Source organism: Erwinia endophytica, from assembly GCF_009295515.1.
Lineage (GTDB): Bacteria > Pseudomonadota > Gammaproteobacteria > Enterobacterales > Enterobacteriaceae > Erwinia > Erwinia endophytica.
In genome coordinates this window covers 57,224-168,387 of the sequence record NZ_RQVV01000023.1, presented here as the reverse complement: position 1 = coordinate 168,387, position 111,164 = coordinate 57,224, and the positions used below count along the sequence as shown (strand labels likewise).

Here is a 111,164-nt window from a genome sequence, read left to right as displayed (position 1 = left end):
TATCGCAACAAACACGGGCTAACGAAAGTGAAGCGGTATTAAGCGCAGTTATTTATACGAAGTAAAATTGATGAATGCCTTTCCATTCATGATAACAAAAGTGATTATTTTATTCCACTGCGTGAGTTGGCAAGTGAACTGGATTGCCTGCTTTACTGAAAGCATGTATGTGTCTTTTGCAATCTCATCAGGGAACTTGCAGATAAATATATATCTTTATTAAAGATAAAGAATTACTGCCGGGTCTAATCATTGATTATCCCCCCTGCAGAAATATTCATGCAGGTACTGCCTGAATAAAAACATCACACCTTTTGGTAATGATGTCTGTTTTATCACAACCACTAATATGTTTAATTTTCAAGGAATTTAGTAACAGATGAAAAAGATTATTCTGGCTTCATTGGTTCCAGTATTAATGGCAAGTACGTTTTCTTCTTTCGCGGAAGACGTTGCACCGAAGGTGGTGACCGTTAACGGTGGCAAGATTAACTTTACCGGCTCGGTTGTGGCTGCACCTTGTGCAGTTGACACCTCAACGGACGGGCAAAATGTCGTCCTCGGTCAGGTTGCTACCAATCAGCTGGCCGCCAAGGGGAAAACCAGTACTTCCGTGCCGTTCAGCATCAAACTGGTCGGCTGTGACTTGTCCCCGGCCGCCACGGATTCAACAGCCACAACAAACTATACCAAGGCTGACATTAAGTTCACCGGCTCATCTATTGATTCAACCACGCTGGCCCTCTCCGGTGATGGTGCGGGGGAGGATGTAGCGAAAAACGTTGGTATTGAAATTCTGCATGCGAACAAGGCCGTGGCGATTGACGGAACGGCTGATGCCTTGTCACAGGACCTTATCGCGGGCACCAATGACATCTCTCTCTCGGCGGTTTATATCGCCACTGCCGATGGGGTAACTGCGGGCGCTGCTAATAGCAGTGTTGATTTTCAAGTTACCTACGAATAATCAGCCGTCCCAATATAGCCCCCAACATTCGGGGGGCTTATCACCATTTATCTACCAAGGAGAAAGACCGTGTCCGGTAATCCATTACGTAATCATTTGTTTGCATCCCTGATGCTGGTGTCATGTCTGCTCCCCTCTCTGGCCGAGGCTGGGGGAATAACCCTCGGGGGAACCCGTATTATTTATCCTGCTGACCATAAACAGGTCAGCCTGTCAGTCCGCAATACGTCGGACCAGTCCAGTTTTATGGTCCAGTCCTGGGTGGAACAGCCCGATGGGAAGAAGAGCCAGGATTTTGTCGTTACCCCACCGCTTTATGTCAGCGGTCCGGGTAATGAGAACACCCTCCGGCTTATGTATGCCGGCTTGCCAGCAAAAAATGACCAGGAAAGTCTGTACTACTTCAACACAAAAGCCATTCCCTCAATGGACAGAAAAAAGATGGAAGGGAAAAACGTTCTGATGCTGGCTGCAGTCACACGCATAAAGCTTTTTGTTCGTCCTTCCGGGCTGACCCCCTCCGTGGAAAAGGCACCGACAGCGCTGACGTTCCATCGCGACGGTGTCCGGATGCGCATTGATAACCCGACGCCGTATTACATCACGCTGGTAGAAATAAAAGTCAGTGGTCAGAAGCTGCCGGACACCATGGTTTCTCCGCGAGAGAGCGTCTCATTAGCCTTGCCAAAAGGTGCTGGTAGCACTGTTTCTTTCCGGACCATCAACGATTTCGGGGCGGCCACGCCCGAGCAACATGTGCCATTAAAGTAAACCCGGTCATTCGGGTTATTTGAAAAGGACCTGTAATCAGATGCGTAACTATAAATATACACAGCATCGGGAGGGGTGCGTGCCGCACCGCCGGAGTTGTCAGTTTTCTCCCGTTGCCATAAGCGTCGGAGTTGCCCTTCTGCTCCCTGTTACAGGTCATGCCGAACTTTATTTTCCACCTCAGATGGTTTCCTCCGACCCGCAGATGGTGGCCGACCTGTCACGTTTTGAAAAAAACGGCGCACAGTTGCCCGGCAGCTATCAGGTCGACATATATGTTAACGGAAAGCTGATGGCCAACCGTAACCTCAGTTTTACTGACGCCGTCGAAAGTAGAAAGAATAACGCCGTAGCTGCGGTGCCGAACGCGAAAAAGGAAATGCCTGATATCCGGGATGACACTGGCCTGATGGCCTGTCTGACCGCTCAGGACCTGGAAGGGCTGGGCGTTAACGTGAAGTCATTCCCTGCACTCAGCGTCGTCCCTGCTGGTCAGTGCGTTTCCCCGGGGAAGTTTATTCCTGACGCATTTACCTCTTTTGACTTTCAGCGTATGCGCCTGGACATCAGTGTTCCGCAGGCCGCAATGCAAAACAATGCCCGTGGCTATATTCCGCCAGAGCGTTGGGATGAAGGGATTAACGCCGCCCTGTTGAACTACCGTTTCAGCGGCAATACCAGTCACGGACGCTACGGGGACAGTAACAGTCATTACCTTAATTTGAACAGCGGCCTGAACATGGGGGCCTGGCGTCTGCGTGACAACCGGACCTGGAACGAATACAGCAGTCAGTATTACAGCTATCGGAAGTGGGAGCATATCAAAACCTATGCGGAACGCACTATTGTTCCGCTGCGCAGTGAACTGGTTATAGGCGACAGTACCACCAGTGGCGACATTTTTGATTCTCTGGGATTCAGGGGGGTGCAGATGTCAACGGATGACAGTATGTACCCTGACAGCCTGCGAGGATTTGCTCCCGTTGTCCGGGGGACTGCCGCCACCAATGCCCGGGTCAGCATCCGCCAGAACGGTTATACGGTTTATCAGACCTTCGTTCCACCGGGTGCTTTTGCGATTGATGACCTCTACCCGGTGTATTCGAGTGGTGACCTGGAAGTCACCATCACGGAGGCGACTGGCTCCGTACGGGTGTTCACTGTCCCCTACTCCTCCGTACCAGTACTGCAGCGCGAAGGTAAGCTTAAGTACGCCCTGACCGCCGGACGCTACCAGGCCGCCAACGCCCGCTACAACAGTCCGGATTTTGTTCAGGGCACGCTGGTATGGGGATTACCGCATAATATCACCAGCTACATCGGAGCACAGTATTCGGAGAACTACCTTTCCGGACTGCTGGGCGCCGGACTGAATATGGGGACACTGGGCGCATTTTCCGCCGATGTCACTCTGGCCCGGAGTACGCTTGCCGACGGCAGTCAGCATCAGGGACAGTCCGTGCATTTTCTCTATTCGCGCTCCCTGAACTCACTGGGCACCACCTTCCAGCTGACCGGTTACCGTTATTCCACACAGGGCTTCCACACGCTGGATGAAACGGCCCTGAAGGGGATGAAGGGCTGGCGCGACGATGTGAACACTGTTGATGCAGATGGCCGGCCAGTTAAGCATTCCTATACCGACTACTACAATCTGTATAACAACCGGCGGGCAAAGGTTCAGACCAGTATTTCCCAACGCGCGGGCCATCTGGGATCTGTTTATCTTTCCGCTGTCCGCCAGACTTACTGGAACTCGGGGGGGACCAGTAACTCACTGCAGGCAGGGTTTAACAGTTCAATTGGCAGCGTTCACTACAGTCTGACCTACAACTATAACCGGCAGTCAGGGCAGCCAGGTTCGGACCGCTCAGCCTTTCTGTCACTGTCAGTGCCACTCAGTGCGCTGCTGCCCGGCAGTAATAACAGCGCGCACTCGATATACGCTACCTACAACGTCAGCCACAACGGAGACGGAGAGATGTCGCAACAGGCCGGCCTCAGTGGCACAGCTCTTGAGGGCGACAACCTGAGCTGGAACGTCTCCCAGGGTTATACGCGCAATGAAGGCAATAGTGGCAGCCTGAGTACGACCTACCGGGGGACTTACGGTAACGGCGACCTGGGCTACAGCTACAGCAACAATTATCGGCAGGTAAGCTACGGCCTCGCCGGTGGTGCCCTGCTACACAGTGAAGGGCTGACTCTGGGGCAGCCACTTGGGGAGACCAGCGTACTGATTGCGGTTCCCGGCGTCCCTGGCGTGGCGGTGGAGAATGAAACCGGCGTCCACACCGACTGGCGGGGGTATGCGATCAAACCTTATGCCTCTGTGTATCACGAAAACCGCGTGGCACTCGACGAAACGACCCTTAATGACCAAACCGATATCGATGACGCCGTCAGTCGCGTCGTCCCGACTCGTGGTGCGGTCGTGCGGGCAACGTTCAAGGGGCACACAGGCAGCCGTGTTCTGATGACGCTGACAAACAACGGCAAGCCGCTTCCCTTTGGGACGAGAGTGACTATCGCGGACCACGACGGGATTGTCGGTGATGACGGGCAGGTCTACCTGTCAGGCATGCCCGAAGAAGGAACTGTGCAGGCGGAATGGGGGGGGGAGAAATCCTGTACTGCACATTATCACCTGCCTTCAGATGCCGGGAAACAACCGATGATAAAAATTAGCAGTTCCTGCCGCTAGTCAGATGAAAGATATGGCTGTGAGACCTTATCTTTCGTGATGGATCAAGCGGCTACGAGTAATAACACATTGATAAATAATATGGATTAATAATATGACTATGAAACTGAAAAACGAAAAAAGCAACACCGTGCTGATCGGTGCCCTTGCCGTATTTGTCTGCGGGATGTCGGTGAACACCTATGCCACCACTGATACCGCAAGCATTACCATCACTGGGACGGTGATCGCTAATACCTGCACCATTGATAACGATTCAGCTACACAGGCCATTAGTCTGACTCCGATTGCAGACAGGGATATCAAGGGCGTGGGAACAACCGGTGGGGCCAAAAAGGTGAATATTGTGCTTAAGGACTGCGGAGAGGGCGCCAGCGCGGTGAAGGTCACTGCCTCCGGGGAGGCTGATGGCAGTGAATTTAAAAATACCTACGCGGGTACAGAGCAAGCGGCTACAGGGGGGGGCCTTCGCTTCCTGGAAACGGATAGCAAAACGGCATTCACACCAGACGGAAAGACAACGGAAACCAGCACCCTGACCCCGTCGTCAGATAACACGCTGATCTATACGGCGGAGTATGTGGGTACAGCCGACAAGGTGACAGCCGGAGAGTTCGAGACGGTAGTCAATATGACATTTGAGTATCAGTGATTATGAGGAAAAGTCAGTCATACGCTGCAGTATGGCAGCCATATGACTGGCTCGGTTACGAGAGCCTGGAGGCAGGATGAAGTCTTTTATGTCAGATAAATGGACGATTTTTTGCTGTTCCACCCGTACGCGATGGCAGTTGCGACAGGGTATTACGCGGCTGGCTGAATTTTTTGACATCAGCGGTTTTGAACAGCAGGCGGATACAACGCGGGGTTGACTGGCTGGGTATCTGGCCTGGCGCAGAGGGGCCTTCCATAACCCCCGTGCATTAAACAACCATCCATCACGAAAGACTTTATGAGCCGCCCCGGCGCAGAAGTTATTTCCCACGGGAAAGGCCACTAAGCGGGCGCAGGCTTACGAATGGACTGCTGGCGGTATGCCGCGGCAGCGCTGTTCCTGATGATAAACAAACAAGGAATAAGGATACTATGAAGAAATATTTGATGCCCGTCATACTAACAATGTTGTGGAGCGCGCATGCATTCTGCGCAACCATCGAAAGTTCCGGAAAAGGCACCACGACAGTGCCAAGCGCGTACACCTACCCCGAGCCAAATAGCACCAACGGTAGCCTAATGCTCAAATGCACCGTTCTAAACGGGGGACAATCTAACGGTATAACCTTCAATGATAATGGAGGATCCTTCGACAATATTATATCCACCGACTCGTGGGACTGTAACGGCACATGGCACCATTCCAATATCTCAATTCCAAGTTGTAGCAACCAATTACAATACGCGTTCCCACTGATAGGCTTCAACGACACCGATAACAAAGTGGATGTACAATATAGCGCAGCATGTGGAGATAGCACCACCGTAGAGGGCGTCGTGGTGTTAGTTTCCGATATATCGCTGAACCCACGGGCTTCATGTGGCGCTGACTATGAACCCGAACTGGACTTTGGGACCGTCTCTACGAATGGGGAACCTGTAAAAAAAGTTCTGGTCAGCAACACAACCGGTAACGGCCGTTTGTCAATAACATCTGCCGGACATCTCGATGGGACCCCAATCACCATGAAATCAGGCGAGAACGAATGGACAATCGATGCTGTTCAGGACGGTACCGTGCTTTCTATGGATGAAGGGGACAACGGAAACTCGAATGCGGCACTCGGTCCGATAACCCTGCGTACACACACGGCACCTGACAAACCCGGAAAGTACCAGGGAACGGCAGTGCTGACGGTTGTATGTGAATAGAATGGATTTGTTGCCTTGAATGTCACACCCATAGCCCCCAGGTAGCTTTATTTTGTTTAGTTAGATCGTTTCGTTGGGCTCAGTGGTTTTGTCGCATTAACGACAGCAGGTCAGTAAAAATTGAATTTCCTGTTTTTCAGGCTGCCATCAGCTAAAAAGATTTGGTCACGGCTTTAACGTTTACCCAATACAATCGTTCTGATTCTTTGGGTGTTAATCCACCGTTATATTGATGGGGTCTGAACGGGCGGTAATAACCAACGATATAATTCGTTACGGCTTTGTTTGCTGCACTAAAATCAATCTGGCCACTTTTGGGTGCCCATTCTGTCAGACTGCATAAAAAGCGTTACATTGGGCTATTATCCCAGCCATTTCGGCTACGCGCTGTTGCCTGATGAGCAATGCCTGACCACTATGCCCTCCTGACAGGGGATGTTCCGCCTACCAGGTCTTGTACATAAATAAGCTGAAGTGGCTGGCTGATTTTAGAGAGTAAAATGTCCATGCTGTACGGGTGCATTGGTGGTGTTCAGTTAGTCAGTTAAATGACTTATCTGTGTAATCTCAGCGGAATATCTTATTCCGGCAGCATGAATTATTTAAAGTATTGTGCCGACATAGTAAAAAAACTATATTTTTCTTGACGTGGTGTTATTTGTCCCGTTTGGGATGACGTGATGGTTATTATAATTTCGTTAACCTAACAATGACATTGTTAATGATCATATCATTGCCATTAGTAATCAATAGACTAAATAATTCGAGTTACATGAAACCCGTCAACGACTAAATCCTCAGGTGCTTGTTCAGATCTGTGACTGTGTGGCGCGCAGCCAGTCTGGCGGTGGCTAAATAATGGTTCCTGATGGCGCTATATCTTGTCTGATAGTTTTCTTTATCTGGTTTTTTTGTTTTTTTTTTCAATTGTTTAAGTCATCATTCAGGTGTTGCCAGTAATTGAGTGGAAATCACCTAAAACAGACCAATGTAGTGGTATTTAGCGGGCAGTATGATGGGGGTATTTATGTTATTGGAATCTCTAACAGCCTTCAGTAATAGATATTTTTTTAATTTGTCAATCTGAAAAATACCTTTCCACATACTGAAGTATCCTTTAATATTACCGCCAGGGAAAACAATAAAAACAAAAGGTTCTATACCCGAGATAATTCGGGGGGCAGGAAGAAGGCTAACGATCAAAATCCTCAGCATTATACACAACGAAATGACTGGGGAGATTCGTGTAGCTAACGTATCTGCGGCCTGAAGTATGCTGGGTATATTGGATCTTTTTTATTGATGGATTTTCTAACGTAAGGATGCATCATGACTGTGTATACGCGGCCCTTTGCACTTAATGTGTTGACACTGGCTCTGTTCCCCTTGTGCGCTTCGGCAATTTCGCAATGGAGTGAGACTTCTGGTAATACGCTACAAGTAACCTCTGGTTACAGCACCGCCACTTCGCAAGACTATCCACTTTATGCCTCGGGAGCTAACAGCCAGCTGGTAACTGACAGTGGTTTACTGTTCAGCACTACAGCCAATGGAACATACGCGGCTTATCTCACCGATCATGCCAGCCTGGAATTAAATAATGCCACCCTGTATACCACGGGGAGCAGTGCTTCTGGTATCTCTGTCATTGATTCAACCTTGACCATGACAGGGGGAACAATCACCACGACAGGCAGCCAGGCTTACGGGATCATTGCTAGCAATGCCGACCTGACGCTCGATGATGTCACGATACTGCCTGGTGGGCAAAATGCCTACGGGATAAAGATGACCGGCGGCACGCTGAGTGCTACGGATGTCATTATTTCGAGTAGTGCGGCGATTGGGGGGATAACGCTGAGTAATGGTGCCAGCGCCACACTGGATGACGTCGACATAAACTTGCTGAATAGTAGCGGCTTCAGCGCCATTACACTCACTGATAGTTCACTGGTGGGGAATAATGTCAATGTTATTTCAAATGTTTATTCCGGGAATGGCGGGACGGCGGCTGTCCGGGTGGGGACCAACAGTAGCCTGGAACTGACCGACAGCACGATAACGTCGGCGGCTATCGGGATACGAACCTGGAGTAACAGTGATACCACCCTGACGAATGTTGATGTGACGACCAGTGGCGATGGCAGCCATGCGATTGATATTAATCAGGCTAATGCCAATGTGACCATCAATGGCGGCAGCTATTTGACGCAAGGTGCAGCAGCATACGGTGTCTGGCTGATAGGTTCAGGGTCTACCCTGGAGGCGACAGATGCCACTTTCCAGACGGAGGGGAGTAGCTCACATGCGATAACCGTCCAGAATGGCACGGCAGTACTGACCGATAGTACGCTGACCACATCAGGGGAGAAAAGTTACGGCCTCTATGCTGGGAGCACGGTTGACGGGAGTGGGGTGACCATCACCACGTCAGGGAGCAACGCTTATGGCGTGATGGCCGTTTACAGCGGCGGTCAACTGACATTAACGGATTCAACCATTACCACCGCGGGTCAAACGGCTTTAGGTCTGGCAGTGACCGGGGGCGGGGGGGCTGAGTTGACCGATTCGGTGATTAGCACGTCAGGAAGTACAGCCTATGGTGTTCTGGTCAGTGGCTCGGGTTCGGCTACTTTACAGAATACTGCGGTCACTACCACTGGTGATAATGCTTATGGTATCGCCGCCAGCGGTAGCGATGCCGTGATTGACGCCACTGACTCAACGCTCAGCACCTCTGGCGACAGCGCTTATGCCGTGTTAGCGACAGCCGGTAGCACGGTAAGCCTCACGGATTCCACGATCTCGACGTCCGGTGACTTGAGCGGCGGGTTATACGCGTTGTCCTCTTCAACGATTAATGCTGACGGTATCACTATTGACACCTCGGGTGAGGAGTCTTATGCCCTGGCCACCAGTCTTTCTTCCACCCTGAATATCAGTAACAGCCAGTTAACGACCCGTGGTGCGGCGGCAGGGCTGATTGCGTTAGGGAAAGAGGATGACGCGAGTAATACGGTCACGCTGGATAATGTGAGCTTAACCAGCGAGCAGGGAACCGGGGTGATAGCCCAGGGGACGTCTCTGGATTTGAACCTCAAGAATGGCACCACGGTATATGGCGGGAATGGTGTGGCATTAAGCGCGACATCCTCCACTGATACAGATGGAAACACGACGTATTCAGATGTCGATATCATCGCTGATGGCAATGTGTCCCTGCTCGGTGATGTGGTGACTGACAGCTATGCTAATGCCATCACACTTTCACTGACGGATAACTCGACGTTGACTGGCGCCACGCAAAACGTTAGCCAATTGCTGCTTGATAGCACCAGCCGCTGGCTGATAACCGGAAACTCCAGTGTTGACGATTTACAGCAGGATGGACTGGTCACCTTCAGCAGTAGTTCGGGCTTCAGTACCTTAACGGTCGATGGCGATCTGACGGGATCAGGGACCTTTGTCATGAATACGCAGTTGGGCGATGACAGTTCGCCCACGGACCAACTGCTGGTGACGGGGAACGCTTCGGGGAGCTTTGGCGTGACCATCAACAATAAAGGGGGACTGGGTGCTGCAACCGATACTGGGATATTGCTGATTCAGGTATCTGGTGATGCGCAATCAGCTACTTTTACGCAGAACAACAGCGTGGTCGCGGGCAACTATGAATACTTCCTGAATCAGGTCGATGGCAACAGCTGGTATTTACAGTCATCCTACACTTCGGATGATAATGGACGGGATGATGACGATACGAAAACCTGGCGTCCTGAAGTGGCAGGTTATTTGATAGCCCCCTATCTCAATGCCGCTTATGGGTTCACGTCGGCGGGGACCTATCATCAACGTCTCGGCGCCACGAAGGGGAATGATGGCGCATGGGGCAGGATTTATGGTCGTCACGACAATTACTCCGCTGGCCGTTTTGCTTTTGACGTCAATACGGCCTTTATTCAGTTAGGGGGTGATCTGCTGCAAAAAGATCTGGCTGATAACTGGCACATTAGCGCTGGGCCGACCATGACGTTTGGTCGTCAACACAGCAGTAACAAAGACAATGCGCGTAGCGCTCGTCAAGGGCTGTCAGTGAATGTTGGTAAAATGGACACCACGGCTTACAGTGTCGGCGGCTATGTCACCACCTGGAATGATGATGGTAGCTATCTGGACACGGTAGGTCAGGTGACTCGCTACAGTAATCATTTCAAGAGTCTGACCGATGCCAAAATGAACAGCTATGCCGCATTGTTGTCGGTGGAAGCAGGCAAACCGTTCAAGCTGGTTAAAAAACTCAGTCTGGAGCCTCAGGTCCAGTTCATGGGGCAGTACATGAATATCAGCCAGACCTATGCCAGTGGTGTGAAAATGGAAGGTCAAAATCTGTATGTCGGTCAGGTACGCGGTGGCTTCCGCTTGTTCTATGATGATCCCGTTGTCCAGCCTTATGTAAACGCGGATGTTATCCAGCAACTGGGGGCGACGCCGGGTGTTGATATGAATGGTGACACACTCAGTCCGGATGTTCGTAAAGGGATGTGGCGGACGAGCGTGGGGGTCAGCGGCAAAGTTACCCGTCAGCTGAATCTCTATGCGGAAGCCTCTTATTCGCATAGTTTTGGGCCAGGATATGAAGGGTATACCGGTAATTTGGGCGTCAAATATCAGTTCTGACGGCTAGACTCCCCGTATCCGAGTTGATCACGCAAGCTGGCTGATATCGCCTCGCCCATCCAGGTGCGGGGCTGTCAGCCCGTTTTTTTGCTTTTAGCCAAAGGGGGGGGGGAAATGTCGGCGTAGCGAAATGGTGCTGGTGATAAGATTGATAATGACAATGAAACTAATTATCATTCGTAAAACAAAAAATAACATTCATCTGCATATTACATTATGAAATCGCCATTCGTTCCTTTCCGTTGTCATCCCGGAAAAACACCGTGTATTATTTTTGCCTCTTTGCTCAGCAGCGGTAGCGCGCTGGCAGCAGAAACGGCAACAGATCAAACCCTCACCGTCACTGCCGATCAACCTGGCACGAGCGGCAGTTACTACCAGGACACCGCCACCACGGCGACGAAAACAGCCACGCCACGTAATGAAACGCCTCAGTCGATCAGTGTTGTCACCCCGCAGGTGATGCAGGACTATCAGGTTAAGACCGTCAATGATGCGGTAAAATTTGTCAGCGACGTGACGCAGGGCAACACCCTGGGGGGCACAGAGGATGGTTTTGTGAAGCGTGGTTTTGGCGCCAACTCTGACGGTTCTATCTTTCTTGATGGCGTACGCAGTAACCAGGGATTGTCGATGGATGCCACTATCGATCACGTGGAAGTGCTGAAGGGCTCGGCTTCGTTGTTATATGGGATCCTGAACCCGGGCGGCGTGATTAACCTGGTCAGTAAAAAGCCGCAATATCAGTGGAATACCCACATCAGCGGCGAATCCAGTAGCTATGGTGGCGGTACCGGGACCGTTGATGTCACGGGGCCATTGGGCAATGGTTTTGCCTTCCGTCTGATAGCCGAGCGTCAGCGTGAGGACTACTGGCGTAATTTTGGCGTGAATGAACATACGTTGATAGCCCCGTCGCTCAGTTGGTTTGGTGAACAAGCTTCTTTCAATCTTAGCTATGTCGAATACAAATACGATGTGCCTTATGATCGTGGTACCGCGTTTATCAATAAAAAGCCGGTTGATATCCCTTACAACGAGCGTCTGGATGACAATGCCAACCATGCCTGGGGTAAAAATAAACGTCTGAACTTCAATTACGCCTACTCGCTGGACGATACCTGGGATAGCCATTTCAATTACGCCTGGATGCAACGTCGTTACGACAGTAATGAAGTCCGTACCACGGCGATCAACCCGACGACAGGCGTCGTCTCTCGCCGTGCTGACGCCAACCGTGGTTTTAACCATCAAACGACTTACCTGTCATGGGATATCAGCGGCAGCCCGGAAATGTGGGGGATGCAGCATGATGTGATGCTGGGCGTCGACTATGAGCAGGACGAAACCTACAAAGCGTATTCTTATCGCGGCAAAGTGTCGAAAACCTTCAATATGTACGATCCGGTGTATGGCGAAGAACCGGTACTCAGCAGCAGCACTTACAGTGATGAGTACAGTAATCTGCGTACCAATCTCTACAGTCGTTCGCTGTTCGCCAAAGACAGTATCCACCTGAACGAAAAATGGATCGCGGTGCTGGGTGGCCGTTACCAGCGCTACACTCAGACCAGCAGCCACGGTTTTGTCAATCCAACCAGCACGCTGAACGATCGCGGTAATGCTTTCCTGCCACAGTTGGGATTGGTGTATAAAGTGCTGCCGGATCTCTCACTGTACGGTAGCTATAGCCGCTCGTTTACACCATCAACCGATACTGACGACGAGGGTAATGTCGCTTCCACTGAAAAAGGCACAACCTATGAAGTGGGGGCGAAATGGCAGGTGGCGCCAGCGCTGTCCACCACGCTGGCGCTGTACCGTATTGATGAAAAAGACATGTCTGTTTATATCAACGGCGTGACGCGTAGCATCCCGAAAGCGCGCTCCAGCGGGGCGGAAGTGGAAGTTAACGGCGAGCTGGCCAAAGACTGGAACCTGATTGCCAATTACAGTTATGACAAAACCGAAATCGTTAAGGATGATATTAATCCAGACAACGTCGGTAACCGTCTGGTTAACGCGCCAACCAATATGGCCAGTCTCTATCTAAGCCACACCCTGCGCTTCTCCTGGTTGCCGGGTGAACTGCGGGCCGGGGGCGGTGGACGTTATGTTGGTAGTCGGGCGGGCGATCCGGAAAACAGCTTTATCATGCCGGATTACACCGTGGCCGATGCGTTTATCGCCTGGGACAGTTCGCTGGTGGGGAAACATACTCAGTTGAAACTGAACATCAACAATCTGTTCAACAAAAAATATTACTCATCCAGCGCCGGTAATCTCCGGGTCATCGAGGGTGATCCACGGGTAGTCTACTTGCAGGCCGCAGTGGATTTTTGATGGTCACCAGTGGGAACCTTCAATGAAAAGAATACTCATTTTACTGCTACTGGTTAGCGGTCTGGTACAGGCGAAAACCATTACTGATATTTTGCAGCGCAAAGTGGACATCCCTGACAATCCACAACGGATCGTCGTGGGGGAGGGAAGGATGATTTATACCCTCGCGTTGGTGGAAGACGGTGATCCGGTGAGACGAGTGGTTGGCTGGCCTGGTGATCTGCAACGACTCGATCGGCAGACCTGGGATCGCTACAGCGCGGCATTCCCTGAGATGAAAAAGATCCCGATTATTGGCAACAGTAACTATGCGCAGATCAGTGTGGAGAAGGTGATCGCGCTGCGACCGGATTTGGTTATCCTGCCGGTTTATGCCAAACAGGAAGGCAATCATGATAGCTTCCAGCGGCAGCTGACTGCGGCGGGGATCCCGGTTATCTACATTGATACCCGTGTTGACCAGTTGAAGAACACAGTACCGAGCGTGAAGATCATCGGTGAAGCGCTGAATGATCAGGCAAAAGCACAGCGATTTATCACGTTCTACCAGCAGCATATGAACTTAATCCGCGATCGTCTGCGCCAGGCGAATCCCGCCAGGCCCCGTGTGATGCTGCAATTGCATATTGGTCGTCATGACGGATGTTGTACCACTGTTGGGCACGGTAATCTGGCGGATTTACTGAACTTTGCCGGGGGGGAAAATATTGCTGTTGGACGCTTTGGCAGTGTGTTCGGGCAACTGAGCCCGGAAGCGGTGCTTGCCGCCGATCCTGAGGTGTTTCTGGCGACGGGTATGGCCGGGCCGGATCAGGCACAGCAACTGCAGCTTGGCCCGCAGGTCAGCGCGGCCGCGGCACAGCAGAGTTTTGCGCGGGTGCTTAAACGTGAAACTCTCCTCTCAGCGTTACCCGCTATCCGCCATGGCAAGGCGCTGGCGGTTTGGCATAACTTCTATATGAGTCCGTGGCATTTGCTGGATGTGGAGGTCTTCGCCAAAACTTTTCATCCTCAGTTGTTCAGCGACCTTGACCCCGCCAAAACGCTGGATGAGATGAACCGGCAATTTCTACCAGTACCGGAAACCGGCACCTACTGGACGACAGCAGGCAAACGCTGACATCTGGCGGAGGCAAAGATGCGCGCGATAAAACCCCGCGATCATCGCGGGTTGTGCCTTAATCCGCCGGGCTATGCATTGATATGCGGATGCTGATTAATCAGATGTTGACGTTTCGTTTCCAACTCGGCGATTTGCGCGTTGATTTCGGCGATTTTGCTTTCGATATTATCATGGTGCTCCTGCAGTATTTCCTTCGCTTCGGCGATATCTGAAGCGGCGGGTGTTGCACCGCGTAGCGGTTTGTTGGCGGTCTCTTTCATCATGATACCTGTCGCCAGACCGATCACGGCCACTATCATCAGATAGTAAGCGGGCATGTAGAGGTTCGCGGTTGACTCAACCAGCCAGGCAGCCAGCGTAGGTGTCAGGCCGGCGACCAGAATCGAGATATTAAAGGCGCTGGCCAGTGCGCTGTAACGGATATGCGTGGGGAACATGGCTGGCAGCGAGGACGCCATCACGCCAGTAAAGCAGTTCAACACCACCGCCAGGATCAGCAGTCCGGTGAAAATCAGTCCCATGACGTTGCTGTTAATCAGCATAAAACAGGGGATCGACAGTATCAGCAGCGCAATACTGCCGATGATGACAAAGGGGCGACGGCCAAACTTATCGCTCATCAAGCCCATCACGGGTTGTACAAACAGCATGCCGATCATGACCGCGATGATAATCAACACGCCATGGTTTTCGGAATAATGCAGGTTATGCGACAGATAGCTTGGCATGTACGTTAACAGCATGTAATAGGTGACATTGGTGGCAAGAACCAGACCAATGCACGCCAGCAGACTTTTCCAGTGTTTCGTGGCTATCTCTTTGAACGACACTTTCGGCCCTTCAGCCAGGCCTTCACGATCACCCTGTTCCAGTTTTTCAACATGTTGCTGGAATGCCGGGGTTTCTTCCAGCGCGTTACGCAGGTAAAGCCCGATAATGCCCAGCGGCAACGCGACAAAGAACGGAACACGCCAGCCCCATTTAAGGAAATTCGCCTCGCCGATAACGGTAGAAATCAGCACCACCAGGCCGGCACCGAGTACGAAACCCGAGATTGAACCAAAGTCCAGCCAACTCCCCATAAAACCACGTTTACGGTCTGGCGAGTACTCGGCCACGAAAATGGACGCGCCGGTGTATTCACCGCCCACGGAGAAACCTTGCGCCATCTTACACAGCAGCAGCAGCAGCGGAGCCCAGATACCGATAGAGGCATGAGATGGGATCAAGCCGATACAGAAGGTACTTATCGACATAATCACGATGGTGATGGACAGGATTTTCTGACGACCATATTTGTCACCCAGCGCGCCAAAAAACAGGCCGCCAAGCGGACGGATCAGAAAAGGTACCGAGAACGTTGCCAGTGCGGCAATCATTTGCACGCCAGGATCGGCGCCGGGGAAGAACACCTGACCCAGAGCATAGGCCACAAAACCGTAAACCCCAAAGTCAAACCATTCCATGGCGTTGCCAAGCGACGCGGCGGTAATGGCTTTGCGTAACCGGGCATCATCAATGATCGTTACGTCTTTTAAGCCTATCGGCTTAACACGCTTCCTACGTAGTTTCATATAAAATACCCTGTAATAACTGGTTCCTGAATAGAATTTTTTCGGTCAGACCACGATAAGTAACAAGGTCGTGATCAGGGTAATGGCAAGAATTGAGCCGGGATACTTACCCTACAGATAGTGAAATATAGTAGGTATTTCTCCCTTTGACTGATAATTGGCTGTATTGCGGAGAGTGTTTGTTTGCCTGGTGAGATAAATATCTACTCAAAATCAGTGATGGGGCCGGTATGTCTCTTATTCAATATTCTGATCGGGTCGCCTGCCAGCCACGCCTGAATATTCTCCACTGCCTGAGAAAAATAGCGCTGATAGTTCGTGTCGGCGACATAACCGAGATGGGGAGTGGCCAGCAATCCTGCCAGGGTTCTTAGCGGGCTGTTAGCGGGCAGAGGCTCCTCGTCGAAGACATCAACACCCGCGCCGGCAATACGTCGCTCGCGAAGCGCGGAAATCATTGCCTGTTGATCGACCAGCCCGGCTCGGGAAGTATTAATCAGTAGCGCTGTGCTTTTCATCTGCCGTAGCGCTTCTGCATCGATAATATGGCGGCTACGTTCGCTGAGCACCAGGTGCAGAGAAACGATATCACTGTGTTGCAGCAGTGTCGCTTTATCAGGCATCAGACGCACGTTGCACTCTGCCGCTCGTTCTGCGCTGAGGTTCTGGCTCCACGCGCAGACATCCATGCCAAACGCCTGAGCGATCCGCGCCATTTGCCCGCCGATTTTACCCAGTCCAATCAGTCCCAGTGTTTTACCGTGCAGCGTTATGCCCAGCGTTTGTTGCCATGGGCCGTTTTCACGCAGCGCGGTATTCTCGACAACCAGATGGCGGGCAAGGCCGAGGATCAATGCCCAACTCAGTTCGGCAGGGGGTTCTGAGCCGCTGGCAGTGCCACAGACCACCACGCCATGGCGGCGGGCGGCTGGCAAATCAATGGCGGCATTGCGCATTCCGGAAGTAATCAACAATTTCAGACTTGGCAAGCGAGCGAACAGATCGGCTCCGAAGGGGGTTCTTTCTCGCATGATAATAACAATTTCTGCGGCCTGCAGCGCGATGACCTGTTCATCAATGTTGCTGAAATGCTGACTAAAGGCACGGACATCTACAGTGGGTTGCAAGACGTTCCAGTTGGTACAGGACAGCGCGACCGACTGATAATCATCGAGAATAATACATTTGATCGTCATGACTTTCTCCGTTTTCAGGTGAGGCGATATGGCGGGAGTAATCCTTACAGACAGGATGCGGTTGTCGCAAAGTGGGTTGCCTGTCGCTTAGACACTATTATGCAAATTATTGTCAGATTGATCATTTCCCCCGCCAATTTCCGCTATGTCAGGATAGATTACCGCAGCTTGAGCTGCTCACTGGATAACTACCACAGGAGAAATGATGACTGAGGCAATAGCAAGGGAAACCGGCAGCAACTTACGCGCACGTATCTCAAATGCTGAGTGGCAGGCCCGGGTTAAATTATCGCAGTGTTACCATCTGGCGGCGCGTCTGCGCTGGACTGACCATATTTACACCCATTTTTCTTTGCGTGTGCCGGGGGAAAAGCCTCATTTCCTGATCAATGCTTATGGCCAAACATTTGATGAGATCCAGCCCGAGACGTTGGTTAAGATCGATCTTGATGGCGAGATCATCGATGATCCCACCGGGCTGGGGATCAATCCCGCGGGTTATGTTATCCACAGTGCGATTCATCGCGCCCGTCCGCATACCCATGCGGTATTGCACACTCATACGGCTGCGGGTATTGGTGTCGCGGCACAGAAGAAAGGTTTGCTGATGATCTCCCAGCACAGCATGCGTTTTTACCAACGGCTGGCTTATCACGATTATGAAGGTATCGCGCTGGATCTGGATGAACAACAACGCATCGTCGCCGATCTGGGCACGCTGGACGCGCTGATCCTGCGTAACCACGGGCTACTGACCTGTGGCAATGGCCTGGAAGAGGCTTTTTATAACCTCTATTACCTGGAGCGCGCCTGTGCGGCGCAACTGGCGGCGCAGGCGGGAGGCGCCGAGCTGAACATCGTACCGAATGCGGTGGCGGAGAAAGCTGCGCAAGCCTTTGATAACGGCATCAAAAACAAAAAATATTTGCTGCACTGGGATGCCTATATTCGTCAGTTGCAACGCAATGCACTCTGAACAGGAAGCCATCATGAGAGAGATTAAAAAATGGTTTCCTGCCCTGTTGTTATGCGCGACGTTTGCTGTTAGCGCAGCGCAGAATCTGACTAAAGTGACGTTGGTACTCGGTGATCAGGCGCGTAATCTGCGCTCGCTGGTGGAAGCCTCAGGGGTGATGAAAGACGCGCCATATCAATACCGCTGGGCTAATTTCCAGGGAGCGGCTCCGCTGTTTGAAGCACAGCGTGCCGGGGCGGTAGATACCTCGTATGCTGGCGATTTGCCGGTGCTGATGGCGGCTTCTGGCGGGGTTGATTTGAAAATCATCGCCACCAACGTCGGCGATGGAGCGGCAAACGGTATCATCGTTCCAGCTGATTCTCCTTTGCACAGTGTGAAAGATTTGGCAGGTAAAACGGTGGTGGTTTCTTCAGCGCGAGGCAGTATTTCACAGCATTTATTGTATGAGGCATTGCAGGAAGCCGGGCTGAAGCAGGATGCGGTGCAGATCCGTTTCGTGTTGCCGACGGATGCCAGCGCGGCGTTTAATGCCGGGCAAATCGCCGCCTGGGCCACCTTTGATCCCTATCTGGGGATTGCGGAACAGCAGGGTGCCCGCCTGCTACGGGATAGCAAAGGGCTAACTACCGGGCTTTCTTTTGTCACCGCGACGGGCAGCTCGCTGAAAGATCCACAAAAGCGGCTGGCCATTGCAGATTTTGCCCGCCGGCTGGCACAGGCCCGTGCATGGGGGATACAACATCCGGATGAATATAATCAGGTCTATGCTTCTCTGACCCGATTATCACCGCTAACGTCAAAGCTGATTACCGCCAGAATTTCTCACGGTATTCGTCCGGTGACCGGGCAGGATATTGCCCGAGTGCAACAGGTCTCTGATCTGTTCTCCTCGCTGGCGATCTTACCGAATAAGGTCAATGTTCAGGCTATCACCGATACCAGTGTGTTTACGGCGGGTGAGACACAGGAAAAGACCCACGACTGATATCGCCCCATGCTTTTCGCCACACGGTCTTGCGGGCTAACATGGCGTTAACAGCGCTTGCTAACGTAATAACGTTTGGCAGTGCGCCATCACTCGCTGAATGTTCAGTGCGTAATCATCGTGGCGTTGCTAATCTACAGGTGATTGAGTCTGAAACGATGAGATAGCAGCAGGATTAGTGATTGCTATCGTGCCGAAAACACTCAGCTATGGGCCCTATGAGGATGAAAATAAACGATATTCCGTTTGGTACCACCGCCTGGTCAGCCCTGGCTGCGACAGAGCATATGGGTGAAAAAGGGAAGGCATTCTGGAGAACACAGCATTTCGGCGATATTCGCGTCAGAATGGTTGAATATTCCCCAGGTTATCTGGCTGATCACTGGTGTTCCAAAGGACATATTTTGTTGTGTCTCTCTGGTGAACTGCATACCGAGCTGAACGATGGTCGGGTGTTCACCCTCACCCCAGGTATGAGTTACCAGGTGGCGGATAATGCGGAAGCGCATCGCTCATGGACAGACTGTGGCGCGCAACTGTTTATCGTGGATTGACCTTACTTTACGTCCGGCAAACCAGCATACGTGACTTGTGGTGGGATTTACTTAAGGGTATTGAAGCAAGGTATTTGACCACACTATGGTGACAAACCAGCCAACAGTCGGTGATGGGCTGACCATTTTGTCGAAATCGGGGTATAGTAAAAACTCATGTTTTCACCTACAGGGTGTTGATTTCCATGCCTGAGCAACCTGCGTCAGAGCCTGCTGTCAGTGGTTTTCGCCTTAATCTGCGCATTATTTCCGTAGTGATTTTCAATTTTGCCTGCTACCTGACCATCGGTTTACCGCTGGCGGTGCTGCCTGGTTATGTCCATGACGTGATGGGGTACAGCGCGTTCTGGGCCGGGCTGGTGGTCAGCCTGCAATACTTTGCCACGCTGCTCAGCCGTCCACATGCTGGACGTTTTGCTGATCTCTGGGGGCCGAAGAAGGTCGTTATTGTCGGTCTTTGTGGTTGCTTCCTGAGTGGGGGTTGCTATGCGTTGGCATTTTTTGGTGCGGCGTTACCGGTGCTCAGCCTGCTAATGCTCTGTCTCGGCAGGGTTATCCTCGGGGTGGGACAGAGTTTTGCCGGTACTGGCTGCACGTTGTGGGGGGTTGGGGTCGTAGGGTCGCTGCATATTGGCCGGGTTATCTCATGGAATGGTATTTTCACTTACGGGGCGATGGCGATTGGCGCACCGCTGGGGGTAGGAATTTATCGTTGGGGCGGCCTGCTATTGCTTTCCGGTATTATCATTGCCATTTCGCTGGTTGCTTTTCTCTTTGCGCTACCGCGTCCGGCGGTGAAAAGCAGTAAGGGCAAACAGCTTCCTTTTCGCGCTGTGCTGGGTAAGGTCTGGAATTTTGGCCTGATCCTTGCCATGGGATCGGCAGGATTTGGCGTAATAGCCACCTTTATCACGCTATTTTATCAGGCGAAAGGGTGGGATGGCGCAGCCTGGACGCTGACGCTGTTCAGTGGCGCATTTGTCGGTGCGCGGCTGTTGTTTCCCAACGCCATCAACCGGCATGGCGGGCTCTGGGTTGCTACTGTCTGTTTTACGGTTGAGGCTATTGGTCTGTTTCTGGTTTGGGGGGCGGTTGACCCGTGGATGGCCAAGCTGGGCGCTTTTCTCACCGGAGCCGGATTCTCACTGGTCTTCCCGGCGGTTGGTGTTGTCGCCGTTAAAGCCGTGCCGCCGCAGAACCAGGGAAGCGCCCTGGCAACCTACACCGCTTTTATGGATTTGTCGTTGGGGATAACCGGTCCATTGGCTGGGGGAGTGATGAGTTACTTTGGTATTCCGGTTATTTATCTGCTGAGTGGGCTGCTGGTGTGCCTGGCAATATTGCTGACGCTGAAAATGCGTCGCAACCTGCCGCAACATCAGGAAGATCTGGTAGAAATGTCATAAAAAGGGCGGCCGAACAGCAGAGCCGCCAAATATGACACAGATAACACTGGCAGGACTGGCGGCGCTGTTATTCAGTTATTGCAATAAGTTGATGCTCTGGCGGATTTCACGTTCGATCTGCGTTGCGCTCCACCCCTCCATGACCGAAGAGAAAGGCTCAAAGGAATAGATCCCGCGATAGCCCATTTTTTCCAGTCGCCGCACTTGCGCCACGCTGCGCAGTACATCGGCGTCGCTCAGCATGATGCGTTCTTCATCTGTCAGTTGTTCTGTCGGACGAGTGTCTTCCACGCCTGAAAGATGTACCAGTCCGATACCGTTAATATCAATATTCTGCGCAAATTCGGCTTCCGCCTGTTCATACAGATGGTGGTGGAAGGTATCCAGCACCAGGCGGAAAGGCACGCAGGCGTCGCGGATCAGCGCCTGCGTCTGCACAGCCGAGCGTAACGAGCTCGCTGGGAAGCCAAGAGGCTCGACCAGCCCTTCAATGCCATACCGCTCAAAGAGCGGGGCCAGTTTTTTCATTGCGGCAAGGGTCGCATCAGCCGTTACTGGCGTCCCATCGTTTAACGGGCACATTACCAGTGCTTTTGCGCCAATAGTCTGTGCGTCTTTCAGTAATCCTTCAGCTCTGGCCATTAACGCATCATCCGGCAGATTGAACGGATACAGGGCGTTAATAGTGATAATTTCCAGACCCAGGCGCTTTGTCAACGAACGGACTTCAGCGGTGGCGTGATTATCGGTGACTTTCCCCCCACGCATGTCATTGCGTAGTTCAACCTTATTCAGTCCAAGTGAATGAACCAACTGGAAAAACGCATCAATACTCAGGTTAGGGGCAATTTTGCGATTGATACAGAAACGAGTGGGATCAATGGCCATCTTACACTCCTGCAAGGTAGTAGGGGTCGGCAAGGTCTGGTCTTCTGCTATGGGGCAGGTCAGTTCCGTAGGCGAAATACAAGAGAACATTTATTCCATTTATATGGAATGTTGAAATTTAATTTTTTAGATCGACTTCGCAAAATTTTGTTTTACTGGCTGGGATATCCTGCTGTGTCAGGTGGTTTTTAAGTCCTGACAGACGGTTTTTAACCTGAAGGCATGATGGTCAGGATGATTATCTGCTCTGCATTTACAGCGATGTGATGGTTTTTTCCTACCGAGTTCTTTTTTGAGCGATGAGTGGGCGGACAACGAGAAAATGCGATCTGCACCGCTAAAAATGAATTTTCTAAAGTGAAATATTTGAAAAATTTATTCCATTATAATACTGTTTTTGCATGCAAGACAGGATTTACCTGACAGGAGGCAAACGCCAGGAGCAGCCCACCCGCAGGGAATATAATCATCTACGAGGCCAGAACATGACTATCACAGGAAACTTTATTGGCGGAAAAACGTCGCTGAGTGCCAGCAATGAAACCATCCCGGTTTACAATCCGGCGAGCGGAAAAGTGGTGCGTGAACTGACGCAAAGTACAGCGGAAGAAGTGGAAAAAGTGATCGGTGTCGCCCATGCGGCGTTTGATGACTGGTCCCGTACTTCTCCACTGCGTCGGGCCCGAGTGTTGTTCAACTTTAAAGCCCTGATGGAGCAACATCGTGATGAATTAGCGGAGCTGATCGTCAGCGAGCACGGCAAGGTCTGGTCCGATGCGTTGGGTGAGTTGACTCGTGGCATGGAAGTGGTGGAGTTTGCTTGTGGTATTCCGCACCTGATTAAAGGAGAGAACTCGCCTGACGTGGCAACCGGCGTTGACAGCTATTCACTGATGCAGCCGTTGGGTGTGGTCAGTGGTATCACGCCGTTCAATTTCCCGGCTATGGTGCCGCTGTGGATGTTTCCGATTGCGCTGGCCTGCGGAAATACCTTTGTTCTCAAGCCACCGGCGCTGGATCCTTCGGTTTCGGTACGTATGGCTGAGTTGCTGACTGAAGCAGGGTTGCCGGATGGCGTCTTTAATGTGGTGCACTGCCCGAACGACATCGCTGAACAGTTGTATACCGACCCACGTGTGCAGGCGGTCAGTTTTGTTGGTTCCTCCGGGGTGGCGGAGCACATCTATAAAACCGCTAGCGCCCATGGTAAACGTGTGCAAGCTTTTGGCGCCGCGAAAAACCACGCTATCGTCATGCCGGATGCGGATTTGGACGCGACCGTTAACGCCATTATGGGCGGAGCCTTTGGTTCGGCGGGTGAGCGTTGTATGGCGCTGCCGGTGGTGGTGGCGGTTGGCGACGATACGGCGGACAAGCTGATTGCCGCGCTGACGCCGCTGGTGAAGGCGCTGCGCGTGGGGCCGGGTAGCCAGAAAGGCAGCGAAGAGAATGAAATGGGGCCGGTGGTTTCCGCTGCCCATCAGAAAAAAGTGCTGGGCTACATTGATAAAGGCGTGCAGGAAGGCGCGAAGCTGGTGGTTGATGGTCGTAACTTCCAGGTACCGGGCTTTGCCGAAGGCTATTACGTCGGCGGTACGTTATTCGATAATGTCACGCCGGAGATGGTTATCTGGCGTGAAGAGATTTTCGGCCCTGTGCTGAGTATCATGCGGGCGCCTGACTATGCCAGCGCGTTGACGCTGGTCAACAGTCACGAGTTTGGTAATGGTAGTGCCATCTTTACCCGTAATGGTCATACCGGCCGCGATTTTGTGCGTGAAGTCCAGGCAGGGATGGTTGGAGTTAACGTACCGGTTCCGGTGCCGATGGCTTTTCACAGTTTTGGCGGCTGGAAGCGTTCGGTGTTTGGCGCGCTGAACGTGCATGGGCCCGATGGCGTACGTTTCTACACCCGGATGAAGACGGCTACCGTGCGCTGGCCGAGTGGTCAGAAGACGGTTTCCGAGTTCAGTATGCCAACGCTGGGCTGATGACAGGGGTTATTGATAAGGGGAGGAACGGTATGTCATTGCTTGCCAAAGTTCGTCAGCCGGATGCTCAAGGGCGGATCCAGCATGTTACGCCAGAGAGCGCTGGCTGGCGTTACGTCGGTTTTGATGCTTATCAGTTGAAAAAGGGCCAGACCCTGACACTGGCGAGTGGCAATAAAGAACTATGCCTGGTGCTGGTTGCCGGACTGGCCTCAGTGAAAACCCGTTATGCTGAGTTTCCTGTTATCGGCAAACGGATGTCACCGTTTGAACGTACGCCGCCTTATTCGGTGTATGTGCCGTATGATGACCAGGTGGAAGTGTATGCTGATTCCGATCTGGAACTGGCGGTGTGTAACGCGCCCGGTCACGGTAATTGGCCAGCCCGATTAATCGCTCCGCAGGATGTGGGAGTGGAACAGAGGGGGAAAGGACGTAACCAGCGTCTGGTACACAACATTCTGCCAGATGATAAACCGGCTGACAGTTTGTTAGTGGTGGAAGTTTACACTAACGAGGGTGACACCAGTTCTTATCCGAGTCACAAGCACGATCAGGAAAATTCAGAGACTGAAACCTACCTGGAAGAAACCTACTATCATCGTTTCAATCCTGGGCAGGGTTTTGCTATGCAGCGTGTCTACACTGACGACCGTTCACTGGATGAATGTATGGCGGTCTATAATGGCGATGTGGTCATGGTTCCACGCGGTTATCATCCGGTAGCAACCATCGCTGGTTATGACAACTATTATCTGAACGTGATGGCTGGGCCGGTCAGACTGTGGAAATTCAGTTGGGAGAAGGATCACGCCTGGGTGAACAGTGCAGACTATCCGCGGGAAAAATAATGCCGTGAAAGATGTGAACGACGTACCGCCAGGCTGGAGGATGCGAATAATCGCGACAGACGACGGCAGGCGAAAATAACCACTGATAAATGAAACGAATCAGCGAAAAACGGGTGGAAAATTCCACCTGTTTTTTTATGTTTTTTCGACGTTATTCAGGGCCAGTGAAACGGCGAGTGTTTGTGCCAGGCACAGGGAGGCGACCTGAGAGCGAAAACCATCAACCTGCGCTTCCCGCACCACAAAACAGACATCACTGAAGGCGGCCAGCGGACTGACCTGACTGTCTGTAATGGCAATCTGATGCGCGCCACGTTTAGCGCCTAACTCGACCAACTCCATCGCTTCCCGCGCGTAAGGGGAATAGCTGATAGCGATCACCACATCTTTTGGGTTCACCATGCTCAGTTGCTCGGTAAACATCCCGCCCAGACCATCGATCAGAAATGCGCGTCGCTCCAGATGACGCAAGGCATAAGTCAAATATGACGCCACGCTGAACGAGCGACGCAGGCCGATCACATAGATATTCTCTGCCTGATTCAGCAGTTCAACGGCTTTATTGAGTTGTTCCGGGTGGGTCTGCATTGCTAATTGTTGCAACGCCTGTGAGTTCACCATGGTGAACACGTTAAGGATTTCGGCTGGATTCTCCGGCGAGGTGGCGGTTTCATCTGTCGCGGTCTGGCGAAACAGTCGTGCCCGCTCGGTATAGTTTACCGTCTCTTCCATCAGATGCTGGCGAAAGACCTGTTTCATTTCGTTGAAGCCGCTGAAACCAAAAGCGTTTGAGAAGCGGATCAGCGTGGAAGGCGGCACATCAGCCTGATGAGCAATTGAGGCTACGGTGTCAAAAGCAATGTTGTTGCTGTTATCGAGAATATAGCGAGCCACCTGTTTCAGGCGCTTACTCAGGGTGTCATAGCGGCGACGAATATCGTCCTGCAACAGGGAAAGCTGGGTCGGGTTATTGGTCATTACTTCAGCTCGCTAAAAAAATAAGCCATGTCCATTTGCCTGGTATTCTATCAGATGAACAAAAAATTTCACTTGTTAACGTAAAGCAGGCGATCTATTTCATCGGGATATGAAATAAATCACAGATTGAGAGGGAATTAGCGTCATTTCCAGGAGATTTTACTTCGTAGCGAGAATTAAGCCCCCATGTTTGGCAGCAGAGGGCACTTAACTTAAAAAGAAGGGAATACTCGCCTCTTTAGCCACTGATTATGTGGTTGGGCGCTCAGCACGCCAGGCGTTAATCAGCCGTAGATAGTTATTTTTGACCTCGTTAATCAGTGTCCTGTCGTCCAGTTCACCTTGTAGCCATTGACGGGAAGGCTGGCTGAAGATCGTGCGGCCTACCGCGAAGCCTTTCACCCACGGCGCTTTGGCCGCAGCAGCGAAACCGGCTCTCAACTTCTCTTCCGGGGCGTCCAGACCGAGGATCAAAATGCCGCGACAGTACGGATCCTGCTGCTCGATCAACGGGCTGATTGCCTGCCAGCTTTCCAGCGACAACGGTGGCAGTTTCCACCAATCCGGTTGAATACCCAGGGAATAGAAGTGGCGGAGGATATCCAGATAGTAAGATTCTTTCTTGTCTGGGTTGCTCTCCGGCAGAATGACTTCCAGCAGTAGTTCATGACCGGTTTTATTACAGCCCTTCCACACGTCGAGGATCAGTTCATCCTGCTCCTGACGCAGCGCCGCATCGTCGTGTGGGTGATAAAAGATCAGACATTTCACCACGTGTTCCAGCGGCCAGTCGACTAACTGCGACCCAATATTGCCGTGTTCCAGACGCAGCGGGCGTGAACCCGGTAGCTCGATTGGCCGGCCAATCCACCATCCTTTACCGGTGATGGCATTCAGCGCGGGTTGTCCATAAGTGGTATCTGCCAGAATGCCGCTGCGGTTCGCCAGCCCTGCTTCTGTGGCAGCCTCTTCAGCGGCGTGTAGCAGAAGTTGCTTCAGTACCGGCAGACGCGAGCTATCTACTCCCGCTTCACTGGCCATATCCAACAGTTGCTTACGATGATCAAAAGCAAACACGCACAACTCAGGCCACAGCTGTTTACGGGTTGTCACCCGATGCAGATGATTAAGGCGCAGGTCCAGATCCGGACGTGACACCTCTTTATCACGGCTGAGAAAGTCATCCAGTTCTGCTTTGGTTGGCATGGCTGGAGCGCAACCGTGACGTGATACAACCAGTGCGCCACAGGCATTGGCATAACGGCAGGCCTGCTCCCAGCTCTCGTCATTCAGCCAGCCGCGTAGTAACCCGGACATAAACGCGTCCCCGGCACCCAACACGTTCAGCACTTCCACTTGTACGCCGCTTTGCAGTTTGGTTTGTTCCCAGCGGTCCGGGATCTCGCCTTCCAGCACGACACATCCCATGGCGCCACGTTTGCAGACCAGCGTCGCTTTGCTCGCCTGTCGGACATTTTTCAGCGCGGTCAGCGTATCGGTACTGCCACCGGCAATATGAAACTCTTCTTCCGTACCTACCACTAAATCGAAATAGTGCAGCACTTCCTGCAATTGTTGGGTTACATGTTGTGATGCAATGAAACGTGTTTCACCATCCCCCAGTGAGGTCAGTCCCCACAATACCGGGCGATAATCGATATCCAGCGCGGTACGTAACCTGTTACGTCGGGCAATTTCCAACGCTTTTAGCACGGCGGCCCGGGTGTCCGGATGGGAAAGATGGGTTCCTGTGACGGCGACGGCGCGAGCAGAGGCGATGTACTCTTCTTTTATATCATCCGGCTTCAGACCCATATCCGCGCAATTGTCACGGTAAAACACCAACGGAAAGGTATCCTGATCTTTGATCCCCAGTAACACCAGTCCGGTGAGGCGTTCTTTATCGGTAATCAGGTATTCCGTATCGGCGCCGACGCGTTGCAATTCTTCCCGCAGAAAGCGGCCCATATGTTCGTCGCCGACCCGGGCCAACATCGCGGATTTCAGGCCCTGTATGGCAGTACCGTACGCCACATTGCCAGATGAACCGCCAAGATATTTGGAAAATGTACTCATGTCTTCCAGTCTGGCGCCGATCTGCTGACCATAGAGGTCAACGGCAATTCGCCCGATACAAATCACATCAAGCCGTTTCTGTTGTGTACTCATACCTGTTTATTCCTTCTGTGATATCCCCTTCATGTTTCAGGTTACAGGTGTGTTGGCAGTATCAGCACACATCAGTTACTTACCAGAGTAAGTGACTGGAAAAGCTCGCGCTGACCGTCTTCCTGTAGCCCAAATTATTTGAGGCCAGGCCAATTCAATTGCGCTTCTCCCGAGGTACTTCCGGAATCTGTTTTTTTCGGAAACCGGACGGGATATATTAATCAGTATGAAGAATGAAAATTTCAAATTCAACATAAATTGAAATTTTTAACCCGATAATGTGAGATGGATAAAACTCTTCCGGGCAGGATCACGGTAGATCAAATGGTCACTGATTATCCCACTTGCAGAGCGATGTGACGCGGCGCGAAAGTCCGTGCTATTAATGTGGTTAACTATTTGAATTTAAACAAAATTTAATATTCACTGTTTGTCGCGTTTTCTCCCTGATGGATTTGTCTGTCAGACCCCCTTCCATGTAACGTTTTTATTACATAATTTGATCTCCCTCGCAAAATGAAATATTTCTTCTGTAATTGTATTTAGTGAAAAAAATATTTGTTTATAATCGCATCTCGTTTCACTGACAGCCGTCGCCTTTTATCGCACACCGTGGCGACCACTCATGCGAACTGCGGCAGGTTTGGGCCTGGCGCTGTACCGCTAAGGAACAACAAATGGCTAAGATCAGATTAACCACAGCACAAGCTTTGGTCAGATTTCTGGATAACCAGTATCTGTCGGTAGATGGCGTTGAGACTAAGTTTGTGAAGGGCATTTTTGCCATCTTTGGTCATGGTAATGTGCTGGGTCTGGGCCAGGCTCTGGAACAGGACAGTGGCGACCTGGTGGTGTATCAGGGACGTAATGAACAGGGGATGGCCCATGCCGCCATTGGTTATGCCAAACAAAAATTGCGCAGGGAAATCATCGCCTGTACCTCTTCTGTAGGGCCAGGGGCCGCCAATATGATTACTGCGGCAGGCACCGCTTCTGCCAACCGCATTCCTTTGTTATTGCTACCGGGCGATGTGTTTGCCAGCCGTCAGCCAGATCCGGTGTTGCAGCAGATCGAGCAAAGTCACGATTTGAGTATCAGCACCAATGATGCTTTCCGCGCGGTCAGTAAATACTGGGATCGGGTTAATCGTCCGGAACAACTGATGACCGCCTGTATCAATGCCATGCGCGTGCTGACCGATCCCGCTGAAACTGGCGCGGTGACCCTCTGTCTACCGCAGGACGTACAGGGTGAAGCCTATGATTACCCGGATTATTTCTTCCATAAGCGTGTGCATCTGGTGGATCGCCGTTTGCCAACGGAAGCACAATTGGCCATGGCGCTGAAGCTGATGGCCGGTAAACGTAAGCCATTGATTATCTGTGGCGGCGGGGTGAAATATTCTGAGGCGGGTGAGGCGCTATGTCAGTTTGCCGAGCGTTATCAGCTCCCCTTTGCCGAAACCCAGGCGGGTAAAGGGACGATCGTCTCGGATCATCCACTCAACGTTGGCGGCGTGGGTGAAACGGGCTGTCTTGCGGCGAATTTGCTGGCAAAAGAGGCTGATCTGGTGATAGGCGTCGGAACCCGTTACACCGATTTTACGACCTCATCAAAATGGATTTTCCACAATCCGGATGTCAGTTACATCAATATTAACATCAGTAATTTTGACGCTTACAAACTGGATGCCGTGCAAGTAGTGGCCGATGCGCGTGAGGCACTGACGACGCTGAATAAGCGGCTGGCGGTGCAAGGATTCACCAGTGGCTGGGGTGAACAAGTGACACAGGCGCAGAGCAGGTTGCTGAAGGAAACCCAGCGTGTTTATCAGGCGGTCTACAGTCACGACGGCTTTGTGCCGGAAATTGACGATCATTTGGATCGTGACGCGGTCTATGCCGAATTTAACCGTCTGACCCACTCATTCCTGACACAGAGTAGCGTACTGGGGACGCTGAATGAACATCTCCCAAAGGATTCCGTGATCGTCGCCGCGGCAGGTAGCTTGCCGGGCGATCTGCAACGCGTCTGGCGTACCAAAGATTACAACAGCTATCACGTTGAGTACGGTTACTCCTGCATGGGGTATGAAGTGGGCGCCTCGCTGGGGGTCAAGCTGGCTGAGCCGCAGCGCGAGGTCTACACGCTGGTTGGTGATGGCTCTTTCATGATGCTGCACTCAGAACTGGTCACCTCTATTCAGGAGAACGCCAGGATCAATGTGATCCTTTTCGACAATATGACCAATGGGTGTATCAACAACCTGCAAATGGAGCACGGGATGGACAGCTTCACCACTGAATTCCGGTTCCGTAATGCAGAAAGCGGCAAACTTAATGGCGGATTCGTGCCCGTTGATTTTGCGGCGATTGCGGCAGGTTACGGTTGTAAAACATGGCGTGTCACCACGCTTGGGGAACTCAAACAGGCGCTGGAAGAAGTACACCAGTCGTCGGTCTCCACTCTTATCGATATCAAAGTACTGCCGAAAACCATGGTACACAAATATTTCAGTTGGTGGCGTGTCGGCGGCGCGCAGGTTTCTGAATCCGCACGCGTGGATGCGGTAGCACGGATGCTTAATGAGCATATTGAGCAGGCTCGCAAATACTAATTTCCTGATTTTTCTACCTTACTCTCGGACGGCAACCCATGCCTACAGATAAATGGCAGCGCTGACGTTCCGACTGAACCCTACACATTAAGGAACTCTTATGACTCTGAAACTTGGCGTAATCGGCGCCGGTGCAATCGGTCAGGAACACATCCGTCGTTGCAGCAAAGTACTGCAGGGCGCGGAAGTGGTGGCGGTTTCCGATATCAATATTGATGGCGCAAAAGGCATCGTCAGTCGTTTAGCGTTGGATGCTGAAGTGTATGCCAACGGTCATGATGTTATCCGTTCGCAGGGCGTGGATGCGCTGATTATCACTTCCTGGGATCCGACCCACGAAGAGTTTACTCTTGCGGCGATTGCGGCAGGTAAACCCGTGTTCTGTGAAAAGCCGCTGGCGATGAGCGCGGAAGGTTGCCGCCGTATCGTGGATGCGGAGATCGCCCACGGTAAACGTTTGGTGCAGGTTGGTTTTATGCGGCCTTACGATGCTGGTTATCGCGCGCTCAAGCAGGTGATCACCAATGGTGACATCGGCGAGCCGTTGATGCTGCATTGCGCGCATCGCAATCCAACGGTGGCGGAAAACTACACTACCGATATGGCGATTACCAATACGCTGATCCATGAGCTGGATGTGTTGCGCTGGCTGACCGATGACGATTATAAAACGGTGCAAGTGGTGTTCCCACGTTCCAGCAAAAACACCCATGCCCGGCTACGTGATCCGCAGGTGGTGCTGTTTGAAACACGAAAAGGGATCCGCATCGATGTGGAGATCTTTGTGAACTGCGCTTACGGCTATGACATTCAGTGTGAAGTGGTCGGGGAAAGTGGTATCGCGACGTTGCCAGAGCCTGCTTCAGTGCAGATGCGTAAAGACGCTAAGCTGGCCACTACCATCCTTACTGACTGGAAGGATCGCTTTATTGACGCTTATAACGTTGAGTTGCAGGCTTTTATTAATGATGCGACGGCGGCTCAGCTCCAGGGCCCGTCCGCCTGGGACGGTTATGCGGCTTCGGTTGCCGCAGATGCCTGCCTGAAGGCGCAGCAAAGCGGGACGATCGAAGCCATTGAGCTACCGCCGCGTCCGGCGTTCTACCACCGACCATAGATAGCCCCATCTGTCCCTCGTTGAGGCGCGGGACGCTACCCAACGACCTATCAGGGAGACAACAATGAAGATTGCCTTTGATGTGGATGTCATTAAAGACCTGGGGATCACTAAAATGGTCCACCAGGTTGCTGAGTGGGGCTACAAGTATATCGAGCAGTCGCCGCATCCGCAGATCAACCCATTTTATAAACACCCGAAAGCCAGTCGGGAGGTCATCACTGAGTATAAAAAAGCGCTGCGTGAAACCGGGCTGGAAATTTCCTCCTGGATCGTGGTGTACCGCTGGTCCGGGCCTGATGAAGCGCGTCGCCAGGCGGCTGTGCGTAACTGGAAACGCATGATTGAAATTGCGGTAGAAACCGGGGTTCAGGTGATTAATACCGAACTTTCCGGGACGCCAAACGAGCCGGAAATCTGTGAAGAGATGTTCTACCGCTCAATGGAGGAGCTGCTGCCAATTGTCGAACGTGAGGGGATTCGCATTGAAATCCAGTCTCATCCGTGGGATTTCTGCGAAGAAAATAACGAAACCGCCGATCTGGTCAAGTCGTTCCGCAGTGAGAACGTCAAGTATCTTTACAGCGTGCCGCACACTTTCTTCTATGACAAAGGCAAGGGAGATGTAAAAGCCATGCTGGAGTATGCGGGGGGCGATCTGTCACATGTGTTAATCGCCGATACCATGAACCACACCAAAAATTGCCGCTACATCATTAACCCGCCGGGTGTGGATGCCACTATTCACCAGCACGTTGGTGTCGGCGAAGGCGAAGTGGATTTTCCGACCTTATTCCAGACACTGCGTGAGATGGATTTCGCTAACCGTACTTACAAGGTCGGCGGCGAGTCAATCATTGCCGCTTCATTGTTCGGCTATCCGGAAAAAATGCCGTATCAGGCAGTAGAAACCCGTGAGCTTATTGAGCGCGAATTGTTGAACCGCTGATGTTGGGCGACGTATCCGCTTTATCGATGAGTGAGGCACGATGATGAATAAAAATAATGTGAAGCTGGCCATCGCCCCGATTGGCTGGACCAATGATGACATGCCAGAACTGGGGGGAGAAAACACCTTCCAGCAGATTGTCAGTGAAATGGCGCTGGCGGGTTTTAGCGGTAGTGAAGTCGGTAGCAAATATCCTCGCGATCCAGCGGTATTGAAACCGATGCTGGATATGCGTGGCATCCAGATCTGTAATGCCTGGTTCAGTACCTTTTTTGCCAACGGCGATAAGGCGAAAACCATCGATGAGTTTATCAATCATCGTGATTTTTTACATGCGATGGGTGCCAGGGTGATCGGTTGTTCCGAACAGAGCCGAAGTATTCAGGGTACGACGCTGCCAGTGCTGGAAGAGAAACCCTGTTTCACTGATGAAGAGTGGCGATTAACCGTTGAAGGTTATAACGAACTGGCGAAGTTAGCGGCGGAGAAGGGAATGCAGGTCTGCCTGCATCACCATATGGGCACGGGGATCCAAACCACGGAAGAGATCGACCGGTTTATGCAACACACTAACGATGATGTCTGTCTGCTGTTTGACACGGGCCATGCCTACTATTCGGAAAACAGCCAGGCGAAGATGTTGGCAATTCTGGAGAAGCACCTGCTCCGTATTAATCATGTGCATCTGAAAGATGTGCGTGATGAGGTAGTGGCACAAGTTAAAAGACAGCGGCTTTCTTTCCTCGAAGGCGTGAAAAAAGGCACCTTCACCGTACCCGGAGACGGAGTGATTGACTTTATACCGGTGTTTAAGCTGCTGGATGATGCGGGTTACCGAGGCTGGATGGTGGTGGAGGCTGAGCAGGATCCGGCTTTAGCTAATCCCTTTGAGTATGCGCTAAAAGCAAGGAAATACATTCGCGAATATGCGGGTTTGTAACAGCTAATCAGTCTGGAAAATCCCCTGCCGGCAGTGGCAGGGGATGCGGATTACTTCAGCACGATAGTATTGATGATGTTTTCCGCTTCAGTCTGTGACTGCTGCTGATTGTCCGCGGGCAGACTTATTTGCAGGGTGAGCAGCTTGTCGTCGGTTTTCGCTAAGATAACCGATGACCAGGATGACTGGTTCCTGGCCGAAATCACCGTGTCCAGCTGCTGAGCGGGCTGACCTTTTAACTCGATTGATTTATTGGTCACTACCTGCAACTGTGGATCGCGGTCGCGCTGCTGCTGTTCCAGGCGTTTAGACAGCACATCCAGCCCTTCGGTGGTGCTGTCGCCTTCAATCACAATAATTGCTTTTTGACCCGATGCATCCGCATAGACATGCATATTATTAGCCTGAGTTCCCAGCTTGCCGCTTTGATCGGACATGCCTGCGGGCAGTGAGAAACTCAACTTGCCGTTCATCAGGGTCACGTTCTGGCTGCTTTGATCGCTGCTGGCGCCATGGTTATCGGCGGCGGCTTTATCATCTTTTTTGCCGTCGCAGGCGGTCAGTCCAACCACCAGTAAACCGATACCGGCGTATTTCAGTAAGTTACGCATCATGATCCCTTTTACGTTAGTCGTGTGCTTGTTACAGCCACTCATACAATAGTAATCAGCTGGCAAAAGCAACCGACACTTGTGACAGAATGCAGCTTAGCTGAAGTTTACCTGGGCGCTATTGGATTTTTCCGCTAAGCGCTTCAGTGTGGCATTCAACAGGACACCGTAGGCTGGCAGGAAGAAAGCCATGCAGACTATCACTTTGAAGCTGTAATCCACCAGGGCGATTTCCACCCAGTGCCGGGCCATAAACGGATCCTGACTTTTGTAAAAGGCGATAAAGAAGAAGGCCATGGTATCGCTGATATTGCCAAGAAACATTGCCGAAGCGGGTGCTATCCACCACTGCGGCAGTTTACGCAAACGGTTGAATACATGCACATCCAGCATTTGTCCCAACGCATAGGCCATAAAACTGGCGCCGGCAATACGGGCGACGAACAGGTTAACGTGCGCCAGTGCGGCAACGCCCTGCCATTGGCCCTGATAAAACAGCGAAGAGACGACATAAGAGATAAACAATGCCGGGATCATGACCGCAAGGATGATGCGACGGGCCAGCGGCGCGCCAAAAATCCGCACGGTTAAATCGGTCGCGAGGAAAATAAATGGAAAGCTGAAGGCTCCCCAGGTGGTATGCAGACCAAAGATAGAAACCGGCAGTTGTACCAGATAGTTACTGGAGGTGATCACCAGCACATGGAACAGCGACAACCAGATCAACGCCTGGGTGCGCTGACGTGAAGAGAAGGAAATCATTATGTGGCCTTTTTTTGAATATTGGGGTGAGGGAACCCAAACAATTACCGCGACTGGGGCGATTGCGCGGCATCTTACCGAAATCGCTGGCTATTGCAACGATCCATTTTAGCACAAACGTTATCGTCGGCGCGTTTACCGGACCATGTCATGCCCCGTGGTCAGCCCTGCTTGCACATACCGGGACTGAGGGTAAAATGACCGCAGTTTTTCCTGGCTTAATGAGAATGTTATGAGCGATCCGTTCGCCAATCCCGATCAAACCCTTGATGCCCTTGGCTTGCGTTGCCCTGAGCCGGTGATGATGGTGCGTAAAGCTGTTCGCCATATGCAAGACGGCGAAACATTGTTAATCATCGCCGATGACCCGGCGACCACTCGTGACATTCCCGGTTTCTGCCGGTTTATGGAACATACGTTGCTCGCCCAGGAAACCGGTGAGACGCCATACCGGTATCTGCTAAAGAAAGGGCGTTAAGTGTGTTTAGCGCTGACGTAGTAGCCGCAGTGCGTTAGCGGTTACTAACGCAGTGGCCCCGGAATCTGCCAGTACCGCCAGCCACAGTCCCGTGATCCCCAGCAGGGTGGTGACCAGAAACACGCCTTTCAACCCCAGAGCCAGCGTGATGTTCTGCCGGATAGTCGCGTGGGTCGCGCGGGACAGGCGGATCATGGTTGCCAGCCCGTTAAGACGATTATGGGTCAGCGCTGCGTCTGCTGCTTCCAGCGCCACATCGCTGCCGTTGCCCATGGCGATACCGGCGGTGGCCGCCTTCATGGCTGGCGCGTCATTGATGCCATCCCCGACCATTGCCACCGGGCTCTGCTGATTGAGTTCGCCGATTGCCGCGACCTTGTCTGCGGGGAGCAAACCCGCCCGGTAATCTATTCCCAGTTCCCCGGCGATGGCGGCGGCGGCGCGTGGGTTATCTCCGGTCAGCATCACGGTCTGTATGTTTAGCGAGCGTAGTTCCCGCAACGCCTCGACGGCATCTGCGCGCAGCGTATCGCGTAAACTGATCAGCGCAATCGGTTGGGTATCCTGCAGCATCACGACCACCGTGTTTCCGCCTGATTCCAGCGCCGCGACCTGTGCAGATTGTTCGGCGCTAAGCGGGTGGTCCGCCAGCCTGGCTGGGGCACAGATGAGAAGTTTGTGATCACTTACTAATGCTTCGACGCCGCTGCCGGGCAGGGCTTTTTGCGCGCTGGCCTGCAACTTCTCCACCTGGCGAGCTTCCGCCAGTGCGACGATCGCTTTAGCCAGTGGATGCGATGAACCACCTTCCACGGCTGCAGCTTTAGCCAACAGCACGGCTTCGCTTTCGCCATTGAGGCTGACTATTGCTGTAACCTGAGGTTTACCTTCGGTGAGTGTGCCGGTTTTATCAAATGCCAGTATGCGGATAGCGTTAAGGCTCTCCAGCGCGGCTCCTCCCTTAATCAGTACGCCTCTTCTGGACGCAGCCGCGAGGCCCGAGGTGATAGCGGCCGGTGTAGAGATAACCAGCGCACATGGGCAACCGATCAGCAGCAGGGTCAGACCTTTATAAATCCATGGCTGCCACTCGCTCGCCAGCAGCAGAGGAGGGAGTATCGCAACCAGCAGCGCCAGCACCATAATGATTGGTGTGTAAATACGGCTGAAGTGGTCGAGAAAGCGTTCAACGGGCGCACGGTGGGCTTCCGCTTCTTCAATAAGATGCAGAATACGGTCAATAGCACTTTCACCGGGGCGGGAGACGACTTTCAGTTGTACCTGGGTATCAACGCTCAGACTACCCGCGGCAATCACTTCACCCTGTTGGCGTTCTACCGGTATCGACTCGCCAGTCAGCGCGCTTTCATCAAAACTGGCCCAGGGAGAAATCAGGCAGGCATCAGCGGGCAGGCGGGAACCCGGCGCGACTTCAATAATATCGCCGGGACGCAGTTCGCTGAGCGCAATGCTTTCACGTGATCCACCGTTGATCCGTACTGCTTCCTCTGGCTTCAACGCCATTAATGCGGTGACGCCACGGCGGGCGCGGCTGGCGGCATAGGATTCGAGTCTTTCGCCCAACATGAACAGCAGCAGCACCATGGCGGCTTCAGTGGTGGCGCCGATAAACAGTGCGCCAATAGCGGCAATGGTCATCAGTGTTTCGATGGCAAAAGGCGTCCCGCTTCTCATCAGACGCAGGGCGCTACGGGCGATGGGCCAGGCGCCGAACAGGGTACTGATGGTGAAGGCGATTTTTCCAGCCTGTGGGTTGAACTGTTGCAGCAGCCAGCTGATCATCATCAGCGCACCCAATATCAGCAAGAGGGCATTTTCCTGCCAGAAAGCAGGAGCCGGTTCAACCGATGGCGGAGTATTACTGCGTTTCAGGCTAAACCCGGCCGACTGTACGGCACGTTCTACCTGTTGACGGATATCCTGGCTGGCGTTCACTACCAGTTTCTCAGTCGCAAACAGCACCCTGGCATGCGTGACGGATGGCAGCTGGTTTACAGCATTTTCAATTTTTTTGGCGCAACTTGGGCAGTCCATTCCGTCGACTTGCCAGCTGTAGCTGGGGTCTGAGCCGGGCTTGTCACTTTCCTCATCGGGGCTATCCCCGTTGGCACAGTCTTCATTGCCACAGCAGCCACTCGCCGCTGAAGGGACACGGATTGCGGTAATTTTGTTGATAGCCGGCCGGGGGGGGTTACTGCAACCGTGCTGGCGCTCAGCATGACAATGACCACACTGACAGGACGAAGCGTGTTGATGCATGGGGCCTCCTTATCGCGATAGAGTTGGCGAGAAATATTCTCGCTGTCTGACTATCTTACACTCTGGAGTTAACTCCAGAGTCAAGGCTGATAAGAAGTTTACAGATACAGCGAACGCACAATCATAAAGTGACCGGCGAAATAGCAGGCGGCAATAATCGCGCTGTCCGATGTAAAGCGGCGGCGATAGTGGCTGATAAACCACACAATATTAGCCAGTAACAGTAATGAGCTCCCAATCAATAGAGAGAAGCTGTGATTCGTTGGCCTGAAGAAATACTGTTCTGCTGTTAGCCATACCATCAGTAGTGTCATGCCGATAAAAGTGCAGACCGGCCAGCGTAATTCTTCCAGTCTGGTCCAGATGGTGGCGATGAGCAGCACACCCACGATTAAGAGCACCAGTGGGATTGGCCAGAAGAAGGTCAGCGTCATATGGCTGGCGAAACAGATGGTGTACAGCAGGTGTGAGAGGAAAAATGCACCAATGGCGTACAGCATGCGGCGGTTCGGCAACAGCGTTAACGCGTCGCCAATCAGCGTTGCCAGCAGGCCAAACAGGATCAGATAGTCGGTGGTGTTTAGCACGGGTGCTTGCCAGGCCCAGGCGAGAAGCAATAGCAAGGTGACCGGTTTAAAAAACCAGCGTTTCCATTGTGGGCCACGGTAGGAGGCATCCACATACAGCCAGCCGGAAAAAAGTACCGCCAAAAACGACCAAATCATAATGTGTCCCTTTGTTTTAGATGCAAAACTCCACAATTTCGTCTTCAGTGTAGGCCAGTTCGCGATGATGTGACAATGAGAGACCGCGGGTTGTATTCTGTGTACATCCTGAAATGCTCTGATGAGGCGGAAATAAACGAAGAATTCTTGTCATCATTCTGGTGGGTATTGCGTACTGGCGACGCGTCAGTTTATTAAACAACGCCGGGAAGTGGCTGTAAATGATGCCTCACCGGTGTGTTCGATGCTGGTGGAAGTGAAAGCCAAACGCGAAACGCCGGGGTCTGGCCGGCGTTCCCGCCAGAGAGAAGTGATCCCGGTGGAAGAGATGCGTGACGACGTCTGGTTCCCGCTGTTGAATGGCGCAGGGGATATTCAGATTTTTCCTACGAGAAAAAGACGACTGCCATATATTTTCTATAACCTAAGATTTTTGTTGATATTTTTTCTGCCAGGCCAGTAGTTCGAATACGCCGAAAAAGAAAATCCTGATTTGTGTTATTCCGCTTATTTTCGGCCCTTGTTTGGGGTGTGTGGCCCGCATCAGCACCAGTTGCAGGCCATGCATAATCACCATAAAAAGCAGCGCGACATTAACAAAATATCTCAGTGGTTTGGGGAATGGATGCACCAGGTTGAGCAGTAAAAATGCCCAGAGGAATATCATTAACAGTCTGCCTGAATTAATCAGCATGGTGTTCTCCCTTTGCTGAGGCATGACGAACATACAGGCGACAAGCGACCTGTCCTGCGATCTTTTCCCGGTACAACTGCCAGCTAACGGGGACGGGTGGCATGGCGTTTTCCACTTCGCTTTCTACATAGACCAGTGCTTCATCCGCCAGCCAGCCGCCGGATTCCAGTAATGTAATCGTGTGTTCTAGCAGACCTTTGCGAAACGGCGGATCGATAAACACCAGATCGTGAGGTTCGCCCGCCTGTGCCAGAAACTGCAACGTATCCGTGTTGATCACCTGCCCGGTTTTTGCTCCCAGAGTCGCGAGGTTTTTTACCAACTGTTGGGCTACGGGCCGTTCAAGCTCCAGCAGTGTCGCTGAGGCTGCATGGCGCGACAGCGCTTCCAGGCCCAGAGCGCCACTGCCAGCATAGCAATCCAGGCAGCGTGCGCCCTGAATATCCGGGGACAGCCAGTTGAACAGTGTTTCACGAACCCGATCGGTCGTGGGTCTCAGTCCGGCACTATCAGGAACCGGGAGTTTTCTGCCGCGCCACAAGCCGCCAATAATACGGATTTGTCCGCTGCCAGCGCTGCGGTTTTTTTTAGTCATGCTGCTGAACTCTTCATAATTTGTTGCATAGTTTAACGGGCTTAACAGGTGGAGGAAACGTAAAAAGGGTGCTGTGTTGCGTTAGCAGGAAAGTGTTAGACTAGAGAATAAGATGATTTTCAGAGACCTGACCGTTTTTTCCCCACGAGGAGTGTGGTTGCAACATGGCAAAAAATAAAAAACGTGGCTTTTTTTCCTGGCTGGGATTAGGGCGTGAAGACCCCACGCCGCAGGAAGAGACAAAAAAAGAGACGTTGGAAGAACAGCAGCCCATCGCCGTTCAAGTAACGGATGACGCCGCGTCTGTGACCGATGAGGTGGCGCGGCGTGCTGAAGAGGTTGTTGAGGTGACGGCAACCGTTGCCCAGCAACAAGCGGAACATCGCCCCGTCACTGAGCCAGAATCCGGCGTAAAATCGCAGCCGCAACCCGCGCCATTGCCACAAGATGTTGTTGACCAGCCGATGCAAGTGGAACGGTTGTCAGAAGAGGCTGCCGGGGTTAAGCCTGTGCCGGAGGAAACACCGCAGTCCGAAGTGGTTGATGAGCGTTTTCCGCAAGTGCCGGAAGCTGAAGCACCAGCCGCTGAAATAGCGCCGGAGGAGCCTGTTGCCGCCGTGTCGGCGCCGACATCGACCGAATCGGTTCCGGAAACCATGGAACAGGAGCGGCCAACCAAAGAAGGTTTCTTCGCCCGCCTGAAGCGGAGCCTGGTAAAAACCCGTCAGAACCTCGGTTCCGGATTTATCGGATTGTTCCGCGGTAAAAAGATCGACGACGATCTGTTTGAAGAGTTGGAAGAACAACTGCTGATCGCTGATGTCGGGGTGGAAACCACCCGGCGTATTATCAGTAACCTGACTAACCAGGCGGACCGTAAACAGTTACGTGATGCTGAGGCACTGTACGGTTTGCTGAAACAGGAAATGTCAGACATCCTGGCCACCGTTGATGCGCCGCTGGAGGTGAGCGGCAAAACGCCGTTCGTGATCCTGATGGTTGGCGTCAATGGCGTGGGTAAAACCACCACTATCGGCAAGCTGGCCCGTCAGTATCAGGCCGAAGGTAAATCGGTGATGCTTGCCGCCGGTGATACTTTCCGCGCCGCAGCGGTAGAACAATTACAGGTATGGGGTCAGCGTAACAACATCCCAGTGATTGCCCAGCATACGGGCGCTGATTCCGCGTCGGTGATTTTCGATGCGATTCAGGCGGCTAAAGCGCGCAACGTTGATGTGCTGATTGCCGATACGGCGGGGCGTTTGCAAAACAAATCGCACCTGATGGAAGAATTGAAGAAAATCACCCGGGTGATGAAGAAGCTCGATGAGCAGGCGCCACACGAAGTCATGCTGACCATTGATGCCAGCACCGGACAAAATGCGATCAGCCAGACTAAGTTGTTTCATGAAGCGGTGGGGCTGACCGGGATTACGTTAACCAAGCTGGATGGCACAGCTAAGGGTGGGGTTATCTTCTCGGTCGCAGACCAGTTCAGCATCCCAATCCGTTATATTGGCGTGGGTGAAGGCATCGAAGATTTACGTCAATTTAAGGCGGACGATTTTATAGAGGCACTTTTTGCCCGAGAGGACTAATTTGGATGATTCGCTTTGAAGAAGTCAGTAAGGCTTATCTCGGCGGTCGGCAAGCGCTTCAGGGGGTAGATTTTCATCTGCAACCGGGAGAAATGGCGTTTCTGACCGGACATTCCGGGGCAGGGAAAAGTACCTTGCTGAAGCTTATTTGTGGCATCGAACGCCCGAGTGCCGGACATATCTGGTTTAGCGGACATGACATTAGCCGCCTGAAAAGCCGTGAAGTGCCGTTCCTGCGCCGCCAGATTGGCATGATTTTCCAGGATCATCATTTGCTGATGGACCGCTCGGTGTATGACAACGTGGCTATTCCGCTGATTATCGCAGGAGCCAGTGGTGAAGACATTCGTCGGCGCGTGTCGGCGGCGTTGGATAAAGTCGGTCTGCTGGATAAAGCGAAGAGCTTCCCTATCCAGCTTTCCGGTGGTGAGCAGCAGCGCGTGGGCATTGCCCGGGCGGTGGTGAATAAACCCGTGGTACTGCTGGCAGATGAACCCACTGGCAACCTGGATGATGCGTTGTCGGAAGATATTTTGCGGCTGTTTGAAGAATTTAACCGCGTCGGGGTGACCGTACTGATGGCAACCCATGACCGGGGCCTGATCGCCCGACGCAACTATCGTCTGATGTCGCTGAATCAGGGGCGTTTGCAGGGAGGCCAGAGTGGTAAATAAACGCAATACGCGGGCACCAAAAACCGCGAAACCGACGCCGTCCTCCAAAAGCAAAGCGTTGAAGGGGGGCTGGCAGGAGCAGTGGCGCTATGCGTTGCGCGGTATGTTGTCTGATCTGTGGCGTCAGCCGCTGGCAACGTTGCTGACCGTGATGGTGATCGCCATTTCTCTGACCCTGCCAAGCGTGTGCTTTATTGTCTGGAAAAATGTCAGCCAGGCCGCAGAGCAATGGTATCCGACACCTCAACTGACCGTGTACCTGAGCAAAACGCTGGATGACGACGCAGCAGAAAACGTGGTGGCGCAGCTCAAAAAAGAAGATGGTGTGGATAAGGTTAACTATCTTTCGCGTGAAGAAGCGTTGGGTGAGTTCCGTAACTGGTCTGGTTTTGGCGGGGCAATGGATATGTTGGAGCAGAATCCATTGCCTGCGGTGGCGATTATTACGCCAAAACTCAACTTCCAGAACGCCGATGCCATGAACACGCTGCGTGATCGCGTGGCGAAGACGCAAGGCGTGGACGAAGTGAAGATGGATGACAGTTGGTTCGCCCGTCTGGCGGCGCTGACCGGGTTGGTCGGCCAGGTGGCGGCGATGATTGGCGTGCTGATGATTGTGGCGGTGTTTCTGGTTATCGGCAACAGTGTGCGACTCAGCATCTTTGCTCGCCGTGATACCATTAACGTGCAGAAACTGATTGGCGCCACTGATGGTTTTATTTTGCGTCCATTCCTCTATGGCGGTGCGTTGTTGGGCTTTGCTGGCTCGCTGTTATCGTTGGTGTTGTCCGGAGTGCTGGTGCTTCGCCTGGAGTCGGTGGTGACGCAGGTGGCGGCAGTGTTTGGCACCACGTTTAATCTACGTGGATTGGCATGGGATGAAAGTCTGCTGCTGCTGTTGATCTCTGCGATGATCGGTTGGATTGCCGCCTGGCTGGCGACGGTGCAACATTTACGTCGATTTACGCCGCAGTAATCCCTTTACACTTTTTTTTGATATAATATTCTTCTGTTGCATGATGGTTGTGCAGCAGAGGAAGTGATGACTTCTTCTGGTTTTATTCCTCTGCCTGAGTGTGTATGCGTAAAATATGCACAGATGAAAGTAAACTTGTGGATAACTTTGTAGTCTATAATCCCAATACGTAGCCTTGTCAGGCGGCAGGGAAATGCACAGCAACGTTGCTTATTACAGAGAGGGTTTGAATGACCAAAGAAATGCAAACTTTAGCTATTGCTCCTTTAGGTAACCTGGATTCTTATATCCGGGCGGCCAATGCCTGGCCTATGCTGACGGCAGAAGAGGAAAAAGCGCTGGCTGAACGGCTGCATTACCAGGGCGATCTGGAAGCAGCTAAAACGCTGATCCTGTCTCATCTGCGCTTTGTTGTTCATGTTGCCCGTAACTACTCCGGCTATGGCCTGCCGCAGGCTGACCTGATTCAGGAAGGTAATATCGGTCTGATGAAGGCGGTGCGTCGCTTCAATCCGGAGGTGGGCGTGCGCCTGGTTTCCTTCGCGGTGCACTGGATTAAAGCCGAGATCCACGAATATGTCCTGCGTAACTGGCGTATCGTGAAAGTCGCTACCACCAAAGCTCAGCGCAAACTGTTTTTCAACCTGCGTAAAGCCAAACAGCGTTTAGGTTGGTTCAACCAGGACGAAGTGGAAATGGTTGCCCGCGAGCTGGGCGTCACCAGCAAAGATGTGCTGGAGATGGAGTCACGTATGGCGGCTCAGGATATGACCTTTGATCCAACGCCGGATGATGAAGGCGAAGGCCGTTCAATGGCGCCCATGTTGTATCTGCAGGATAAGTCGTCTGACTTTGCTGATGGCATTGAGGAAGACAACTGGGAATCTCACGCGGCCGATAAGCTGAGTGATGCGATGCAGGGGCTCGACGAGCGTAGCCAGGATATCATCCGTGCTCGCTGGCTGGACGATGACAACAAGACCACGCTGCAGGAGTTGGCCGATAAATACGGTGTGTCCGCAGAGCGTGTGCGTCAGTTGGAAAAGAACGCGATGAAAAAACTGCGTGTCGCTATCGAAGCGTAATCAGTCAGTACAGTAATGAAAAACAGGGCGGCCATGGGGCGCCCTGTTTGTTTTGGTCGTTGGCTACCTTGTTTCTGCCTGGGTCGTGTAGGGCGATTGCCTGCTCCAGCCCCCCGCCTGAACAATAAACCCACCTGATTGCATAAAGGCCGCCGCCGCTGCCTGGTCGCTAAATCCCACATCAGCCATCCACCACTGGGAGGTGGCGGCATTTTGCGTCAGTACCTCTTCCAGCAGGTACTTTCCGACCCCCCGGCGGCGTGTGACGTCACGCACCATAAAATTTTCTAATTCCCCATGCGTTCCTTTGAGCGTCACCTTTACGGCAGCTAACAGCCGATCATTAAATTTTGCTGCATACACCAGGTGCTGTTCATCCAGTGTTTTTTCCAGTGCCTTGAGATCGGCCTCGGGCCAGATTTTCGCCAGGTCGAGACGGTCCTGAGCTGACCATTGTTGCAGTCTGATGATAGTGAGCTTCATAGGCGATATCCGTCGGGTACGAAAGGCATATTGTAGCGAATTAGCGACGGGATAGATGCGAAACTTTTTAGAAGCTAAAACAACATAATCAGTTCATGTTTTATGCAAAATGCAGTTATTAGTACTGAAATACTGTATTTGTCCATTTTATAAACATTGATTTTCGACAAATGTCAGCGAGTAATACCAGTTGATAATCCTGTTTATGACGAATATTTCTTAATGTGTCAGTTGATTTGCAGAAGAAAATTCCTGTTTAATAACATGAAATATAAAGCCTTATGACTAAAAATGCCCGTAATTCCCGCTAACTTATTATATTGATAGCGTTTTCTGCGGGAGGTGGGTCAAAAACACCAACACAACAGATGGGGTATTCAGGATGAAAATCAATAAAGGTCGCGCGTTACTGGCAGGTTGTGTCGTCATGGCGCTGAGCCACGCTGCGATAGCAAAAGACATTAAGGTCGCCATTGTGGGGCCAATGTCTGGCCCGGTTGCGCAGTATGGCGACATGGAATTTACCGGAGCGAAGCAGGCTATTGCTGATATTAATGCCAGAGGCGGCGTGAATGGCGATAAGCTGGTTGGCGTGGAATATGATGATGCCTGCGATCCAAAACAGGCGGTTGCGGTTGCCAACAAAGTGATCAACGACGGCATCCGTTATGTCATCGGTCACCTGTGCTCCTCATCGACCCAGCCTGCTTCGGATATTTATGAAGACGAAGGTGTGCTGATGATTACGCCGGCGGCGACGAATGCTGATCTGACGACCCGTGGCTATAAAATGATTATGCGCACCACCGGCCTGGATTCAGACCAGGGGCCAACCGCCGCTCACTATATTATCAACAACATAAAACCGCAGCGTATTGCCGTGATCCACGACAAGCAGCAATACGGTGAAGGCCTGGCGCGTTCCGTGCAGGACAGCCTGAAAAAATCCGGGGGTAACGTGGTGATGTTTGAAGGGATCACCGCAGGCGATAAAGATTTTTCTACTCTGGTGGCGCGACTGAAGAAAGAAAATGTCGATTTTGTCTATTTCGGCGGTTACTACCCGGAAATGGGACAGATCTTGCGTCAGGCTCGTGCCGCCGGTCTGACAACTCCCTTTATGGGGCCGGAAGGCGTGGGTAACGCCTCTCTGTCGAACATCGCCGGCGCCGCTTCTGAAGGCATGCTGGTGACGCTGCCAAAACGTTACGACCAGGTGCCGGCTAATCAGCCCATCGTTGAGGCGTTGCAAGCGAAAAAACAGGACCCCAGCGGTCCGTTCGTCTGGACCACCTATGCCGCGTTACAGTCGCTGAGCAGCGGGATTGAACGCAGCAAAAGTCTTGAGCCAGAAGATATCGTCAAAAATCTGAAAGAAGGCGCTCCCGTGCCGACCGTGATGGGTAACCTGAGCTGGGATGCCAAAGGCGACCTGAAAGGGTTTGAGTTCGATATCTTTAAATGGCATGCCGACGGTACGTCTATCTCCGTGGTGAAATAACCCAGCCAGCCCGGGCGGTGTGCACGCCGCCGGTTTGGTCATAACGATAATAAGCCTCGTCCTGATCGCCAGGGCGGTAAGCAGTAGGTACCAGGGTATGTCTGAGCAGTTTCTCTATTTTTTACAGCAAATGTTCAACGGTGTGACGTTGGGCAGCACCTATGCGCTGATTGCCATTGGCTACACCATGGTGTACGGCATTATTGGCATGATCAACTTCGCCCATGGCGAAGTGTATATGATCGGCAGCTATGTCTCTTTTATGGTTATCGCCGCGTTGATGATGATCGGCATCGACGCCAATTGGATGTTGATTGGCGCCGGGTTTATTACCGCTATTGTCATCGCCAGCGCCTGGGGCTGGAGTATTGAGCGGGTGGCCTATAAGCCAGTGCGTTCATCTAAACGCCTGATTGCGCTGATCTCCGCTATTGGTATGTCGATATTCCTGCAAAACGCCGTCAGCCTGACCCAGGGCTCGCGTGACCTGGCACTGCCGGGATTGATTACCGGGCAATGGACCCTGGGCGTCAGCAACGGTTTTGCCGCCACCATTTCCACCATGCAAGTGGTTATTTGGCTGGTAACGTTCCTCGCCATGCTGGCGTTGACGCTGTTTATCCGTTATTCCCGCATGGGTCGTGCCTGTCGCGCGTGTGCCGAGGACCTGAAAATGGCCAGCCTGCTTGGTATCAATACCGATCGTGTTATCTCGCTGACCTTTGTGATTGGCGCGGCGATGGCGGCGGTAGCAGGTGTATTGCTTGGTCAGTTCTACGGTGTGATTAACCCGTATATCGGCTTTATGGCCGGGATGAAAGCCTTCACAGGTGCCGTGCTGGGCGGGATCGGCAGTATTCCGGGAGCGATGCTTGGCGGGCTGATCCTCGGGATTGCCGAAGCGCTGACGTCGGCCTATCTGAGTACTGAATACAAAGATGTGGTGTCTTTTGCGTTGCTGATTGTGGTGCTGTTGGTGATGCCCACTGGTATCCTGGGGCGTCCGGAGGTTGAGAAAGTATGAAACAGCTCAACGTGATTAATGCGATGGTTTCTGCGCTGATGTTGTTGGTGCTGGCGTCGTTTTTTATGGGGATGCGCCTGAATCTGGAGGGTACCCATCTGGTGGTTAATAATGCCGGTAGCGTGCGGTGGAACTGGATTATCGCTGGCTGTGTGGTGGTGTTTTTTTTCCAGCTGTTGCGCCCTTTTTTCCAGCGAGGCCTGAAAAAAATGTCTGTCCCGTCGCTGGTGCTGCCGGGCATTGATGGGTCGACGCCAAAGCAAAAATTATTGTTCTTAGTGATGATTATCGCCGCTGTGGCCTGGCCGTTTTTAGTCTCTCGCGGCACGGTGGATATCGCCACACTGACCTTGATCTACATTATGCTCGGTCTGGGTCTGAACGTCGTGGTCGGACTTTCTGGCCTGCTGGTGCTGGGCTATGGTGGCTTCTATGCTATTGGCGCCTATACCTTTGCGCTGTTGAATCACTATTATGGTTTTGGTTTCTGGCAGGCTCTGCCACTGGCCGGACTGGTGGCGGCGATGTTTGGCCTGTTGCTTGGCTTCCCGGTATTACGCCTGCGTGGCGATTACCTGGCGATTGTGACGCTGGGTTTTGGCGAAATTGTGCGTATTTTGCTGCTCAACAATACGGCCATCACCGGTGGTCCGAACGGCATCAGTCAGATTCCAAAACCGTCGCTGTTTGGTCTGGAGTTTAACCGCAGTGTACGCGACGGCGGCTGGGATACCTTCAGCCACTTCTTTGGCCTGAAATACGATCCCAGCGATCGCATCATTTTTCTCTATCTGGTGGCGTTGTTGCTGGTGTTTATCACCCTGTTTGTTATTAATCGCTTGTTGCGTATGCCGCTGGGCCGGGCGTGGGAAGCGCTGCGCGAAGATGAAATCGCCTGTCGTTCGCTTGGCCTGAGCCCGACCCGGATCAAACTGACGGCATTCACCATCAGCGCGGCTTTTGCCGGATTTGCGGGTAGCCTGTTCGCGGCCCGTCAGGGCTTTGTCAGCCCAGAGTCTTTTACCTTTGTCGAATCAGCTTTTGTGTTGGCGATTGTGGTGTTGGGCGGAATGGGGTCGCAGTTTGCCGTGATCCTGGCCGCTATCCTGTTGGTGGTCTCCCGCGAGATGATGCGAGACCTGAACGAGTACAGCATGCTGGTACTGGGCGGGCTGATGGTACTGATGATGATCTGGCGTCCACAGGGACTGTTGCCGATGAAGCGTCCGCACCTGAAGCTGAACAGTGTGGAAAAAGGAGAGCCGCAGCCATGACCCAGCCTTTACTGGCCGTAAACGGCCTGATGATGCGCTTCGGCGGCCTGCTCGCCGTCAACAATGTCGCGTTGGAACTCAGAAAGCAGGAGATTGTTTCGCTGATTGGTCCGAATGGCGCGGGTAAAACCACGGTGTTCAATTGCCTGACCGGTTTTTACCGTCCGACAGGCGGCAGCATTATCCTGCATGGACAGCAACTGGCTGGATTGTCGGGACAAAAGATTGCGCGGATGGGGATGGTGCGTACTTTCCAGCATGTTCGCCTGTTCCGTGAAATGACGGTGATTGAAAACCTGCTGGTGGCACAGCATCAGCACCTGAAAAGTGGCGTTTTTGCTGGATTACTGAAAACGCCAGCTTTTCGCAAAGCGGAAAGCGAGGCGCTGGAGTATGCCGCCAACTGGCTGCAACGCGTGGGTCTGCTGGCGTTCGCCAATCGTCAGGCGGGGAATCTGGCCTACGGACAGCAGCGTCGTCTGGAGATTGCCCGCTGTATGGTGACCCGTCCGGAAATCCTGATGCTGGACGAACCCGCGGCCGGGTTGAACCCGAAAGAAACGCAGCAGTTGGATGAGCTGATCGCTGAATTGCGTAATGAGCATAACGTTTCGGTACTGTTAATTGAACATGATATGAAATTGGTAATGGGCATTTCTGACCGGATTTATGTGGTCAATCAGGGAACGCCGTTGGCACATGGCACGCCGGAAGCGATCCGCAACAACCCGGACGTGATCCGGGCATATTTAGGGGAGGCATAACATGAATCCGTTGCTTTCTCTGGACAATGTCAGTGCGCATTACGGCAAAATTCAGGCGCTGCATCATATCAGCCTGCATATCAATCAGGGCGAAATTGTCACCTTAATCGGTGCTAATGGCGCGGGTAAAACCACCCTTCTTGGTACGTTGTGCGGTGAACCGCGTGCCACGCAGGGAACCATCATCTTCGACGATAAAACCATCACTGACTGGCAAACGGCGCGCATCATGCGGGAGTCGATAGCTATCGTGCCAGAAGGTCGGCGCGTATTTTCCCGAATGACGGTGGAAGAGAATCTGGCGATGGGGGGATTTTTCGCTGATCGGCAACAGTATCAGAGCCGTATCCAACGCGTTTATGAACTGTTCCCGCGGTTGTATGAACGCAGTAAACAGCGTGCCGGAACCATGTCCGGCGGTGAGCAGCAAATGCTGGCGATGGGCCGTGCGCTGATGAGCCAGCCGCGTTTGCTGTTGCTGGACGAGCCGTCTCTGGGACTGGCGCCGATTATCATCCAGCAGATCTTCGATACCATCGAACAATTGCGGCAGGAAGGGATGACGATTTTCCTTGTCGAGCAAAATGCTAACCAGGCGCTGAAGTTGGCTGACCGCGGCTACGTGCTGGAAAACGGCCATGTGGTGCTGGAAGATACCGGTGCCGCGCTACTGGCAAACGAAGCCGTACGCAGCGCTTACCTGGGGGGATAACGTTTAACATTCAGAGTCGGGTGACTCCGGCTCTGAATGTTTTTTGGCCGCCCATTCACTGAGCAGACCTTACGGTAAGACAGCGGGCCATCTGGGATGACGATGGGTTGTGGTGTTGCACGGGCTGTTGACCTGTCACCCGGGTGTCATTTTTACGTCATGAGTCTGTTATATATCTGTCATTTTCACATGTCATGTTACCACCCGAACATATTGCGTATTCAGGCGCGAATAATACCGGGTACAGGAAACCGACATGGCATCGTTCTCATTTCATCACTCCGCACTTTGCGTCGTTCTGGGACTGACCTTCAGTGGTCATGCACTGGCCGTCACCGAGATCCCATTCTGGCACTCGATGGAAGGCGAGCTGGGCGTGGAAGTCGATTCTTTAGCACAACGTTTTAACGCATCACATCCTGATTATCACATTGAGCCGACCTACAAAGGTAACTATGAACAAAGCCTGGCCGCGGGTATTGCTGCCGTGCGTGCCGGCAAAGCGCCGGCGATCCTACAGGTTTATGAAGTGGGTACGGCAACCATGATGGCCTCAAAAGCTATCGTTCCGGTGTATGAGGTATTCAAAAACGCCAATATTGCCGTTGACCCGGCTCAGTTTGTGCCCGCGGTGGCGGGGTATTACAGCGACGCTCACGGGCAGTTGATTTCCCTGCCGTTCAACAGTTCGACACCGGTGCTGTATTACAACAAAGACGCTTTTAAAAAAGCCGGACTGAACCCGGATGAGTCGCCAAAAACCTGGCAGGCGCTGGAAAAAGACGCGGCGGCGCTGCGTAAAGCGGGGATGACGTGCGGTTACGCCAGCGGTTGGCAGGGCTGGATTCAGATCGAAAACTTTAGCGCCTGGCATGGTCTGCCGGTAGCGACCCAAAACAATGGTTTCGATGGCACCGATGCCGTTCTGGAATTCAACCAGCCGGTCCAGGTTCGTCATATTCAGATGCTGGAGTCGATGAACAAACGGGGAGAATTCACCTACTTTGGCCGTAAAGATGAGTCCACCGCCAGGTTCTACAATGGCGACTGTGGCATCACCACCGCGTCTTCCGGTTCACTGGCTGACATCCGTCACTACGCCAAATTTAACTACGGCGTGGGTATGATGCCTTACGATGCAACCGTGCCAAATGCGCCGCAGAACGCCATTATTGGCGGTGCCAGCTTGTGGGTCATGAAGGGGCAAGACGCGGCGACCTACCGGGGTGTCGCTGAGTTTATGCAATTCCTGACCCAGCCAGAAATCGCGGCTGAATGGCACCAGAAGACCGGCTACCTGCCAGTCACTACCGCGGCGTATGAATTGACCCGAAAGCAGGGTTTCTACGACAAAAATCCAGGAGCGGATATTGCCACGCGGCAAATGTTGCATAAACCACCATTACCGTTCACTAAAGGCCTGCGTTTGGGTTATATGCCACAGATCCGGACTATCGTGGACGAAGAGCTGGAAGGTGTCTGGAATGGATCGATAACGCCTCAGGTTGCGCTGGATAACGCGGTGACCCGTGGCAATCAGCTGCTGCGCCGCTTTGAGCAAAGCGTTAAGCCGTAATGCTGATGCGCCCTTACCACAAATTAAAGGGTGTCGGGATGGGAATAAGTCTGCCCGAATCATCGGCCCCGATTCATTTTTGCCGTCTTTTATCTGGTTCAGAGCGTTTGTATGCCATCTTCCCGTCCTGTTTTTCGCTCCCGCTGGCTGCCTTATCTGTTGATGTTGCCGCAGTTGCTGGTCACCATTATTTTTTTCCTTTGGCCCGCGGGCGAAGCGTTATGGTATTCGGTACTGAGCGTCGATCCTTTCGGTATTTCCAGCACTTTTGTCGGCCTGGAGAATTTCAGACGCCTGCTGGACGATAATTATTACCTTGATGCCTTCTGGACCACGCTGGTGTTCAGTGGGTTGGTCACCGTTATTGGTCTGGGCATTGCTCTGTTTTTGGCGGCGCTGGTTGATTACGTCCTGTGTTTGAAGCGGGTCTATCAGACGCTGTTTTTACTGCCTTACGCGGTAGCCCCCGCAGTTGCGGCGGTGCTGTGGATGTTCCTGTTCAGCCCCGGACTGGGGCTGATCACTCATTTCCTGGCAACAGCAGGGTATAACTGGAACTATGCGCAGAATAGCGGTCAGGCCATGTTTTTGGTGGTGTTAGCCGCTATCTGGCAGCAAATGAGCTACAACTTTCTGTTCTTTTTTGCCGCGTTGCAGTCGATCCCACCCTCACTGACTGAAGCCGCCGCCATTGACGGGGCCGGGCCGGTACGCCGTTTCTTTCAGCTTTCTCTGCCGTTGATAACCCCGGTGGGCTTTTTCCTGGTGGTGGTTAACCTGGTTTATGCCTTCTTCGATACTTTCCCGGTGATTGATGCGGCGACAGGGGGAGGTCCGGTACAGGCCACGACCACCCTGATTTACAAAATTTACCGTGAAGGTTTTACCGGACTGGATCTCTCCTCATCCTCTGCGCAGTCGGTGGTGTTGATGGCGCTGGTCATCATTCTGACGGTGATTCAGTTCCGCTATATCGAAAAAAGGGTACGCTACCAATGATTGAGAACCGACGCGGGCTGGCTATTTTCAGCCATATCATGCTGGGGCTGGGTATCCTGACGGTATTGTTCCCGATCTACATCGCGTTTGTCGCCGCGACGCTGAGCAACACGGCGGTATTTCAGGTACCGATGACACTGATCCCGGGCCGTTATCTTTGGGACAACATCACGACTATCTGGCAACACGGTGTGGCACAGAACAGTGCGCCGTTTGGTGTGATGTTGCTGAACAGCGCGATCATGGCGTTGAGTATTACCGCTGGAAAAATGGTGCTGTCGATCCTCTCGGCTTTCGCGCTGGTGTGGTTTCGTTTTCCGTTGCGCGGGCTGTTTTTCTGGATGATTTTCATCACCCTGATGCTGCCGATCGAGGTGCGTATTTTTCCGACGGTGGAGGTGGTCTCCCACCTCAACATGCTCGACAGCTATAGCGGGTTAACCCTGCCGTTGATGGCCTCCGCCACCGCCACTTTCCTGTTCCGCCAGTTCTTTATGACTCTGCCGGATGAGCTGGTTGAAGCGGCGCGTATCGATGGCGCCAGCCCGATGCGCTTTTTTCGCGACATCGTGCTGCCATTGTCGAAGACTAACCTGGCGGCGTTGTTTGTGATCACCTTTATCTATGGCTGGAACCAGTATATGTGGCCGCTATTGATCATCAATGACACCCACCTCGGCACCGCTGTCGCGGGCATTCGTAGCATGATCGGTAATGGTGACGGTTCCACGCAGTGGAATCTGGTGATGGCGGCCATGCTGCTGACCATGATCCCGCCAATGGTGATTGTTTTAGTCATGCAGCGCGCTTTTGTTCGCGGGCTGGTTGAGAGCGAGAAATAAGTGATGGCAGGGGTAAGACTTCAGGCAGTTACCAAATCATATGATGGTAAAAACCAGATTATTCAGCCACTTGATGTGGCTATCCACGATGGCGAATTTATGGTGGTGGTGGGCCCTTCCGGCTGTGGCAAATCCACGCTATTGCGTATGATCGCTGGGCTGGAGCAGGTCACCAGCGGCGATATTATTATTGGTGACGAGCGAGTGACCTTTCTGGAACCGAAAGATCGCGGCATAGCGATGGTGTTCCAGAACTACGCCCTGTATCCGCATATGAGCGTGGAACAGAATATGGCTTATGCGCTGAAAATTCGCGGGATGGGTAAAGCGTATATCCGCCAGCGGGTCATGGAAACAGCAAAAAGCCTGGAGCTGGAGGCGCTGCTGCAGCGGCGTCCGCGTGAGCTTTCTGGCGGCCAGCGCCAGCGCGTGGCCATGGGACGCGCGATGGTGCGTGAACCTGCGGTGTTCCTGTTTGATGAACCGCTCTCCAATCTTGACGCACGCCTGCGCGTGCAGATGCGGCTGGAGTTACAGCAACTGCATCGCCGTTTGAACACCACCAGTTTATACGTGACTCATGATCAGGTTGAAGCAATGACGCTGGCGCAGCGAGTGATGGTGATGAACAAGGGGAGGCTGGAGCAACTGGGGACGCCGGTCGAGATCTATGAGCGTCCTGCCTCGCGTTTTGTCGCCAGCTTTATTGGCGCGCCGTCAATGAACCTGCTGGCAGGTGAGTTGAACGATAAGGGTACGCGACTGGCGCTGGCGGATAATATCGCCATTCCGCTTTTCGAGGCGAAAACCCGTTGGGCTGGACGCATGTTGACGTTGGGGATCCGCCCGGAACATATTAAGCTCTCCTCACCGCAGGCGGGCGGCTTACCGTTGGTGGTGGAAACGCTGGAGATATTGGGGGCCGATAATCTGGCCCATGGCAAATGGGGTGGCAACCGCGTGGTGGTGCGTTTGCCCCATGTTGAGCGTCCGGCTATCGGCAGCACGCTATGGCTGCATTTGCCGCCAGAATCGCTACACTTCTTTGACTCTGAACATGGACAACGTCTCGAATGACTGAGAAAGCCTGGCCTTATCCGGCCATCGTGGCCCACCGTGGCGGTGGCAAACTGGCGCCGGAAAATACCCTCGCGGGTATCGATATTGGCGCGAAACTGGGCCATAAAATGATCGAGTTTGACGTCAAGCTGTCGCTCGATAATGAAATTTTCCTGCTACACGATGACACGCTGGACCGTACCAGCAACGGCTGGGGCATTGCCGGGGATCTGCCGTGGGAAAAGCTGCGGCAACTGGATGTTGGTGGTTGGTACAGTAAAGATTTTGCTGATCAGCGTTTACCGTTGCTTGCACAGGTGGCTGAGCGTTGTGCGAATGACCAGATGATGGCCAACATTGAAATTAAACCCACCACCGGACGGGAGGCGGAAACTGGACGCGTAGTGGCGAGGGTCGCGCGCGACCTCTGGCATCGTCAGACCGCGCCGTTGTTGTCCTCGTTTTCTCTTGTCGCACTGGATGCGGCGAAACACGCCGCTCCGGAACTGCCTCGCGGCATATTGCTGCACCACTGGCGCGACGACTGGCGGGCACTCGCGGATGAGCTGGACTGCGTGTCGCTTCATTTCAACCATAAAGTCCTGACTCAGGCGCGTGTGGCGCAGATTAAATCTGCCGGGCTGCGGATACTGGTTTATACGGTGAATACGCCGGCAAGGGCGCAAACATTGCTGGATTGGGGCGTTGACGCGATCTGTACGGACAGGATCGATCTGCTGGGGCCGGATTTCGCCATTAACTGGCATACTTGACGTTACCACGGTGCTGACTGCTATGCGGCCTTTCCACGGCTTTTACGCTTGTGGGGCGCGGTAAGTGGGTGGCCGCTCAATCGATTCCTCGCTTACTGACTCAAATAAGCGCCAGCGTAATCATCCCTTTTGTTTGCCGCCCAGGTCGCAACGTCAATATTGGGGCGGCTCAGCGCATTAGTCAGTGCTGTTCTGCTGGAGATTGCTGTTGCCCGGTTGTGATTTAAGGACTCGTTGTGAGGCGCTGTCGCGTTGTTCCTGGATTTTACGCTGCACCTCCTGGTTCTGACGCTGTTGATCCTGCTGTAGCTTCAGTTTTTGCTGGGATTGCTGTGTTTGCATTTGTGTCTGCATACGCTGCGTACTCGGGTTGTAGCCTGGTTTGAATGGATCATTGCTGTTATTCAGCCTGTTCGCCATGCCGCTTAGCGGGATCAGCGCGGCAAAAATAATTAACCATTTCATTAATTGTTCTCCTTATTTCTTTCTCCTGAGTGTATGGCAGCGCCATTTTTTCGAACCTGCCTGTTTTCTGATTTTGCATTATCCCTCGCTTTTTTTCTTATTTCGTACACACTTAGGAACGGTAAATAAATGTAAATAATACTAATAAGGAGTGATGATGGCTCGAATGGTCAGATTAGCGCAGTTTGTTAGTCCGCTAATGGCAGGGTTGTTTTTTTGGCAGGGCGCCATGGCGGCACCGACGGTACCACCGGTATCTTACGGCGTGGGGGCTGATACCTTCCATCCGGTAACGGAACAACATGGGATGGTCGCTTCGGTGGATGCCACCGCAACACAGGTTGGGGTCGATATTCTTAAGCAGGGCGGTAATGCCGTCGATGCGGCGGTGGCGGTGGGGTATGCGTTGGCGGTGACGCATCCGCAGGCCGGGAACCTCGGCGGCGGTGGATTTATGCTGATCCGCACCGCGGCTGGTCACACCACCGCGATTGACTTTCGCGAGATGGCGCCGACCCGGGCCAGCCGCGATATGTTTCTTGACGCCCAGGGCAATGCCGACAGCAAAAAATCCCTTACCTCGCCTCTGGCTTCCGGCGTTCCCGGCACGGTAGCCGGATTTGCGCTGGCGAACAAAGAGTACGGCACTTTACCGCTGCGACAACTGATTGCTCCAGCTATTAAGCTGGCCCGCGACGGGATTGTGGTGAATGAATCACTGGCCAACGATTTACAGGTCTATGGTAAAGAGGTGCTGCTCAGCCATCCCAACAGTAAAGCCATTTTCTATAAAGCGGATGGTACGCCGTACCTGCGGGGTGAAAAACTGGTGCAGCGCAATCTGGCGCACAGCCTGGAACTGATTGCGCAGCGGGGACCGGATGCCTTCTATAAAGGTCCGATCGCTGACCAGATAGCCAAAGAGATGGCGGCTCACGGCGGACTGATTGATCAGGCGGATCTGGCCAGTTATAAAGCCGTCGAGCGTAAGCCAGTCAGCGGTAGCTACCGTGGCTATGAGGTTTACTCAATGCCACCGCCGTCTTCCGGTGGGATCCACATAGTGCAGATCCTGAATATCCTGGAGAATTTTGATCTGGCGAAAATGGGCTTTGGCAGTGCCGATGCAATGCAGGTGATGGCAGAAGCGGAGAAATATGCCTACGCTGACCGCTCGGAGTACCTCGGCGACCCGGATTTTATTCAGGTGCCGACTTCGGCGCTGACCAGCAAAGCCTATGCTAAATCGCTGGCGCAGCAAATTGATCTCAATAAAGCACGTCCTTCTACCGACATCAAGCCGGGTAAACTGGCACCTTATGAAAGCAACCAGACTACCCATTTCTCAGTCGTGGACGGGCAGGGCAATGCAGTCGCGGTGACCTATACGCTGAATACCAACTTCGGCAGCGGTATTGTGGCAGGCGACAGCGGCATCCTGATGAATAATGAGATGGATGATTTCTCAGCCAAACCGGGGACGCCAAATGTTTATGGTCTGGTCGGTGGCGAGGCGAACGCTGTGCAGCCTTACAAGCGTCCGCTTTCTTCCATGTCGCCGACGATTGTGGTGAAGGATGGCAAAACCTGGCTGGTGACGGGCAGTCCTGGCGGCAGTCGGATTATCACCACGGTGCTGCAAATGATAGTGAACAGCATTGATTTTGGTATGAACGTCGCCGAAGCAAGCGCGGCTCCGCGCTTTCACCATCAGTGGTTACCTGATCAATTGCGGGTTGAAAAAGGCTTTAGCCCGGACACCCTGAAATTGCTGACGATGAAAGGTCAGCATGTCAAAGTGTTGCCAGCAATGGGCAGTACCCAGAGCATTATGGTTGGCCCTGATGGCACGTTGTACGGTGCTTCTGACCCGCGCACCATTGATGATTTGACCGCAGGCTATTAACCCGCACGGCGCCAGCTATCCCGAACGATGGACGGCATGGTCTGGCGCCGGATCCTCATGCGGACTACGGTTTCTGATCCGCTGGGGCCACTGGCGGAACGGAACATTCCGACTTCAGTCGCGCCATATACAGCGTATCGACCAGTTGACCGTGGCGCATCGCGTAGCATCGGGCCAGTCCTTCGGTGGTAAAACCAAATCGCTGGTAAAGCCGGATTGCTGCGGCGTTATCGGCAAACACGGTGAGTTCAATACGCTCCACGCCAAGCCAGTTATCGCACAGAGAAACCATCTCCCGCATCAGCGCGCTGGCCACGCCTCTTTGCCGATAATTCGCGTCTACGCAAATACCGAACGAGGCGGCGTGGCGACGGCGGACGCGGCTGTTAACGTCCAGGGAAAGCTCGCCGACCACCATGTTATCAATACAGGCGACCAGGCGTTGCTGACCATCACGGAAGTGAGTCAGGCGTTCATGTATATGTTCCTGAGAAGGATGAGGTATTTGTAGTATGTCAGCATAGGTTTCCGGCTGGCTGATAATGCGATACAGGTCAGCGGCATCTGCTGGTGTTGCATGACGGATCACGATCTCACTCATCTTCTCTCGCCTTTTTAGTCAATTATCCTTTTTAAACTCATGGGTTTTAGCCAGAAAATCAAGCTAAAAAATAGCGAGAAAAACTTTACAAGTGCGAATGATAATGATTATTATTGTCAGGCGTTTCCACTCTGGGCTTCACGGACCGGTCGGGAAAGCACGACATTGCTCACATTGCTTCCAGTATTACTTAGCCAGCTCGGGTGCTGGCTTTTTTTTTAGGCCAGGCCAGGGCGTCGGCATATCTGGATGTGACACGTTGAGGTTAAAGGGACAGCACAACCCCGTGTTCTGTCGCATTAAGAAGTCGTCAGGCAACATACTGTTTTTTTTATGTAATGGTGCCAGACCATATCTCCGATCCAAAAATCCTTTCAACGCCTGCATTACCCCATCGATATCATCGCGTAATGTGTTCGCTGGTATCTGGCTTATGTCCTGAGCCTGCGCAACCTCGAAGAGATGATGGCAGAGCGTGGTATCACCGTTGACCATTCCACGCTTCACCGCTGGGTTATCCGTCGGGTACCGCTGCTGGACAAGACCTTTCGCCGACATAAGCGTTCTGTGGGCCACCATGGCGAACCCGAAGTGGTGGCCATCGATAAGAGTGGAGCCAACACAGCGGCACTGGTCACGCTCAATGGAGATAAGGAAAAAGAGAAGTGCATCCCGGTCAGGCAGAATAAGTATCTGAACAATCTGATTGAGCAGGATCACCGTAACATCAAACGCAGGATTAAGCTGATGACCGGATTTAAGTCGTTTCGCCATGCACAGACCATTCTGGCGGGAATTGAGCCGGTGCATATGATACGCGCAAGGGGCAGTATCAGCCTCCGTACGGGGAGGCATTGTCTCCGGCAGACCAGTTTTATCTGATGGCTGCCTGAAAAACAGGTCATACACTTTTTTTCGGACAATCACCGTTAATGCGACAGAACCCCCGTCAGTACCGACAACGTTTTAGTTCCGTACAAAGAGCCGACCCGTCCAGTCGTCAGGACTGAGCGTGAACATCTTCTGTATATTCAGTCGAATAATTTGAACAGAGGAGACAATTTTATCCGCTATCATCCGCCCCGGAACCGGTTCAGACTGGGTCAAAACATTGAGGAGGATTGTTGATGATTTACTTACGCAAAGCAGAAGAACGTGGTCATGCCAATCATGGCTGGCTGGACAGCTGGCACACTTTTTCCTTTGCTAACTATTATGACGCCAACTTTATGGGGTTTTCGGCGCTACGGGTGATTAACGAAGACCTGATCGAGGCGGGCCAGGGTTTTGCCACTCATCCGCATAAAGATATGGAAATCCTCACTTATGTGCTCTCCGGTACGGTTGAGCATCAGGATAGCATGGGTAACAAAGAGCAAATCCCGGCCGGTGAATTTCAGATAATGAGCGCCGGTACCGGTGTGCGTCACTCGGAGTACAATGCCAGCACCGGGGTGCCGTTGCATCTGTACCAGATTTGGATCATCCCGGAAAAAAATGGCCTCGAGCCACGTTACGCTCAGCGCCGTTTCGATGATGTACAGGGCCGCCAGTTGGTGCTGTCTCCGGATGCTCGTGACGGATCGCTGAAGATCTTTCAGGATATGACGCTGTCCCGCTGGGCGCTGAAGCAGGGTGAGGAAGGCGCGGTGGCGGTAGAAGCCAATCGTAAGATCTGGATCCAGGTGGTGAAAGGCGATGTCACGGTTAATGGCGAGAACGCCAGCCGTAGCGATGCTTTTGCCATTTGGGATGAAGCGATGTTGACCATTGTCGCGAATAGCGATACTGAAATCCTGCTGTTCGATCTGCCGCCGGTTTAAGTCGATCACATTTTGGGTGTGCTTTGCCGCACCCTTCACCGTTTTTCCGCCATTTTTGTTACACTCCAGTCATCTTCCCTTCAATTTATAAAATCATGAAGAAAAAAAGACCGGTACTACAGGACGTTGCCGATCGTGTGGGCGTCACTAAGATGACCGTCAGTCGCTATCTGCGTAACCCCGATCAGGTTTCTGTTGCTCTGCGGAGCCGCATTGCCGAGGCGCTGGATGAGCTGGGCTATATCCCTAACCGGGCCCCCGATATTTTGTCTAACGCCACCAGTCGGGCGATTGGCGTATTGCTGCCGTCGCTGACTAACCAGGTGTTCGCTGATGTATTGCGCGGAATTGAGGCGGTTACCGATGCGGCGGGTTATCAGACCATGATCGGCCACTTTGGTTACAGCGCGGAGAAAGAGGAACTGCAGATGCGCTCGCTGCTGGGGTGGAATATCGATGGACTGATCCTCACCGAACGTAACCATACGGCTACCAGCTTGCGGATGATTGAAATTGCCGGTATCCCGGTCCTGGAGATGATGGACTGCGTGTCACCCTGTCTGGATTTAGCTGTCGGGTTCGATAACGTTGAGGCTGCCCGGCAGATGACTCTGGCTATTTTAAACAAAGGGTATCGCCATACCGTTTACCTGGGCGCCAGGCTGGATGAGCGTACCCTGCTCAAGCAGCAGGGTTATGAACAAGCGATGCGCGCCGCTCACCTGGAGCCGCGCAGTATTATGATGGAAGAAGCGTCTTCGTTCTCGATGGGCGGCACCCTGCTACTGGAGGCACAAAAGCGTTATCCTGATACCGACAGTCTGTTCTGTACCAACGATGACCTTGCGGTGGGGGCGATGTTTGAATGCCAGCGTCAAGGGCTGCGTGTGCCTGATGATATGGCGATAGCGGGGTTTCATGGTCATGATATCACCCAGGTGGTGACCCCAAAACTGGCTACGGTACTGACCCCGCGTGAAAGAATGGGGCGTGAAGCCGCGGCGCTTTTGCTGGCCAGAATCCGGGGTGAACAGGTGGGATCGGCGCAGATTAATGTGGGTTTTACTCTTTCAGAAGGCGGCAGCATCTGATTTTTCGGAGACTTGTCGCAGACGACTTTGTCTGTTTGTGCCTCTTTCTTCTGAAACAGTCATTTTTTTGAACTACTTCACATTTACCAGCTTTTTCCAGCCTAACTGTTGCCTTACCCGTCAGGCCTCCAGACAATGTTACCGATAACAATTGCGCTAACACTGAAACGGACAGGTCCTGGACCTCCATGCCGGAGCATGAAAATGAAAACATCCCCTTCTTCTCACCACGTGTTTGTCTTGATGGGCGTATCGGGCAGCGGTAAATCTGCCGTGGCCAATGCTGTGGCATATCAGCTTAAAGCAGCGTTCCTCGACGGTGATTTCCTGCACCCTCGCGCCAATATCGAAAAGATGTCAGCAGGTCATCCGCTGAATGATGATGACCGTAAGCCATGGCTACAAGCGATCAACGATGCCGCTTTCGCTATGCAGCGTACTAATGAAGTGTCATTGATCGTCTGTTCCGCACTGAAAAAAAGTTACCGTGACATTTTGCGTCAGGGGAACGAAAACCTGTCATTTGTTTATCTGAAAGGTGATTTTGACACTATTGAGTCTCGCCTGCGCGCACGTAAAGGACACTTCTTCAAGCCGCAGATGCTGGTCACTCAGTTTGAAACGCTGGAAGAGCCAGGCAGTGACGAGCACGACGTGTTGGTCGTGGATATCAATCAGGCACTGGATGAGGTGGTGGCTGCGGTCATTGCTGCTATCGAAGGTGCGATAAAAAATAAGTAGGATGTGATGGCTACTGCAACACTGGTATTAACGGCTGCGGGTTCGGTATTACTGCTGCTGTTCCTGGTCATGAAAGCACGTATGCACGCTTTTCTGGCTTTAATGTTAGTTTCCGTCGGCGCGGGTATTTTCTCTGGCATGCCGCTCGATAAAATTGCCGATACTATGCAGAAGGGAATGGGGGGAACACTGGGGTTCCTCGCTGTGGTGGTCGCTCTTGGTGCGATGTTCGGTAAAATCCTGCATGAGACTGGCGCGGTCGACCAGATTGCCATCAAAATGCTGAAAGCGTCAGGCGAGAATCGGGCGCACTACGCCATGGGTATTGCCGGACTGATTTGCGCACTGCCGCTGTTTTTTGAAGTTGCGGTGGTATTGCTGATCAGCATTGCTTTCGCGGTGGCTCGCCGTACTCAGGATAACCTGGTGAAGCTGGTTATCCCGTTGTTCGCCGGGGTGGCGGCTTCTGCCGCTTTCCTGCTGCCGGGGCCTGCTCCTATGTTGCTGGCGTCACAAATGCATGTGGATTTCGGCTGGATGATCCTGTTGGGCGTTTGCGCCGCTATCCCCAGTATGCTGATTGCCGGCCCACTGTTCGGTCGCTTTATCAGTCGTTATGTGACGTTCACCTTACCGACGGAAATCTCGCATCCTGAATTCGAAGAACACAAACTGCCGTCATTTGGCTTCAGTTTGTCGTTGATCCTCTTCCCATTGGTGTTGGTGGGGCTGAAAACCATCGGCGCACGCTTCACTGATCCGGGAAGCCGGTTATATGAGTGGCTGGAGTTTATCGGGCATCCGTTTATCGCCATTCTGCTGGCCTGCCTGGTGGCTATCTATGGCCTGGCTTATCGTCAGGGGATGGATAAAGATCAGGTGATGAAGATTTGCGGCAGCGCGTTGCAGCCCGCGGGGATTATCCTGTTGGTGATTGGTGCGGGTGGCGTATTTAAGCAAGTGCTGGTGGATTCCGGCGTGGGTCCGGCTCTGGGGCATGCCCTGACGGGCGCAGGGCTGCCGGTGGCGCTGTCGTGCTTTATTATGGCGGGTGCGGTGCGTATCATCCAGGGATCAGCCACGGTCGCTTGTCTGACGGCGGTCGGCCTGATTATGCCGGTTATTGAGCCGCTGCATTACTCGGGCGCGCAGATGGCGGCGTTGTCGATTTGTATCGCGGGCGGATCGATTATTTTCAGCCACGTGAACGATGCCGGTTTCTGGTTGTTTGGCCGTTTTACCGGCGCGACGGAAGGGCAGACGCTGAAAACCTGGACGGTGATGGAAACCATTTTGGGCACTGTCGGGGCTGTTATCGGGATGATCGCTTTCACGCTGTTGTCGTAGAAATTTGTCAACGCCGGGTTTGTGCAGAGAACACGGCGTGCATGAAAAAACGTAAAAAACGCGGTTCCTGCCAGTTAGATTCGCGCCATGAAGGGCGCGAATCGCTTAATGAGCGTCCATGTTCCTTAACCAAGGCGGAACACACCCTGAAAGGGTAAGGCCTCTTGCTCTTCAAAATTTCAAATATGCCCGGATACCATCCAGAAACATCTGGGTCGCCAGCATAATCAGGATCAGCCCCATCAATCGTTCCAGTGCATTAACGCCTTTCTCCCCCAGCAAGCGCAGAAACAGGCCTGACAGCAGCAGGATAACCACCGTCGCTCCCCAGGCAATCAGTAGTGCGCCGACAAGATGCGTCATTTGATCCGGATACTGGTGCGACAACAGCATCAGTGTCGCCAGTAGTGAAGGCCCTGCGACTAGGGGAATAGCTAACGGCACGAGGAAGGGCTCTTCACCGGCGGACAGACCGCTGCTACTGCTTTCGTTCGAGGGAAAAATCATTTTAATGGCGATCAGGAACAGGATAATGCCGCCGGAAATCGATACGGTCTCAGTGCGTAAGTTAAGGAAGGCGAGAATTTTTTCACCGGCAAAGAGAAATAGCAGCATGATAACTAATGCGATCAACATTTCGCGTATCAGGACCACCCGCCGACGTTTCGGCTCCAGATGTTTTAATACCGACATAAAAATCGGCAAATTGCCCAGTGGATCCATAATAAGCAACAATAATATGGTCGCAGAGATCATTTCAGTCATGGTTATTCTTCTCTTGTGGTGTCGGCCTGCAGCGCGTTATAAGCGGCGCTGCTAAAAAAAGGTCGCTAATCGATTTAATTCACTTGCCACTTTTCCAGCATTTTGTAAGGTGTTCATCAGATCTTATTCTTATCACATACACATTAACAGGCCAGGCCTCACTGTCGCAGCCCATATGTTTGTTGTCAGCGTGCACTATTCGCAGCGTACTTAATGTATCTGCGGACTGCCAGCCCTGTCGGCAAGCAATATGGCAGGCAACGTTGTCTGGAGCAGGTGCAACATGAAAACTGTAGGATTCGTAGGTTGGCGCGGCATGGTCGGTTCCGTCCTGATGCAGCGTATGGTGGAAGAACGCGACTTTGATGTCATCCGTCCGGTCTTTTTCTCCACGTCGCAACATGGTCAGGCGGCCCCTGAGTTTGGCGGTCGGTCAGCTGGCGTATTGCAGGATGCGTATAACATTGAGGCGCTGAAGGCGCTGGACATCATCATCACCAGCCAGGGGGGTGATTATACTACGGATATTTATCCTAAACTGCGCGCCGCTGGCTGGCAGGGTTACTGGATTGATGCGGCATCCACCCTGCGGATGGAAGATGACGCGTTGATTATTCTCGACCCGGTTAATCATCATGTTATTCGCCAGGGACTGGATAAAGGCATAAAAACCTTTGTCGGCGGCAACTGTACTGTCAGTCTTATGCTGATGTCACTGGGCGGCCTGTTTGCCCATGACTTGATTGAGTGGGCCTCGGTGGCGACCTATCAGGCGGCATCAGGGGGCGGAGCACGCCATATGCGTGAACTGTTGACCCAGATGGGGATGCTGCATGACCACGTGGCGAAAGCGCTGCAGAATCCGGCCTCCGCGATCCTTGATATTGAGCGCAATGTGACTGAGCTGACGCGTAGCGGTGTACTGCCGACGGACAATTTTGGTGTGCCGCTGGCCGGGAGTTTGATCCCATGGATCGACAAACAACTGGAGAACGGTCAGAGTCGCGAAGAGTGGAAAGGTCAGGCGGAAACGAACAAAATTCTGCAACCAGCGAAAACCATCCCGGTCGATGGTCTGTGCGTACGTGTTGGCGCGCTGCGTTGTCACAGCCAGGCATTTACGCTGAAACTGAAAAAAGATCTGCCGCTGAGTGAAATTGAGCAGTTGCTGGCAGCGCATAATGAGTGGGTCCATGTGGTACCCAATGATCGTGAACGGACTGTGCGTGAACTGACGCCAGCCGCCGTCACCGGTACGCTGAAAACCCCGGTGGGTCGTCTGCGTAAACTGAATATGGGACCGGAATATCTCTCTGCCTTCACGGTGGGCGACCAGTTGTTGTGGGGTGCCGCCGAGCCGCTGCGCCGTATGTTGCGCCTGCTGGTCGACTAAGTTTATTGCCCTGTTTCTGCCGCGACCCTGGCTAAAACGGAAGGGAAATCCGGGCCAGATGCAGATAAAACAGTCAGCAGTGACCCGCCGAATCCCGACGGTTGGTTATTATGGCAACCGCCACGCTATACCCCAATTGCTGCCGACGCTGGACAAGACGATGGCGTCGGCAGCAAGTCTGGCGTGATTAAGCCGGTTAGAAATCGTATTCCAGACTTAAACGGTTCTCCCAGTAGTTAGAGTCGTACCGTGGCGAGGTCTGTACCCCGGCAAAATCAGTCAGGCTCAGGCCTTTCAACACCCCGCTGAAGCTCCAGGTGAAATAAACCAGGTACTCAGACTGATTGATGCTGGCAACGGACGGTGAGGATTTGAGATCCATAAATGAATATTGTGTTCCCAGCGACAGGTTATCATTCATCGTATAGTTCAGGTTGGTTGACCAGGCGTTGCCACTCCCCAAATCCTGCGTACTGGTGAAAAATGGCTGAGCAAAGTACGGGCCGGATGAGGTGTTATGGGCATAAGGCACCACCAGCGAGCCATTATTCCAGCTGTTGCCACTGGCCGCGATGTGGTTATAACCCAGCTTCCATTTCAATGACGGCGTAAAGGTCAGCGCCAACTGCGCGCCGTAGGAAGTACTGTTGACTTCACCGGCTAACGCTTTGCCCTGGCTGGTGCCGCGGATAAACTGTACGCCGAGATCTGGCGTGAACAGTGTTTGCTGCCAGTTCAGGTGGCTTTCAGCGTACACCACCCGTGAATAATCGCTGTATTCTTCGTACCACAGTTGTCCACTGAGTTTTTTGTCGTCAAGCTGGGTAGCGCGTCCGCCGCCAAAGGCCCACATGCCATTGGTGCGTTGATCAATATCGGTATATGCCGTGGTTTTGAGAAATTTATCGTCACCCCAGGGTTTATAACGCCAGATTTTAGTGGCATGCAGAAAATTATCGCTGTCACCCCACTGAGTATCAATACCCCGGAACAGAATAGGCGTAATACGCCAGTCATAATCACCGACAAATGGGATATTGATACGTTGGTTACCGGCAGTAATTTTAAAATTATCTTGTTGCCAACTTAAATACGCCTCACCAATATTAGTCTGATTATCACCAATGTCGCTGATGGTATGAGATTCATCGGGATGATCGATACCACGCAGGAAAATACCACTGACCCCGGCTCGAAACCCGGCAATCGGGGCGGTTTCAAACTTCAGGCTGCCGCCATAACTCACGGTGTCCTGATTATATCCTTTGGAAAAAAAAGCATTGTGTCGGGAGTAATACAAGGTACGCAGACTGCCGCTAACGGTCCCGCAGGTAAAAATCTCGCTGAAACTATCCACGCCACTGTCGCCATACTGACAGTGGCTGTCGATATTACTTTGTGTTGCCGCCAGCGCCAGCGGTGATACAGGCAATAACAACGCACCGACCCACAGATGTCGCCGTATTATTTTATTCATCATCCCAACCCCTATTTTTATCAAGAAAAGCAAAGGACTCTGCCTTTAATAAACCGAAGGCAGAATGCGTTGCGTTTAATAACAACGTAATGCCATTTTTTATCGTTAAGTTGTGATGGTGGTGATGCCGGGAATATTGACTTCCGGCAGCGTATCCCGAATATCCCAACCACGTAATTTGCCAGGGTTTAATAAATTATGCGGATCGAAGGCGCGTTTTACTGCGACCACCTCAGCGCTAACCCTTCCCTGCTTGCCTGCTTCTATTTGACAGACATGGGGATTATTGATCTTGACGCCATTATCACGGAAGGTTTGCATGATGGCATTAAGGCGTGTTTCATCGCTGTAGCGTACTAACGGTAAGCCGCTGCAGGTCAGGTTGCCATTCAGATCACGCAGAAACTCAATGTGAGAGAGCACTTCACCGGATAACCGTTGCTCCATTTCCAGCACTTGCTGATGGTAATGTTCTGCGGCAAAAGCGCTTTGCAGATAAGTCAGCGTTTTGTCCACTTTCAGTGCCTGAAGCGTGGTGTGATTCCAGCAATATTCGATCAATGAATGACCGTCATGTTCACCTGCGGCGAAGCGCAGGGCGCAGCGGCCATGATGTTCAGCCACCAGACCCGGCATCAGGGCATCGTTCTCACTGCCGATCACTGAAATGACGGCGTGTTGGCCAGGGGTAAGGACATCGGCAAGGTCAGTAAAGTAATCCGTTATTGGCGCTGCCATCACCGCCACCTGCCGTTTAACGATCCCCGGCGAGCGGGCTATCGCGTCAGCAAAGGCCATCGCGGCGGCGAAATCATCAAAGGTATCCAGATGTTCAATCCATTGATGACAGGGCGCCAACGCCAGTTCTATTTCCAGCACAATGCCATTGCTGCCATAAGCGTGGTGTAGCAGCAATGCTTCCGGCGCATTAAGGGTGATAATGCGCGGTTGTTCTTCCATGGTCATGACACGTATCGACAATACATTGCCTGGCGCTGCCAGTGGACCATAATTGATCGACCCCACCCCGCCGAATCCTCCACCAAACAGACCGCCCAGCGTGGCCAGACGCCATGTTGAAGGCAGGCAACGCAGCTCCCAACCCAATGGACGGGTCTGCGCTTCAATATCGGCAAGGCGGATCCCGGCCTGGGCTTTCACCACGCCGTCGCGCATGGCGACAATGGCATTCAGCCGGGTGATATCAACGATGACCCCGCCATGTAACGGAATTAGCTGGCCATAATTTCCCGTACCGCCGCCACGAATATTGAGTGGCAGGCGCTGTTTAGCGCAGGCTGCGACGATGGCAGATAACTCAGCTTCATTACGCGGGCGAACTGCCAGTTCAGCAAATTTATCCTCCAGTTGCTGTTTTAATATCGGACTGAACCAGTGGAAATCACGTGACAGGCGCTTCACTTTGGGCGCTTCCTTAATCCAGTCCAGAGAGGGCAGGGCCGCAACAACGGCTGCCAGCGCGGACTGGCGAGCAGAATCAGACATCATCATATCCTGTGGTTAAATAATCAGGCTGGGTTCATTTCACTTTCGTGCCATGCAGACAGTACGCGACGCGTCAGCCATGACATCACCGCGAACAACAAAAACCCGGCCAGCGAAATGAGCAGTAGCGCAGCAAACATCAGGGGAATATTCAGTTGATAGCCAGCTTGCAGAATTTGATAGGCCAGCCCGGTGTCGCTACCGCCTGTTCCGGCAACAAACTCGGCCACGACCGCACCAATGAGCGACAAACCGCTGGAGATACGCAGCGCGCCGAAAAAGTAAGGCAGCGCCGATGGAATGCGCAGTCGCAACAGGATCTGTAAACGCGAGGCATGATTAAGCTCAAAGTAACTCAACAGACCGGGCGACACGCTGCGTAATCCCTGGGTGGTATTGGAGATAATGGGAAATACCGCCATCAGCGTGGCGCACACCACCAGTGATAAAGTGGTGTCCTTTACCCAGATAATGATCAGCGGTGCAATGGCGACAATCGGTGTGACCTGTAAAAACACGATATAAGGAAATAGCGCGGTTTCGATAAAGCGGTTTTGTACCAATAAAAAGGCGATAAGTGAGCCGATCACCGTGGCCATGACAAACGAGAAAAGCGTTATCTTCAGGGTGTAGAGCAACGACATAAACAGTGACGGGAAATTCTGTATCAGGCTTTGCGCCACAACCACCGGCGATGGCACCAGGAATACCGGTACCTTGAACTCGGTGACCAGACCTTGCCACAACAGCAACATGACGATGGCGAGCAGCAGCGGATAAAGGAGTTTCTGAAATGGTGGGCGGCTGGCGAGTGGTGTATTCATCACGGGTTCTCTTGACTGGCGGCGAGCAGTCCATGCTGCAACTGTTGGGCGAATTGGGTAAATGGCGCACTGACGCGAAACGCCTCATCACGAGGAAAAGGTGCGGTGATGGCAATATCATCGACCACCCGTCCCGGACGAGCCGCCATCATGATGACGCGTTGCGATAAAAAAACGGCTTCATGAATGGAGTGAGTGACAAATACCACGGTCAGATTCTGTTCCTGCCACAAGGTGAGCAGGTCGCTGTCGAGTTTATTACGGGTAATTTCATCCAGTGCGCCGAACGGTTCATCCATCAGTAATACCCGGGGGCGCGTCACCAGACCACGGGCAATCGACACGCGCATTTGCATGCCGCCGGACAGTTCGCGTGGCAGCACATGACCAAACTGGCTGAGTCCGACCAGTTCCAGAATTTCTTTCACCCGGGTATCGGCTTCGCCCCGTGACACGCCTGCCAGGTCGAGTGGCAGACGGACATTTTTATGCACGTTGTTCCATGGCATCAGCGTCGCTTCCTGAAAAACGAAAGAGAGCGGCAGGTCGCGCTGTTTTTCCCGGCGGTCACGGCGGAATAACATGAGTTTGCCATCGCTGGGTGCCTCCAGCCCGGCAATCATCTTCAACAGTGTGCTTTTGCCACAGCCAGACGGTCCCAGCAGGGTGATAAACTCACCCTGACGAATGGTCAAATCCACCGGCAGCAAGGCGCGGGTGCCATTGGGATAAATTTTCTCTGCAGAGAGCACCTCAATCGCGGGCGGGGCGCTGGAAAATGAGGCCAACGAACTGTCGTGGCTCATCAGGGTCAGTCTGCTGGCTGCATTCATGGCATAACCTTCACATCCTGAATGAATTTCAGGGTATAGCTTTGATCAAAAGGCACTTTAGCCGGATCGATCAGTTTTTTGTCCACCAGTAATTGCCAGGTTTGTTTCAGGCGTGGGACGGTCATAATGCCGATGCCCCCCGTCTGTGCGTCACCGCCTGTGACTAATTGATATTTCTTCATCTGAGCAATCCCGAAGGCGATTTGTTGATCACTCATTTTGGGGTTTTCTTGCTTGATCAGCGCATTGCCTGCCGTCGGGTCTTGCAGATAATTTTTCCAGCCCTGCATGGAGGCTTTGACGAATGCCGCGACCGCCTGGGGGCGTTTTTCCAGTGTCGATTTCATGCAGACAATGCTGTTGCCATAAGGCGGATAACCCCAGTCGCTGACAGGATAGACATTGGCTTTTGCCCCAGCTTGTTGGATGGCAAAAGGCTCAGAAGTGACATACCCCTGTTGTACTAGAGTGTTATCGGCGAGGAACGGCTGAATACTGAAGGTATACGGGCGCACATGTGCATTCTTCAGGTTTAGCGCCGTTTGCGCCCAGGGCCAAAAAGAGGTGTAGGCCTCAGCCGCCAGCAGGAATGTCTTGCCTTGCAGGTCTGCCTGGCTTTTGACTTGCGGATGGGTGATAAACACCACGGCGGAATGCTGGAAGGTAGTGGCGACAGGTACTGCTTCCACTCCTGCCTGCCAGGACTCCAGCGCCTGCATGTTGTCACTGATGATGCAGTCAGCTTGCCCGGCCGCCATCAACTGTACGGTGTGTACCTGTGGGCCGCCCATTTTTATCGTGACATCCAGTCCGGCATCGCGATACAGATTTTGTGCCAGCGCCTGGTAGAAGCCGCCATGTTCCGCCTGGGCATACCAGTTAGTCATAAAGGTAAATTTTTCTGCGGCCATACCTGGAGCAGAGAGTGACACCGCGAGCGCGGCGACAATACTGGTCAGCGGTAAGCTGGTTTTGCTCATGAGCGATCCCCGATTATTGATGTTTTAACAGCGACGCGGCGTCGTGTTCTGCCAGGACGGTGCCTTGCCAGTGTGCTTTTCCCCAGGACGGCGCGTCCCGGGTAACCCACTTCATCTGATGAATTTCGCTAATGGCCCTGGCCCAACTGCTGGCCAGTGAATCCAGGATGGCTTCACCTTGCTCTGGGGTGGCCGGCAGTGGATCGCCAATCACGCCGCTTGGACCAAAGTCATACGCTACCCAGGCGGCCATTGGACGCGTGCTGGAGAGTGTTGGACAAGGGAAGGCTGGCGGATAGTTGCATACCGCCTTGTGCATCTGCACGGTTTCTGGTGCCAGGGCCATGATCAGCGCGGTTTCTGCATGACCGGCATGCATGGCCATCTGGCGCTCTTGCTCAGCCATAAAACGGTCGGCGCAGTTGGGTACCTTAAAAATATCCTGCATGATGAGGATGAAATCGCCATGCCGCAGTCGCAGCTCGCGCATTGCCATTTGTAGCGGTTGGGGCTGGCCTCCGTGACCATTGACCATCAGGAGTTTACGAAACCCCGCGCGATACACCGACTCGCCCAGTTCGATAATGGTTTGCTGCAGGATGTCGCCGGTGAGGGTTAATGTTCCTGGGAAATGCAGGTGTTCGTCCGACTTGCCATAAGTGATGGGGGGAATGGCGAACGCCGCTACCTCGTCAGGCAGACGCGCCAGAGCGTGGCCGACCACGCCCGCCGCAATAATGCTATCTACCGCACAGGGCAAATGGGGGCCATGTTGCTCAATCGCGCCGGTGGGCAATACGATAACGGTATTTTCTTTGTCTGGCAGTTCGGCAATATCCGTCCAGCTCAGGAAGGGTAAAAAGCGCGCTGGCGGCAGGTAACCATTTAACATGTTTGCTCCTCAATACCCTGGGTTATTTCGGCAACCAGGCGGTCGCTTCGACTTCAATTAACACGTCGGGGCTGGGCAACATTTCGCTGACCTGCACCACGGTGGAGACGGGCGGCGTGTCGGGAAAAAATAATTTGCGAACCCGGCTGTAATAGGGGAAATGGTCAAGGTTGCGGAAATACTGCACCAGTTTGAACACATCGCTCATTTGCCCTCCCGCGTTCTCGATGGTGGTACGGATGCTCTCCAGCACATACCAGCTCTGGGCCAGAATCGGCCCTTCTTTACTGTCGGTAGAAAATTCGCCACTGCGGCCAAGCTGTTGCTGCGCCGCCGGAGGAATGTCGTCGTAGCCACGCACAATCAGCCCCAGTTGGGGATTGACCGGAATAATGCCGGAGAGAAATATATAGTCGCCTGCGCGTCGCCACGCGGCGTATTTGGCCAGCGGTTTTCCCGCGCCGTCATCAAGCGCCATAACAGTTTTCTCCTGGCGTCAGTGAATGGACTATGCCGTTAACCAGTCGGTAACGTGTGGGGTGGCGTAGCGGCCAACTGACCGTGTCCGCCTGTGGAAAAATCAGTAGATCCTGGGTCAGGACAGGTGAACCTGGCTGCAACGCGGCACGTTGGCAAATTAAGGCGGAGGCATGATCGAAAGACGAGGTCAGTTGCGCGCTGACAATTCCGCAGAATAGCGTATCGAGTGGGTCATAGCTGCCGACAGGGCAAAACGCGTCCTGGACATTATCACACCCCAACAGTAACGGAATACCGCGCGCTTGTGCTTCCTTGATCAATGTCAGTCCCCGCTGACGCGGGGTTCGGCCAACGATGGCGTCCTGCAACAATAAATTGGTCAACGGTAAAGCGATAAGCGTCACATGATGGTGAGACAGGATGTCGAGTATCTCTGCCGCATCGGGTTGCAGGCTTAGCGCACAGCCATGGCTGCAGGTGATATGGCCGTTAAATCCCTGCTGTTGTAAATACGTTGCCAGCCAGCGCAGGCCCGGTGCATTCTCGCTTAGCTCTTCATCAATATGCAGATCGATATCCAACTGCCAACGCGTTGCCGCCGCCATCAGGTTGTTCATTGCTGTCGCCTGCCAGTTGCTGCTATGTATGAAGCCGCCTAACAATGCCCCCTTGCCGCTTTCCGCCACCTGACGCGCAATATTTTCAGCATCCTCTGCACGGGCGAACAACGGTAGCGGCACCAGTGCCACGCGTTCAATGTCACACAATGGATGCGTGAGCTGGCTGATCACCTGCCAGGCTGGCGGTGCCTCGGGTGAGTACCAGTCAATATGGCTGCGGAGCAACCCCACCCCGGCTGCCACCGCCCATTGCAAGGCACGCCTGGCACGGGCGGCGATATCCGGTGCACTCCAGTTTGCCCGATCCTTCTGCATCGCTTCGATAGCGGCCAGTAAACCGGGACGTTGCGCCGGACTGCGCTGCACCGTGAACGTTTTATCCAGATGTACATGTGGTTCCACCAGTGGCGGTAACACCAGCGCGCCCGCCAGATCCTGATATAACGCCTGATGCGCTGGATTATCAGGGAAAATATCGACGCCCTCTGGGGTGAAATTCAGCGTGGCGAGTCGCGGTTCACCGCCCTGTTGTGGCCAGTTGCTGGGCAGCAGCCAGCGGGGTAAACGCGCTCCGCGTACGCCTCGTAATCTGTTCACAGGTCGAGCACTAACAGCGGTGAGCGGGAACGGGAACAACAGAGTACGATGCAGTCATTGGCCGCCTTTTGCCTGGCGCTCAGTACCTCGTCGCGGTGGTCGGGTTCCCCGGACAGCACACCGGTCACGCAGGCGCCGCAGATGCCTTGCTCGCAGGAGAGATCAATTGCCACGCCTTCGCGTTCCAGCACCTCGGCAATACTTTCGTTAGCGCTGACCTGATAACGTGTGCCGCAGTTGGCGAGTTCAATTTCAAATGCGCTGTCAGCATCTACGAGGGGGGCGGCTGTAGCATTGAAATGCTCACAATAGAATTGTTCGGCTTGCCAGCCGTATTGCCGCGACCGGTCTTGCAAATACTGGATAAAGCCCTGCGGTCCACAACAGACGAGGGCACTATCCTCCGGGTACAACAGATCATCGGGGGTATCCCGGCGCAGAGAATCACCTTCATCGCTGAAATGCATGATCACGTTATTACGTAATGCGTCGCTGGCCAGTCGGTCGGCAAAGGGCAGGTCAGCACGGGTCTTGAGATAGAGATGCAACCTGAAGTTCGCGTCGCGCGCCGCCAGCGCCTCCGCCATCACCAGCAAGGGGGTGATGCCGATGCCTGCCGCGAAAAGTAAGGTCCGGGATGTTTCAGGGAGCGGAAAGTGATTTCGTGGCGCGGAGATGGTTAGCGAGTCTCCCTGTTGCAGGCCATGATGCAGCCAGTGCGAACCACCGGTAGAAGCGGCATCCAGACGTACGCAAATCTCATAATGTTGCGGTTCAGTGCTTGCGGAACACAGTGAGTATTGCCGTTTACCCTGCTGCGGGATGACCACATCAATATGCGCTCCCGGCGTGAAAACGGGTAAGACACCGCTATCTGACCGTGCCAGGGTTAATAACACATTGCCTGTACCGTTGGGCTGCTTTGCGATGACGGTGACAGTGAACAACTCAGCCTGCTTCATAAGTTAACCTGCATGCTACCTGACGCCTGGTCGATAAATTATTGCCGGAGCCATTGTTTTTATCATTGCAGCAATTATTATTTTCCCGTTGTGTAAGCGTCCATCTGTTTAATTCGCATGAAGCGTTGCAAAAAAGAGAGCACCCTTATGTTCGCGTTTTCTCGTTTCTTGATCTATTTCACTGTCGTGGCGCAACAAGGCTCGCTGCGCAAAGCTTCAGAGGTTTTACACGTCTCTGCTTCATCAGTTGATCGACAGATTCTGCGGGTGGAAGAACAACTGGGTATGCCGCTATTTGAGCGCTATCCATCAGGACTCCGTATGACGGCGGCAGGGGAAATATTGCTGAATGCGGCGAAAAACTGGCAAAAAGAGTTCTCACGTGTTTGTACGCAACTGGATGACTTGCGCGGTTTGCGTCACGGCCATGTGCACATTGCCACTATTGATGCGATTAACCGTAATTTTTTCACCTCCCTCTTACAGAATATCCGGCAGGAATATCCCGGTATCTCTTTCACCCTTACCACCATGAGCAATATTCATATCGCCAGTGCGTTGATTTCCGGCGATGTTGATTTTGGCATTATGCTCAATCCCCATAGTTCGCGAGAGTTGCTGGTAAAATCGTTTGCCGATCTGCGGCTGGGGATTGTGGTGAATAGCGAACATCCGCTGGCTAATATGACCAGCATACGTTTCAGTCAATGTGAATCCTGGCCATTCATTATTCCATCGGCCCCCCTGATGCTGGCAGAGCCGCTGGAGGCATTGATTAATGCCTCGAGAATTGTGCTTAATGAGGCCGCGCGGACCAATAATATTCATATGCTGCGCTCGCTGGTGCGCGACAATGTCGGTATCAGTATCATGTGTTGGCTGGATATTGTTGACGAGCACCGCCGTGGTGAGCTGCAATTTATTCCTTTGATTGATCCCCTGCTTAAACCATTTACCTTGTCATTATGTGTGGCGCCGCAGCGACAGTTGTCCATTGCCGCGTCGATGATGCAGCGAGAGCTTGAAACCTTCTTTGCTTTGTTGCAAAACGAAGAAATGCATGTCGCCAACAAGGTGTCATCGTCGCAGTCATCGCATTATTGAACCCGGAGGGAGCCGTCATCTGACGTCCACTGGGCTGGTGGGTATACCTTTTGCGATGATGCCAGTCAGACTGAGAGGGTTATCTGCGTGTCACCACGGATAATAGAGCAAGGCCATGTCGCGATGCAGGGAAGCGGCATCGCCGTACAGGTCGATGCCGCAGAGAGACGCGCTTTATCATTGAATCCGTTGAGCCAGGACGCTTGCCGCTGATATTAATGGCATGGCGTCCTGTCCGGCGCGGTTACGATGCCAGTGACAACTGCGGTTTCCTGGCGTGCTGAGACAGCCATTCACCCACACGGGCACGTTGTGCTTCATTCAGCCACATGCCTTCTTTGGTCCGACGCCACAAGGCATCGTCCGACTCACGCACCCATTCGTGCTCAACCAGGTAACGTAGCTCGGCTTCATAGAAATGGTGGCCGAACAGTTCACCCAGGTCTTCCAGACTTTTCGCCTCTTTTAGCAACAGTTCAGTGTTGCTGCCGTAAGTGCGGGCATAGTGACGGGCCAGCGCTTCGTTGAGGAACGGATAGCGACGGCGCAGGCTGGCGGCGTAATCCTCGCGGCTGCCAGCAATATTTCCCCCAGGCAGGACACCGTTTTTTGTCCAGGCCGGACCCGCGTGGGGGTAGTACTTCGCCAGTTTTTCCAGCGCATGTTCCGCCAGCTTGCGGTAGGTGGTCAGTTTGCCGCCGAACACTGACAACAACGGCGCCTGACCGTTGTCGTCATGCACATCCAGGGTGTAATCGCGGGTGATCGCCTGCGGCGAATCAGACTCATCATCGCACAACGGACGCACACCGGAATAAGTCCAGACAATGTCTTCTTTGCTCAGTGTCTTTTTAAAATGGTTGTTGTACACATTAAGCAAATATTCTGTCTCTTTATCGTCGATATGGACGTTTTTCGGATCGCCATGATACTCAACATCGGTGGTGCCGATGATCGAGAACTCATCCATCCATGGGATAACAAACACGATACGGTTATCTTCGTTTTGCAGGATATAGGCTTGCTTCTGCGTGTGTACGCGCGGTACCACGATATGGCTGCCTTTGATCAGCCGAATGCCGTAAGGTGATTTCAGCTGTAACCCTTCATCAAAGAACTGCTTAACCCACGGGCCAGCGGCGTTGACCAGGCCTTTAGCCTGCCAGGTATAGGTTTTACCGCTATCGATATCTTCCGCTTCAACCGTCCACAAGCCATTCTCACGCCATGCGCGAGTCACTTTAGTTCGGGTACGCACTTCGCCGCCGTGTTTTTCTACTTCCTGAGCATTGAGTACCACCAGACGGGCATCGTCCACCCAACAATCAGAGTATTCGAAACCGCGCACGATCTCCGGTTTTAACACTGAATCTGAGCCAAAACGCAAACCTGTACTGGCTGGCAGGCTGGTACGCTTGCCAAGATGATCGTACATAAACAGACCAATACGGATCATCCACGCCGGACGCAGATGAGGGCGATGTGGCAGGCGGAAACGCATGGGGAAAGCGATATGCGGGGCCATTTTCAGGAGCACTTCACGTTCGGCCAGCGCTTCGCTGACCAGACGGAATTCGTAATGCTCCAGATAGCGCAGGCCGCCATGGATCAATTTAGAACTGGCGGAAGAGGTCGCGCACGCCAAATCTTGCGCTTCCAGCATCAGCACTGACAGGCCGCGTCCTGCAGCATCAGCTGCGATACCGGCGCCGTTGATACCGCCGCCGATTACGATCAAGTCTTTGGTTTCCACGTCATCTCCTCCGATGTTCGGAATAGTTCTTTAATGTTCGTTTTCGAGCATTATGATAATCGTAAACCAACATTGATGCCAGCGTTAACCGAATAAAAACATTTATGCGTGATATAGCTAACATAATTGCGTAAAGAAAACGCTGTTAAGCCTCTGACCGATTGGGTTATGGTCAGCAACGTATCGCGCTACAATAGGCTTTATTTGCCCCTATTTGACGAGAATCCCCCATGGATCAATTTGAGTGCATCAGTGTGCAGCAGGCCCAGCAATATTTGTCCGACGGTCAGGCGTTGCTGGTTGATATCCGTGATCCGCAAAGCTATGTCGTTGCTCATGCCTGCGGTGCGTTTCACCTCACCAATACCTCACTGAGCGCTTTTGTCGCACAGGCGGATCTCACCGCGCCAGTGTTGGTGATGTGTTATCACGGGATCAGCAGCAAAAGCGCAGCGCAGTATCTGCTGACCCAGGGGTTCACGCAGGTTTACAGCGTTGATGGGGGATTTGAAGCATGGCGCGCGCAATACCCGCAACTGGTCGAGTCTGGCGTACAGTAACTTTGTGGTTAAATGGCGCGGTATGCTGTGATGTCCGCCATACACCAGGCGACAGGAGCGTTGGTTTGTTCCGTCATCCGAATCACTTACCTGAGTAAGTTTGTCGGGATTTCTTCACTTGCTGTCTTCCTGCCACTGGAATTATTTAGGGGATAGCGTTTTATTAACAGGGACTTTCGCAAGCGATGATGCGCATTACTGAGTTCTCCAATCCCCGTATGGCGCAGGCCTTTGTCGATTACATGGCGGCCCAGGGGATTTTGCTGCGGATTGAACGTGAAAACCGCTACACAGTGTGGCTGGATGATGATTCGAAAGTGAATCAGGTCGAAAACGAGCTGGGCCAGTTCATCCGCGAGCCAAACCATCCCCGCTATCAGGCGGCCAGTTGGCATTCCGGTACCACCGATAGCGGTATCCATTACCAGAGTACCTCGCTGATTACGCATATCCGCGAGCGCGCCGGCCCCCTGACACTGGCAGTGATGGCCGCCTGTGTGGTGGTCTTTATCCTGATGCAACTCCTTGGTTACCAGACGGTGATGGGCTGGCTGACCTGGCCGAATGCCGATCAGCATGACCAGTTATGGCGTTGGTTCAGCCACGCCTTGCTGCATTTTTCCCTGTTGCACATTGTTTTCAACCTGCTGTGGTGGTGGTACCTCGGTGGGGCAATTGAAAAACGTCTTGGTAGCGGTAAGCTAGTGGTCATTATGCTGATATCCGCGCTGTTGAGCGGCTGGATGCAGGCTAAGTACAGCGGTGTGATGTTCGGCGGCCTGTCCGGGACGGTCTATGCGTTGATGGGGTATGCCTGGTTGCGTGGCGAGCGCGACCCGCAAAGTGGTATTCACCTGGAGCGCGGGATGATGGCTTTCGCTATCATCTGGTTGGGGGTGGGGTATATGGGCTGGTTTGGCCTCTCTATTGCCAACGCGGCGCATGTTACTGGTCTACTGGTCGGGTTGGCGATGGCTTTTGTCGATACCCGGAAGAAAAAAACATCCTAAGCAATTTGCAGGGAAGCGCAAACAGGAGAGCTCTGTGAAGCAGACGCAACGTCATGACGCGATTATCGATTTGGTGCGTCGTCAGGGGTATGTCAGTACTGAAGAACTGGTGGAGCATTTTTCCGTCAGTCCACAAACTATCCGCCGGGACTTAAATGATCTGGCGGAACAGAACAAGATCCAGCGCCATCACGGTGGTGCGGCGCTACCGTCCAGTTCAGAGAACACCGCGTGGCAGGATCGAAAAATGATGTGGTCGACGGAAAAAGCCCGTATCGCCCAACGTGTGGCCCGCGAAATCCCGGACGGCGCTTCGTTATTTATTGATATCGGCACCACGCCGGAAGCGGTGGCTCATGCCTTGCTGAATCACAATAACCTGCGGATAGTGACCAATAATCTCAATGTGGCGATGCTGATGATGTCGAAGCCTGATTTCAGCCTGATTATCGCTGGTGGTGAGGTACGAACCCGTGACGGCGGCATTATCGGTGAGGCGACGCTTGACTACATTTCTCAGTTTCGCCTCGATTATGGCATTCTTGGCATCAGCGGCATTGATATGGACGGCTCGTTGCTGGATTTTGATTATCATGAAGTTCGCACTAAGCGTGCGATTATTGAGAACTCGCGTTGCGTGATGCTGGTGGCCGACCACTCGAAATTTGGCCGTAATGCGATGGTCAATCTGGGCAACATGAGCCTGATCGACCATTTATTTACCGATGAAATGCCGCCGGCAAGCGTGTTGAAAACCATCGAGCAACATGATGTACGTCTGGAATTGTGCTGATTTAGGGGCTGCTCGTCGGCTCCTGGTAATAAATGATAACCATTCGGTCTGGACTATAAACTGCCTGCTACACCTTTGTTGAGCATTCAGGTCATCCTGATGAAGCTCAGTGAACATGTCAGAATTTTTGCGACCCATGCATCAGATTAAGGATCTTAACCGACAGGATAATGCGGGGATGCTATCGGGGGAAGTAAGCGAACACCACGCCAGGGCAGGGAAACCCCACTCCAGGCGTGGCATTTATCACACTCAGTAGAAAGAGTGTTCACCGCGTTGATGCTCGGTCAGATCACGCACGCCTTTCAGTTCAGGGAAGGCGGCCAACAGTTCTTTTTCGATACCTTCTTTCAGGGTGACATCGACCATCGAACAGCCATTACAGCCACCGCCAAATTGCAGGATAGCGAAGCCGTCATCCGTGATTTCCATCAGCGAAACTTTACCACCGTGGCTGGCCAGTTGTGGGTTAATCTGCGCCTGCAACTGATACTCCACGCGTTCAATCAATGGCGCGTCATCACTGACCTTACGCATTTTGGCGTTCGGCGCTTTTAGCGTCAGTTGCGAACCAAGATTATCGGTAACGAAATCAATCTCGGCGTCTTCCAGGTAAGGCGCGCTCAGTTCGTCGACAAAAGCCGACAGCTTTTCGAACTTCAGTTCGGTGTCGGTGGCTTCTACCGCATCGGGTGGACAGTAGGAAACGCCGCATTCCGCGGTTGGCGTTCCTGGATTAATGACGAATACGCGAATCTGAGTGCCATCTTCCTGTTTTGACAGTAATTTTGAAAAATGCTCTTGTGCAGCATCAGTAATTCGGATCATGACGATTGCTCAATAGTTGACTAATTTAGTTGGTTATAATACGCCCATCTCCGATGCTCTACAAGGTTCGGCACAGGCTCCATACCTGCACGCTGGCCGCGCCTGCGGCCAGCAAAATGCGGCTGATTTCTCCCACGGTGCTGCCTGTGGTTATCACATCGTCTACCAATGCGATATGTAGCCCCTTCACCGCACGTTCAACCCTGAAAGCGCCACGCAGGTTTCTTTTTCGCGCACTGGCCCGCAATTGATGCTGAATGCGGGTCTGGCGCTGGCGTTTTACGCCAGCGGCGGCATAAGGGCACCCCGTCCAGTGCGCCAGATGGCGGGTGATATCATCCATCTGATTGTAGCCGCGTTGCCAGGCTCGTTTGCGGTGCAGCGGCACACAGAGCAGCAGATCAGGCTTATCCAGCAGCCCCTGACGTCGTGCTGTTAACCAACTTAGCAGAATCAGCCGCGCAAGCATCATCGAGAGTGCTGTCGCGCCAAAAAACTTCAGTTGTTTGACCCATTCGCGTAGCGGAGGTTGCCAGTCAGTAACAAAAATCATTCGTTGCCAGAATGGAGGGTGCAGCAGGCAGCGGCCACATTCCGTGTGGGTATGCAGGGACGGTAAGCCGCAGCGTGGGCAGCACGGTGTGGCGACAGAAAGTTGCCGCAGGCACAGACTGCAAATACCCTGCGCGGGCAGGGCAAGTGGCATCCGGCATAGCCAACAGACGGTGGGCATTGATAGCATAGCGGCCTCCATGGCAAAAACGGGATATTAAAGGATGACTCAGCTTTACTGGCAGACAATAGGTAGTGGAGATTGCGATCTTGTGATGTTGCACGGTTGGGGATTGAACGCGGAGGTCTGGAGCAGCATTATTGATCGACTTAGCCCGCATTTTCGTCTGCATCTGGTTGACCTGCCCGGCTATGGACGCAGTCAGGGATTCCCGGCCATGAACGTGGAGGCCATGGCGACGACACTGTTGCCTCAGGCGCCGGCGAACGCGGTGTGGCTGGGCTGGTCGCTGGGAGGGCTGGTCGCCAGCCAGATGGCCCTGCGATACCCGGAAAGGGTCAGTGGACTGGTCAGCGTGGCGTCGTCTCCTTGCTTTACCGCCACCGAGGGGTGGCCGGGGATTAAGCCAGAAACGCTGAAGGGGTTTCAGCATCAGTTAAGCGAAGATTTCCAGCGTACCGTGGAACGTTTTTTGGCGCTGCAAACGCTGGGAACCGATACGGCCCGTCAGGATACCCGGCTGCTGAAAAACGTGGTGCTGTCGCTGCCTGTCCCGTCGGTTGAGGTATTAGACGGTGGTCTGGAAATTCTGCGCACCGTCGATTTGCGTGAAGCGATGAAGACATTGCCGGTACCTTTACTGCGAATTTACGGTGCGCTGGATGGTTTGGTGCCGCGTAAAGTTGTACCACGACTGGATTCTTTATGGCCAGCCAGCGAATCAGTGATTATCGAAAAAGCCGCTCATGCCCCGTTTATTTCTCACCCGGATGTATTTTGCCAACAACTTGTTGATTTCGGTCTGAAATTCACCAGATAAATTTTCGTTTAAAACTGGCGAATTGCTGGTAACGGGTAATAATTATTTGCGGTAAGCCGACGCTTATCTTTTTATTATCGAGTTGTCCTGGAACCCGGGCACGGTATCCGCCTACTTCTGGCCGCAGGATCTGTTTAAAAACGCTTCGCGTTTTTTCCTGCACCATGAATGATGTGGGGTGTCTTTACTTCCTGGCGAACTCATCAGGTAAGACTTATTTCTGAAAATAAAATAAACCCGGAGTGTTTTTGATGAAAATTTTTCAAACTGTCGCAATGAGTCTTCTGCTCGGAACCGTGTCATTTGGTGCGCTGGCGGCGAAAGAAGTTACTAAAGAAGAAGTGAAAACCCTGAAGCTGGAAAAAATAGGCACGGTGCGCACTACGGCTGAAACCACTTCACCCATGGATGCAAAACGTGAACTGTCTAAGCTGGCTGATGAAAAAGGCGGTCAGTACTACCTGGTGATCGCGGGTCGTGAACACGGCAAGTTTAGCGCCATTGCGGATGTATATAAGTAATCTGTTTTAGCAGGCAGGGGTAACTCTGCCTGTTGGCTAGCTGAAAAACAAGCTGTACAACTTTTTTTGACTTATTGCTGTTAAGGCGACAAAACCAGATCAGTGTCGGAGTGGTGCCTGGTCGTGTTCGGTGATGTCAGTTGAGATCATGTTACGAAATCGCAACCTGGCATGATGAATACAGCAGCAGATTATTGCCGGGAATAGAATAATGTCATACCTGACAGGACCCAGATTGCTTTTCAACGTCTAAAAACCACGATCAGAAACAGGATGAAACTATGCAGGAAAATCCTTTTTCCTGTGAGATTAATTCCCGCGAATCAGCCGTCTTTAGTGACAGCCCGCGTTTTTAGCACAACCCGCACAGCGTTTCGGCATCGTTGTCATCACTTGCAGCCGCTCTGGCGGTAACGTGATGTTTTTTAGCACCAGCCACAGCAGGCCGTTGAAGGCTATTACCAGGGTTAGTGTGATCGCGCTGGACAGCGGACTTTTAGTGAAAGTAGCCAACTGATAGAAGATTGTTGCCAGCGAATAAGCCAGACTACTTCCCCAGAAGATGGAGAACAACATCCAGCGACGGCTACTTTCGCGGGCGATAGCGCCCATTACCGAGACGCAAGGGACATACAGCAGCACGAAGATCAGGTAGCTGTAGGCTGCGGCATCGGTGGCGAATTTACTGTGCATCATCCCCATGGAACCGCTGGCCATATCACCATCGCCTTTACTGGCGTCGATAGGGTGGAACAACACGCTGAGGCTGAAGGTGTTTTTCAGCTCTTGCCAGGTTTCCTGGATTGCGTCTCCCAGTTCCGTCAACAGATTAAAACTTTCCGCATCAAACGTTTCCTGATGCAGCGCTTCTGCGGTGTAGAGCGTGTTCAGGGTACCGACAACCACCTCTTTCGCCATGGCTCCGGTCACCAGCCCGACGGTCGCCTGCCAGTTATCATCATCGACACCCATTGGGTTGAGCAGAGGGGTCAGATAACGACTGACGGTAGCCAGTGCAGAATCATTAATACTGGAAACCGGCTGACCACTAAAAGAGAAACTGTTCAACGCGCCAATCAGCACGCTGACCGCCACAATCACTTTACCCGCACGGACAACAAAGCTTTTCAGCCGTTGCCAGGTTTGCAGCAGCAGGCTTTTTACGTGCGGTACATGCCAGGTCGGTAGTTCCATCACAAACGGGGCCGCTTCGCCGCGTAGCAGCGTATGTCGGAGGATCAATCCGGTGAGAATGGCTGCAGTGATACCGAGCAGATACAGGCTAAAGACGATGATGGCGCCGTTTTTGCCAAAGAAAGCCGCCGAAAATACCGCGAAAATCGCCAGTCGTGCGCCACAGGACATAAATGGCGCCATCAGCACGGTTAGCAGCCTTTCACGTGGTGCGTCCAGTGTTCTGGCCCCCATCACTGCAGGAACGTTACAGCCAAAACCGACAATCAGCGGCACAAAGGATTTTCCTGGCAGTCCGATCGCCTGCATCAGCCTGTCAACCACAAACGCGGCCCGCGCCATGTAACCGGAGTCTTCCATCACCGACAGGAACAGGTACATCAGACCAATTTGCGGTACCAGCGGCATCACGGTATTGATACCGCCTCCGATGCCCTGAGCAAGGAACAGCGTGAGACTCAGCGGAAAATGCAGGGTCGCGCCCAGCCATTGCGTACCATCAATGAAAATGGCCGCTGAACTTTTTTCGAACAGTGGTTGTAATGCGCCGCCCAGGTTAATGGCGAGGAAGAACATCAGGTACATTACCGCCAGGAATAATGGGATCCCCAGCCAGCGGTTCAATACCAGCGCGTCGAGCCTGGCGGAAAGACGGTGCGGTGTGGCTTCCTGCATGGTGGTGGTGGTGCTGCAAAGTGTTTCAATTGTCTGATAGCGCGCCTGCGCAATTTCCAGAGGATTTTCCTCCACGCCCGGAAGGTCAGGCAGCAGGGCTTCGGCTGCGCCACATTGTGCGCGACAGTAAATATCCCCCTCCAGCGTTTGCAGCGCCAGCCAGCGTCGGCGAAGCGCTGTAAGCGGCTCCGGCATTGCGGCGGCCAGTGTCGCCACGTTGGTTTCCACGGCTTGTGGCCAGGTGATGGCAAAATGGCTGGTGGTACGGGGATGATGGTCGATGGCAGCTTTCAGTTCAGTCAGGCCGGTTCCCCGATTAGACACCATCGGGATGACCGGACAGCCGAGTTTTTCGGTCAGCGCCGCGACGTCGATATGGATATGCTGGCTGTGAGCGATATCCAGCATATTCAACGCAATGATGCAGGGGATGCCCAGTTCCTGAAGTTGCAGGGTCAGATAGAGGTTGCGCTCCAGGTTGCTGGCGTCGACCACGTTAATGATCAGGTCCGCTTCGCCGCTCAGGATATAGTGACAGGCGATCTGTTCGTCCAGAGAGGTTTGTTCAGAGATGGTGGTCAGTGAGTAAGTGCCGGGCAGGTCAATCAGCCGAACAGCGTAGTTTTCAGTGCTAAAGCTGCCTTCTTTGCGTTCAACCGTCACGCCAGCCCAGTTGCCGACATGTTGCCGGGCACCGGTCAACTGGTTAAAGAGCGTCGTTTTGCCGGAGTTGGGGTTACCAATGAGTCCGATAGTGGATGTATTCATCATTACGCTCGTTTCATTCAGGAATGGCTAATTGCAGGAAAGAGAGATCTTTTTTGCGCAGCATCAGGTTGAAGCGGTGAGTTTCAATTTGGATGGGATCGCCCAGTGGCGCGATGCGTTTGACCTTAAAGATGGCGCCAGGCAGCAGACCTAAAGACAGCAGCTTTTGTCGAAAGGCCGCGCTGACCTCGGGGGAGTAACGAAGGATTTGATAATCTTGCCCTGATATATATTGCATAAATACCCCTATTCTTTCTGGTGCGGTTTTGAACCGTTATTATTGATCAGGGGAATTATAATGAGAATAGTTCTCGCTCTTATTGACACAGGACAGGTTTAATTTGTTCAAATGAAGGGAGTGGATCAAGTGATCCACTCATTGGGCAGATTAATTCAGCGTTTTTTACTCAATGCCGCGGCCAGGGCATCGCCCATTGCGCTGTTACCAGCAGGTTGTGCAGTTGATCGTGGACGCGGTTTACTGTGGGCAGGGCGCGTGTTATCGCGGCCACTGCCGCCAGAATTACTGCGGCGGGCATGGGTTTCGCCAGGTTGCTCATCAAGACGCATCGTCAGGGCGATACGCTTACGTTGCAGATCAACCTCCATCACCTTCACTTTGACGATATCACCCGTTTTGACCACCTTGTGCGGGTCGTCGACGAATTTATCTGAAAGCGAAGAGATATGTACCAGGCCATCCTGATGTACGCCGATATCGACGAAAGCGCCGAAGTTGGTTACGTTTGTCACCGCGCCTTCCAGTACCATGCCGGGGACCAGGTCGTTCATGGTCTCGATACCCTCGGCAAATTGCGCGGTTTTAAACTCAGGGCGCGGGTCGCGACCTGGTTTCTCTAACTCTTTGATGATATCGCTGACAGTCGGTACGCCAAAGCGCTCATCGGTAAAGTCCACCGCGCGCAGGTTGCGCAGTTTGGTGGGATCCCCCATCAGCTCATCAATCGCCTGTTGGGTCGCGACCAGAATACGCTGCACCACCGGATAGGCTTCCGGGTGCACGGTTGAGGCATCCAGTGGGTTATCGCCGTGGTTAATACGCAAGAAACCGGCACACTGCTCGAAGGCTTTTGCTCCCAGACGGCTGACTTTCAGTAACTGTTGGCGATTCTGGAAACGACCGTTCTCGTCGCGCCAACTGACAATATTCTGCGCCATCATTTTGGTCAGGCCAGCTACGCGGGTGAGCAATGGTACAGAGGCGGTGTTCAGATCAACTCCGACGTTGTTCACGCAGTCTTCGACCACTGCATCCAGTTTTTTCGCCAGTTGGCTCTGACTGACGTCATGCTGATACTGGCCGACACCAATAGATTTAGGATCGATTTTCACCAGTTCGGCAAGCGGATCCTGCAAACGACGCGCGATGGAGACCGCGCCGCGCAGCGAAACGTCGAGGTCCGGGAACTCCAGCGCGGCCAGTTCAGACGCGGAATACACGGATGCACCGGCTTCACTGACAATAACCTTCTGCGCTTTCACCTGTGGGAACTGTTGCTGAACATCAAGGAAGAAGCGTTCAGTCTCACGTGAGGCGGTGCCGTTACCAATCGCCACCAGTTCTACCTGATGTCGGGTACAGAGTGCGGCCACCGCGGCAGCGGCTTTAGCTGTCTGACCCGTGTGCGGATAAATGGTATCGGTGGCGACCAGTTTGCCGGTGGCGTCCACCACTGCAACTTTCACGCCGGTACGCAAGCCTGGATCAAGGCCCATCGTGGCGCGCATGCCCGCCGGCGCGGCCATTAACAGGTCGTGCAGATTACGGGCGAATACATTGATTGCCTCGTCTTCCGCCCGCTCGCGTAGGGTACCCATTAATTCTGTTTCGAGGTGCAGCAGCACCTTGATGCGCCAGGTCCAGCTGACCACCGCCCGGCGCCAGCTGTCTGCTGGCGCGTTGTTCAGACGCAGGCCGAGATGCTCGATAATAATCTGTTCGCCGTAGCTTTCCCGCGGAGGTTCGTCAAACTGCGGGTCGGCATTGAGCGACAGTTGCAGTACGCCTTCGTTGCGGCCGCGGAACATCGCCAGCGCCCGGTGAGAGGGAACGGTAGCGAGCGCTTCGTGATGAGCGAAGTAATCGCGGAACTTTGCGCCTTCTTCTTCCTTGCCTTCCAGCACGCGGGCAACCAGGTGGGCGTTTTTCCACAGGTATTCACGGACTTTAGCCAGTAAGGCGGCATCTTCGGCAAAGCGTTCCATCAGGATATAGCGCGCGCCATCAAGGGCGGCTTTGGTGTCGGCTACGCCTTTTTCGGCATCGACAAAGGTCGCGGCCAGATGTTCCGGCTCATGCGATGGATCCTGCCACAATGTGTCAGCCAGCGGTTCGAGGCCCGCTTCAATCGCAATCTGACCACGGGTGCGACGCTTCGGTTTATACGGCAGGTAGAGGTCTTCAAGCTCGGTTTTGCTTAGGGTACTGCAGATGGCGTTGGCCAGCTCGTCGCTCAGCTTGCCCTGCTCTTCGATTGATTTGAGAATTGACTGACGGCGTGTTTCCAGCTCCCTGAGATAGCCCAGGCGAGTTTCCAGTTGTCGTAACTGGGTATCATCCAGCCCGCCGGTCATTTCCTTACGATAACGTGCGATAAACGGCACGGTATTCCCTTCATCCAGCAGACGAACAGCAGCATCAACCTGTTCTGCTCGCGCCTGGAGCTCACTTGCAATTATGCGGCTCAGCGAATCTTTCATTATTGGTTACTTGGTAGCTAAAGAACAGCGGACAGTTATACGGCTTGCGCGCGACAATTGCCAGCGAAGGGGCAGGCAGAGGCCGACTATCCGCGTGATTAAGATTATTTAACGTAGTCGATCGCATTGACGTACCAGATGGCCTCTCCGACAGGCGTATGGACGGTAACTACATCGCCGACTTCCTTTTTCAGCAACGCACGCGCCATGGGGGAGTCGATTGAGATATAGTCTTTGCGGCCAAAAATTTCATCATAGCCGACAAGACGAAAGCGTTTAATTTCGCCGGCGTCGTTTTCCACCTCGACCCAGGCGCCGAAGAATACCTTGCCGTCCTGCTGTGGCGAGTAATCGACAATGCGCAGTTGTTCGAGACATTTGCTGAGATAACGTACGCGGCGGTCAATTTCGCGCAGGCGCTTTTTGTTGTACTGATAGTCGGCGTTTTCGCTGCGATCACCCAGGCTGGCCGCCCAGGTCACCTTTCGGGTCACTTCTGGCCGGTCGGTTCGCCAGAGAAAGTCCAGCTCATCCTTCAGCTTCTGGTACCCTTCACGGGTGATTAGTTTGGTTTTCATCGTCTGCCCATTTCTTTTCTCTGTCACGCCAGCGTTATTTTGTGGTGTGTTGTGTGGCGATGCAAATTCTGTCGGTCTGTTTTATCGTTGTCGTTACTGTTTGTTTGTCATAACTATTCGCCGCGAATATTAACCTGCAATGTTGTGCGTCAGTGCAGTTTTTTTGTGCAAGATTAAAGATAAGCTGCTGTTTAATATGCTTTGTAACAATTTCGGCTACAATATAAACCATTATTGACTGTTACATTCAGGCATCTTTTTTAAAATATTGGCTCAGGCAATAGCGCCTTGGGGAGTATCGAAATGCAAGAAAACTACAAAATTCTGGTCGTAGATGATGACATGCGTTTACGTGCGCTGCTGGAGCGTTATCTGACCGAGCAGGGTTTCCAGGTGCGCAGTGTGGCGAATGCTGAGCAGATGGATCGTCTGCTGACCCGTGAATCTTTCCACCTGATGGTGTTGGATTTGATGTTGCCAGGTGAAGATGGTCTGTCGATTTGTCGCCGTCTGCGCAGTCAGAGCAACCCAATGCCGATAATCATGGTGACAGCGAAAGGGGAAGAGGTGGACCGTATCGTCGGACTGGAAATTGGCGCCGATGACTACATTCCAAAACCTTTTAATCCGCGTGAGCTGCTGGCCCGTATCCGCGCGGTGCTACGCCGTCAGGCTAATGAGCTGCCAGGTGCGCCTTCTCAGGAAGAAGCTGTGATTGCCTTCGGTAAGTTCAAGCTGAATCTCGGTACGCGTGAAATGTTCCGTGAAGATGAGCCGATGCCGCTGACCAGCGGTGAGTTTGCGGTGTTGAAAGCGCTGGTCAGCCACCCGCGTGAACCGTTGTCCCGTGACAAGCTGATGAACCTGGCCCGTGGTCGTGAGTACAGTGCGATGGAGCGTTCTATCGACGTGCAGATTTCACGCCTGCGCCGTATGGTAGAAGAAGATCCGGCTCATCCGCGTTACATCCAGACCGTCTGGGGACTGGGGTATGTGTTTGTACCGGACGGCAGTAAAGCATGAGGCGATTCCGCTTCTCTCCCCGTAGTTCGTTTGCCCGCACGTTGTTGTTGATCGTTACCCTGCTGTTCGTCAGCCTGGTAACGACCTATCTGGTGGTACTGAACTTCGCTATTCTGCCCAGCCTGCAACAATTCAATAAAGTGCTGGCGTACGAAGTGCGGATGCTGATGACGGATCGGCTGCAACTGGAAGATGGCACACAACTTGAGGTGCCACCGGCATTTCGCCGCGAGATTTATCGCGAGTTGGGCATTTCGTTATATACCAATGCGGCAGCGGAAGAGAGCGGATTACGTTGGGCACAGCACTACGAATTCCTCAGTCAGCAGATGGCGCAACAATTGGGTGGCCCAACCGATGTTCGCGTCGAGGTTAACAAAAATTCCCCCGTGGTCTGGCTGAAAACCTGGCTCTCGCCGGACATCTGGGTGCGCGTGCCGTTGACCGAAATTCATCAGGGCGATTTCTCTCCGTTGTTCCGTTACACGCTGGCAATTATGCTGCTGGCGATAGGGGGCGCCTGGCTGTTTATCCGCATACAAAATCGTCCGTTGGTGGAGCTGGAGCATGCGGCATTGCAGGTTGGGAAAGGTATCATTCCACCCCCATTGCGGGAGTATGGTGCTTCGGAGGTGCGATCGGTTACCCGGGCGTTCAATCAGATGGCCGCCGGGGTTGAGCAACTTGCCGATGACCGTACGCTGCTGATGGCCGGGGTCAGTCATGATTTGCGCACCCCCTTAACGCGTATTCGTCTGGCGACCGAAATGATGGCGCAGGAAGATGGCTATCTTGCCGAGTCGATCAATAAGGATATTGAAGAGTGCAACGCCATCATTGAACAGTTTATTGACTATTTACGCACGGGTCAGGAGATTCAGACCGAAAGGGCGGATCTCAACAGCGTGTTGGGTGAAGTCGTGGCCGCGGAAAGCGGCTATGAGCGTGAAATTGAAAATGCGGTGATGCCGACAGAACTGATGCTGGATATTAACCCGTTGTCGATCAAGCGTGCCGCGGCCAATATGGTGGTTAACGCCGCCCGCTATGGTAATGGCTGGATCAAAGTCAGCAGTGGTAGTGAGTTGCAGCGGGCCTGGTTCCAGGTGGAAGATGACGGTCCGGGGATCGCTCCTGAACAACTGAAGCATCTGTTTCAGCCGTTTGTACGCGGTGACAGCGCCCGGAGTACCAGCGGCACCGGTCTGGGATTGGCTATCGTACAACGTATTATTGACGCCCATCAGGGGACGCTTGAGATTGGCGACAGTGAGCGGGGAGGATTACGCATCCGTGCTTACCTGCCGTTGCCCGCTATGGCAACGCAGTCAGCGACGACCACGAACAGCTGACCCTCTCCTGCCGCAATCAATCATTATCGCAACTGTGGCCCGGCTGGAATTAATGCTTCTCCGGCCGGTGTATCCGTGTATTGGTCGAAGTTAGCGATAAAGCGTTCCGCCAGCTCACGGGCTTTGTTGTGCCATGCGTCGGTGTCGACCCAGCTATTGCGCGGGTCCAGTATGTGACTGTCCACGCCCGGTAGGGCAGTTGGCATCGCCAGGTTGAAAATGGGCAGGATCACCGTTTCCGCGCTGGCAATATCGTCATTGAGAATGGCGTTAATAATGGCTCTGGTATCCTTGAGCGAAATACGTTTACCGCTGCCGTTCCAACCGGTGTTGACCAGATATGCCTCCGCACCTGCGTTTTTCATCCTCTTCACTAATACTTCAGCATACTGTGTTGGGTGCAGCAGCAGAAAAGCCGCGCCAAAACACGCTGAGAAGGTGGGGACGGGTTGGGTTACACCACGCTCAGTGCCTGCCAGCTTGGCAGTAAAACCGGAGAGGAAGTGATACTGTGTCTGCTCTGGCGTCAGGCGCGATACGGGGGGAAGTACGCCAAAGGCATCGGCCGTCAGGAAAATAACTTTACGCGCATGGCCCGCCTTCGACACTGGTTTTACAATATTGTCGATATGATCGATAGGATAGGAAACGCGGGTATTCTCGGTTTTGCTGTCGTCAGCGAAATCAACTGAGCCATCGGCGCGTACCACCACATTTTCCAGCAGCGCATTGCGGCGGATAGCGTGAAAAATCTCCGGTTCTGCCTGCGGTGAAAGATTAATGGTTTTGGCGTAACAGCCGCCTTCAAAGTTAAACACCCCGTCGTCATCCCAGCCATGTTCGTCATCGCCAATCAGCTTACGTTGTGGATCGGTTGAAAGCGTGGTTTTGCCCGTTCCAGACAGGCCGAAGAACACCGCCACATCGCCAGCCGGCCCAACGTTAGCCGAGCAGTGCATTGCAGCAATGCCTTTCAGCGGCAGCAGGTAATTCATTACGGCGAACAGACCTTTTTTCATCTCACCGCCATACCAGGTTCCGCCAATCAATTGGATGCGCTCAGTCAGGTTGAAGGCGATAAAGTTTTCGGAATGCAGTCTCTGCCGCTGCCAGTTGGGGTTGGTGCATTTCGCCCCGTTCATTACCACAAAATCGGGTTCGAATTCGGCCAGCGCGGCGGCGTCCGGGCGAATAAACATGTTCTTAACGAAATGGGCCTGCCAGGCGACTTCGGTGATAAAACGCACACTAAGACGGGTGTCCGGATTGGCGCCGCACCAGGCATCGACCACGAACAGACGCTTGTGGGACAATTGCTGTGCGACCAGAGATTTCAGTTCCTGCCAGGTCTCCTGGGCCAGCGGCTGATTATCATTTTTCCCTTTACCCTGGTCGTTCCACCACAGCGTATCGCGTGTTGTCTCATCGCGAACGATATATTTATCCCTGGGGGATCGCCCGGTAAAAATACCGGTATCAACGGCGACAGCCCCTGACTGGGTTTCGGTCCCGCGTTCATAGCCGGTCAGGTCAGGGCGGGTTTCTTCCTGATAAAGGGTGGAAAAATCGGGATTGTGAATAATCCCGAGGGTATCGGCAATGCCATAAGCGACGAGGTCCTGCGGGGTCAGGTGATGCATGTTACTGCTCCTTTGTTGTCTCTGTTCTGGCATTGAGTTTAATCGGATCGTGTTTGCTCAACCGTGATGTTCAGCAAATCCATCAACATGCTGATGACATAAAGAACATTAATGGACCTGGGTGTTACCGGCAGTGGAGTCATTGCGGAACGCGGCGATATCAACGGCATCAAAAATGTAGTGACTGCCGCAATAGTCGCAGTGCATATCGATTTTGCCATCTTCGGAAATGCTCTGATCGACTTCAGCTTCCGGCAGTGTGCGCAATACTTCACCACAGCGTTCCCGCGAACAGGTGCAATGGAAACTGACTTCTTGTGGGGGGTAAACGGTGACTTCTTCTTGATGATACAACCGCCACAATACATCATTTGCTGGCAGGCTGAGCAGTTCCTCGGTCTTGATGGTGTCTGTCAACGTCGCCAGGTGGCTAAAGTCATCCGGGTTGGCATCCTGGGCGGGGAGAACCTGTAGCAGGATCCCTCCGGCGCCCGGTTTACCGGCATTTTCGCCAGTACGGATAAACAGGCGGGTTGGCAACTGTTCTGAGCGCATGAAGTAGTCTTCCAGACATGCTGACAGGGTTTCACCTTCCAGACCGACCACGCCTTGATAGCGTTCGCCTTCAGCTGGGGAAATGGTGATCACCAGATAGCCATTGCCGACCATCTCTTTCAGGCTACTTCCCGCGGTGATGTCTCCTTGCAGGCGTGCGACTCCCCGCATCTCCTGACGATTATTACCATTGATAACCGCCAGCTTAAGGGGACCGTCTCCCTGCAACTGCACAGTGATATCGCCGTCAAATTTCAGCGTCGCGGTCAGTAAGCAGGTGGCGACCAACAGTTCGCCCAGTACCTGCTGAACCGGTTGAGGATAGTCGTGACCAGCGATGATTTCCTGCCAGGTGCTGGATACAGTAACCAGTTCACCACGCACGGCGTAATTTTCGAACAGGTAACGGTGCATTTGGTCTTGATGAGCCATAATTCTCTCTCGTTAAGGCGTCTTATGCGTCGCCAGAATTTTTAAATTTTATTAAATTCCGTCGTTCTTTTTTGTCAGGACGCCGGTCAGGATGCGGCATGCTCAGCGCGTTCATTTTGCGAGCCAATGCTATTTTTTCTCGTTTCTCAATGCTTTGAGCCGTTTCGGTATACAGTTGCTGTGCGTCAATTGCCGGGCCACGTCGATCGCTGATCGATGCAATAATCACGGTACGTTCGTCATTGCCCTGGCGAAGCGTCAGTTCAGCGTGCAGTTCCACAATTTTGCCGGGTTTACAGCGTTGACCGTTGTAGTGAACCTTGCCGCCTTCGATCATCTCACGCGCCGTTGCCCGGGTTTTATAAAAACGCGCGGCCCACAGCCACTTATCGAGCCGAACCGCTTCAACAGGCTTCTCTTTCATCGCCGCTCCTTTTTTGGGAATACCTTTATGTATGGCTTGCATGCCAGAAATCAAGGCGCCTTTCCGGAGTGCTATCCGTGTCGGGGAATATAAGCGAGGAGTGTTGAGAGGAGGATCGCCTTGCCAGCCTTAAAAATAGCATAAAACACACAGGCTCAGAACAGTGGACGAATGTTCTGGTGGGAGGGGCTGAGCGTCGGACTGAAACACTTATCATAATAATTCTGGATAGCGCTGGTGCGTATGCGATTACGGTGAATACGTTTCAGGGTGAGTACGCTGTTGAGAATAAAACTTATCGTGACAATCAACAACAGCAGACTGGTGCCGATATAACGGCCCAGGGTTATCACATCCGGTTCACTGTGCAGGACGATATGCCGGGTGCCGTTGGCATCAGTACTGATGCTGGTCACGATACCGCTGGCGGAAAACGGGGTATGCAGAAGCATACCCGCCAGGCGTTGCAGCTCAGGCCACTGATCGGGTGCATTATAATTGAACAGCGAAACCGTGGGTGCCTGATGTTTGACCCACTGATGACCTTCATCGCTGAGGATCAGGAACCCACCTGGCGGAGGACTGTTCAGCGCTTCAGTCGCCCGACGTGTTTCCCGGTAGAAGAAAGATGATGTTGCCGTATTGACCAGATTTTCCAGCGCCTCAGCGCTGACTGGGCGCAACAGTACATTCATACCATCCAGTGCGCCGGAATTGGCGCGGCGCACCAGCGTCTCCCAATTTTTAGCGTTACCCAGATTAACCAGCGCGTTTTTCAGTCTGACGCAATCCTGTTCCTGGCTGCACAGATCTTGCGTTTTCAACACGATATCAGCGAAATCATCCAACAGGATCATCCCTGATTTCTGAATGGCCGTCGCCAACTGCGGATTTAGCTTCGGGTCGGTGTTGTTCTGCGGGTGCAATTGTTGGTTGGTCGTGGTCAACAGCGCGGTAGCTTTATCAATAATATCCGACTGTGGCTGAGGCAGAGGCGTCGCGTTATTCCAGTATATGGCCGAGCAGTCAAAAGGCATAAACGCATAGGAGCGGTTACCCTGATAGGTCGTTGGGATTGAGCACATCCCCAGGCCAGTAGCGTTCAGGCTGTCGCCGACACGCAGCGGGATCTTTTCCAGATCGTTAACGCTATGCACCTGTACGCTTTCCGTTCCTTTTAGCCAGGCTATGCTGAGCTTCAATGGCATGCTCAGGGGAACACAGACAATCAGCAAGACCAGAACCAGCAATGAACCAGCGGCCAGCACCAGATTCTTTTTCCAGTGCTGAAGCGGGAAGTTGCGTACTTCATCCTGCAATGAGAGGAAACGTCCCTGGCGCACCACGTGGCGGTTCAGATAAATATCCACTTCCGTGGGCTGCCCCAGATCGTTAGCGACATAAGGTTGCCAGTGGGCGGGATAGATCAGATCAATGATGCCGAGGGAAATATTGCTGATTTGCCCCTGGTTTGATTCTCCGAACAGCCCCCAACGCTTGGGCGCGCCGCGCAGACAGTGGATCTCACGCAAATCTTTTTTTCCGGGGCGACGGTACAGGGACCAACAGCTCACCAGAATGATGGTGATGGCGGCCATGACCAGCCAGGGCATGAGCACCACAGGGCCAGTCAGGCTGAAAAACAGCAGCAGGAAAGCAACACCGATAGCACAGGTTTCACGGGTACCATCAGGGCGGCTCAGGGCGTATTCCTCAACGGTTTCTTTACGTACACTGAGCAGTTCAATATTTTCGCTTTCTTCTTTGCGGATCGAAGCCTGAGGGCCCACAGGCCTAAGTGCGGGTGCCAGTGCGGGCTGCTCGTAAACATAGTTCACCAGTGAATGACCATTCAGGGAGATCACCAGCGGGATAGTCTGTGTTTTGATTAATTCAACGTAGTTCTCATCCGCAATATACTGCTCCCAGAGCGGCGGCAGGTGTACTTCGACTTCATCAAGATAATAGCGCCATTGATACGGCTCATCGGTGGAGAGGCCATAGCGAGTGATGGAGCGGGTGACAGGGTAAACGTTGTTGCTCTGCGAATTCAGTACCAGGTGGTCGGCGATGCCGTTGGGTACGGTATTCTTACGGTACTTTTCCATCGAATCAATATAGCGTTCGACAGCTCTACGCTCATCGTCGCTCAGTTTTCTATAAGGCGGACTGATGAATGGCAGTGGTTTCGCCAACGGCGGGCGATGCCGCATAGCGTACCAAAAGAAACAACCCGCTCCGATCGAGCAGGCCAGCATTACAGCCAATATGATGACTATTGTGCTCATGCTTCCCTCATTCCTGCCATTTTGCTCCCGTCGTTATGTTGGAAAATGTCGGTCTTAACCATCTCGTTACCGACATTGTGGCGTGTTTAGACGGTGCTGGCAATCTGCTGTGTGTTCTGAAATAGTGCGCAAAATCATAAAATTAGAATAGTAGAATATCAGCATTGTGAATGAATGGTAACAATCAGAGAGGGAATACAGTATCGGTATGTTCCTATTCTAATTATTGAGGATTGACATTTTATAAAACATTTCTTCCGCTAAGTCACTGATTTGTTATCATAAAGTAAAATAACCTGCACAGTGATTGGCTTCCCCTCGCGACTGACGCACAATGAGGATAATATCGGTCTTGATATCGTGACTGGCGGGCTATCACGCTCATTTTTTTAGCTTTTTCCTGGGGCCCCTATGACCAGACAATTGCAGAAACCCAAAATCCTGAATGTTGAGGTCGTTGCCCGCTCACGTTTGTTTACTGTTGAAGCGGTCGATCTTGAATTCAGCAACGGTGCACGACGTGTTTATGAGCGGATGAAGCCTTCCGAGCGTGAAGCGGTGATGATTGTACCGATCATTGATAATCATCTCATCCTGATCCAGGAATATGTCGTGGGGCTGGAGAGCTATGAGTTGGGGTTTCCCAAAGGGTTGATGGACGCTGGCGAGACGCCATTTGAGGCCGCAAATCGTGAGCTGAAAGAAGAGGTCGGATTCGGCGCTGGAAAGCTGGAAATATTGGGTCAACTGACACTGGCCCCGTCTTACTTTTCCAGCAAAATGAATATTCTGGTGGCGGAAGGATTGTATGCCGAGCAGCTGGAGGGCGACGAACCAGAGCCCCTGCCGCAGTTACGCTGGCCGCTCGACAATTTGCCAGGGTTGCTGCTGGAACCTGACTTCCAGGAAGCCCGAAACGTCAGTGCGCTGTTTCTGGCGCGAGAGTGGCTGGTTAAGCAGGGAAGATTGCGTAACAGGACCTGACCATCTGCTGGGTGGTAAAGCGACAGAAAAAAAAGGGATAAACCGTACAGGTTTATCCCTTTTTTACTACCCCGGTCGCCAGAAATTGCTGCGCTAAATTTTTAGAACAGTTCGTGACTCTGGCCGTTATCCATCAGCGTGGTCCCCACGTCATGTACCGAATATTCTGTCGGTTGGGTGCCATTGATGAAATACTCCTGGCGGGTGTTGCCACCACCTTTAGCCAGCTTACCGGTGGCGCGATCAATGGTCACAGTGACCACCCCATCTGGCGGTGTTAGCGGTTGCACTGGAACACCATCCAACGCCACTTTCATGTATTCATCCCAGGCGGGCTGAGCACTCTTGGCGCCGCCTTCATAACCGGAAATCTGATCTTTAATCGCGCCTGATGCGGTGGTTCGTCCCAGGTCGCGACGGTGATCGTCAAAGCCAATCCAGACGGACGTCACCACGCCGGGGCCGTAACCGGAGAACCAGGCATCTTTCGAACTGTTAGTGGTGCCGGTTTTGCCGCCGATGTCGTTACGTTTCAGATCACGAGCGGCACGCCAGCCCGTCCCCATCCAGCCCGGCTCGCCGAATATGTTAGAGTTCAGCGCGCTCTTAATCAGGAAGGCCAGCGGAGTATCGATAACATGTGGCGCATACTGCTGCTGATCGCCCTGTTGCACTTGCTGTTGGGTTACTTGCTCCAACTGCGGTTGCGGCACCGCAGGGCTAGTCCTTTCTTGCGAAACGGACGGGTTTTCCACATTGTCTTCGCTCAGGGCAACGGATTTACTGGTTTCACCGTAAATAACCGGCAGATGACATTCCGGGCAGGCCACTTTAGGTTTTGCTTCAAACACCACGTGACCGCTTTCATCCTGAATTTTGCTGATGAAAAAAGGGTCAACCAGGAAGCCGCCATTGGCCATCACCGAATAGCCGCGTACCATTTGCAACGGCGTAAAGGAAGCGGAGCCCAACGCCAGCGATTCGGTGTGTACGATATTCTGTGCCGGGAAGCCGAAACGTTGCAGGTATTCCGCTGCGTAGTCAACGCCCATCGCCCGCATGGCACGAACCATCACCACGTTTTTGGACTGACCGAGGCCCTGACGTAACCGGATTGGACCATCGTAGGTCGGTGGTGAGTTCTTCGGCCGCCAGTCGGCACCGGCGCCAGCATCCCAGCGGGAGATAGGCACGTCGTTCAGAATTGAAGCCAGTGTCAGTCCGCGATCCATTGCGGCGGTGTACAGGAACGGTTTGATGTTCGAACCGACCTGGCGCAGCGACTGAGTCGCCCGGTTAAATTTACTCTGGTTGAAATCGAATCCCCCCACCAGGGCGAGGACTGCACCGTTATGTGGATCCAACGACACCAGCGACGAGTTAACATCCGGTACCTGAGCCAGCCACCAGTCATTGTCCACCTTCCGCACCCAAACCTGCTGACCGGTTTGCACTACGTCGGTGACTGACTGCGGCGTGCGGCCCTGAGTCGTATCGGACTTGTAGGAACGAGCCCAGTGCATTCCCGCCATATTCAGCGTCACGTTACTGCCATCACGCAGCAAGGCGGTGGCTTCATTGCTGTCAGCCTCGGTAATCACCGCCGGAATCAGCGGACCATACACCGGTAGCGCCTTCAGTGTTTTGAGGATTTCAGTCTGATCCCATGGCTTCTGGCCCACTTTCCACAACACGTTAGCCGGACCGCGATAACCATGGCGCATGTCATAGTTTATGACGTTGTCCTGCACCGCTTTTTGTGCCGCCAGTTGCAGTTTGCGGGTAATGGTGGTGGTCACCTGAAAACCATCGTTATAGGCATCGTCACCGTAACGTTTGACCATTGCCTGACGGACCATTTCGGTCAGATACGGTGCGGAGAAGGCAATCTCAGGCGTATGGTAGTTGGCGACCAGCGGGGTGTTGATGGCCTCATTGTACTGCGACTGGGTGATGTAATTCTGGTCCAGCATACGGCGGAGTACCACGTTACGACGCTGTAACGCCCGCTCGTGGGAATAGAGTGGATTAAACGTCGATGGAGCTTTCGGCAGACCAGCAATCATCGCCATTTCGCTCAGTGATAATTGATCGACATTTTTACCAAAATAGACTTGTGCCGCTGCGCCAACACCATAAGCACGGTAACCGAGGTAGATCTTATTCAGGTAAAGCTCAAGGATTTCGTCTTTGCTCATCATCTGCTCAATGCGGATGGCGAGGAAGGCTTCCTTGATTTTACGCATTATGGTGCGCTCGGGGCTGAGAAAGAAGTTACGAGCCAACTGTTGCGTGATGGTACTGGCCCCTTGCGACGCATGACCGGACACCAGCGCGATACTTGCCGCACGGAAAATACCAATCGGATCGACGCCGTGATGCTCATAGAAACGGCTGTCTTCCGTGGCGATGAACGCCTTCACCAGTTCCGGGGGAATTTGTTGTAGTTTCAATGGAATGCGACGCTTTTCACCATACTGAGCAATCAGCTCATGGTCGGCACTGTAGACCAGCATTGGCGTCTGCAATCGCACATCTTTCAATGTCGCAACGTCGGGCAGTTGCGGCTCAATATATTTGTAGAGGCCATAGATCGAGCCTGCACCCAGCAAAATGCAACACACTGCAAGGATCAAAAGATACTTTACGAACTTCACCTGATATTTTCCATTTTAAGTCGCCCGGACAGTTTATAAACAATCGCGCGGTAGTATAAAGGCAAGCCAGAAGCCTGGATACATCAATTTCTGCTACTGACGATATGGAGATCGCGCTAAATGGCATTTCAGACATGGCAAGTCGGCCTGGATATCCAGAATGGGCAACTCTGCGCCCTTGGCATCCAGCGCCGTCGAAACGGCTGGCAACTTCGCCATTGGTGGCAACACACGTTGCCGCACGATACGTTAACCCACGGGTTACTGCAACGCCCTGAGACTATCATCGCAATATTGCAGCGCTGGCGGAAGCAACTGCCTTATCGTATTTCGTTGCGGGTTGGTTTTCCTCCCCAACTGGTACTGCAACAGCAGATTGAGCTACCGTCGCAACAGTTACGCGAACCAGAGCGTAGCAGTTATATTATTGCAGCAGCGAGGCGATTTTTCCCAATTGAACCAGAGACGCTGGCGCTGGACTATCGCCTGGCGGAAGAAGACGGTCGTCAGTTATGGCTTACGGCCACGCGTCGCGAGGCGCTGCTCAGTTGGCTACACTGCCTTGATAAGGTGCGCCTGACGCCTCAGGTGTTGGAACTGACGCCTGCGGCATTGTTTTCTCTGGCGAAGACCATGTGCCTTGATCCCGCCGCCGCGCTGGTTCATCGTTTGCACGATCACTGGCTGTGGTGTTCTCTCCGGCAACCCTCGCTCTGGGGGTGGTGCGCGACAGAAGATGTAGCGGATTTCACTGCGCTTCGCCAGCAGTATTTACCTGATATTTCCTCATGTTACTACAGCTCGCTTAAAGAAGAGGCATTACCTGAAGGGACGCAGTGGCTTAATCCGCTGGAGGCCTTTGCTCTGAGGCTTCCTCCGCTACCGCGAAGGCCTGGCGCTTTTACTCTGGCGGCAGGGTTGGCGTTGCGGCCGGAGGATAGCTGATGGTTTGGGTTAATTTGTTGCCCTGGCGTACCCGGCAGTTGCAAGCGCGCTTACACCGTTGGTATCTGGTTTGGCTGGTGTTGATGGTCGGTTTTCTCTACGCGTTGTTACCGGTTGCTGGTCAGCAGGCGGTTAACGTCCAGTGGTTGCAGATGGTGCAACGACAGCGAGAGGGAGGCCAGCGGCTTGCTGAGTTGAACAAACGTATCACCGCGCGGCGTCTGCTGCAGGAGCAACTTGAGCGCCAACTGACCGTCCATCTGCAACAGCAGCAGCGGATGAATCAGTGGTTGGATTTTACCCAGCGTCTGGCGGAGCAATTGCCAGAAACATTGTGGCTGAGTGAACTGATCAAAACGCCAGAGCGGCTCACGCTGGCGGGTTTTTGCCTGGCAATGGCCGACATCGATGATTTCCGTCAGCGCTTGCAGCAAAGCGCGTTATTTAGCCAGGTCACCAGCGGAAAGCTTAGCCGCAGCCAGGACGGGGTTATCCACTTCAGTCTGCAGGCCGTGTTGAGAAGCGCGGCCGGAGAACGTGGGGCTGCATCGGTTGGCCGGATTGCCAAAGGAGAAGGACGATGAACCATCAGGGATGGCTTATCCGCTGGCTACATTTATCACGCTGGATACGCATACTCTGCCTGGTCTTCAGTTGCGGCCTGTTGGCGTTGGCGCTTTGGCAATATGGGCTGCGGCCACTACAGAGACAGAACGATCTCCTCGTCAGCCAGCATCAACAGTTGGACGGACATTATCAGAAGGCCCTCCGCGTCCTGCTGCGCCAACCGTCGCTCCTGAGTATTGAGGCCGATATTATCCGGCTACAACAGGCATTGTTGGCTGATAAGCGTCAGGCCTTTTCACTGTCCGCGCTGATTGCGAGTACCAGGGGACAACTCGTAGCCTGGCAACCGGGCAGTGATGGTGGCGAGTTATCAATACGGTTGCGCTGGCCGGCGGTGTCGGCGGTTCTTCATTATTTAAGCCAGCTACAGCCTGGCATCGCGTTGCCGCAGTTCACACTCAGGGCGGCGGAAAATCAGCTGTACTTCAAACTTGTGCTGGTACTGAATCATGCCGCCTGAACGACAAGCGTGGCAGCGGTATTTACTGCTGCTATTTCTGTTTTCTCCCCCCGAGGGGCAGGCGGCACGGGATCCTTTTCAACCGCCGGAGACCATAAGCTGTCTGGCCCTGCGGTCAACCGCGCCGTTATGGCGGTTACGTGACATCGTAGGGCGGGCGGAGGACTACCGTGCGTGGCTGGTTTCTCCGCAGGGAAAAGGAAAACTGTGGGCACAACAGCAATGGCCGGGACCTGGCTGGCAACTGCTCAAGGTGGAGGCGTTGAGTGTCACTGTCGGTCATGGACTGGCGTGTAAAACGCCGTTGAGAATCACATTAAAAGGGAGCATTTATGTCAGGGAAGCACAGGATGATGGCACTGTTTCTGTTGTTGATCCTCATGCCGCTGCACGCCAGCCCGGAACGACTGTCCCTAGCGTTCGATGATGCTCCAGTCGGACAAATCCTGCAGGCACTGGCCGATTACCAGCAGTTGAATCTGGTCATTGCGCCCGGTGTGGAGGGGGCATTGTCGATCAGGCTGAAGGAGGTACCCTGGCCGCAGGCATTAACGTTGGTTGCCCGTATGGGCAAGCTCAGCATCGAACAGGAGGACGACATTTTGCTGGTCTGGCCGCAAAGTTGGCAGCAGGAGAAAGAGCGTCAGCAGGCGTTACGTCAGGCGGAGGCTGAAAAGTCACGGCCGCTGCAGACCCTCTCTTTAGCGCTGTTGTATGCCGATGCAGCCAGAGTGCATACCAGCCTGCAGACTGAGCGTACAAAATTAATGACGCCTCGCGGCAGCGTGACGGTCGATACCCGTACTAATAGTCTGTTGCTGCGCGATACGCAGGCTGCGCTGGAGGACACCCGGCGTTGGGTCGCTGCGCTTGACGTGCCGTTGGAGCAAATAGAGTTGGCGGCCCATATTGTCACTATTACGGAAGAGAGTCTGCGTGAACTGGGCGTCAACTGGGGCATGGGAGGAGAAGAGCAAATCAGCAGCGCGTTGCGGGCCAGCCAATTCAGGGTGGATCTGGCGGCGTCCAACCCAGCGTTGACCGCCGGTTTTACCTTTGCCCGGTTGAATGGCCGGCTGTTGAGCCTGGAACTGAGCGCACTGGAGCAGGAAAATAAACTGGAGATTATTGCCAGTCCGCGTTTGCTCACCTCACACCAGCAAACCGCCAGCATCAAACAAGGCACTGAGATCCCTTATGAAGTCTCCAGTGGGAGTAGTGGCGGCACGTCGGTCGAGTTCAGAGAAGCGGTACTGGGAATGGAGGTGACGCCGGAAGTGCAGGCGAATGGGCGGATTATGCTGAAATTACATATTAGCCAGAATCTTCCCGGCAGCACGTTACGCAGCGGTACAGGCGAGTACATTGCTATCGATAAGCAGGAGATACAAACTCAGGTGACGGTCAAAGATGGTCAGACGTTGGCGCTGGGGGGCATTTTCCAGCAGCACAATACCCAGGGACAAAGTAAAGTCCCACTGATGGGCGATATCCCGCTGATTGGCGCATTGTTTCGTCGTACGACCTCCGGACAAAAAAGGCGAGAATTAGTGATCTTCATCACACCTCGACTCATTCGTGAAGAGTAATGCGTTTTTTGGTCCAAACTGAGGGACCTGAGGCTTTTTTAGCGGATTGCGGCCATTGCGTTTGACGCAAGGGCGGAATTAGCTTACAAGGTTTAGCGATTTTGATTTATAAGCCATGGTTTGGCTTTAGAAAGTGTATTTATGCCCGAAATAGTTCAGCTTGCAGGATAAAAACGCCTGGGCGTTTTTGCACAGCGTAGGGGGAGGCCGTCAGGCCGAATCACACGGCAAAAGCAGGGACCCCGGTTATCTTACACGGGGTAGTGATTCGGGGTGCGGCGCGTCCTCAACGCCATTGCAGCTTGAAGTACGACGGGTATCCCGTTTTTTATCGCGCGCAACCGGCGTAGCTGATGCAGTGACATCGGGCTGATAAATGAAGCGGACTGAAACGCGCCAGATGAGAGCTCAATGGGCAAGGTCAATTTAATCGGTTGCCAAAACACCTTCAGTGTTGAGATAATTTTCACCTGACTCTCGCACTATCGCTCATGAGGTTTCAGTTCATGTCCTGTCCGATTAGGACGGGGTATCATTAACGAATTGTCTTAGTAATACCGAAAAAATGGCAGAGAAACGCAATATCTTTCTGGTTGGGCCTATGGGTGCCGGCAAAAGCACTATTGGGCGTCAGTTAGCTCAGCAACTCAATATGGAATTTTTCGATTCTGATCAAGAAATTGAGCGACGTACCGGAGCGGATGTGGGTTGGGTGTTCGACGTTGAAGGCGAAGAAGGTTTTCGTGATCGCGAAGAAAAAATCATTAATGAACTCACGGAAAAGCAGGGCATCGTGTTAGCCACCGGTGGTGGTTCCGTTAAATCCCGTGAAACGCGCAATCGTCTCTCTGCTCGTGGTGTAGTGGTGTATCTTGAAACCACTATCGAGAAGCAACTGGCGCGTACACAGCGTGATAAAAAGCGTCCTTTGCTACAGGTGGATTCGCCACCTCGCGAGGTGCTGGAAGCACTGGCGAATGAACGTAATCCGTTGTACGAAGAGATTGCCGATGTGACCATCCGAACGGATGATCAGAGCGCTAAAGTTGTCGCGAATCAGATTATCAACATGTTGGAAAAGAGCTGAATTAGCTCGAAACCCGCCTGCGGGCCAAAGTAATTAAAGGTGATACCGCTTCATGGAGAAGATTACCGTCACTTTGGGGGAGCGTAGTTACCCCATTACGATTGCTGCCGGACTGTTCAACGATCCGGCTTCTTTTTGGCCGCTTAAGGCGGGTGAGCGGGCCATGCTGGTGACCAACCAGACTCTGGCTCCGCTCTATCTTGACCCTTTGCGCCAACGGTTGGAAAGCGCAGGCGTGCAGGTTGATCAGGTCATCCTTCCCGACGGTGAGCAATATAAAACGCTGGCGGTTATGGACCAGGTCTTTACTGCCTTGCTGGAAAAACCTCATGGTCGTGATACCACGCTGGTCGCTTTAGGCGGTGGGGTCATTGGCGATCTGACCGGTTTTGCCGCTGCAAGCTATCAGCGCGGCGTGCGCTTTATTCAAGTCCCTACCACGCTTTTGTCTCAGGTTGATTCTTCCGTAGGCGGTAAAACCGCTGTCAACCATCCATTAGGCAAGAACATGATTGGCGCGTTCTACCAGCCGGCATCGGTGGTGATTGATATTAACTGTCTTCGCAGTCTGCCAAAACGCGAGCTGGCCTCCGGGCTGGCGGAAGTGATCAAGTACGGTATTATTCTCGACGCCGAATTTTTTACCTGGCTGGAATCCAACCTTGATGCGCTGCTGGTGCTCGACGCCGCCGCCATGGCCTACTGCATCCGCCGCTGCTGTGAGTTGAAAGCCGAGGTGGTCGCCGCCGACGAGCGTGAAATGGGGCTGAGGGCATTACTGAATCTGGGCCATACCTATGGTCACGCTATTGAAGCGCATATGGGGTATGGCAACTGGCTGCATGGTGAGGCCGTCGCAGCGGGAATGGTGATGGCCGCCCGTACCGCAGAGCGCCTTGGGCAGTTTAACGCTGAAGATATCGACCGAATTATTCGCCTGCTGAAGCGAGCCGGGTTACCCGTTACCGGTCCGGCCAGTATGGCGGCGCAAGCGTATCTGCCGCATATGATGCGTGATAAGAAAGTGCAGGCTGGAGAATTGCGTCTGGTTTTGCCGCTGGCTATCGGCAAAGCCGAAGTGCGTCGCGGTGTCGGACATGATACGGTTCTGGCTGCGATTAACGATTGTCTGGCGGTCTGAAGCCGCATATTGGGTCTCCGACCTTAATTGATGAAGTCACAATAGCTGCTCACAGGGTGTTGAGTGGCGTCCGCGCTCTATTGGAGGAGGTTGAATGGACGAGTTTAAATCGGAAGACGAGTTAAAACCTGACACCAGCGACCGTCGACCGCAGCGGTCCCGCAAGACGTCTTCTGTTCCTAAAGTCCCCGTTTCTCGTCAGCATGTAATGATAGGGATCGGTATTCTGGTTTTATTGCTATTGGTACTGGGCATCGGTTCGGCGTTAAATACCACCAGTAACAGCAGTAGCAGTCAACAACAGTCTGCTCAACCCGGCACCACCGGCGGTGGCAATGATAAGACCATTGACCTTTCGGGTTCGTCTTCTATGAGTGGTCAGCCCACGGCTCAGCAACCCGCGTCTGACGCGACGGCAGCGGACCCGGCTTCAGCCAATCCGTCAGCGCAGACCCCGGCGCCAGCAGCAGCGGGCAATAGCCCTCAGGTGCTGAGTGCGCCGCCGGTCTCCTCCACGCCGACTCAGGCAGCCCCACTGCCGACACCGACTAACCAACAGCGCGTTGAACTACCGGGCGATCTCAACAATGCTTTGGCTAACCAGCAGGGTCAGGTTGATAACGCGGCTCAGGGCGTTCAGAACAATGGCGGTTCGCTGCCAACGGCGCCGGCCACGGTGGCGCCAGGGGCGCATTCTGCCAGCAATAAACCGGTTGCCGCTCAGGCGCATCAGTCTACTGCGCATCAGCGTAAACCGGCTACCAGCCACCGGTCACCTGTCGGTCAGCCGGTCAGAGAGAACAAATCGAAGAGTAGCATAGCCACGGGTAACACGGCCCCCGCTACAGCGAAAGAGAGCGCAACTTCGTTGCCGGGTGGCCATTATACGCTGCAACTGAGCAGCGCCTCGCGTGCTGATACATTGAATGCCTGGGCGAAAAAGCAGAACCTGAGCAGTTACCATGTCTACAAAACCACGCGTAATGGTCAGCCCTGGTTCGTGTTGGTCAGTGGTTCCTATGCGACGTCTGCTGATGCTAAACGCGCCGTTTCTTCGCTGCCGGCGGAAGTTCGGGCGCAAAACCCGTGGGTGAAGCCGCTCAGTCAGGTGAAAAAAGAAGCGTCAAACTAACAATGGCCGGGGTAACCCGGCCTCAGGAAAGTCGGCTTATCATCTGCGAGCGAGTGATATAAAGCGCAGATATGCTGTCAGTGTGTCCGTAGTCAAAAGAGTAATTGCAATAAAATGACGGCATGAAGAAAAATCGCGCTTTTTTAAAATGGGCTGGTGGTAAATTCCCGTTGCTTGACGATATCCAGCGTCATCTTCCTGGAGGAGATTGTCTGATCGAGCCTTTTGTGGGGGCGGGTTCGGTGTTTCTTAATACCCAATTCCCAAGCTACGTTCTGGCGGATATTAATAGCGACTTGATCAATCTCTACAATATCGTAAAAAACCGGGTTGATGAATTTGCCGCTGATGCCCGCGAGTTGTTCACTAAAAGCTCCAATGATGCGGGGTTCTACTATGCTCACCGTGAAGAATTTAACCACTGTAAGGATCGCTATCGCCGAGGTGTACTGTTTTTATACCTCAACCGCCATTGCTACAATGGATTGTGTCGCTACAACCTGAGTGGTGAATTTAACGTACCGTTTGGTCGTTATAGCAAGCCCTATTTCCCTCAGGATGAGCTCTACTGGTTCGCGGAGCGATCGCAGAATGCGACCTTTGTCTGTGAATCGTACGATGTTACCCTGAGCAGGGCGCAGGAAGGCGCAGTTGTCTATTGCGATCCTCCTTATGCGCCGTTGTCGGCCACCGCAAATTTTACCGCTTACCATACCAACAACTTCAGTCTGTTGCAGCAGCAACATCTGGCGGAACTGGCGGAGAAGCTGGCGTATGAGAGCCGCATTCCTGTGCTTATCTCGAACCATGACACACCACTGACCCGTGAGTGGTATCAAAGGGCGCGGCAGTTGTACCAGATCAAGGCCCGGCGTTCAATCAGTCGCAGTGGTACAGGCCGCATTCAGGTGAACGAGCTGCTGGCGCTGTTCGCCGACGACTGAACCTACAGTGAGGTACGTGCCTGTCGTCAGGCGCGCTAAATTGGGAGAAAGGGATGAAACAGTTTTTACTAGCCCCATCAATTTTGTCGGCAGATTTTGCCCGTCTGGGTGAAGATACGGCTAAAGCGCTGGCTGCCGGTGGCGATGTCGTGCATTTCGACGTGATGGATAATCACTACGTTCCCAACCTGACCATGGGGCCAATGGTGCTGAAAGCACTGCGTGATTATGGGATTACCGCGCCGATTGACGTGCATCTGATGGTGAAACCGGTTGATCGGTTGATACCTGACTTCGCTAAAGCCGGTGCCAGCTATATCACTTTTCATCCTGAAGCGTCCGAACATGTTGACCGCTCGTTGCAACTGATCAAAGAACAGGGTTGCAAAGCGGGTTTGGTGTTAAACCCGGCCACCTCGCTCAGTTATCTGGATTATGTCATGGATAAACTCGATGTCATCCTGTTGATGTCTGTTAACCCAGGTTTTGGCGGTCAGTCGTTTATTCCCGGCACTCTGGATAAATTGCGTCAGGTTCGCCAGCTTATCGACCAGAGCGGCTACGATATTCGCCTGGAAGTGGACGGCGGTGTGAAAGTGGAAAACATCGCCGAAATTGCTGCGGCGGGCGCGGATATGTTTGTCGCCGGTTCCGCTATTTTTGGCCAGGCCGATTACAAAAAAGTGATCAATGACATGCGTACTGAACTGGAGAAATCTCGTCATGGCTCATATCACTAAGGTTCGCGGATTAGCGTTCGATCTTGACGGGACGTTGATTGACAGCGCCCCAGGGTTGGCCAGTGCGGTTGATGCCACGCTGACTGCACTGAATCTACCGGTAGCCGGTGTTGAACGTGTCGCCACCTGGATTGGCAACGGCGCCGATATTATGATTGAGCGCGCGCTGCATTGGGCACTGGGCCATCCACCGCAAAGCGAGTTGTTAAGGGATGCCCGTGTCTTGCTGGATAAGCACTATGCCGTTACGGTAGAAAGCGGCAGTCAGTTGTTTCCGCAAGTGAAAGAAGGTCTGGCGGCACTGGCTGCCACAGGCGTGCCAATGGCGATTGTTACCAACAAACCAACGCCTTTTATTGCACCGTTGCTAACTTCATTGGGGATCGCTCAGTATTTCTCATTGGTCATCGGCGGTGATGATGTGGTGGCGAAAAAACCGCATCCTGCCCCTTTATTTCTGGTTCTGGGGACGTTTGGCTTGTTGCCGGGCGAGTTAGTGTTTGTCGGTGATTCCCGCAATGATATTCTGGCGGCACAGGCGGCAGGTTGCCCCTGCGTGGGGATGACTTATGGTTACAATTATGGTGAACCGATAGCCACCAGTAACCCAAGCCTTGTACTCGAGCATTTTAATGATTTGTTGCCCGCTCTCGGGCTGTAATTATCAGGACGAAAACCATGAGCAAACCCATCGTATTTAGCGGCGCACAGCCTTCCGGCGAACTGACCATTGGTAACTATATGGGTGCGCTGCGTCAGTGGGTCAATATGCAGGATGATTATGACTGCATCTATTGCATTGTCGATTTACATGCGATTACCGTCCGTCAGGATCCAGATGCGTTGCGTAAAGCGACGCTGGACACGCTGGCACTGTATCTGGCCTGTGGTATCGACCCTGAGAAGAGCACTATCTTCGTTCAGTCGCATGTGCCTGAACACGCTCAGTTGAGCTGGATCCTTAATTGTTACACCTATTTTGGCGAACTGAGCCGGATGACTCAGTTCAAGGACAAGTCGGCGCGTTATGAAGAGAATATTAATGCCGGTTTGTTTGATTATCCGGTGCTGATGGCGGCGGATATTTTGCTGTATCAGACCACACAGGTACCGGTTGGCGAAGATCAAAAACAGCATCTGGAGTTGAGCCGTGACGTGGCTTCGCGCTTCAATGCGTTGTATGGCGAGGTCTTTAAAATCCCTGAGCCGTTTATCCCGAAATCCGGTGCGCGCGTTATGTCGTTGCTGGAGCCAACGAAGAAGATGTCCAAATCTGACGATAACCGTAATAACGTGATCGGATTGCTGGAAGATCCGAAATCGGTGGTGAAAAAGATTAAACGGGCGATGACCGACGGCGACGAACCGCCTGTGGTGCGTTACGACATCAAAGAAAAAGCGGGTGTTTCTAATCTGCTGGACATTCTTTCTGGGGTGACGGGGCAGAGCATTCCTGAACTGGAACAGCAGTTTGCGGGGCAGATGTATGGCCACCTGAAAAGCGCGGTGGCTGAAGCCGTTTCCGGGATGTTGACGGAGTTACAGGCGCGTTATCACCGCTACCGTAACGATGAAGCCTTGCTGGAGAAGGTGATGCGTGAAGGCGCGGCGAAAGCCCGTTCTCAGGCGCAGAAAACGTTGACGAAAGTCTATGAAGCGGTTGGATTTGTTCCTCATCCGTAGCCGTTGAAGGGGTGCGTCTCAGGCCAGAGGCGGTTTTTTTTCCGCTTCTGGCTACGCAGTCGTCAGCCTGTTTTTTTCATCGCCAGGATCGCCCCGTCATACCAATACAAGGTCATGGTGTTGTTGGTCGGCACTGTCACCACCGCCCCGGGTCCCCAGGGCTGTTTACCGCACAGCACGTTAAACCCGTCTGGAACCTGGTAACCCTTTTCAGGGTCGTTCCGGTCGGCTGGCGTCAGTGTTGGCGGGCTGGTGCAGTTATCCATGACCGGATCGATAGCCCTCTCTTTGGTGCCTTTGGTCCAGATGATTTTGCGGGGGAAGAAGGTCACCTCCGCGCCCATGTACTGTGGATCGTTGACCACGACAGCCTGAATGCCGCTGTTGTCCACTTGCACGCCTTCCACCCGCCAGCGCCCCTGTAAAGCGCTATAACTGATTGTTGCGGCAGAACTCAGTTGGCTGAAACCAGCCAGTAAAACAGCCATCCACAGTCGACTCATCCCCTTTCCTCACACTATCAAGGTGTTGGAAATCAGTATAGATAAAATTCAGAACCAGCGTAAACGTTCACGTAGTGCGACCACTCGTCCGACGATAATCAGCGTGGGGCTGCTGGCCTGAGTAGCAAGTGTGCTCAGCTCTGCTAATGTGCCACTGACCACGCGCTGTCGGGTCGAGGTACCTCTTTCCACCAGGGCCACGGGCATGTCGCTCTCCATACCGTGGGCGATCAGTTGTTGCTGAATTTCTCCTGCTTGCGACAGGCCCATATAAAACACCAGCGTTTGTCGCTCAGCGGCCAGGTTTTTCCAATCGAGCGAAGCGTTGTTTTGTACGTGTCCCGTGACCAGCCGGACGCTTTGAGCGTAATCGCGGTGGGTAAGTGGAATGCCGCTATAGGCTGAGCAGCCAGAGGCGGCGGTAATGCCCGGCACCACGGAGAAAGGAATATCCGCCACCAGCAGC

General features: G+C 53.1%; 100 protein-coding genes and 3 pseudogenes (1 of these 103 cut by a window edge). 63 read left to right on the top strand and 40 right to left on the bottom strand.

From position 1 onward, the window contains the following. Positions 1-379: 379 nt before the first annotated feature. From EH228_RS07975 to EH228_RS07960, 4 genes are all read left to right on the top strand, one after another. The gene (locus EH228_RS07975) at positions 380-967 is read left to right on the top strand and encodes a fimbrial protein (RefSeq protein ID WP_152321138.1); all 588 of its coding nucleotides are present in this window, start codon (positions 380-382) and stop codon (positions 965-967) included. Positions 968-1,036: 69 nt separating this feature from the next. After that, positions 1,037-1,738 (top strand): fimbria/pilus periplasmic chaperone, encoded by a 702-nt coding sequence (locus EH228_RS07970; RefSeq protein ID WP_152321137.1) that lies wholly within the window; start codon positions 1,037-1,039, stop codon positions 1,736-1,738. Between the two features lie 40 nt (positions 1,739-1,778). Beyond that, on the top strand, positions 1,779-4,442 hold the full coding sequence (locus EH228_RS07965; RefSeq protein WP_152321136.1) for a fimbrial biogenesis usher protein: 2,664 nt from the start codon (positions 1,779-1,781) through the stop codon (positions 4,440-4,442). A gap of 94 nt (positions 4,443-4,536) precedes the next feature. After that, entirely contained in the window at positions 4,537-5,094 is a 558-nt protein-coding gene (locus EH228_RS07960; protein ID WP_152321135.1) for a fimbrial protein, read from the top strand. Positions 5,095-5,185: 91 nt separating this feature from the next. Here the strand turns inward: EH228_RS07960 and EH228_RS20185 are convergent, their stop codons facing one another. After that, entirely contained in the window at positions 5,186-5,353 is a 168-nt protein-coding gene (locus EH228_RS20185) for a hypothetical protein (RefSeq protein WP_193323301.1), read from the bottom strand. A 175-nt stretch (positions 5,354-5,528) separates the two neighbouring features. On the opposite strand from EH228_RS20185, the gene EH228_RS07955 reads away from it, so the two are divergent. Continuing rightward, a complete protein-coding gene (locus EH228_RS07955) occupies positions 5,529-6,308 on the top strand; it encodes a hypothetical protein (RefSeq protein ID WP_152321134.1) in 780 nt (259 codons plus the stop codon). Positions 6,309-6,459: 151 nt separating this feature from the next. Here EH228_RS07955 and EH228_RS20470 read toward each other — a convergent pair. Continuing rightward, positions 6,460-6,687, bottom strand: a pseudogene (locus EH228_RS20470) (IS3 family transposase); the annotation flags it as partial. A gap of 950 nt (positions 6,688-7,637) precedes the next feature. Here EH228_RS20470 and EH228_RS07950 point away from each other — a divergent pair. The 3 genes from EH228_RS07950 (at position 7,638) to EH228_RS07940 (ending at position 14,448) form a co-directional block, all read left to right on the top strand. Further along, the gene (locus tag EH228_RS07950) at positions 7,638-10,985 is read left to right on the top strand and encodes an autotransporter outer membrane beta-barrel domain-containing protein (protein ID WP_152321133.1); all 3,348 of its coding nucleotides are present in this window, start codon (positions 7,638-7,640) and stop codon (positions 10,983-10,985) included. A gap of 216 nt (positions 10,986-11,201) precedes the next feature. Then, a complete protein-coding gene (locus EH228_RS07945; protein WP_152321132.1) occupies positions 11,202-13,328 on the top strand; it encodes a TonB-dependent siderophore receptor in 2,127 nt (708 codons plus the stop codon). A gap of 22 nt (positions 13,329-13,350) precedes the next feature. Further along, positions 13,351-14,448 carry an ABC transporter substrate-binding protein gene (locus EH228_RS07940; RefSeq protein WP_152321130.1) on the top strand — a complete coding sequence of 366 codons (1,098 nt, stop codon included), beginning with the start codon at positions 13,351-13,353 and terminating at the stop codon, positions 14,446-14,448. A 71-nt stretch (positions 14,449-14,519) separates the two neighbouring features. Here the strand turns inward: EH228_RS07940 and proP are convergent, their stop codons facing one another. Both proP and EH228_RS07930 read right to left on the bottom strand, forming a co-directional pair. Then, entirely contained in the window at positions 14,520-16,025 is a 1,506-nt protein-coding gene (gene proP, locus EH228_RS07935) for a glycine betaine/L-proline transporter ProP (protein WP_152321129.1), read from the bottom strand. A gap of 203 nt (positions 16,026-16,228) precedes the next feature. Then, entirely contained in the window at positions 16,229-17,221 is a 993-nt protein-coding gene (locus EH228_RS07930) for a D-2-hydroxyacid dehydrogenase family protein (RefSeq protein ID WP_152321128.1), read from the bottom strand. A 205-nt stretch (positions 17,222-17,426) separates the two neighbouring features. On the opposite strand from EH228_RS07930, the gene EH228_RS07925 reads away from it, so the two are divergent. The 4 genes from EH228_RS07925 (at position 17,427) to EH228_RS07910 (ending at position 21,145) form a co-directional block, all read left to right on the top strand. Further along, complete coding sequence (locus tag EH228_RS07925) at positions 17,427-18,197, top strand: class II aldolase/adducin family protein (protein WP_152321127.1); 771 nt, start codon at positions 17,427-17,429, stop codon at positions 18,195-18,197. Positions 18,198-18,210: 13 nt separating this feature from the next. Further along, a complete protein-coding gene (locus tag EH228_RS07920) occupies positions 18,211-19,185 on the top strand; it encodes an ABC transporter substrate-binding protein (protein ID WP_152321126.1) in 975 nt (324 codons plus the stop codon). 224 nt (positions 19,186-19,409) lie between these two features. Next, positions 19,410-19,739 (top strand): DHCW motif cupin fold protein, encoded by a 330-nt coding sequence (locus tag EH228_RS07915; protein WP_152321125.1) that lies wholly within the window; start codon positions 19,410-19,412, stop codon positions 19,737-19,739. Positions 19,740-19,924: 185 nt separating this feature from the next. Beyond that, a complete protein-coding gene (locus EH228_RS07910; protein ID WP_152321124.1) occupies positions 19,925-21,145 on the top strand; it encodes an MFS transporter in 1,221 nt (406 codons plus the stop codon). Positions 21,146-21,220: 75 nt separating this feature from the next. Here the strand turns inward: EH228_RS07910 and EH228_RS07905 are convergent, their stop codons facing one another. Beyond that, a complete protein-coding gene (locus EH228_RS07905; RefSeq protein WP_152321123.1) occupies positions 21,221-22,033 on the bottom strand; it encodes a TIM barrel protein in 813 nt (270 codons plus the stop codon). Between the two features lie 485 nt (positions 22,034-22,518). Here EH228_RS07905 and EH228_RS07900 point away from each other — a divergent pair, with 485 nt between their 5' ends. Continuing rightward, entirely contained in the window at positions 22,519-24,024 is a 1,506-nt protein-coding gene (locus EH228_RS07900; protein WP_152321122.1) for a CoA-acylating methylmalonate-semialdehyde dehydrogenase, read from the top strand. A 32-nt stretch (positions 24,025-24,056) separates the two neighbouring features. Further along, on the top strand, positions 24,057-24,875 hold the full coding sequence (gene iolB / locus EH228_RS07895) for a 5-deoxy-glucuronate isomerase (RefSeq protein ID WP_152321121.1): 819 nt from the start codon (positions 24,057-24,059) through the stop codon (positions 24,873-24,875). Positions 24,876-25,010: 135 nt separating this feature from the next. Here iolB and EH228_RS07890 read toward each other — a convergent pair whose 3' ends face one another. Together EH228_RS07890 and EH228_RS07885 are read right to left on the bottom strand one after the other, a co-directional pair. Then, complete coding sequence (locus tag EH228_RS07890; RefSeq protein ID WP_152321120.1) at positions 25,011-25,853, bottom strand: MurR/RpiR family transcriptional regulator; 843 nt, start codon at positions 25,851-25,853, stop codon at positions 25,011-25,013. Positions 25,854-26,102: 249 nt separating this feature from the next. Beyond that, the gene (locus tag EH228_RS07885; protein ID WP_152321119.1) at positions 26,103-28,022 is read right to left on the bottom strand and encodes a bifunctional 5-dehydro-2-deoxygluconokinase/5-dehydro-2-deoxyphosphogluconate aldolase; all 1,920 of its coding nucleotides are present in this window, start codon (positions 28,020-28,022) and stop codon (positions 26,103-26,105) included. A 677-nt stretch (positions 28,023-28,699) separates the two neighbouring features. Here EH228_RS07885 and iolD point away from each other — a divergent pair. From iolD to iolE, 4 genes are all read left to right on the top strand, one after another. Further along, on the top strand, positions 28,700-30,640 hold the full coding sequence (gene iolD, locus EH228_RS07880) for a 3D-(3,5/4)-trihydroxycyclohexane-1,2-dione acylhydrolase (decyclizing) (protein WP_152321118.1): 1,941 nt from the start codon (positions 28,700-28,702) through the stop codon (positions 30,638-30,640). Between the two features lie 100 nt (positions 30,641-30,740). Next, a complete protein-coding gene (iolG, locus tag EH228_RS07875; RefSeq protein WP_152321117.1) occupies positions 30,741-31,757 on the top strand; it encodes a bifunctional inositol 2-dehydrogenase/D-chiro-inositol 1-dehydrogenase in 1,017 nt (338 codons plus the stop codon). A 64-nt stretch (positions 31,758-31,821) separates the two neighbouring features. Next, positions 31,822-32,706: a sugar phosphate isomerase/epimerase family protein gene (locus EH228_RS07870; RefSeq protein ID WP_152321116.1), complete on the top strand. Its 885-nt coding sequence runs from the start codon at positions 31,822-31,824 to the stop codon at positions 32,704-32,706. A gap of 43 nt (positions 32,707-32,749) precedes the next feature. Next, entirely contained in the window at positions 32,750-33,646 is an 897-nt protein-coding gene (gene iolE, locus EH228_RS07865) for a myo-inosose-2 dehydratase (protein ID WP_152321115.1), read from the top strand. Between the two features lie 50 nt (positions 33,647-33,696). On the opposite strand, the gene EH228_RS07860 is transcribed toward iolE, so the two are convergent. Further along, positions 33,697-34,257 (bottom strand): DcrB family lipoprotein, encoded by a 561-nt coding sequence (locus tag EH228_RS07860; RefSeq protein WP_152321114.1) that lies wholly within the window; start codon positions 34,255-34,257, stop codon positions 33,697-33,699. A gap of 96 nt (positions 34,258-34,353) precedes the next feature. Next, entirely contained in the window at positions 34,354-35,019 is a 666-nt protein-coding gene (locus EH228_RS07855; RefSeq protein ID WP_152321113.1) for a 7-cyano-7-deazaguanine/7-aminomethyl-7-deazaguanine transporter, read from the bottom strand. A gap of 232 nt (positions 35,020-35,251) precedes the next feature. Here EH228_RS07855 and tusA point away from each other — a divergent pair, with 232 nt between their 5' ends. Next, complete coding sequence (gene tusA / locus EH228_RS07850) at positions 35,252-35,497, top strand: sulfurtransferase TusA (RefSeq protein WP_152321112.1); 246 nt, start codon at positions 35,252-35,254, stop codon at positions 35,495-35,497. 6 nt (positions 35,498-35,503) lie between these two features. Here tusA and EH228_RS07845 read toward each other — a convergent pair whose 3' ends face one another. Both EH228_RS07845 and EH228_RS07840 read right to left on the bottom strand, forming a co-directional pair. Next, a complete protein-coding gene (locus tag EH228_RS07845) occupies positions 35,504-37,777 on the bottom strand; it encodes a zinc/cadmium/mercury/lead-transporting ATPase (RefSeq protein WP_152321111.1) in 2,274 nt (757 codons plus the stop codon). Between the two features lie 98 nt (positions 37,778-37,875). Further along, on the bottom strand, positions 37,876-38,502 hold the full coding sequence (locus EH228_RS07840; RefSeq protein WP_152321110.1) for a lysoplasmalogenase: 627 nt from the start codon (positions 38,500-38,502) through the stop codon (positions 37,876-37,878). Positions 38,503-38,677: 175 nt separating this feature from the next. On the opposite strand from EH228_RS07840, the pseudogene EH228_RS20815 reads away from it, so the two are divergent. Continuing rightward, a pseudogene (locus EH228_RS20815) lies at positions 38,678-38,884 on the top strand (DUF2500 domain-containing protein); the annotation flags it as partial. Between the two features lie 42 nt (positions 38,885-38,926). Here the strand turns inward: EH228_RS20815 and EH228_RS07830 are convergent. Then, positions 38,927-39,196, bottom strand: a complete 270-nt coding sequence (locus tag EH228_RS07830) for a DUF1145 family protein (RefSeq protein ID WP_152321109.1) — start codon at positions 39,194-39,196, stop codon at positions 38,927-38,929. After that, on the bottom strand, positions 39,186-39,791 hold the full coding sequence (gene rsmD, locus EH228_RS07825) for a 16S rRNA (guanine(966)-N(2))-methyltransferase (protein WP_152321108.1): 606 nt from the start codon (positions 39,789-39,791) through the stop codon (positions 39,186-39,188). Before rsmD ends, EH228_RS07830 begins: the two co-directional genes overlap by 11 nt. Positions 39,792-39,955: 164 nt before the next feature. Here rsmD and ftsY point away from each other — a divergent pair, with 164 nt between their 5' ends. The 4 genes from ftsY (at position 39,956) to rpoH (ending at position 44,124) form a co-directional block, all read left to right on the top strand. Next, on the top strand, positions 39,956-41,389 hold the full coding sequence (gene ftsY / locus EH228_RS07820) for a signal recognition particle-docking protein FtsY (protein WP_152321107.1): 1,434 nt from the start codon (positions 39,956-39,958) through the stop codon (positions 41,387-41,389). A gap of 5 nt (positions 41,390-41,394) precedes the next feature. Beyond that, on the top strand, positions 41,395-42,063 hold the full coding sequence (gene ftsE / locus EH228_RS07815; protein WP_152321106.1) for a cell division ATP-binding protein FtsE: 669 nt from the start codon (positions 41,395-41,397) through the stop codon (positions 42,061-42,063). Further along, the gene (ftsX, locus tag EH228_RS07810) at positions 42,053-43,039 is read left to right on the top strand and encodes a permease-like cell division protein FtsX (protein ID WP_152321105.1); all 987 of its coding nucleotides are present in this window, start codon (positions 42,053-42,055) and stop codon (positions 43,037-43,039) included. Before ftsE ends, ftsX begins: the two co-directional genes overlap by 11 nt. 230 nt (positions 43,040-43,269) lie before the next feature. Next, positions 43,270-44,124, top strand: a complete 855-nt coding sequence (rpoH, locus tag EH228_RS07805; protein ID WP_152321104.1) for an RNA polymerase sigma factor RpoH — start codon at positions 43,270-43,272, stop codon at positions 44,122-44,124. Positions 44,125-44,187: 63 nt separating this feature from the next. Here the strand turns inward: rpoH and panM are convergent, their stop codons facing one another. Next, complete coding sequence (panM, locus tag EH228_RS07800) at positions 44,188-44,607, bottom strand: aspartate 1-decarboxylase autocleavage activator PanM (protein ID WP_152321103.1); 420 nt, start codon at positions 44,605-44,607, stop codon at positions 44,188-44,190. A 382-nt stretch (positions 44,608-44,989) separates the two neighbouring features. Between panM and EH228_RS07795 the strand changes: the two genes are divergently transcribed. The 10 genes from EH228_RS07795 (at position 44,990) to ugpQ (ending at position 55,131) form a co-directional block, all read left to right on the top strand. Then, positions 44,990-46,108 (top strand): branched-chain amino acid ABC transporter substrate-binding protein, encoded by a 1,119-nt coding sequence (locus EH228_RS07795; RefSeq protein ID WP_152321102.1) that lies wholly within the window; start codon positions 44,990-44,992, stop codon positions 46,106-46,108. Positions 46,109-46,205: 97 nt separating this feature from the next. Then, on the top strand, positions 46,206-47,132 hold the full coding sequence (gene livH, locus EH228_RS07790) for a high-affinity branched-chain amino acid ABC transporter permease LivH (RefSeq protein ID WP_152321101.1): 927 nt from the start codon (positions 46,206-46,208) through the stop codon (positions 47,130-47,132). After that, positions 47,129-48,406, top strand: coding sequence for a high-affinity branched-chain amino acid ABC transporter permease LivM (locus EH228_RS07785; protein WP_152321100.1), 1,278 nt, complete (start codon positions 47,129-47,131; stop codon positions 48,404-48,406). Before livH ends, EH228_RS07785 begins: the two co-directional genes overlap by 4 nt. Next, complete coding sequence (gene livG / locus EH228_RS07780; RefSeq protein ID WP_152321099.1) at positions 48,403-49,170, top strand: high-affinity branched-chain amino acid ABC transporter ATP-binding protein LivG; 768 nt, start codon at positions 48,403-48,405, stop codon at positions 49,168-49,170. The genes EH228_RS07785 and livG overlap by 4 nt, the downstream gene beginning before the upstream one ends. 1 nt (position 49,171) lies before the next feature. Next, on the top strand, positions 49,172-49,882 hold the full coding sequence (gene livF / locus EH228_RS07775; RefSeq protein ID WP_152321098.1) for a high-affinity branched-chain amino acid ABC transporter ATP-binding protein LivF: 711 nt from the start codon (positions 49,172-49,174) through the stop codon (positions 49,880-49,882). A 256-nt stretch (positions 49,883-50,138) separates the two neighbouring features. After that, positions 50,139-51,458 carry a sn-glycerol-3-phosphate ABC transporter substrate-binding protein UgpB gene (ugpB, locus tag EH228_RS07770; RefSeq protein ID WP_152321097.1) on the top strand — a complete coding sequence of 440 codons (1,320 nt, stop codon included), beginning with the start codon at positions 50,139-50,141 and terminating at the stop codon, positions 51,456-51,458. Positions 51,459-51,569: 111 nt separating this feature from the next. Further along, on the top strand, positions 51,570-52,457 hold the full coding sequence (gene ugpA / locus EH228_RS07765; protein ID WP_152321096.1) for a sn-glycerol-3-phosphate ABC transporter permease UgpA: 888 nt from the start codon (positions 51,570-51,572) through the stop codon (positions 52,455-52,457). Next, entirely contained in the window at positions 52,454-53,299 is an 846-nt protein-coding gene (gene ugpE, locus EH228_RS07760; protein ID WP_152321095.1) for a sn-glycerol-3-phosphate ABC transporter permease UgpE, read from the top strand. Before ugpA ends, ugpE begins: the two co-directional genes overlap by 4 nt. A gap of 3 nt (positions 53,300-53,302) precedes the next feature. Continuing rightward, a complete protein-coding gene (locus EH228_RS07755) occupies positions 53,303-54,376 on the top strand; it encodes a sn-glycerol-3-phosphate import ATP-binding protein UgpC (RefSeq protein ID WP_152321094.1) in 1,074 nt (357 codons plus the stop codon). Then, positions 54,373-55,131: a glycerophosphodiester phosphodiesterase gene (gene ugpQ, locus EH228_RS07750; protein WP_152321093.1), complete on the top strand. Its 759-nt coding sequence runs from the start codon at positions 54,373-54,375 to the stop codon at positions 55,129-55,131. The genes EH228_RS07755 and ugpQ overlap by 4 nt, the downstream gene beginning before the upstream one ends. Positions 55,132-55,308: 177 nt before the next feature. Here ugpQ and EH228_RS07745 read toward each other — a convergent pair whose 3' ends face one another. Next, positions 55,309-55,596, bottom strand: a complete 288-nt coding sequence (locus EH228_RS07745; RefSeq protein WP_152321092.1) for a DUF2756 domain-containing protein — start codon at positions 55,594-55,596, stop codon at positions 55,309-55,311. 166 nt (positions 55,597-55,762) lie between these two features. Between EH228_RS07745 and ggt the strand changes: the two genes are divergently transcribed. Next, entirely contained in the window at positions 55,763-57,502 is a 1,740-nt protein-coding gene (ggt, locus tag EH228_RS07740) for a gamma-glutamyltransferase (protein ID WP_240116254.1), read from the top strand. A 64-nt stretch (positions 57,503-57,566) separates the two neighbouring features. Here ggt and EH228_RS07735 read toward each other — a convergent pair whose 3' ends face one another. Continuing rightward, positions 57,567-58,103 carry a GNAT family N-acetyltransferase gene (locus EH228_RS07735; protein ID WP_152321090.1) on the bottom strand — a complete coding sequence of 179 codons (537 nt, stop codon included), beginning with the start codon at positions 58,101-58,103 and terminating at the stop codon, positions 57,567-57,569. A gap of 351 nt (positions 58,104-58,454) precedes the next feature. Here EH228_RS07735 and EH228_RS07730 point away from each other — a divergent pair. From EH228_RS07730 to gntU, 5 genes and pseudogenes are all read left to right on the top strand, one after another. Next, positions 58,455-58,996, top strand: a pseudogene (locus EH228_RS07730) (IS6 family transposase). Positions 58,997-59,230: 234 nt separating this feature from the next. Then, positions 59,231-59,926: a pirin family protein gene (locus EH228_RS07725; protein WP_152321089.1), complete on the top strand. Its 696-nt coding sequence runs from the start codon at positions 59,231-59,233 to the stop codon at positions 59,924-59,926. A 95-nt stretch (positions 59,927-60,021) separates the two neighbouring features. Continuing rightward, a complete protein-coding gene (gntR, locus tag EH228_RS07720) occupies positions 60,022-61,017 on the top strand; it encodes a gluconate operon transcriptional repressor GntR (protein ID WP_152321088.1) in 996 nt (331 codons plus the stop codon). 204 nt (positions 61,018-61,221) lie between these two features. Continuing rightward, positions 61,222-61,758 carry a gluconokinase gene (gene gntK / locus EH228_RS07715; RefSeq protein ID WP_152321087.1) on the top strand — a complete coding sequence of 179 codons (537 nt, stop codon included), beginning with the start codon at positions 61,222-61,224 and terminating at the stop codon, positions 61,756-61,758. A 6-nt stretch (positions 61,759-61,764) separates the two neighbouring features. Continuing rightward, the gene (gene gntU, locus EH228_RS07710) at positions 61,765-63,105 is read left to right on the top strand and encodes a gluconate transporter (RefSeq protein WP_152321086.1); all 1,341 of its coding nucleotides are present in this window, start codon (positions 61,765-61,767) and stop codon (positions 63,103-63,105) included. A gap of 171 nt (positions 63,106-63,276) precedes the next feature. On the opposite strand, the gene EH228_RS07705 is transcribed toward gntU, so the two are convergent. Further along, positions 63,277-63,870: a YhgN family NAAT transporter gene (locus tag EH228_RS07705; RefSeq protein ID WP_152321085.1), complete on the bottom strand. Its 594-nt coding sequence runs from the start codon at positions 63,868-63,870 to the stop codon at positions 63,277-63,279. 283 nt (positions 63,871-64,153) lie between these two features. On the opposite strand from EH228_RS07705, the gene asd reads away from it, so the two are divergent. Together asd and EH228_RS20640 are read left to right on the top strand one after the other, a co-directional pair. Then, positions 64,154-65,263, top strand: coding sequence for an aspartate-semialdehyde dehydrogenase (gene asd / locus EH228_RS07700; protein WP_152321084.1), 1,110 nt, complete (start codon positions 64,154-64,156; stop codon positions 65,261-65,263). A gap of 58 nt (positions 65,264-65,321) precedes the next feature. Continuing rightward, complete coding sequence (locus EH228_RS20640) at positions 65,322-65,450, top strand: hypothetical protein (RefSeq protein WP_275065355.1); 129 nt, start codon at positions 65,322-65,324, stop codon at positions 65,448-65,450. Positions 65,451-65,459: 9 nt separating this feature from the next. Here the strand turns inward: EH228_RS20640 and EH228_RS07695 are convergent, their stop codons facing one another. The 9 genes from EH228_RS07695 to EH228_RS07655 all read right to left on the bottom strand — a co-directional run bounded on the left by EH228_RS07695 (position 65,460) and on the right by EH228_RS07655 (position 74,434). After that, positions 65,460-66,743, bottom strand: a complete 1,284-nt coding sequence (locus EH228_RS07695; protein WP_152321083.1) for an OprD family outer membrane porin — start codon at positions 66,741-66,743, stop codon at positions 65,460-65,462. A gap of 102 nt (positions 66,744-66,845) precedes the next feature. Further along, on the bottom strand, positions 66,846-68,249 hold the full coding sequence (locus EH228_RS07690; RefSeq protein ID WP_152321148.1) for an FAD-binding oxidoreductase: 1,404 nt from the start codon (positions 68,247-68,249) through the stop codon (positions 66,846-66,848). 20 nt (positions 68,250-68,269) lie between these two features. After that, positions 68,270-69,070 carry an ABC transporter permease gene (locus tag EH228_RS07685; protein WP_152321082.1) on the bottom strand — a complete coding sequence of 267 codons (801 nt, stop codon included), beginning with the start codon at positions 69,068-69,070 and terminating at the stop codon, positions 68,270-68,272. Further along, positions 69,070-69,903 (bottom strand): ABC transporter ATP-binding protein, encoded by an 834-nt coding sequence (locus tag EH228_RS07680; RefSeq protein ID WP_152321081.1) that lies wholly within the window; start codon positions 69,901-69,903, stop codon positions 69,070-69,072. Before EH228_RS07680 ends, EH228_RS07685 begins: the two co-directional genes overlap by 1 nt. Continuing rightward, positions 69,900-70,883 (bottom strand): ABC transporter substrate-binding protein, encoded by a 984-nt coding sequence (locus EH228_RS07675; protein ID WP_152321080.1) that lies wholly within the window; start codon positions 70,881-70,883, stop codon positions 69,900-69,902. Before EH228_RS07675 ends, EH228_RS07680 begins: the two co-directional genes overlap by 4 nt. 13 nt (positions 70,884-70,896) lie before the next feature. Beyond that, a complete protein-coding gene (locus tag EH228_RS07670) occupies positions 70,897-71,775 on the bottom strand; it encodes a creatininase family protein (RefSeq protein ID WP_152321079.1) in 879 nt (292 codons plus the stop codon). 22 nt (positions 71,776-71,797) lie between these two features. Continuing rightward, complete coding sequence (locus EH228_RS07665) at positions 71,798-72,253, bottom strand: RidA family protein (protein ID WP_152321078.1); 456 nt, start codon at positions 72,251-72,253, stop codon at positions 71,798-71,800. Then, a complete protein-coding gene (locus tag EH228_RS07660; RefSeq protein ID WP_152321077.1) occupies positions 72,243-73,472 on the bottom strand; it encodes an amidohydrolase family protein in 1,230 nt (409 codons plus the stop codon). The genes EH228_RS07665 and EH228_RS07660 overlap by 11 nt, the downstream gene beginning before the upstream one ends. Continuing rightward, entirely contained in the window at positions 73,469-74,434 is a 966-nt protein-coding gene (locus tag EH228_RS07655) for a PDR/VanB family oxidoreductase (RefSeq protein ID WP_152321076.1), read from the bottom strand. Before EH228_RS07655 ends, EH228_RS07660 begins: the two co-directional genes overlap by 4 nt. 147 nt (positions 74,435-74,581) lie before the next feature. Here EH228_RS07655 and EH228_RS07650 point away from each other — a divergent pair, with 147 nt between their 5' ends. Next, entirely contained in the window at positions 74,582-75,538 is a 957-nt protein-coding gene (locus EH228_RS07650) for a LysR family transcriptional regulator (protein WP_152321075.1), read from the top strand. Between the two features lie 244 nt (positions 75,539-75,782). On the opposite strand, the gene glpD is transcribed toward EH228_RS07650, so the two are convergent. Continuing rightward, positions 75,783-77,291, bottom strand: coding sequence for a glycerol-3-phosphate dehydrogenase (gene glpD, locus EH228_RS07645; RefSeq protein ID WP_152321074.1), 1,509 nt, complete (start codon positions 77,289-77,291; stop codon positions 75,783-75,785). Between the two features lie 230 nt (positions 77,292-77,521). Between glpD and glpE the strand changes: the two genes are divergently transcribed. From glpE to EH228_RS07630, 3 genes are all read left to right on the top strand, one after another. Further along, the gene (glpE, locus tag EH228_RS07640; protein WP_152321073.1) at positions 77,522-77,851 is read left to right on the top strand and encodes a thiosulfate sulfurtransferase GlpE; all 330 of its coding nucleotides are present in this window, start codon (positions 77,522-77,524) and stop codon (positions 77,849-77,851) included. A gap of 188 nt (positions 77,852-78,039) precedes the next feature. Beyond that, complete coding sequence (gene glpG / locus EH228_RS07635) at positions 78,040-78,861, top strand: rhomboid family intramembrane serine protease GlpG (protein ID WP_152321147.1); 822 nt, start codon at positions 78,040-78,042, stop codon at positions 78,859-78,861. Between the two features lie 34 nt (positions 78,862-78,895). Further along, positions 78,896-79,654 carry a DeoR/GlpR family transcriptional regulator gene (locus EH228_RS07630; RefSeq protein WP_152321072.1) on the top strand — a complete coding sequence of 253 codons (759 nt, stop codon included), beginning with the start codon at positions 78,896-78,898 and terminating at the stop codon, positions 79,652-79,654. A gap of 252 nt (positions 79,655-79,906) precedes the next feature. Here the strand turns inward: EH228_RS07630 and nfuA are convergent, their stop codons facing one another. Together nfuA and gntX are read right to left on the bottom strand one after the other, a co-directional pair. Then, a complete protein-coding gene (gene nfuA / locus EH228_RS07625; protein ID WP_152321071.1) occupies positions 79,907-80,482 on the bottom strand; it encodes a Fe-S biogenesis protein NfuA in 576 nt (191 codons plus the stop codon). Positions 80,483-80,540: 58 nt separating this feature from the next. Then, a complete protein-coding gene (gene gntX, locus EH228_RS07620; protein WP_152321070.1) occupies positions 80,541-81,224 on the bottom strand; it encodes a DNA utilization protein GntX in 684 nt (227 codons plus the stop codon). Between the two features lie 34 nt (positions 81,225-81,258). On the opposite strand from gntX, the gene bioH reads away from it, so the two are divergent. Then, a complete protein-coding gene (bioH, locus tag EH228_RS07615; protein ID WP_152321069.1) occupies positions 81,259-82,035 on the top strand; it encodes a pimeloyl-ACP methyl ester esterase BioH in 777 nt (258 codons plus the stop codon). A 251-nt stretch (positions 82,036-82,286) separates the two neighbouring features. Then, positions 82,287-82,556, top strand: a complete 270-nt coding sequence (locus EH228_RS07610) for a YdgH/BhsA/McbA-like domain containing protein (protein ID WP_152321068.1) — start codon at positions 82,287-82,289, stop codon at positions 82,554-82,556. Between the two features lie 333 nt (positions 82,557-82,889). On the opposite strand, the gene feoB is transcribed toward EH228_RS07610, so the two are convergent. The 4 genes from feoB to greB all read right to left on the bottom strand — a co-directional run bounded on the left by feoB (position 82,890) and on the right by greB (position 88,492). Next, entirely contained in the window at positions 82,890-85,193 is a 2,304-nt protein-coding gene (gene feoB, locus EH228_RS07605) for a Fe(2+) transporter permease subunit FeoB (protein WP_152321146.1), read from the bottom strand. A gap of 13 nt (positions 85,194-85,206) precedes the next feature. Continuing rightward, complete coding sequence (gene feoA, locus EH228_RS07600; protein WP_152321067.1) at positions 85,207-85,431, bottom strand: ferrous iron transporter A; 225 nt, start codon at positions 85,429-85,431, stop codon at positions 85,207-85,209. Positions 85,432-85,586: 155 nt separating this feature from the next. Next, positions 85,587-87,917, bottom strand: a complete 2,331-nt coding sequence (locus EH228_RS07595) for a Tex family protein (protein WP_152321066.1) — start codon at positions 87,915-87,917, stop codon at positions 85,587-85,589. 101 nt (positions 87,918-88,018) lie between these two features. Then, positions 88,019-88,492: a transcription elongation factor GreB gene (gene greB / locus EH228_RS07590; RefSeq protein WP_152321065.1), complete on the bottom strand. Its 474-nt coding sequence runs from the start codon at positions 88,490-88,492 to the stop codon at positions 88,019-88,021. A 303-nt stretch (positions 88,493-88,795) separates the two neighbouring features. Between greB and ompR the strand changes: the two genes are divergently transcribed. Together ompR and envZ are read left to right on the top strand one after the other, a co-directional pair. Next, entirely contained in the window at positions 88,796-89,515 is a 720-nt protein-coding gene (gene ompR / locus EH228_RS07585) for an osmolarity response regulator transcription factor OmpR (RefSeq protein WP_001157751.1), read from the top strand. Continuing rightward, positions 89,512-90,867 (top strand): two-component system sensor histidine kinase EnvZ, encoded by a 1,356-nt coding sequence (gene envZ / locus EH228_RS07580; protein WP_152321064.1) that lies wholly within the window; start codon positions 89,512-89,514, stop codon positions 90,865-90,867. Before ompR ends, envZ begins: the two co-directional genes overlap by 4 nt. A 23-nt stretch (positions 90,868-90,890) precedes the next feature. Here the strand turns inward: envZ and pckA are convergent, their stop codons facing one another. From pckA to EH228_RS07560, 4 genes are all read right to left on the bottom strand, one after another. After that, positions 90,891-92,507: a phosphoenolpyruvate carboxykinase (ATP) gene (pckA, locus tag EH228_RS07575; RefSeq protein ID WP_152321063.1), complete on the bottom strand. Its 1,617-nt coding sequence runs from the start codon at positions 92,505-92,507 to the stop codon at positions 90,891-90,893. A 108-nt stretch (positions 92,508-92,615) separates the two neighbouring features. Then, positions 92,616-93,494 carry an Hsp33 family molecular chaperone HslO gene (hslO, locus tag EH228_RS07570; protein ID WP_152321062.1) on the bottom strand — a complete coding sequence of 293 codons (879 nt, stop codon included), beginning with the start codon at positions 93,492-93,494 and terminating at the stop codon, positions 92,616-92,618. A gap of 22 nt (positions 93,495-93,516) precedes the next feature. After that, entirely contained in the window at positions 93,517-93,918 is a 402-nt protein-coding gene (gene hslR / locus EH228_RS07565) for a ribosome-associated heat shock protein Hsp15 (RefSeq protein WP_152321061.1), read from the bottom strand. Between the two features lie 155 nt (positions 93,919-94,073). Then, positions 94,074-96,206 (bottom strand): intracellular growth attenuator family protein, encoded by a 2,133-nt coding sequence (locus EH228_RS07560; protein ID WP_152321060.1) that lies wholly within the window; start codon positions 96,204-96,206, stop codon positions 94,074-94,076. Positions 96,207-96,617: 411 nt separating this feature from the next. On the opposite strand from EH228_RS07560, the gene nudE reads away from it, so the two are divergent. Continuing rightward, entirely contained in the window at positions 96,618-97,190 is a 573-nt protein-coding gene (gene nudE / locus EH228_RS07555; protein WP_152321059.1) for an ADP compounds hydrolase NudE, read from the top strand. 101 nt (positions 97,191-97,291) lie between these two features. On the opposite strand, the gene mrcA is transcribed toward nudE, so the two are convergent. Further along, positions 97,292-99,847: a peptidoglycan glycosyltransferase/peptidoglycan DD-transpeptidase MrcA gene (gene mrcA / locus EH228_RS07550; RefSeq protein WP_152321058.1), complete on the bottom strand. Its 2,556-nt coding sequence runs from the start codon at positions 99,845-99,847 to the stop codon at positions 97,292-97,294. A 120-nt stretch (positions 99,848-99,967) separates the two neighbouring features. On the opposite strand from mrcA, the gene pilM reads away from it, so the two are divergent. The 12 genes from pilM to trpS all read left to right on the top strand — a co-directional run bounded on the left by pilM (position 99,968) and on the right by trpS (position 110,195). Continuing rightward, entirely contained in the window at positions 99,968-100,792 is an 825-nt protein-coding gene (gene pilM, locus EH228_RS07545) for a type IV pilus biogenesis protein PilM (protein ID WP_152321057.1), read from the top strand. Further along, a complete protein-coding gene (locus EH228_RS07540) occupies positions 100,792-101,376 on the top strand; it encodes a PilN domain-containing protein (RefSeq protein ID WP_152321056.1) in 585 nt (194 codons plus the stop codon). Before pilM ends, EH228_RS07540 begins: the two co-directional genes overlap by 1 nt. Then, the gene (locus EH228_RS07535) at positions 101,373-101,879 is read left to right on the top strand and encodes a HofO family protein (RefSeq protein WP_152321055.1); all 507 of its coding nucleotides are present in this window, start codon (positions 101,373-101,375) and stop codon (positions 101,877-101,879) included. The genes EH228_RS07540 and EH228_RS07535 overlap by 4 nt, the downstream gene beginning before the upstream one ends. Then, complete coding sequence (locus EH228_RS07530; protein ID WP_152321054.1) at positions 101,869-102,306, top strand: HofP DNA utilization family protein; 438 nt, start codon at positions 101,869-101,871, stop codon at positions 102,304-102,306. The genes EH228_RS07535 and EH228_RS07530 overlap by 11 nt, the downstream gene beginning before the upstream one ends. Then, positions 102,230-103,468 carry a DNA uptake porin HofQ gene (gene hofQ, locus EH228_RS07525; protein ID WP_240116253.1) on the top strand — a complete coding sequence of 413 codons (1,239 nt, stop codon included), beginning with the start codon at positions 102,230-102,232 and terminating at the stop codon, positions 103,466-103,468. The genes EH228_RS07530 and hofQ overlap by 77 nt, the downstream gene beginning before the upstream one ends. Before the next feature lie 565 nt (positions 103,469-104,033). Next, positions 104,034-104,555, top strand: coding sequence for a shikimate kinase AroK (aroK, locus tag EH228_RS07520; RefSeq protein ID WP_152321053.1), 522 nt, complete (start codon positions 104,034-104,036; stop codon positions 104,553-104,555). Positions 104,556-104,607: 52 nt separating this feature from the next. Continuing rightward, positions 104,608-105,696: a 3-dehydroquinate synthase gene (gene aroB, locus EH228_RS07515; protein WP_152321052.1), complete on the top strand. Its 1,089-nt coding sequence runs from the start codon at positions 104,608-104,610 to the stop codon at positions 105,694-105,696. Between the two features lie 94 nt (positions 105,697-105,790). Then, positions 105,791-106,828 carry an SPOR domain-containing protein gene (locus EH228_RS07510; protein WP_152321051.1) on the top strand — a complete coding sequence of 346 codons (1,038 nt, stop codon included), beginning with the start codon at positions 105,791-105,793 and terminating at the stop codon, positions 106,826-106,828. A 122-nt stretch (positions 106,829-106,950) separates the two neighbouring features. Continuing rightward, the gene (gene dam / locus EH228_RS07505; RefSeq protein WP_152321050.1) at positions 106,951-107,772 is read left to right on the top strand and encodes an adenine-specific DNA-methyltransferase; all 822 of its coding nucleotides are present in this window, start codon (positions 106,951-106,953) and stop codon (positions 107,770-107,772) included. A gap of 53 nt (positions 107,773-107,825) precedes the next feature. After that, positions 107,826-108,512 (top strand): ribulose-phosphate 3-epimerase, encoded by a 687-nt coding sequence (rpe, locus tag EH228_RS07500; RefSeq protein WP_152321049.1) that lies wholly within the window; start codon positions 107,826-107,828, stop codon positions 108,510-108,512. After that, entirely contained in the window at positions 108,496-109,173 is a 678-nt protein-coding gene (locus tag EH228_RS07495) for a phosphoglycolate phosphatase (RefSeq protein WP_152321048.1), read from the top strand. Before rpe ends, EH228_RS07495 begins: the two co-directional genes overlap by 17 nt. A 17-nt stretch (positions 109,174-109,190) precedes the next feature. Beyond that, positions 109,191-110,195, top strand: a complete 1,005-nt coding sequence (trpS, locus tag EH228_RS07490) for a tryptophan--tRNA ligase (RefSeq protein WP_152321047.1) — start codon at positions 109,191-109,193, stop codon at positions 110,193-110,195. A gap of 62 nt (positions 110,196-110,257) precedes the next feature. On the opposite strand, the gene EH228_RS07485 is transcribed toward trpS, so the two are convergent. Continuing rightward, a complete protein-coding gene (locus EH228_RS07485) occupies positions 110,258-110,698 on the bottom strand; it encodes a hypothetical protein (protein WP_152321046.1) in 441 nt (146 codons plus the stop codon). A 48-nt stretch (positions 110,699-110,746) separates the two neighbouring features. Next, positions 110,747-111,164: the 3' portion of a siroheme synthase CysG gene (gene cysG / locus EH228_RS07480; RefSeq protein WP_152321045.1), read on the bottom strand. It continues 947 nt past the right edge of the window; only the last 418 of its 1,365 coding nucleotides appear in the window; its start codon lies off the right edge, out of view; its stop codon occupies positions 110,747-110,749.

What these genes read in the sequence shown, in the direction of transcription:
- EH228_RS07975 (WP_152321138.1), top strand. Translation starts at nt 380, where the DNA reads ATGAAAAAGATTATTCTGGCTTCATTGGTTCCAGTATTAATGGCAAGT.
- EH228_RS07965 (WP_152321136.1), top strand. Translation starts at nt 1,779, where the DNA reads ATGCGTAACTATAAATATACACAGCATCGGGAGGGGTGCGTGCCGCAC.
- EH228_RS07960 (WP_152321135.1), top strand. Translation starts at nt 4,537, where the DNA reads ATGACTATGAAACTGAAAAACGAAAAAAGCAACACCGTGCTGATCGGT.
- EH228_RS20185 (WP_193323301.1), bottom strand. Translation starts at nt 5,353, where the DNA reads ATGGAAGGCCCCTCTGCGCCAGGCCAGATACCCAGCCAGTCAACCCCG.
- EH228_RS07955 (WP_152321134.1), top strand. Translation starts at nt 5,529, where the DNA reads ATGAAGAAATATTTGATGCCCGTCATACTAACAATGTTGTGGAGCGCG.
- EH228_RS07950 (WP_152321133.1), top strand. Translation starts at nt 7,638, where the DNA reads ATGACTGTGTATACGCGGCCCTTTGCACTTAATGTGTTGACACTGGCT.
- EH228_RS07945 (WP_152321132.1), top strand. Translation starts at nt 11,202, where the DNA reads ATGAAATCGCCATTCGTTCCTTTCCGTTGTCATCCCGGAAAAACACCG.
- EH228_RS07940 (WP_152321130.1), top strand. Translation starts at nt 13,351, where the DNA reads ATGAAAAGAATACTCATTTTACTGCTACTGGTTAGCGGTCTGGTACAG.
- proP (WP_152321129.1), bottom strand. Translation starts at nt 16,025, where the DNA reads ATGAAACTACGTAGGAAGCGTGTTAAGCCGATAGGCTTAAAAGACGTA.
- EH228_RS07930 (WP_152321128.1), bottom strand. Translation starts at nt 17,221, where the DNA reads ATGACGATCAAATGTATTATTCTCGATGATTATCAGTCGGTCGCGCTG.
- EH228_RS07925 (WP_152321127.1), top strand. Translation starts at nt 17,427, where the DNA reads ATGACTGAGGCAATAGCAAGGGAAACCGGCAGCAACTTACGCGCACGT.
- EH228_RS07920 (WP_152321126.1), top strand. Translation starts at nt 18,211, where the DNA reads ATGAGAGAGATTAAAAAATGGTTTCCTGCCCTGTTGTTATGCGCGACG.
- EH228_RS07915 (WP_152321125.1), top strand. Translation starts at nt 19,410, where the DNA reads ATGAAAATAAACGATATTCCGTTTGGTACCACCGCCTGGTCAGCCCTG.
- EH228_RS07910 (WP_152321124.1), top strand. Translation starts at nt 19,925, where the DNA reads ATGCCTGAGCAACCTGCGTCAGAGCCTGCTGTCAGTGGTTTTCGCCTT.
- EH228_RS07905 (WP_152321123.1), bottom strand. Translation starts at nt 22,033, where the DNA reads ATGGCCATTGATCCCACTCGTTTCTGTATCAATCGCAAAATTGCCCCT.
- EH228_RS07900 (WP_152321122.1), top strand. Translation starts at nt 22,519, where the DNA reads ATGACTATCACAGGAAACTTTATTGGCGGAAAAACGTCGCTGAGTGCC.
- iolB (WP_152321121.1), top strand. Translation starts at nt 24,057, where the DNA reads ATGTCATTGCTTGCCAAAGTTCGTCAGCCGGATGCTCAAGGGCGGATC.
- EH228_RS07890 (WP_152321120.1), bottom strand. Translation starts at nt 25,853, where the DNA reads ATGACCAATAACCCGACCCAGCTTTCCCTGTTGCAGGACGATATTCGT.
- EH228_RS07885 (WP_152321119.1), bottom strand. Translation starts at nt 28,022, where the DNA reads ATGAGTACACAACAGAAACGGCTTGATGTGATTTGTATCGGGCGAATT.
- iolD (WP_152321118.1), top strand. Translation starts at nt 28,700, where the DNA reads ATGGCTAAGATCAGATTAACCACAGCACAAGCTTTGGTCAGATTTCTG.
- iolG (WP_152321117.1), top strand. Translation starts at nt 30,741, where the DNA reads ATGACTCTGAAACTTGGCGTAATCGGCGCCGGTGCAATCGGTCAGGAA.
- EH228_RS07870 (WP_152321116.1), top strand. Translation starts at nt 31,822, where the DNA reads ATGAAGATTGCCTTTGATGTGGATGTCATTAAAGACCTGGGGATCACT.
- iolE (WP_152321115.1), top strand. Translation starts at nt 32,750, where the DNA reads ATGAATAAAAATAATGTGAAGCTGGCCATCGCCCCGATTGGCTGGACC.
- EH228_RS07860 (WP_152321114.1), bottom strand. Translation starts at nt 34,257, where the DNA reads ATGCGTAACTTACTGAAATACGCCGGTATCGGTTTACTGGTGGTTGGA.
- EH228_RS07855 (WP_152321113.1), bottom strand. Translation starts at nt 35,019, where the DNA reads ATGATTTCCTTCTCTTCACGTCAGCGCACCCAGGCGTTGATCTGGTTG.
- tusA (WP_152321112.1), top strand. Translation starts at nt 35,252, where the DNA reads ATGAGCGATCCGTTCGCCAATCCCGATCAAACCCTTGATGCCCTTGGC.
- EH228_RS07845 (WP_152321111.1), bottom strand. Translation starts at nt 37,777, where the DNA reads ATGCATCAACACGCTTCGTCCTGTCAGTGTGGTCATTGTCATGCTGAG.
- EH228_RS07840 (WP_152321110.1), bottom strand. Translation starts at nt 38,502, where the DNA reads ATGATTTGGTCGTTTTTGGCGGTACTTTTTTCCGGCTGGCTGTATGTG.
- EH228_RS07830 (WP_152321109.1), bottom strand. Translation starts at nt 39,196, where the DNA reads ATGCTGATTAATTCAGGCAGACTGTTAATGATATTCCTCTGGGCATTT.
- rsmD (WP_152321108.1), bottom strand. Translation starts at nt 39,791, where the DNA reads ATGACTAAAAAAAACCGCAGCGCTGGCAGCGGACAAATCCGTATTATT.
- ftsY (WP_152321107.1), top strand. Translation starts at nt 39,956, where the DNA reads ATGGCAAAAAATAAAAAACGTGGCTTTTTTTCCTGGCTGGGATTAGGG.
- ftsE (WP_152321106.1), top strand. Translation starts at nt 41,395, where the DNA reads ATGATTCGCTTTGAAGAAGTCAGTAAGGCTTATCTCGGCGGTCGGCAA.
- rpoH (WP_152321104.1), top strand. Translation starts at nt 43,270, where the DNA reads ATGACCAAAGAAATGCAAACTTTAGCTATTGCTCCTTTAGGTAACCTG.
- panM (WP_152321103.1), bottom strand. Translation starts at nt 44,607, where the DNA reads ATGAAGCTCACTATCATCAGACTGCAACAATGGTCAGCTCAGGACCGT.
- EH228_RS07795 (WP_152321102.1), top strand. Translation starts at nt 44,990, where the DNA reads ATGAAAATCAATAAAGGTCGCGCGTTACTGGCAGGTTGTGTCGTCATG.
- livH (WP_152321101.1), top strand. Translation starts at nt 46,206, where the DNA reads ATGTCTGAGCAGTTTCTCTATTTTTTACAGCAAATGTTCAACGGTGTG.
- EH228_RS07785 (WP_152321100.1), top strand. Translation starts at nt 47,129, where the DNA reads ATGAAACAGCTCAACGTGATTAATGCGATGGTTTCTGCGCTGATGTTG.
- livG (WP_152321099.1), top strand. Translation starts at nt 48,403, where the DNA reads ATGACCCAGCCTTTACTGGCCGTAAACGGCCTGATGATGCGCTTCGGC.
- livF (WP_152321098.1), top strand. Translation starts at nt 49,172, where the DNA reads ATGAATCCGTTGCTTTCTCTGGACAATGTCAGTGCGCATTACGGCAAA.
- ugpB (WP_152321097.1), top strand. Translation starts at nt 50,139, where the DNA reads ATGGCATCGTTCTCATTTCATCACTCCGCACTTTGCGTCGTTCTGGGA.
- ugpA (WP_152321096.1), top strand. Translation starts at nt 51,570, where the DNA reads ATGCCATCTTCCCGTCCTGTTTTTCGCTCCCGCTGGCTGCCTTATCTG.
- ugpE (WP_152321095.1), top strand. Translation starts at nt 52,454, where the DNA reads ATGATTGAGAACCGACGCGGGCTGGCTATTTTCAGCCATATCATGCTG.
- EH228_RS07755 (WP_152321094.1), top strand. Translation starts at nt 53,303, where the DNA reads ATGGCAGGGGTAAGACTTCAGGCAGTTACCAAATCATATGATGGTAAA.
- ugpQ (WP_152321093.1), top strand. Translation starts at nt 54,373, where the DNA reads ATGACTGAGAAAGCCTGGCCTTATCCGGCCATCGTGGCCCACCGTGGC.
- EH228_RS07745 (WP_152321092.1), bottom strand. Translation starts at nt 55,596, where the DNA reads ATGAAATGGTTAATTATTTTTGCCGCGCTGATCCCGCTAAGCGGCATG.
- ggt (WP_240116254.1), top strand. Translation starts at nt 55,763, where the DNA reads ATGGTCAGATTAGCGCAGTTTGTTAGTCCGCTAATGGCAGGGTTGTTT.
- EH228_RS07735 (WP_152321090.1), bottom strand. Translation starts at nt 58,103, where the DNA reads ATGAGTGAGATCGTGATCCGTCATGCAACACCAGCAGATGCCGCTGAC.
- EH228_RS07725 (WP_152321089.1), top strand. Translation starts at nt 59,231, where the DNA reads ATGATTTACTTACGCAAAGCAGAAGAACGTGGTCATGCCAATCATGGC.
- gntR (WP_152321088.1), top strand. Translation starts at nt 60,022, where the DNA reads ATGAAGAAAAAAAGACCGGTACTACAGGACGTTGCCGATCGTGTGGGC.
- gntK (WP_152321087.1), top strand. Translation starts at nt 61,222, where the DNA reads ATGAAAACATCCCCTTCTTCTCACCACGTGTTTGTCTTGATGGGCGTA.
- gntU (WP_152321086.1), top strand. Translation starts at nt 61,765, where the DNA reads ATGGCTACTGCAACACTGGTATTAACGGCTGCGGGTTCGGTATTACTG.
- EH228_RS07705 (WP_152321085.1), bottom strand. Translation starts at nt 63,870, where the DNA reads ATGACTGAAATGATCTCTGCGACCATATTATTGTTGCTTATTATGGAT.
- asd (WP_152321084.1), top strand. Translation starts at nt 64,154, where the DNA reads ATGAAAACTGTAGGATTCGTAGGTTGGCGCGGCATGGTCGGTTCCGTC.
- EH228_RS20640 (WP_275065355.1), top strand. Translation starts at nt 65,322, where the DNA reads ATGCAGATAAAACAGTCAGCAGTGACCCGCCGAATCCCGACGGTTGGT.
- EH228_RS07695 (WP_152321083.1), bottom strand. Translation starts at nt 66,743, where the DNA reads ATGATGAATAAAATAATACGGCGACATCTGTGGGTCGGTGCGTTGTTA.
- EH228_RS07690 (WP_152321148.1), bottom strand. Translation starts at nt 68,249, where the DNA reads ATGATGTCTGATTCTGCTCGCCAGTCCGCGCTGGCAGCCGTTGTTGCG.
- EH228_RS07685 (WP_152321082.1), bottom strand. Translation starts at nt 69,070, where the DNA reads ATGAATACACCACTCGCCAGCCGCCCACCATTTCAGAAACTCCTTTAT.
- EH228_RS07680 (WP_152321081.1), bottom strand. Translation starts at nt 69,903, where the DNA reads ATGAATGCAGCCAGCAGACTGACCCTGATGAGCCACGACAGTTCGTTG.
- EH228_RS07675 (WP_152321080.1), bottom strand. Translation starts at nt 70,883, where the DNA reads ATGAGCAAAACCAGCTTACCGCTGACCAGTATTGTCGCCGCGCTCGCG.
- EH228_RS07670 (WP_152321079.1), bottom strand. Translation starts at nt 71,775, where the DNA reads ATGTTAAATGGTTACCTGCCGCCAGCGCGCTTTTTACCCTTCCTGAGC.
- EH228_RS07665 (WP_152321078.1), bottom strand. Translation starts at nt 72,253, where the DNA reads ATGGCGCTTGATGACGGCGCGGGAAAACCGCTGGCCAAATACGCCGCG.
- EH228_RS07655 (WP_152321076.1), bottom strand. Translation starts at nt 74,434, where the DNA reads ATGAAGCAGGCTGAGTTGTTCACTGTCACCGTCATCGCAAAGCAGCCC.
- EH228_RS07650 (WP_152321075.1), top strand. Translation starts at nt 74,582, where the DNA reads ATGTTCGCGTTTTCTCGTTTCTTGATCTATTTCACTGTCGTGGCGCAA.
- glpE (WP_152321073.1), top strand. Translation starts at nt 77,522, where the DNA reads ATGGATCAATTTGAGTGCATCAGTGTGCAGCAGGCCCAGCAATATTTG.
- glpG (WP_152321147.1), top strand. Translation starts at nt 78,040, where the DNA reads ATGCGCATTACTGAGTTCTCCAATCCCCGTATGGCGCAGGCCTTTGTC.
- nfuA (WP_152321071.1), bottom strand. Translation starts at nt 80,482, where the DNA reads ATGATCCGAATTACTGATGCTGCACAAGAGCATTTTTCAAAATTACTG.
- gntX (WP_152321070.1), bottom strand. Translation starts at nt 81,224, where the DNA reads ATGCTATCAATGCCCACCGTCTGTTGGCTATGCCGGATGCCACTTGCC.
- bioH (WP_152321069.1), top strand. Translation starts at nt 81,259, where the DNA reads ATGACTCAGCTTTACTGGCAGACAATAGGTAGTGGAGATTGCGATCTT.
- EH228_RS07610 (WP_152321068.1), top strand. Translation starts at nt 82,287, where the DNA reads ATGAAAATTTTTCAAACTGTCGCAATGAGTCTTCTGCTCGGAACCGTG.
- feoB (WP_152321146.1), bottom strand. Translation starts at nt 85,193, where the DNA reads ATGAATACATCCACTATCGGACTCATTGGTAACCCCAACTCCGGCAAA.
- feoA (WP_152321067.1), bottom strand. Translation starts at nt 85,431, where the DNA reads ATGCAATATATATCAGGGCAAGATTATCAAATCCTTCGTTACTCCCCC.
- greB (WP_152321065.1), bottom strand. Translation starts at nt 88,492, where the DNA reads ATGAAAACCAAACTAATCACCCGTGAAGGGTACCAGAAGCTGAAGGAT.
- ompR (WP_001157751.1), top strand. Translation starts at nt 88,796, where the DNA reads ATGCAAGAAAACTACAAAATTCTGGTCGTAGATGATGACATGCGTTTA.
- envZ (WP_152321064.1), top strand. Translation starts at nt 89,512, where the DNA reads ATGAGGCGATTCCGCTTCTCTCCCCGTAGTTCGTTTGCCCGCACGTTG.
- pckA (WP_152321063.1), bottom strand. Translation starts at nt 92,507, where the DNA reads ATGCATCACCTGACCCCGCAGGACCTCGTCGCTTATGGCATTGCCGAT.
- hslO (WP_152321062.1), bottom strand. Translation starts at nt 93,494, where the DNA reads ATGGCTCATCAAGACCAAATGCACCGTTACCTGTTCGAAAATTACGCC.
- hslR (WP_152321061.1), bottom strand. Translation starts at nt 93,918, where the DNA reads ATGAAAGAGAAGCCTGTTGAAGCGGTTCGGCTCGATAAGTGGCTGTGG.
- EH228_RS07560 (WP_152321060.1), bottom strand. Translation starts at nt 96,206, where the DNA reads ATGAGCACAATAGTCATCATATTGGCTGTAATGCTGGCCTGCTCGATC.
- nudE (WP_152321059.1), top strand. Translation starts at nt 96,618, where the DNA reads ATGACCAGACAATTGCAGAAACCCAAAATCCTGAATGTTGAGGTCGTT.
- pilM (WP_152321057.1), top strand. Translation starts at nt 99,968, where the DNA reads ATGGCATTTCAGACATGGCAAGTCGGCCTGGATATCCAGAATGGGCAA.
- EH228_RS07540 (WP_152321056.1), top strand. Translation starts at nt 100,792, where the DNA reads ATGGTTTGGGTTAATTTGTTGCCCTGGCGTACCCGGCAGTTGCAAGCG.
- EH228_RS07535 (WP_152321055.1), top strand. Translation starts at nt 101,373, where the DNA reads ATGAACCATCAGGGATGGCTTATCCGCTGGCTACATTTATCACGCTGG.
- EH228_RS07530 (WP_152321054.1), top strand. Translation starts at nt 101,869, where the DNA reads ATGCCGCCTGAACGACAAGCGTGGCAGCGGTATTTACTGCTGCTATTT.
- hofQ (WP_240116253.1), top strand. Translation starts at nt 102,230, where the DNA reads ATGATGGCACTGTTTCTGTTGTTGATCCTCATGCCGCTGCACGCCAGC.
- aroK (WP_152321053.1), top strand. Translation starts at nt 104,034, where the DNA reads ATGGCAGAGAAACGCAATATCTTTCTGGTTGGGCCTATGGGTGCCGGC.
- aroB (WP_152321052.1), top strand. Translation starts at nt 104,608, where the DNA reads ATGGAGAAGATTACCGTCACTTTGGGGGAGCGTAGTTACCCCATTACG.
- EH228_RS07510 (WP_152321051.1), top strand. Translation starts at nt 105,791, where the DNA reads ATGGACGAGTTTAAATCGGAAGACGAGTTAAAACCTGACACCAGCGAC.
- dam (WP_152321050.1), top strand. Translation starts at nt 106,951, where the DNA reads ATGAAGAAAAATCGCGCTTTTTTAAAATGGGCTGGTGGTAAATTCCCG.
- rpe (WP_152321049.1), top strand. Translation starts at nt 107,826, where the DNA reads ATGAAACAGTTTTTACTAGCCCCATCAATTTTGTCGGCAGATTTTGCC.
- EH228_RS07495 (WP_152321048.1), top strand. Translation starts at nt 108,496, where the DNA reads ATGGCTCATATCACTAAGGTTCGCGGATTAGCGTTCGATCTTGACGGG.
- trpS (WP_152321047.1), top strand. Translation starts at nt 109,191, where the DNA reads ATGAGCAAACCCATCGTATTTAGCGGCGCACAGCCTTCCGGCGAACTG.
- EH228_RS07485 (WP_152321046.1), bottom strand. Translation starts at nt 110,698, where the DNA reads ATGAGTCGACTGTGGATGGCTGTTTTACTGGCTGGTTTCAGCCAACTG.